The organism is Pseudomonas sp. TWP3-2 (genome assembly GCF_049897765.1).
Classification (GTDB): Bacteria; Pseudomonadota; Gammaproteobacteria; order Pseudomonadales; family Pseudomonadaceae; genus Aquipseudomonas.
Window position 1 is genome coordinate 216,479 of the sequence record NZ_JAFCWW010000005.1, and the last position, 115,343, is coordinate 331,821.

At 59.2% G+C, this 115,343-nt stretch carries 96 protein-coding genes and 1 pseudogene (1 of these 97 cut by a window edge); 39 read left to right on the forward strand and 58 right to left on the reverse strand.

Features of this window, described 5'->3' with window-relative positions:
- Window positions 1–78 precede the first annotated feature (78 nt).
- Window positions 79–1,455, forward strand: coding sequence for a multicopper oxidase family protein (locus ACP7EE_RS10490; RefSeq protein WP_426234440.1), 1,377 nt, complete (start codon window positions 79–81; stop codon window positions 1,453–1,455).
- Window positions 1,455–1,955, forward strand: coding sequence for a tRNA adenosine(34) deaminase TadA (gene tadA, locus ACP7EE_RS10495; protein ID WP_420650587.1), 501 nt, complete (start codon window positions 1,455–1,457; stop codon window positions 1,953–1,955). Before ACP7EE_RS10490 ends, tadA begins: the two co-directional genes overlap by 1 nt.
- A 167-nt stretch (window positions 1,956–2,122) precedes the next feature.
- On the opposite strand, the gene cmoB is transcribed toward tadA, so the two are convergent.
- From cmoB to ACP7EE_RS10535, 8 genes are all read right to left on the reverse strand, one after another.
- Window positions 2,123–3,079: a tRNA 5-methoxyuridine(34)/uridine 5-oxyacetic acid(34) synthase CmoB gene (gene cmoB / locus ACP7EE_RS10500; protein ID WP_426234441.1), complete on the reverse strand. Its 957-nt coding sequence runs from the start codon at window positions 3,077–3,079 to the stop codon at window positions 2,123–2,125.
- Window positions 3,076–3,819, reverse strand: a complete 744-nt coding sequence (cmoA, locus tag ACP7EE_RS10505; protein WP_420650589.1) for a carboxy-S-adenosyl-L-methionine synthase CmoA — start codon at window positions 3,817–3,819, stop codon at window positions 3,076–3,078. The genes cmoB and cmoA overlap by 4 nt, the downstream gene beginning before the upstream one ends.
- A gap of 208 nt (window positions 3,820–4,027) precedes the next feature.
- Window positions 4,028–4,663, reverse strand: coding sequence for a lysoplasmalogenase (locus ACP7EE_RS10510; RefSeq protein ID WP_426234442.1), 636 nt, complete (start codon window positions 4,661–4,663; stop codon window positions 4,028–4,030).
- A 2-nt stretch (window positions 4,664–4,665) separates the two neighbouring features.
- Complete coding sequence (locus ACP7EE_RS10515) at window positions 4,666–5,058, reverse strand: protease inhibitor I42 family protein (protein WP_426234443.1); 393 nt, start codon at window positions 5,056–5,058, stop codon at window positions 4,666–4,668.
- Window positions 5,059–5,288: 230 nt separating this feature from the next.
- Complete coding sequence (gene lon, locus ACP7EE_RS10520; protein ID WP_426234445.1) at window positions 5,289–7,712, reverse strand: endopeptidase La; 2,424 nt, start codon at window positions 7,710–7,712, stop codon at window positions 5,289–5,291.
- Between the two features lie 612 nt (window positions 7,713–8,324).
- Window positions 8,325–8,696, reverse strand: coding sequence for a DUF6124 family protein (locus ACP7EE_RS10525; RefSeq protein WP_426234446.1), 372 nt, complete (start codon window positions 8,694–8,696; stop codon window positions 8,325–8,327).
- A 374-nt stretch (window positions 8,697–9,070) separates the two neighbouring features.
- Entirely contained in the window at window positions 9,071–11,482 is a 2,412-nt protein-coding gene (locus ACP7EE_RS10530; protein ID WP_426234447.1) for a glucose/quinate/shikimate family membrane-bound PQQ-dependent dehydrogenase, read from the reverse strand.
- A gap of 106 nt (window positions 11,483–11,588) precedes the next feature.
- The gene (locus ACP7EE_RS10535) at window positions 11,589–12,950 is read right to left on the reverse strand and encodes a carbohydrate porin (protein WP_426234448.1); all 1,362 of its coding nucleotides are present in this window, start codon (window positions 12,948–12,950) and stop codon (window positions 11,589–11,591) included.
- A 300-nt stretch (window positions 12,951–13,250) separates the two neighbouring features.
- Here ACP7EE_RS10535 and ACP7EE_RS10540 point away from each other — a divergent pair, with 300 nt between their 5' ends.
- Window positions 13,251–13,481 (forward strand): VF530 family DNA-binding protein, encoded by a 231-nt coding sequence (locus ACP7EE_RS10540; protein WP_420650596.1) that lies wholly within the window; start codon window positions 13,251–13,253, stop codon window positions 13,479–13,481.
- A gap of 1 nt (window position 13,482) precedes the next feature.
- Window positions 13,483–14,115, forward strand: coding sequence for a Pr6Pr family membrane protein (locus ACP7EE_RS10545; RefSeq protein ID WP_426234449.1), 633 nt, complete (start codon window positions 13,483–13,485; stop codon window positions 14,113–14,115).
- A gap of 157 nt (window positions 14,116–14,272) precedes the next feature.
- On the opposite strand, the gene ACP7EE_RS10550 is transcribed toward ACP7EE_RS10545, so the two are convergent.
- Complete coding sequence (locus tag ACP7EE_RS10550; RefSeq protein ID WP_426234450.1) at window positions 14,273–15,058, reverse strand: siderophore-interacting protein; 786 nt, start codon at window positions 15,056–15,058, stop codon at window positions 14,273–14,275.
- The gene (locus ACP7EE_RS10555; protein WP_420650599.1) at window positions 15,055–15,630 is read right to left on the reverse strand and encodes a PadR family transcriptional regulator; all 576 of its coding nucleotides are present in this window, start codon (window positions 15,628–15,630) and stop codon (window positions 15,055–15,057) included. The genes ACP7EE_RS10550 and ACP7EE_RS10555 overlap by 4 nt, the downstream gene beginning before the upstream one ends.
- Before the next feature lie 494 nt (window positions 15,631–16,124).
- On the opposite strand from ACP7EE_RS10555, the gene ACP7EE_RS10560 reads away from it, so the two are divergent.
- The 5 genes from ACP7EE_RS10560 to ACP7EE_RS10580 all read left to right on the forward strand — a co-directional run bounded on the left by ACP7EE_RS10560 (window position 16,125) and on the right by ACP7EE_RS10580 (window position 21,792).
- Complete coding sequence (locus ACP7EE_RS10560) at window positions 16,125–16,604, forward strand: CS1 type fimbrial major subunit (protein ID WP_426205952.1); 480 nt, start codon at window positions 16,125–16,127, stop codon at window positions 16,602–16,604.
- 114 nt (window positions 16,605–16,718) lie between these two features.
- Window positions 16,719–19,241, forward strand: a complete 2,523-nt coding sequence (locus tag ACP7EE_RS10565) for a CS1-pili formation C-terminal domain-containing protein (RefSeq protein ID WP_426234451.1) — start codon at window positions 16,719–16,721, stop codon at window positions 19,239–19,241.
- 2 nt (window positions 19,242–19,243) lie between these two features.
- Window positions 19,244–20,470 carry a hypothetical protein gene (locus ACP7EE_RS10570; protein WP_426234452.1) on the forward strand — a complete coding sequence of 409 codons (1,227 nt, stop codon included), beginning with the start codon at window positions 19,244–19,246 and terminating at the stop codon, window positions 20,468–20,470.
- A gap of 45 nt (window positions 20,471–20,515) precedes the next feature.
- On the forward strand, window positions 20,516–21,259 hold the full coding sequence (locus tag ACP7EE_RS10575; protein WP_426234453.1) for a molecular chaperone: 744 nt from the start codon (window positions 20,516–20,518) through the stop codon (window positions 21,257–21,259).
- Between the two features lie 11 nt (window positions 21,260–21,270).
- Complete coding sequence (locus ACP7EE_RS10580) at window positions 21,271–21,792, forward strand: CS1 type fimbrial major subunit (protein WP_426234454.1); 522 nt, start codon at window positions 21,271–21,273, stop codon at window positions 21,790–21,792.
- A gap of 56 nt (window positions 21,793–21,848) precedes the next feature.
- Here the strand turns inward: ACP7EE_RS10580 and ACP7EE_RS10585 are convergent, their stop codons facing one another.
- From ACP7EE_RS10585 to ACP7EE_RS10595, 3 genes are all read right to left on the reverse strand, one after another.
- The gene (locus ACP7EE_RS10585; RefSeq protein WP_426234455.1) at window positions 21,849–26,828 is read right to left on the reverse strand and encodes an NEL-type E3 ubiquitin ligase domain-containing protein; all 4,980 of its coding nucleotides are present in this window, start codon (window positions 26,826–26,828) and stop codon (window positions 21,849–21,851) included.
- Between the two features lie 225 nt (window positions 26,829–27,053).
- The gene (locus ACP7EE_RS10590; RefSeq protein ID WP_426234456.1) at window positions 27,054–30,197 is read right to left on the reverse strand and encodes a transglycosylase domain-containing protein; all 3,144 of its coding nucleotides are present in this window, start codon (window positions 30,195–30,197) and stop codon (window positions 27,054–27,056) included.
- A gap of 254 nt (window positions 30,198–30,451) precedes the next feature.
- Window positions 30,452–30,910 (reverse strand): REP-associated tyrosine transposase, encoded by a 459-nt coding sequence (locus ACP7EE_RS10595; RefSeq protein ID WP_426205958.1) that lies wholly within the window; start codon window positions 30,908–30,910, stop codon window positions 30,452–30,454.
- A 628-nt stretch (window positions 30,911–31,538) separates the two neighbouring features.
- Between ACP7EE_RS10595 and ACP7EE_RS10600 the strand changes: the two genes are divergently transcribed.
- Both ACP7EE_RS10600 and ACP7EE_RS10605 read left to right on the forward strand, forming a co-directional pair.
- Window positions 31,539–32,960: an amino acid permease gene (locus tag ACP7EE_RS10600; protein WP_426234457.1), complete on the forward strand. Its 1,422-nt coding sequence runs from the start codon at window positions 31,539–31,541 to the stop codon at window positions 32,958–32,960.
- A gap of 176 nt (window positions 32,961–33,136) precedes the next feature.
- A complete protein-coding gene (locus tag ACP7EE_RS10605; RefSeq protein ID WP_420650610.1) occupies window positions 33,137–33,499 on the forward strand; it encodes a GtrA family protein in 363 nt (120 codons plus the stop codon).
- Between the two features lie 38 nt (window positions 33,500–33,537).
- On the opposite strand, the gene ACP7EE_RS10610 is transcribed toward ACP7EE_RS10605, so the two are convergent.
- The 6 genes from ACP7EE_RS10610 to ACP7EE_RS10635 form a co-directional block, all read right to left on the reverse strand.
- Complete coding sequence (locus tag ACP7EE_RS10610) at window positions 33,538–35,157, reverse strand: FMN-binding glutamate synthase family protein (RefSeq protein ID WP_426234458.1); 1,620 nt, start codon at window positions 35,155–35,157, stop codon at window positions 33,538–33,540.
- A gap of 92 nt (window positions 35,158–35,249) precedes the next feature.
- Window positions 35,250–36,647 carry an ATP-binding protein gene (locus ACP7EE_RS10615; protein ID WP_426234459.1) on the reverse strand — a complete coding sequence of 466 codons (1,398 nt, stop codon included), beginning with the start codon at window positions 36,645–36,647 and terminating at the stop codon, window positions 35,250–35,252.
- Window positions 36,644–38,458: a DAHL domain-containing protein gene (locus tag ACP7EE_RS10620; RefSeq protein ID WP_426234460.1), complete on the reverse strand. Its 1,815-nt coding sequence runs from the start codon at window positions 38,456–38,458 to the stop codon at window positions 36,644–36,646. The genes ACP7EE_RS10615 and ACP7EE_RS10620 overlap by 4 nt, the downstream gene beginning before the upstream one ends.
- Complete coding sequence (locus ACP7EE_RS10625) at window positions 38,455–39,408, reverse strand: cytochrome-c peroxidase (RefSeq protein WP_426234461.1); 954 nt, start codon at window positions 39,406–39,408, stop codon at window positions 38,455–38,457. The genes ACP7EE_RS10620 and ACP7EE_RS10625 overlap by 4 nt, the downstream gene beginning before the upstream one ends.
- On the reverse strand, window positions 39,405–41,315 hold the full coding sequence (locus ACP7EE_RS10630; RefSeq protein WP_426234462.1) for a putative bifunctional diguanylate cyclase/phosphodiesterase: 1,911 nt from the start codon (window positions 41,313–41,315) through the stop codon (window positions 39,405–39,407). The genes ACP7EE_RS10625 and ACP7EE_RS10630 overlap by 4 nt, the downstream gene beginning before the upstream one ends.
- On the reverse strand, window positions 41,312–43,576 hold the full coding sequence (locus tag ACP7EE_RS10635) for a GGDEF/EAL domain-containing response regulator (RefSeq protein ID WP_426234463.1): 2,265 nt from the start codon (window positions 43,574–43,576) through the stop codon (window positions 41,312–41,314). The genes ACP7EE_RS10630 and ACP7EE_RS10635 overlap by 4 nt, the downstream gene beginning before the upstream one ends.
- 253 nt (window positions 43,577–43,829) lie before the next feature.
- Here ACP7EE_RS10635 and ACP7EE_RS10640 point away from each other — a divergent pair, with 253 nt between their 5' ends.
- The 7 genes from ACP7EE_RS10640 (at window position 43,830) to ACP7EE_RS10670 (ending at window position 49,327) form a co-directional block, all read left to right on the forward strand.
- Window positions 43,830–45,173: an HD domain-containing phosphohydrolase gene (locus ACP7EE_RS10640; RefSeq protein WP_426234464.1), complete on the forward strand. Its 1,344-nt coding sequence runs from the start codon at window positions 43,830–43,832 to the stop codon at window positions 45,171–45,173.
- Between the two features lie 60 nt (window positions 45,174–45,233).
- Window positions 45,234–45,668, forward strand: coding sequence for an NUDIX hydrolase (locus ACP7EE_RS10645; protein ID WP_426234465.1), 435 nt, complete (start codon window positions 45,234–45,236; stop codon window positions 45,666–45,668).
- Between the two features lie 23 nt (window positions 45,669–45,691).
- On the forward strand, window positions 45,692–46,330 hold the full coding sequence (locus tag ACP7EE_RS10650; RefSeq protein ID WP_426205969.1) for a LysE family translocator: 639 nt from the start codon (window positions 45,692–45,694) through the stop codon (window positions 46,328–46,330).
- Window positions 46,331–46,332: 2 nt separating this feature from the next.
- A complete protein-coding gene (locus tag ACP7EE_RS10655; RefSeq protein ID WP_426234466.1) occupies window positions 46,333–46,833 on the forward strand; it encodes a GNAT family N-acetyltransferase in 501 nt (166 codons plus the stop codon).
- A gap of 228 nt (window positions 46,834–47,061) precedes the next feature.
- Window positions 47,062–48,174: a hypothetical protein gene (locus ACP7EE_RS10660; RefSeq protein ID WP_426234467.1), complete on the forward strand. Its 1,113-nt coding sequence runs from the start codon at window positions 47,062–47,064 to the stop codon at window positions 48,172–48,174.
- Entirely contained in the window at window positions 48,174–48,551 is a 378-nt protein-coding gene (locus tag ACP7EE_RS10665) for a hypothetical protein (RefSeq protein ID WP_426234468.1), read from the forward strand. Before ACP7EE_RS10660 ends, ACP7EE_RS10665 begins: the two co-directional genes overlap by 1 nt.
- Window positions 48,524–49,327, forward strand: coding sequence for a hypothetical protein (locus ACP7EE_RS10670; RefSeq protein WP_426234469.1), 804 nt, complete (start codon window positions 48,524–48,526; stop codon window positions 49,325–49,327). Before ACP7EE_RS10665 ends, ACP7EE_RS10670 begins: the two co-directional genes overlap by 28 nt.
- A gap of 39 nt (window positions 49,328–49,366) precedes the next feature.
- On the opposite strand, the gene metR is transcribed toward ACP7EE_RS10670, so the two are convergent.
- A complete protein-coding gene (gene metR, locus ACP7EE_RS10675) occupies window positions 49,367–50,284 on the reverse strand; it encodes a transcriptional regulator MetR (protein WP_420646192.1) in 918 nt (305 codons plus the stop codon).
- 112 nt (window positions 50,285–50,396) lie between these two features.
- On the opposite strand from metR, the gene metE reads away from it, so the two are divergent.
- The gene (gene metE / locus ACP7EE_RS10680; protein WP_426234470.1) at window positions 50,397–52,709 is read left to right on the forward strand and encodes a 5-methyltetrahydropteroyltriglutamate--homocysteine S-methyltransferase; all 2,313 of its coding nucleotides are present in this window, start codon (window positions 50,397–50,399) and stop codon (window positions 52,707–52,709) included.
- A 116-nt stretch (window positions 52,710–52,825) separates the two neighbouring features.
- Here the strand turns inward: metE and ACP7EE_RS10685 are convergent, their stop codons facing one another.
- The gene (locus ACP7EE_RS10685; RefSeq protein ID WP_426234471.1) at window positions 52,826–54,751 is read right to left on the reverse strand and encodes a hypothetical protein; all 1,926 of its coding nucleotides are present in this window, start codon (window positions 54,749–54,751) and stop codon (window positions 52,826–52,828) included.
- Window positions 54,752–55,098: 347 nt separating this feature from the next.
- On the opposite strand from ACP7EE_RS10685, the gene ACP7EE_RS10690 reads away from it, so the two are divergent.
- On the forward strand, window positions 55,099–56,133 hold the full coding sequence (locus ACP7EE_RS10690) for an alpha/beta fold hydrolase (protein ID WP_426234472.1): 1,035 nt from the start codon (window positions 55,099–55,101) through the stop codon (window positions 56,131–56,133).
- Between the two features lie 221 nt (window positions 56,134–56,354).
- Here ACP7EE_RS10690 and ACP7EE_RS10695 read toward each other — a convergent pair whose 3' ends face one another.
- The 11 genes from ACP7EE_RS10695 to ACP7EE_RS10745 all read right to left on the reverse strand — a co-directional run bounded on the left by ACP7EE_RS10695 (window position 56,355) and on the right by ACP7EE_RS10745 (window position 68,896).
- On the reverse strand, window positions 56,355–56,684 hold the full coding sequence (locus ACP7EE_RS10695) for a GlpM family protein (protein ID WP_420646674.1): 330 nt from the start codon (window positions 56,682–56,684) through the stop codon (window positions 56,355–56,357).
- A gap of 20 nt (window positions 56,685–56,704) precedes the next feature.
- Window positions 56,705–58,033, reverse strand: coding sequence for a sigma-54-dependent transcriptional regulator (locus ACP7EE_RS10700; protein ID WP_426205976.1), 1,329 nt, complete (start codon window positions 58,031–58,033; stop codon window positions 56,705–56,707).
- Entirely contained in the window at window positions 58,030–59,943 is a 1,914-nt protein-coding gene (locus tag ACP7EE_RS10705) for a sensor histidine kinase (protein ID WP_420646196.1), read from the reverse strand. Before ACP7EE_RS10705 ends, ACP7EE_RS10700 begins: the two co-directional genes overlap by 4 nt.
- Window positions 59,944–60,162: 219 nt before the next feature.
- Window positions 60,163–60,897: an amino acid ABC transporter ATP-binding protein gene (locus ACP7EE_RS10710; protein ID WP_007953170.1), complete on the reverse strand. Its 735-nt coding sequence runs from the start codon at window positions 60,895–60,897 to the stop codon at window positions 60,163–60,165.
- A complete protein-coding gene (locus ACP7EE_RS10715; protein ID WP_420646198.1) occupies window positions 60,894–61,565 on the reverse strand; it encodes an amino acid ABC transporter permease in 672 nt (223 codons plus the stop codon). Before ACP7EE_RS10715 ends, ACP7EE_RS10710 begins: the two co-directional genes overlap by 4 nt.
- Entirely contained in the window at window positions 61,565–62,311 is a 747-nt protein-coding gene (locus ACP7EE_RS10720) for an amino acid ABC transporter permease (protein WP_095190466.1), read from the reverse strand. Before ACP7EE_RS10720 ends, ACP7EE_RS10715 begins: the two co-directional genes overlap by 1 nt.
- A 193-nt stretch (window positions 62,312–62,504) precedes the next feature.
- The gene (locus ACP7EE_RS10725; RefSeq protein WP_420646199.1) at window positions 62,505–63,419 is read right to left on the reverse strand and encodes a glutamate/aspartate ABC transporter substrate-binding protein; all 915 of its coding nucleotides are present in this window, start codon (window positions 63,417–63,419) and stop codon (window positions 62,505–62,507) included.
- 341 nt (window positions 63,420–63,760) lie between these two features.
- Window positions 63,761–65,299 carry a glycerol-3-phosphate dehydrogenase gene (gene glpD, locus ACP7EE_RS10730; protein ID WP_426234473.1) on the reverse strand — a complete coding sequence of 513 codons (1,539 nt, stop codon included), beginning with the start codon at window positions 65,297–65,299 and terminating at the stop codon, window positions 63,761–63,763.
- Between the two features lie 315 nt (window positions 65,300–65,614).
- On the reverse strand, window positions 65,615–66,370 hold the full coding sequence (locus ACP7EE_RS10735) for a DeoR/GlpR family transcriptional regulator (protein ID WP_007916700.1): 756 nt from the start codon (window positions 66,368–66,370) through the stop codon (window positions 65,615–65,617).
- 95 nt (window positions 66,371–66,465) lie between these two features.
- Complete coding sequence (glpK, locus tag ACP7EE_RS10740; RefSeq protein ID WP_420646201.1) at window positions 66,466–67,968, reverse strand: glycerol kinase GlpK; 1,503 nt, start codon at window positions 67,966–67,968, stop codon at window positions 66,466–66,468.
- A gap of 76 nt (window positions 67,969–68,044) precedes the next feature.
- Window positions 68,045–68,896: an MIP/aquaporin family protein gene (locus ACP7EE_RS10745; RefSeq protein ID WP_420651208.1), complete on the reverse strand. Its 852-nt coding sequence runs from the start codon at window positions 68,894–68,896 to the stop codon at window positions 68,045–68,047.
- A gap of 361 nt (window positions 68,897–69,257) precedes the next feature.
- Between ACP7EE_RS10745 and ybaK the strand changes: the two genes are divergently transcribed.
- On the forward strand, window positions 69,258–69,728 hold the full coding sequence (gene ybaK / locus ACP7EE_RS10750) for a Cys-tRNA(Pro) deacylase (protein ID WP_426234474.1): 471 nt from the start codon (window positions 69,258–69,260) through the stop codon (window positions 69,726–69,728).
- 89 nt (window positions 69,729–69,817) lie between these two features.
- On the forward strand, window positions 69,818–70,600 hold the full coding sequence (locus ACP7EE_RS10755) for a PhzF family phenazine biosynthesis protein (RefSeq protein WP_426234475.1): 783 nt from the start codon (window positions 69,818–69,820) through the stop codon (window positions 70,598–70,600).
- Between the two features lie 140 nt (window positions 70,601–70,740).
- On the opposite strand, the gene ACP7EE_RS10760 is transcribed toward ACP7EE_RS10755, so the two are convergent.
- Together ACP7EE_RS10760 and argF are read right to left on the reverse strand one after the other, a co-directional pair.
- The gene (locus ACP7EE_RS10760) at window positions 70,741–71,850 is read right to left on the reverse strand and encodes an ABC transporter ATP-binding protein (RefSeq protein ID WP_426234476.1); all 1,110 of its coding nucleotides are present in this window, start codon (window positions 71,848–71,850) and stop codon (window positions 70,741–70,743) included.
- On the reverse strand, window positions 71,847–72,767 hold the full coding sequence (gene argF / locus ACP7EE_RS10765; protein WP_426234477.1) for an ornithine carbamoyltransferase: 921 nt from the start codon (window positions 72,765–72,767) through the stop codon (window positions 71,847–71,849). Before argF ends, ACP7EE_RS10760 begins: the two co-directional genes overlap by 4 nt.
- A gap of 404 nt (window positions 72,768–73,171) precedes the next feature.
- Between argF and ACP7EE_RS10770 the strand changes: the two genes are divergently transcribed.
- From ACP7EE_RS10770 to grxD, 3 genes are all read left to right on the forward strand, one after another.
- Window positions 73,172–73,462 (forward strand): hypothetical protein, encoded by a 291-nt coding sequence (locus tag ACP7EE_RS10770; protein ID WP_420646206.1) that lies wholly within the window; start codon window positions 73,172–73,174, stop codon window positions 73,460–73,462.
- A 134-nt stretch (window positions 73,463–73,596) separates the two neighbouring features.
- On the forward strand, window positions 73,597–75,702 hold the full coding sequence (locus ACP7EE_RS10775) for a molybdopterin oxidoreductase family protein (protein WP_426234478.1): 2,106 nt from the start codon (window positions 73,597–73,599) through the stop codon (window positions 75,700–75,702).
- 97 nt (window positions 75,703–75,799) lie between these two features.
- A complete protein-coding gene (gene grxD, locus ACP7EE_RS10780) occupies window positions 75,800–76,138 on the forward strand; it encodes a Grx4 family monothiol glutaredoxin (RefSeq protein WP_426234480.1) in 339 nt (112 codons plus the stop codon).
- 132 nt (window positions 76,139–76,270) lie between these two features.
- On the opposite strand, the gene bfr is transcribed toward grxD, so the two are convergent.
- Together bfr and ACP7EE_RS10790 are read right to left on the reverse strand one after the other, a co-directional pair.
- The gene (gene bfr, locus ACP7EE_RS10785) at window positions 76,271–76,747 is read right to left on the reverse strand and encodes a bacterioferritin (RefSeq protein WP_426205983.1); all 477 of its coding nucleotides are present in this window, start codon (window positions 76,745–76,747) and stop codon (window positions 76,271–76,273) included.
- Window positions 76,748–76,947: 200 nt separating this feature from the next.
- Complete coding sequence (locus tag ACP7EE_RS10790; protein WP_003227725.1) at window positions 76,948–77,166, reverse strand: bacterioferritin-associated ferredoxin; 219 nt, start codon at window positions 77,164–77,166, stop codon at window positions 76,948–76,950.
- 291 nt (window positions 77,167–77,457) lie between these two features.
- On the opposite strand from ACP7EE_RS10790, the gene ACP7EE_RS10795 reads away from it, so the two are divergent.
- Window positions 77,458–78,060, forward strand: a complete 603-nt coding sequence (locus ACP7EE_RS10795) for a peroxiredoxin (RefSeq protein ID WP_003227723.1) — start codon at window positions 77,458–77,460, stop codon at window positions 78,058–78,060.
- A 71-nt stretch (window positions 78,061–78,131) separates the two neighbouring features.
- Here the strand turns inward: ACP7EE_RS10795 and rnt are convergent, their stop codons facing one another.
- Both rnt and pyrC read right to left on the reverse strand, forming a co-directional pair.
- Window positions 78,132–78,806, reverse strand: coding sequence for a ribonuclease T (gene rnt / locus ACP7EE_RS10800; protein WP_426205984.1), 675 nt, complete (start codon window positions 78,804–78,806; stop codon window positions 78,132–78,134).
- Entirely contained in the window at window positions 78,803–79,849 is a 1,047-nt protein-coding gene (pyrC, locus tag ACP7EE_RS10805; RefSeq protein ID WP_426234481.1) for a dihydroorotase, read from the reverse strand. The genes rnt and pyrC overlap by 4 nt, the downstream gene beginning before the upstream one ends.
- Window positions 79,850–80,009: 160 nt before the next feature.
- On the opposite strand from pyrC, the gene ACP7EE_RS10810 reads away from it, so the two are divergent.
- Complete coding sequence (locus tag ACP7EE_RS10810) at window positions 80,010–80,918, forward strand: flagellar protein MotY (protein WP_426234482.1); 909 nt, start codon at window positions 80,010–80,012, stop codon at window positions 80,916–80,918.
- A 129-nt stretch (window positions 80,919–81,047) separates the two neighbouring features.
- The gene (locus tag ACP7EE_RS10815; protein ID WP_420646213.1) at window positions 81,048–82,265 is read left to right on the forward strand and encodes an argininosuccinate synthase; all 1,218 of its coding nucleotides are present in this window, start codon (window positions 81,048–81,050) and stop codon (window positions 82,263–82,265) included.
- Window positions 82,266–82,394: 129 nt separating this feature from the next.
- On the opposite strand, the gene ACP7EE_RS10820 is transcribed toward ACP7EE_RS10815, so the two are convergent.
- Window positions 82,395–83,066, reverse strand: coding sequence for a hypothetical protein (locus ACP7EE_RS10820; RefSeq protein ID WP_426234483.1), 672 nt, complete (start codon window positions 83,064–83,066; stop codon window positions 82,395–82,397).
- Between the two features lie 485 nt (window positions 83,067–83,551).
- Here ACP7EE_RS10820 and ACP7EE_RS10825 point away from each other — a divergent pair, with 485 nt between their 5' ends.
- Entirely contained in the window at window positions 83,552–84,178 is a 627-nt protein-coding gene (locus tag ACP7EE_RS10825) for a response regulator transcription factor (RefSeq protein WP_108592726.1), read from the forward strand.
- 86 nt (window positions 84,179–84,264) lie between these two features.
- On the opposite strand, the gene ACP7EE_RS10830 is transcribed toward ACP7EE_RS10825, so the two are convergent.
- From ACP7EE_RS10830 to metG, 8 genes and pseudogenes are all read right to left on the reverse strand, one after another.
- The gene (locus ACP7EE_RS10830; RefSeq protein ID WP_420646215.1) at window positions 84,265–84,444 is read right to left on the reverse strand and encodes a PA3496 family putative envelope integrity protein; all 180 of its coding nucleotides are present in this window, start codon (window positions 84,442–84,444) and stop codon (window positions 84,265–84,267) included.
- A gap of 106 nt (window positions 84,445–84,550) precedes the next feature.
- On the reverse strand, window positions 84,551–85,189 hold the full coding sequence (nth, locus tag ACP7EE_RS10835; protein ID WP_420646216.1) for an endonuclease III: 639 nt from the start codon (window positions 85,187–85,189) through the stop codon (window positions 84,551–84,553).
- Entirely contained in the window at window positions 85,186–85,710 is a 525-nt protein-coding gene (locus tag ACP7EE_RS10840) for an Rnf-Nqr domain containing protein (protein WP_426234485.1), read from the reverse strand. The genes nth and ACP7EE_RS10840 overlap by 4 nt, the downstream gene beginning before the upstream one ends.
- Entirely contained in the window at window positions 85,707–86,300 is a 594-nt protein-coding gene (locus ACP7EE_RS10845) for an RnfABCDGE type electron transport complex subunit G (RefSeq protein ID WP_426234486.1), read from the reverse strand. The genes ACP7EE_RS10840 and ACP7EE_RS10845 overlap by 4 nt, the downstream gene beginning before the upstream one ends.
- Window positions 86,297–87,280 (reverse strand): RnfABCDGE type electron transport complex subunit D, encoded by a 984-nt coding sequence (locus ACP7EE_RS10850; RefSeq protein WP_426234487.1) that lies wholly within the window; start codon window positions 87,278–87,280, stop codon window positions 86,297–86,299. The genes ACP7EE_RS10845 and ACP7EE_RS10850 overlap by 4 nt, the downstream gene beginning before the upstream one ends.
- 427 nt (window positions 87,281–87,707) lie before the next feature.
- Window positions 87,708–88,082: pseudogene (gene rsxB, locus ACP7EE_RS10855) on the reverse strand (electron transport complex subunit RsxB); the annotation flags it as partial.
- Between the two features lie 17 nt (window positions 88,083–88,099).
- Window positions 88,100–88,669, reverse strand: coding sequence for an Rnf-Nqr domain containing protein (locus ACP7EE_RS10860; protein WP_426234488.1), 570 nt, complete (start codon window positions 88,667–88,669; stop codon window positions 88,100–88,102).
- Between the two features lie 114 nt (window positions 88,670–88,783).
- Window positions 88,784–90,835, reverse strand: a complete 2,052-nt coding sequence (gene metG / locus ACP7EE_RS10865; RefSeq protein WP_426234489.1) for a methionine--tRNA ligase — start codon at window positions 90,833–90,835, stop codon at window positions 88,784–88,786.
- Window positions 90,836–91,200: 365 nt separating this feature from the next.
- On the opposite strand from metG, the gene apbC reads away from it, so the two are divergent.
- Window positions 91,201–92,295, forward strand: a complete 1,095-nt coding sequence (gene apbC, locus ACP7EE_RS10870; RefSeq protein ID WP_426234490.1) for an iron-sulfur cluster carrier protein ApbC — start codon at window positions 91,201–91,203, stop codon at window positions 92,293–92,295.
- 107 nt (window positions 92,296–92,402) lie between these two features.
- On the opposite strand, the gene ACP7EE_RS10875 is transcribed toward apbC, so the two are convergent.
- Entirely contained in the window at window positions 92,403–93,161 is a 759-nt protein-coding gene (locus ACP7EE_RS10875) for an SDR family oxidoreductase (protein ID WP_426234491.1), read from the reverse strand.
- A gap of 163 nt (window positions 93,162–93,324) precedes the next feature.
- On the opposite strand from ACP7EE_RS10875, the gene ACP7EE_RS10880 reads away from it, so the two are divergent.
- The 4 genes from ACP7EE_RS10880 (at window position 93,325) to groL (ending at window position 96,833) form a co-directional block, all read left to right on the forward strand.
- Window positions 93,325–94,056 carry a HugZ family protein gene (locus ACP7EE_RS10880; RefSeq protein ID WP_426234492.1) on the forward strand — a complete coding sequence of 244 codons (732 nt, stop codon included), beginning with the start codon at window positions 93,325–93,327 and terminating at the stop codon, window positions 94,054–94,056.
- A gap of 65 nt (window positions 94,057–94,121) precedes the next feature.
- Complete coding sequence (locus ACP7EE_RS10885) at window positions 94,122–94,598, forward strand: FxsA family protein (protein WP_426205996.1); 477 nt, start codon at window positions 94,122–94,124, stop codon at window positions 94,596–94,598.
- Between the two features lie 247 nt (window positions 94,599–94,845).
- Entirely contained in the window at window positions 94,846–95,139 is a 294-nt protein-coding gene (locus tag ACP7EE_RS10890) for a co-chaperone GroES (protein ID WP_003227685.1), read from the forward strand.
- Between the two features lie 50 nt (window positions 95,140–95,189).
- Window positions 95,190–96,833, forward strand: coding sequence for a chaperonin GroEL (groL, locus tag ACP7EE_RS10895; RefSeq protein ID WP_426205997.1), 1,644 nt, complete (start codon window positions 95,190–95,192; stop codon window positions 96,831–96,833).
- A gap of 179 nt (window positions 96,834–97,012) precedes the next feature.
- Here groL and ACP7EE_RS10900 read toward each other — a convergent pair whose 3' ends face one another.
- Window positions 97,013–97,756 (reverse strand): phosphatase PAP2 family protein, encoded by a 744-nt coding sequence (locus ACP7EE_RS10900; RefSeq protein ID WP_426234493.1) that lies wholly within the window; start codon window positions 97,754–97,756, stop codon window positions 97,013–97,015.
- 231 nt (window positions 97,757–97,987) lie between these two features.
- Here ACP7EE_RS10900 and colR point away from each other — a divergent pair, with 231 nt between their 5' ends.
- The 5 genes from colR (at window position 97,988) to ACP7EE_RS10925 (ending at window position 101,713) form a co-directional block, all read left to right on the forward strand.
- The gene (gene colR, locus ACP7EE_RS10905; protein WP_420646228.1) at window positions 97,988–98,671 is read left to right on the forward strand and encodes a two-component system response regulator ColR; all 684 of its coding nucleotides are present in this window, start codon (window positions 97,988–97,990) and stop codon (window positions 98,669–98,671) included.
- On the forward strand, window positions 98,661–99,935 hold the full coding sequence (locus ACP7EE_RS10910; RefSeq protein WP_426234495.1) for a sensor histidine kinase: 1,275 nt from the start codon (window positions 98,661–98,663) through the stop codon (window positions 99,933–99,935). The genes colR and ACP7EE_RS10910 overlap by 11 nt, the downstream gene beginning before the upstream one ends.
- 162 nt (window positions 99,936–100,097) lie before the next feature.
- On the forward strand, window positions 100,098–100,766 hold the full coding sequence (locus tag ACP7EE_RS10915; protein ID WP_426206018.1) for a class I SAM-dependent methyltransferase: 669 nt from the start codon (window positions 100,098–100,100) through the stop codon (window positions 100,764–100,766).
- Between the two features lie 3 nt (window positions 100,767–100,769).
- Window positions 100,770–101,483, forward strand: coding sequence for a lipopolysaccharide kinase InaA family protein (locus tag ACP7EE_RS10920; protein ID WP_426234496.1), 714 nt, complete (start codon window positions 100,770–100,772; stop codon window positions 101,481–101,483).
- Between the two features lie 2 nt (window positions 101,484–101,485).
- On the forward strand, window positions 101,486–101,713 hold the full coding sequence (locus ACP7EE_RS10925) for a hypothetical protein (RefSeq protein ID WP_420646231.1): 228 nt from the start codon (window positions 101,486–101,488) through the stop codon (window positions 101,711–101,713).
- A 53-nt stretch (window positions 101,714–101,766) separates the two neighbouring features.
- On the opposite strand, the gene ACP7EE_RS10930 is transcribed toward ACP7EE_RS10925, so the two are convergent.
- From ACP7EE_RS10930 to ACP7EE_RS10970, 9 genes are all read right to left on the reverse strand, one after another.
- Window positions 101,767–104,793 (reverse strand): multidrug efflux RND transporter permease subunit, encoded by a 3,027-nt coding sequence (locus ACP7EE_RS10930; RefSeq protein ID WP_426234497.1) that lies wholly within the window; start codon window positions 104,791–104,793, stop codon window positions 101,767–101,769.
- Between the two features lie 13 nt (window positions 104,794–104,806).
- Entirely contained in the window at window positions 104,807–105,955 is a 1,149-nt protein-coding gene (locus ACP7EE_RS10935; protein ID WP_426234498.1) for an efflux RND transporter periplasmic adaptor subunit, read from the reverse strand.
- A gap of 156 nt (window positions 105,956–106,111) precedes the next feature.
- Complete coding sequence (locus tag ACP7EE_RS10940; RefSeq protein WP_426234499.1) at window positions 106,112–107,212, reverse strand: DUF1513 domain-containing protein; 1,101 nt, start codon at window positions 107,210–107,212, stop codon at window positions 106,112–106,114.
- A gap of 14 nt (window positions 107,213–107,226) precedes the next feature.
- The gene (locus ACP7EE_RS10945; protein ID WP_426234501.1) at window positions 107,227–108,291 is read right to left on the reverse strand and encodes an imelysin family protein; all 1,065 of its coding nucleotides are present in this window, start codon (window positions 108,289–108,291) and stop codon (window positions 107,227–107,229) included.
- A gap of 27 nt (window positions 108,292–108,318) precedes the next feature.
- Window positions 108,319–109,746: a di-heme oxidoredictase family protein gene (locus tag ACP7EE_RS10950; protein ID WP_426234503.1), complete on the reverse strand. Its 1,428-nt coding sequence runs from the start codon at window positions 109,744–109,746 to the stop codon at window positions 108,319–108,321.
- A 295-nt stretch (window positions 109,747–110,041) separates the two neighbouring features.
- Window positions 110,042–111,391, reverse strand: a complete 1,350-nt coding sequence (locus ACP7EE_RS10955) for an imelysin family protein (RefSeq protein ID WP_426234504.1) — start codon at window positions 111,389–111,391, stop codon at window positions 110,042–110,044.
- 206 nt (window positions 111,392–111,597) lie between these two features.
- The gene (locus tag ACP7EE_RS10960; RefSeq protein WP_420646238.1) at window positions 111,598–113,649 is read right to left on the reverse strand and encodes a putative bifunctional diguanylate cyclase/phosphodiesterase; all 2,052 of its coding nucleotides are present in this window, start codon (window positions 113,647–113,649) and stop codon (window positions 111,598–111,600) included.
- Between the two features lie 344 nt (window positions 113,650–113,993).
- Window positions 113,994–114,590, reverse strand: a complete 597-nt coding sequence (locus ACP7EE_RS10965; RefSeq protein ID WP_420646239.1) for a superoxide dismutase — start codon at window positions 114,588–114,590, stop codon at window positions 113,994–113,996.
- 176 nt (window positions 114,591–114,766) lie between these two features.
- A protein-coding gene (locus ACP7EE_RS10970) for a LysE/ArgO family amino acid transporter (protein ID WP_420646240.1) crosses the window boundary here: on the reverse strand, window positions 114,767–115,343 show its 3' portion. Its footprint extends 26 nt past the window's final position; 577 of the gene's 603 nt are visible here — the last part of the coding sequence; its start codon lies beyond the right edge, outside the window; the stop codon is at window positions 114,767–114,769.

Below are 115,343 nucleotides of genomic sequence, written 5' to 3' on the forward strand. Positions count from 1 at the left end.
TGTTTCTCATCCGCAGGTGTATCGTATTCGCCTTTTGCGGGCCTTGGCCCGCCGCAAATACGTGAGGTAGTTGAGTTCATGTCCTTTACCCGTCGCCAAATCCTCGGTGGCCTGGCCGGTCTTGTTGTCGTTGGCGTGGGGGCGGGGGGCGCGTCGCGCTATTGGTTGGGCAAGATGGCCGATGCTGACGCGGGGCATGACTATGAGCTGATCGCTGCGCCGCTGGACGTTGAACTGGTGCCGGGGCACAAGACTGAGGCCTGGGCGTTCGGGCCGTCGGCGCCGGGTACCGAGTTGCGCGTGCGTCAGGGCGAATGGCTGCGCGTGCGCTTCATCAATCACTTGCCGGTCGCGACCACCATTCACTGGCACGGCATTCGTCTGCCGCTGGAGATGGATGGCGTGCCGTACGTTTCGCAGTTGCCGGTGTTGCCGGGCGAATACTTCGACTACAAATTCCGTGTGCCGGACGCTGGCAGCTATTGGTATCACCCGCACGTCAGTAGCAGCGAAGAGCTCGGTCGCGGGCTGGTGGGGCCGCTGATTGTCGAGGAGCGCGAGCCGACCGGGTTCAAGTATGAAAAGACTTTGAGCCTGAAGAACTGGCACATCGATGAGCAAGGCAACTTCGTCGAATTCAGCATTCCGCGTGAAGCGGCGCGTGGCGGTACGGCGGGGCGGTTGTCGACTATTAATGGTGTACCGCTGCCGGTGATTGATCTGCCGGCCGGGCAGATCACGCGGGTACGTTTGCTCAATCTTGATAACACCCTGACTTATCGCATCAACATTCCCGGTGTCGAAGCGCAGATCTATGCGCTCGATGGCAACCCGATCGAACCGCGCCCATTGGGCAAGGAATATTGGCTCGGCCCCGGCATGCGTATCTGTCTGGCGATCAAAGCGCCTGCGGCGGGTGAAGAACTGTCGCTGCGCAACGGCCCGGTGCGACTGGGCACGTTGCGCTCGGTAGCCAACAACGAGGCGCCGACACAATGGCCACCCGCACTGCCGGCTAACCCGGTAGCCGAACCCGATCTGGCTAATGCCGAGAAACTCAACTTCAATTTCGAATGGGTCGGTTCAGTGTCGGTGAACGTCGACAACGGCAGGCCGCCAAGCCTGTGGCAGATCAATGGCAAGGCTTGGGACATCACTGACAAAACCTGTGCCGACCGGCCGATTGCCAGCCTGAAACTGGGGCAGAGCTATATTTTCGAACTGAAGAACATGACTCAGTATCAGCACCCGATCCATTTGCACGGCATGAGTTTCAAGGTGATCGCGTCGAATCGGCACAAGATCATTCCGTACTTCACCGACACGTATCTGCTGGGCAAGAACGAGCGTGCGCAAGTGGCGCTGGTGGCGGATAACCCCGGTGTCTGGATGTTCCACTGCCATGTGATCGACCACATGGAAACCGGCCTGATGGCCGCCATCGAGGTGAAGTGATGCGCCAGATTCGCCCCGCCGCGATCATCGACCGCAGCCGTGACCGCGACTTCATGCGCGAAGCGTTGGTGCTGGCGGCACAAGGCGCGGCGCTCGGCGAAGTGCCGGTGGGCGCGGTGCTGGTGCAGGACGGCGAGATCATCGGGCGCGGCTTCAACTGCCCGATCAGTGGCAGTGACCCGAGTGCCCACGCGGAGATGGTCGCGATCCGTGCGGCGGCTCAGGCTGTGAGTAACTATCGTCTGCCGGGCAGTACGCTTTACGTCACGCTGGAGCCGTGCAGCATGTGCGCCGGCTTGATCGTGCATTCGCGGATTGCGCGGGTGGTGTATGGCGCGCTGGAACCCAAGGCCGGGATCGTGCAGAGCCAGGGGCAGTTTTTTACCCAGGGCTTTTTGAATCACCGGGTGTTGTATGAAGGTGGGGTGTTGGCGGAGGAGTGTGGGGCGGTGCTCAGTGAGTTCTTTCGGGCACGCCGAGCAAAGAGCCCCTCACCCTAACCCTCTCCCAGGGGAGAGGGGACCGACCGAGGTGAATGTTGACGTTACGCCGACCTGAAATTTTTGAGCCGAACTCAAGTTCTGAAAAGCTTGAAGATCGGCTCCCTCTCCCTCGGGAGAGGGCTGGGGTGAGGGGTGGGCTCACCGCGGAATTTTGGGAGATCGGGTTACTTCTTCGCGACAATCACCGCACGCATCGGCGCCGGCAGCCCTTCTACGGTTTTGCTGTGATCCTCGGGATCAAGAAAATCGCTCAGCGACTGATACTTCATCCACTCCGTCCCGCGTTGTTCCTCGACCGTGGTCGTACTCACGTCAACACAGCGAATATCGGTAAAACCGGCGCGGCGCAGCCATAATTCCAGCGCCGGCACCGATGGCAGGAACCACACGTTACGCATCTGCGCATAGCGATCTTCGGGCACCAGCACTTGATGCTTGTCGCCTTCGACCACCAGGGTTTCCAGCACCAGTTCGCCACCCTTGACCAGGCAATCCTTCAGCGCCAGCAAATGCTCGATCGGCGAGCGACGGTGATAGAACACGCCCATCGAAAACACTGTATCGAAACCTTCCATGTTCGGCGGCAGGTCTTCGAACGGGAACGGCAAGTGCCAGGCATTCGGCTCTGACAGATAACGCTGCACGGCCTGGAACTGGCAGAAGAACAACCAGTTCGGATCGACCCCGATCACGCTGTCAGCACCCGCACCGAGCATGCGCCACATGTAATAGCCGTTGCCACAACCGACATCGAGGATGCGTTTGCCTTTCAGATCCAGATGCGGCGCGACCCGCGACCACTTCCAGTCCGAGCGCCATTCGGTGTCGACGTGCACGCCGAACAGGTCGAACGGCCCTTTGCGCCATGGCGACAGGCCCATCAATGCAGTGCGCATTTGCGCGCGGGTTTCATCGTCGCAATCGGTGTCGAGCTTCAAGCCGTTGAGCAAGTCCACTTCGTTCGGCTGGATCTTCGGCAAGGCGTCCAGCGCACTTTGCCAGCGCTCGAGATCGCCGTGGCCTTTCTCCATTTTCTTGTCGAGTTGCGCTTGCAGGGTGTTGGCCCATTCGGCCAGCGGCGAGCCGGCCAAACGGCGGGCGAGGGGGGACAGATCAATCATGGCAAGGCAATCAACGAGGCAAAGTTAAGACACTGGAACCACGGCACGACTTTCGAGAACCCGGCGGCCAACAGGCGTTCGCGGTGTTCTTCGAGGCTGTCGGGCTTCATGACGTTTTCGATGGCGCTGCGCTTCTGGGCGATCTCCAGATCGCTGTAGCCGTTGGCGCGCTTGAACGCGACGTGCAGATCAGTGAGCAGCGCGTGTTCTTCAGCATCGTTGAAACGCAGCTTCTCCGACAGAATCAATGCGCCGCCGGGCAGCAAAGACTGGCGAATACGCGCGAGCAACGCGGTGCGCTGATCGGGGGCGATGAATTGCAGGGTGAAATTCAGCGCGACGACCGAGGCGGGCTGGAAGTCGAGCGCAAGAATGTCGCCTTCGATCACTTCGACCGGCAGCAACTCCTGGAACATCGAATCCTGACCGTTGAGGTATTCACGGCAGCGCTCGACCATCGCCGCCGAGTTATCCACAGCGATCACCCGGCAACCTTCGGTGCGCACATGCCGACGCAGCGCTTGAGTCACCGCGCCGAGGGACGAACCGAGGTCGTAGAGCACGCTGTTCGGCTGAGCAAATTGTGCCGCGAGCACGCCGAGGTTTTCGACGATGGTCGGATAACCCGGTACCGAGCGCTTGATCATGTCCGGAAACACCCGCACCACGTCCTCGTTGAAGGCGAAGTCAGGCACCTGGGCCAAAGGCTGGGCGAAAATGCGATCGGGTTCTTTGCTCACGGCGATTCCGGCGGTGGAAATGGAAAGGCCGGCATTTTAGCCAAAGTGGCGCGCGGATGCTTGGGTTGTCCGACGTGGCGAGGGGATTTATCCCCGTTGGGCTGCGTAGCAGTCCTGAATCTTCGCATGCGGTAGGCCTGATTCACCGCGATTGCAGATTTTGGGGCGGCTTCGCCACCCAACGGGGATAAATTCCACGCCACAGGGGTTAGCGTTTGCTTTGGGAGAACGCCGAGGCGGCGATGCCCCACTGGCCTAGCCAGTAACTGAGAATGATGACGTACGGCGCTGCGTTGAAGGGGGCGGCGAAGCGGTCGATGCCGATCACGCTGTCGGAAAACACGAATGCCAGCGCACCGCCGGCCGCGAGCAATGCCGAACGCTTCGGCACATCAGTGCCGAGACGCGCGAGTGCGCGCCAGAGCATGGCGCTGATGGCTGTGCCGTAGATGATCACTGGCACCAGCAACGGCCCGAGGCCGTGGGAAATCAGAATCCCCAGCAGCACGGCGCCTACACCGAGGGCGAGAATCAGCGGCAACAGCGCCAGACGTTTGCAGTCGCTGAGGTAAGCCTTTAGATATGCCAGATGCGCAACCAGAAACGCGCCCAAGCCAAACACAAACAAATCCCCCGGCCACGCCAGCAGCACATCACCGAGTAGCGAAAAAATCAGACCGAGGCTGATCCAGCGGCGGTAATCGCTTGGTGGTGCATCGTGCAGCCAACCGAGCAACGCCAGCACCGGCAACGGTTTGACCAACAGACACAGCAGCGCCGCGTGGGTACTCAAGCCGTAAAGAAAAGTCACCGCGCCCATCAGCGCCAGGATCAGCCAGCCCACGCTCAGTTCACCGAGATTGCGCAGTCAAAGGTTTCCACCGGCAGCACTTCCGGTGCCCATGGCTGTTGCGAGGTCAGGCGCAGACGCCCCGTGCCGGCGGTAAACGCCTGGAAGCGCCAAGTGGACACACCGGCCGCGCCGACCACGCCAGCGTCTTCCGGGTTGGTGTAAACCTCGGGGCTGAGCGCGCGCAACACGCCGCCGGCCGAATCCTGAATGGCCCAGCGATAACCAGTGGTGGGATTGCTTGGCAGGGTGATGATCAGGTTTTGCCCGTTGGTGAGTTTCACCGGGCATTCGCTTTGTTTTTCCACGGCCACGTTGGTTTTCGGCTGCGTGGCGCAGGCGGCCAGCAGGGCGAGGGACAGCGGGACAAACAGGCGAGTGGGGGACATAGGGTCAGCGGCTCCGGGCGTTCACGACGAACGGCGAGCATAACTGAAGATGAGACGAAGTGTGACAGTGCGGGAATCGGTGTTGTTTCGGCTGACGCCATCGCTGGCAAGTCGAATCGTCGCACCGCAGCTCCCACAGGATTTGCGGTGAACACAGGTGTTGTGAACACCGCGACCACTGTGGGAGCTGGCTTGCCAGCGATAGCGGTACAGCAGGCACTACAGCAATGTCAGAACAGCACCTTCGCCACATCCGAAAACTTCTTCGCGAAGTGCACGGTAATACCTTCCTTCAGATACTCCGGCAACTCCTCAAAATTTCCCCGATTCGGCTCCGGCAAAATCAGCTCGAAAATCTTCTGCCGCCGCGCCGCAATCACCTTCTCGCGCACCCCGCCAATCGGCAGTACATGCCCGGTCAGCGTCAGTTCGCCAGTCATTGCCACACCTTTTTTCGGCGCTTGATTACGCGCAAGTGAAAGCAGGGCGCTGGCCATGGTCACGCCGGCGCTCGGGCCGTCTTTCGGGGTTGCGCCTTCCGGCACGTGCAGGTGGACGAAAGCTTCGTCGAAGAATTTCGGATCGCCACCAAACGACTTCAGATGCGAGCTGACGTAGCTGTAGGCGATCTCCGCCGACTCTTTCATAACATCACCGAGTTGTCCGGTGAGTTTGAAACCACGGTTCAGCGTGTGAATGCGCGTTGCTTCGATCGGCAAGGTCGCGCCGCCCATGCTGGTCCAGGCCAGACCGGTGATGACACCGGTGCCGGACAGCACTTGCTCGTTGCGGAATACCGGATGACCTAGGGACGCTTCGAGGTCTTTCGGCGCGATCTTGATCACCGCTTTCGGCTCGTCGATCAATTTCACTACGGCTTTACGCACCAGTTTGCCCAGCTGTTTTTCCAGCTGACGCACCCCGGCTTCACGCGCATAACCGTCGATCAAGGCTTTCAAGGCGCTGTCGCTGATGCTCAGGCTGCCTTTGGACACACCGGCCTTTTCCAGCTGTTTTGGCCACAGGTGACGCTTGGCGATGGCGACTTTTTCTTCGGTGATGTAGCCCGACAGGCGAATCACTTCCATCCGGTCGAGCAACGGGCCGGGGATCGAATCGAGGGTGTTGGCGGTGCAGACGAACAGGACTTTCGACAAGTCCATGCGCAGGTCGAGGTAGTGGTCGAGGAATTCGACGTTCTGTTCCGGGTCCAGCGTTTCGAGCAGCGCCGAGGCCGGGTCGCCCTGGTAGCTCTGGCCCATCTTGTCGATCTCGTCGAGCATGATCACCGGGTTCATCACTTCGACGTCTTTCAACGCCTGCACCAGTTTGCCCGGCTGCGCGCCGATGTAGGTGCGGCGATGGCCCTTGATCTCGGCTTCGTCGCGCATACCACCGAGGCTGAAGCGGTAGAACGGCCGGCCGAGGGATTCTGCAATCGATTTGCCGACGCTGGTTTTACCCACGCCCGGCGGGCCGACCAGCAGCACGATGGAGCCGCTGATCTCGCCTTTATAAGCGCCGACCGCGAGGAATTCGAGGATGCGGTCCTTGATGTCGTCGAGACCGGCGTGGTGTTTGTCGAGCACCTTGCGCGCATGCTTGAGGTCGAGTTTGTCCTCGCCGTACACGCCCCACGGCACCGAGGTGGCCCAGTCGAGGTAGTTGCGCGTGACTGCGTATTCCGGTGATCCGGTTTCGAGGATCGACAGCTTGTGCGTTTCTTCGTCGAGGCGTTTCTTTACCTGCGCCGGCAGGACTTTGCCTTCAAGACGTTGCTGGAACTGTTCGATATCGGCGCTGCGGTCGTCCTTGGTCAGGCCGAGTTCTTGCTGAATGACTTTGAGCTGTTCCTTCAGGAAGAACTCGCGCTGATGCTCGCCGATCTTGCGGTTCACTTCGGCGGAGATTTCTTTCTGCAGACGCGCGACTTCGACTTCCTTGCGCAGCATCGGCAGGACTTTCTCCATGCGCTTGAGCATCGGCACGCAGTTGAGCACGTCTTGCAGTTCGGGGCCGGTGGCGGAGGTCAGGGCGGCGGCGAAGTCGGTCAGCGGCGACGGATCGTTCGGGCTGAAGCGGTTGAGGTAGTTCTTCAGTTCTTCGCTGTACAACGGGTTGAGCGGCAGCAGTTCCTTGATCGCGTTGATCAGCGCCATGCCGTAGGCCTTGACCTCATCGGTCGGCTCGGTCGGCTGGTGCGGGTATTCGACTTCCACCAGATACGGCGGACGATGGTGCTTGAGCCAGGTCTTGATGCGCACACGGCTCAGGCCCTGGGCGACGAATTGCAGTTTGCCGTTTTCGCGGCTGGCGTGGTGCACCTTGACCAGCGTGCCGTACTCGGGCAATGCGCCGGTGTCGAAGTGGCGCGGGTCTTCCTGGGGCGTGTCCATGAAGAACAGGGCCAGGGAGTGGTGTTCGGATTTGCTCACCAGTTCGAGGGTTTCGGCCCACGGTTCTTCGTTGACGATGACCGGCAGGACTTGGGCCGGGAAGAACGGGCGGTTGTGGATCGGGATGACGTAGACCTTGTCCGGCAGGTTCTGGCCGGGGAGGGCCAGGCCTTTGCCGGTGGGGTGGTGTTCGATGTGGTCGTCTGTGGTTTCGGTGTAGTCGGCGGGGTTATCGGGGAATTCTTGCTGGTCGCTCATGGGGCACCTGCGCAATTGGATATGGGTGTTAGATGGGGCAGGCTTTGCGTGGTTTCAATGGCAGCGGATATTTCAGAGTGTGTGTTCAGGGTTTGGACAGGGTTTTTTGGGTGTGGGGTTTGGGGTTTGGGTGAATATCCGTTTCTTCGGGTGCTGCTTCTGGCGGTTTCGCCCTGACGGTCGACTCCCTTTGGCAAACGCCGGAATGCCGGCCCAGCCCAAAGGAAGCAAAGGTCTTTACCCTGACGTTCGGCCCGCTCGCTTAGGCTCGGGGTTCCTTCGTTACGGGATTCATCCGGGGGCATCGCCTCCGGTTTGCTGCGCTGCACCTCCTCTCGATGTTCCCCCCGGATGAACCCCTCCACTCAGCCTGCCGATGGGCGCTTGAGATCAAGAGCTGCAGCCGAGCTAACGCTCATCCTGTTGAGTGGTGGTGGGGCAAAATCTGAAGCAGATCTGGTGGTGTTCAAAATCTGCGTTCAGCTCGGTATTTCACGTCGGCGTATTTTTCGTGGGCACCTCGGTCGGTCCCCTCTACCTCTGGGAGAGGGCTAGGGTGAGGGCAGCTCTGGAAGGTGCTTGAGTCTCAGCCTCAACCCCAAACCATTTCAGCTACTGCCTCACAGGCTGACCAACCTCGACATTATCCAACACCCGATTCACCGCCAGTTCCGCCAGCATGATCACTTGCTGTATCCCCAGAATCCGATGCCGCTGCGGCGAGTCAACGTAGGCCGCAACATCGCTGGCCATGACGCTCGCAGTCGCCAACGATTCACACGCATGCGCCAACAGACTCTCGTCGTCCATACCTTGGGCGATCTGAAACATCTGGCTCGGTTGCCGGCCAGGGCATTTTTTCGGGATGGGGTTGAAGTGGTGGTCGAGGGCGCGTTCGGCGGCGTCGTGGAATTTCTTTGAATCGGCCGATTCGTAGGGCGAGGTGTCGTCGGTTTCGGGTGGGTTTGGTGTTGGCTTTTTCATGATGGAACTCCATTCGGGATGTGGAGTTCGCCGCTCACTGCGACCAAGCAGTAGGGTGGCGAACCGTACGCAGGTTGGTCGACCAGGGAATGGATACCCGGCAGGGCCGTTAGCCCTCCCACGCACAGTTCGCCATAAGCAAGCTTATAAAGTGCGCCATTCTAAACCCGGACGACCAAGCCCGTTCGCTGAATTTGCAGCGACGCCCCAAAGCCTACCCAGCGCATTTCCGAGCCACAACCGACGCGAGTTGTCGGAAACATTCCCACCAAACGCCCAAATCTGTAGGACATAAACAGCGCGTGTAAAAACCATCGTGCACAAAAAAGGCGACACCCTCACGGGCGTCGCCTTCCTTTTACCGCCGCTAAAGCTTATTCCGGCAGTTTGTACGCAATCACATAGTCACCCATCTTGGTGCCCAGCGAGCCGTGACCGCCGACTACGAGCAGCACATATTGCTTGCCGTCCTTGCCGGTGTAGGTCATCGGGGTTGCCTGGCCGCCAGCCGGCAGGCGAGCTTTCCACAGCTCTGCGCCGTTGTTGACGTCGTAGGCGCGCAGGTATTGGTCGAGCGTGCCGCTGAGGAAGCCGACGCCGCCGGCAGTCACGATCGAGCCGCCCATGCTTGGCACGCCAAGGTTCATGCCGATCGGGATTGGCGAGCTGTCGCGGGTAGTGCCGTTTTTGCGTTTCCACACGACTTTGCCGGTGGTCAGGTCGATACCGGCAACGTAGCCCCAGGCCGGGGCCTGGCACGGTACGCCGATTGGCGACATGAACGGGTGCATGATCACCGCGTAAGGCGCCCCGGTGTTGGGTTGCACGCCAGCGGTTTCGCTTTCGCGTTTGCTGCCGGCGGCGACTTTTTCGCGCGGCACCATTTTCGAGACGAAGGCCATGTAGTTCGGGCTGGTGAACAGCATCTGGCGAACCGGATCGACCGACACGCCGCCCCAGTTGAAGACGCCGACGTTACCCGGATAGATCAGGCTGCCCTGTTCCGACGGAGGGGTGTACTGACCTTCGTAACGCAGTTCCTTGAACTGGATGCGGCACATCATCTGGTCGAACGGGCTCGCGCCCCACATGGCTTTTTCGGTCAGTTCCGGGGCCAGCAGGTTGAGGTCCGAACGGGCCTGGGTCGGTGCGGTGCGGTCACCTTTCACGGCGCCTTGCGGAACCGGGATTTCCTTGATCGGAATGATCGGCGTGCCGTCACGACGGTCCAGCACATACAGGCTGCCCTGTTTGGTCGGAGCGATCAGCGCAGGTTTGATGCCGTCGGCGGTTTTCATGTCCAGCAGGGTAGGCTGGCTGCCGACGTCCATGTCCCACAGGTCGTGGTGGGTGAACTGGTAGTTCCAGCGCACTTTACCGGTAGCGAGGTCCAGCGCGACCAGGCCGGCGCTGAATTTCTCGGCGCCCGGGGTGCGGTCAGCGCCCCACTGGTCTGGGGTCTGGTTGCCGAGTGGCAGATAAACCATGCCGAGTTTTTCATCGACACTGGCCAGCGACCACATGTTCGCCGAGTTGCGGCTGTAGGTCTGGCCCGGGGCCAACGGCTCGGTGGCGTCCGGGTTATTGCTGTCCCAATTCCATACCAGATGACCGTCGCGCACGTCGTAGGCGCGGATCACGCCGGACGGCTCGTTAGTCGATTCGTTATCGGTAACGTGGCCGCCCATGATCACCAGATCACGAGTGATCGCGGCTGGCGAGGTGGAGTAGTAGCCACCCGGGGTGAACGGGCCGATGCCTTGGGTCAGGTCAACCACACCGTTGGTGCCGAAGCCTTCGCAGATTTTGCCGGTGTCGGCGTTCAGCGCGATCAGGCGTGCATCGGCGGTCGGCAGGTACAGACGACGCGGGCAAGCTTGAGCGACGCCTTTGCCAGCCTCGGAGATCACGGCGGACGTGGCGTTCTCAGCTTTCGCGTAAGCCGCTTCGTCGTAGTACGACACGCCACGGCAGGTCATGTGGGCGAAGCCTTTGAAGCCGACCGGGCTCTTGATCTGTGGGTCGAAGCGCCACAGTTCTTTGCCGGTGTCCGGATCCAGCGCCAGCACTTTGCTGTGAGCCGTGCAGGCGTAGAGCATGCCGTTGGCTTTGAGCGGGGTGTTTTCGTTGGTCAGCTCGACCGGATCATCGGCCGTCGGCAGGTCGCCAGTCTGGATGCGCCAGGCTTCTTGCAGCTTGCCGACGTTGGCCGGGGTGATCTGCTTCAGCGGCGAGTAGCGGTCACCGAATTCGGTACGACCGTAGGCCTGCCAGTCGCCATCAGGCATTTGCGGCGCGGCGCTGGTGGTGTCGGCAGTCTCGCGACCCAACTCGCCAAAGGTTTCACCCGGGTGGGTGAACTGACTTGCCAGTGCAGTGGCGCCGGCCAGAATCACAGCCACGCTCAAAGCGCCGGTGCCCATTGGCGCAGGGCCATTGATCAGCAGCGGACGGCGGAACCACGGCAGCAGCATGACCACGCCGAGGGCGAACCACAGGGCCAGACGCGGCACCAGTTGCCACCAATCCAGGCCCACTTCCCACAAGGCCCACACGGTGCTGGCGAACAGCACCACGGCGTACAGGCCCAGCGCGGCACGACGGCGCATCAGCAACAGAATGCCGGTCAGCGCAATGCCGATACCGGCCAGCAGGTAATACAGCGAGCCGCCGAGCATGCTCAGCTTGATCCCCCCGGCCAGCATGGCCAGGCCCATTAGCAGAAGCAGAATGCCGAGCAGGTTCGGCAGAAGACGGCTTCGACTCGAAGCACCTTCAGTGCTCATAGTGTGGTTCTCCGTGACGTTTCAAGTAGTCCCGCGCTGTAGTCACTGTAGATGACGATCCGGCGCGGGCATGGTTCAGATAAAACTTGTTTAGCTAACGAAATCTTTAGAACGAAGACTGGATCTTGATCCCGCCGATCAGCGCGTCATCGACTTTGTCCACGCCACCCGGGTGGCGGATGTATTGCAGGTTCGGGCGCACCGTCAGCCAATTGGTGACGTGCACGCCGTAATAGAGCTCGGCGCTGTATTCGGTGTCTTGCGGCGGCAGGAACGACGGGTCGTCGTAGTCATAAACCGCGCGCGCCTGATTGGTCGCTTCGGCGTTTTTGCGGAAGGCCGGGTTGACGTGCACGCGGGCCAGGGCGAAGCCGATGTCGTCTTTGGCGCGGGCATCGAAGGGGCCTTTGTAGGTGATACCGGCCTGCACGTAGTTATCGATGGCGTTGGTTTTCTTGTCGTGCATCGTTCCGTTGGCGAACACGCTCAAACCTCGCGAGTTATCGCTGGCAACGCTGGTGATCTGCTGCTGCACGCCGAGCCACACGCCGTGTTTACTGGAGGCGCTGCGGTAGGCTTCGCCGCTCAGGGCCGCCGGCTGACCGTTGCGGTCTTTATAGGCGTCGGTTGCCTTGGCATTGCTGTAGTAGTAACCGGCGCGGTATTCGCCCGGCAGGCCGTTGAGTTTCGGCGTCCACACCAGCTCGATCGGCAGAATTGCGCCCTGGGTGCCGCTGCCGCTGAGCTTGAAGCCGTTGCCGCGATCCAGATTCGACGGGTTCTGCTCATACGCGCCGACCTGTGCGTACAGCTCCGGCGTCAGGTGATATTTGACGCGCATCGCCCATTGGCTGACCGGCCAGTTGTACCAGATGCCGCCGACCCAGTTGCCGACCTGCGAGCCGCAGAACGCGAGGTTCTGGAAATCGCACGGGAAGGTGTTGAAGTCTTCGCCTTCGCCAAAGCGGCCGACCTTGATGTCGAGCTTCTGGTCGAAGAATTTCTGCTGATACCACATCTGCGTCAGGCGCGTGGTCTGGCCACGGCCCCAGACTTCCTGCGCCGAGGTGAAGCCACCGACGCGCGGATCGTTGATGCGGTCGTTGCTGATGTTGTTGCCGCTGCGTTTGGTCACGGTCAGTTGAAACTCTGCATCGCTCCAGCCGAGGAGTTTTTGCAGGTCCAGATGCGTGCCCAGACCCCATTGATCGCTGTAACGCGCCGTGCGGTCGTGGTCATAGCCGCCGTGCAGATTGCTGCCCATTTCGCCGGTGTAATCGAGTTTGAAGTCGATGCCTTTTGCCGAGAGTTCGCTGCGCGTGCCGTTCCAGTCACCGAGCATCCACGGTGATTCACTGTCGAAGGCCGGTGCGGCTTGCGCGCAGGTGGCGAGGCCAAGGGCGGAGCAGCCGGCGATCACGCGCAGGGTTGAGATAGCGCTGTCTCGGAAAAGCGGAAAATCGGGCATAAATAGGTCTTTCTTGATCTTTTTTTGGGGATGGGCTGGCCGCTACGATTTGTCGCAGGCAATGAAGCGATTCAGCAGAAGGCCGGCAGGATAATGATCTGTAACAAAAAGACAAAGCGCTTTTGCAGACATGCAGCCTTTCGGATTCTGTAACAGTGCGGCAATAGAGCGCATTGCGGGCACCGCGCAAGGCTGCGATCTTCGTTGGTTGACCTACATTTAACGCTAGGCCTTCCACCTGCCGATGCCCTCGGCTAAGGTGCGCGGCTTCTGCAGTTTCACTTCGCCCAAAGGCCTGGCATGAACGACCACAACCCCGATCCGCTGCACGGCGTGACCCTCGAACAGATCCTCAATGCGCTGGTGACCCACTACGAATGGTCGGGGCTGGCCGAGCGTGTCGACATCCGTTGCTTCAAGAGCGATCCGAGCATCAAGTCGAGCCTGACCTTTTTGCGCAAGACCCCGTGGGCGCGGGAGAAGGTCGAGCGTCTGTACGTGAAGCTGATGCGCACCAAGCGCCCGCTCTGAGATGAGCGCCGTATTGCGGCGACGTCTGATTACCTCGGCCGCCACGCTTGGTTGGGCGGGGCTGAGCATTCAGCTGTATCTGATTTTCTTCGCTCGATTGAGTGTCGACGCCAGTCTGCTGGGTGGACTGGTGAGTTTTTTCAGCTACTTCACGGTATTGACCAACACGCTGGTGGCGGTGGTGCTGACTTGCGCGGTGACGGATGGTGATTCGGCTGCGCGGCGCTGGTTTTTGCTGCCATCGGTCAGTAGCGCGATTGCCGTGAGCATCACCGTGGTCGGCCTTGCGTACAGCGCTTTACTGCGGCATTTGTGGCATCCGGAAGGCTGGCAGTTTATCGCCGATGAATTGCTGCATGACGTGATGCCGCTGCTGTTCCTGACATATTGGTGGTTTTGTGTTCCGAAAGGCACGTTGCGCCTGAAGCATCTGCCGCTGTGGCTGATCTATCCGCTGGTGTACTTCGCCTATGCGCTGCTGCGCGGGCATTTGCTGGGCGCTTATGCGTACCCGTTCATTGACGTGGCGCAGTTGGGTTATCCACAGGTATTTCTCAATGCCGGGGGGATATTGGTGGGGTTTTTGTTGATTGCACTTATCGTCATTGGCCTCGACCGCTGGCATCCAGACTGAACAAGGTCAGCCCCTGTGGCGAGGGAGCTTGCTCCCGCTCGGCTGCGCAGCAGTCGTAAACCCAGCGATTGCGTTTACCTGACATAACGAGTCGGCAGGATCAGGGGCTGCTGCGCAGCCCAGCGGGAGCAAGCTCCCTCGCCACAAATGTGCGCAGTTACTCTTCTTCAGAACCCTCAGCGCGCCAGTAGCCTGCGGCTTTGACCAATTGCTCATCCAGCCCATGCTCATCCAGCAGCACCCGGCGGATCTGCCGCGAGACTTTGCTCTCGGTCGCGACCCACGCATACAGACTGCCCTTGGGCACCTGCAACTGCTTCACAGTGGCCAGCAGGTTGTCCTTGCCACCATCGCGCAGCACCCAGATCACATTGACCTGCGCCGCACTCTCCAGCACTTGCTGCTCACTGCCATTCGCCACTTCGATTACCACCAGCGCCTTGCGATTGGACGCCAGACCTTCGAGACGGCGCGCGATGGCGGGCAGGGCGGTTTCGTCGCCGATCAGCAGGTAGCTGTCGAAGATGTCCGGCACGATCATCGAGCCGCGCGGCCCGCCGATGTGCAGAAATTGTCCGGGCTTGGCCTGCTCGGCCCAGGTCGAAGCAGGGCCATCGCCGTGCAGAACGAAATCGATATCCAGCTCAAGTGTGTCGAGGTCATAGCGGCGCGGGGTGTAGTCGCGCATCTCGGGCATTGGCACGTCAGTCTTGCCAGCGCCGAGCACCAGATTCTCCAGCGCAGCGCTTTGTTCGGCGTTCTGCGGGAACAGCAGTTTGACGTGATCGTCAGTGCCGAGGCTGATGAATCCGGCCAACTCAGGCCCGCCCAAAGTGATGCGGCGCATGCGCGGCGTCAGGTCGACCACGCGCAATACTTCGAGCCGACGGCGTTTGATTTCGTGCATCACACGGTGAATGGTTTGGGTATCGACTGCGGTCATTCGGCTTGCTCCGGGGCAGGTTGTACGGCGGGGCCGTCGACGATGGCTTTGGCGGTGTCGTTGAGCAGATCACGCACACGCAGGATTTCTTCGGCGCTCCAGCGTCCGTGGTGCATTTGCAGGGCGTGGCGCAAGTTGTGCACCGCTTCGTGGATTTCCGGCGGCCGGTCATGGCCGCGCAATGAGCGCTTGCTCACATCGATGCGCATGCGCACGCCGTCGAGGGCCACGGCTTGTTCGCTGAGGGATTGGCGGCCGGCATCGGTCACGGCGTAGCGTTTTTTGCCGCCCTCGGCGTCGCCCGAGATCATTTCGCTTTCTTCCAGAAAGGTCAGGGTCGGGTAGATCACGCCGGGGCTTGGGCTGTAGGCGCCATCGAACATGCCTTCGATCTGGCGGATCAGGTCGTAGCCGTGGCACGGCTGTTCGGCGATCAGCGCCAGCAGCAGCAATTTCAGATCACCGGGGGCGAATACCCGTGGACCGCGACCGCCGCGCTCGCGGCCCGGGCGCTTTTCAAAGCCGTCGCGGCCATCGCCGTGCTCTCTGTGGGGGGAATGATGGTCTCTCATTTTCTGTCTTCTCTCGTCGTGTTTAGATACAACTTAAGATATATCTTTTGCGTTGTGCAAGGCGTTTTTGCCGGACAGCCGACGAGCGGCCGCCGAGCTCTGGCCCACGGCAATCCTCGCGGCATAAGTTTTATTTGATGGATTTAAAATAACCGGAAAGTTAAAGCTATGACTCTATTAATATTGAGTTTATATTCTAAAAAGTAATGAAAGTGCCGGTTGGCAAAGTTCGGATTGGTGTAATGTTTTTTAGCGAAAACTGTGCGTAGTCCAAGTATTACAGTCGTATTTTGATATTCTCGGTTTTCAGTGTTTTTTCTTTCCAGTCGCGAGGCTGTTGAACTACAACTTCGTGGGAAGTTGCCTGCTTACATTCCGAAGAGAACAGTCGATCATGCCCCGGCGTTGAACTTGCGAGTATCTCGGCCGGTATCGGCAAGCGTTACTTGAACTTCAATGTTTCGATCCCAAAAAAAGCACACAGGTACTGACCGATGTTCAAGAAAACTGCAATCACTGCGTCCCTGGCTGTTCTGGCTCTGAGTTCGTCCATGGTCTTCGCTGCCGGTGAAGCCCGTCACTCCATCAGCCTCGTCGCGCACGTACCTACCGACGGTTTCTACGTAGTGCCGACCGACCCGGATCTGGTCAACAAGGACCAGGACATGAGCTTTCAGCCGACCACTGGCAAGCTGCGCGAAGTCAACGGCTTCTTCGATGTGCGCAATAACAATGGTTCGGTTCACGCCAGCCTGGAAAGCCTGCCGAAACTGATCGCGGGTTCTGAATCCATCGACCTGCAAGTTTCGTTCAACAACAAGGTACTGGACCTGACACCGAAACTGGTGGTGGATGAGGCCGACTCCGATGTGAACTACCGCGCACCTTTGAACATCAAGGCGCTGGGCAGTTCTTTTAAACCGGGCGATTACACCGGTTCGGTGGCAATGATCTTTGATGCCGTGACACCTTGATCGATTGATCAGGCGTTAAACGCCAACTTAAACAAGTGGCGTTCCCCGGCGGAACATATCTTCCCCGTCTGTTCCGCCGGATTTCAACGTGTTTGTAAATCAGAGTAAGAGTTCATGTTCCCGATGACATCCATCGCGGCTGCGCTTGCGCTGTTGTTTTGTGCCAGCGCAGCGGCAGCTTCCGAACCCGCCGGCACCACACCGCGCAGTCTGTTGGCGCAGGCCAAAGGTTTGCCGGCGGATTTCGAGGAGCACTTCTTCGACGTGCCGCTGGCCGTGCGGGTCGAACTCGACCAGCATATGCTGGGTGAAGCCATGGTGGTTTTGTCCCGTGATGATCGCGTCACCCTGCTCGAATTTACCGACACCAGTGAGAACCGCTACACCCCCGCCGAGCGTGAAAAATGGGCGGCCTATCTCAAGCCCGGCGTGCCGCTCGGAGCGTGCAACGGTGCATGCCCGGATCAGGTATTGGCGGTGCATTACAACCTGCAAAACTCACTGCTTTCGATTCTGACCGAGAACGCCGAACGCGACCTCGAAATCAAGCGTTACCACGACCAGCCGATTGGCGGCAGCAGCGGCCTGATGGTGCGCAATCAACTCAATCTGAATGGCGGTCAGGATCAGGATCTGGGCGGGCGCTTCGGTCTCGAAGCCAGCGGCAGCCTCGGCAACTGGAGCCAGACCTTCAACATGCAGATGGCCCGTCTCGGCGGCCCGGACGACAAGCTCTACCACGCCATCCATGAGCTTTATACCCAGCGCGAACTGCAAGGCAATTTCTTGCGTCTGGGCTATTTCACACCCAATTCCGAAGGGCTGACGCGCCAGCCGCGCACGTTCGGCACCAGCCCCGACACCGCCGTCGGCGTGATGTACGGCAGCTCCGACAGTCTGGCGATCAACAACGCGATGCCCAGCGTTTATCCCATCTATGTCACGTCCAACCGCCAGGGCTCGGTGGAGATCTGGCGCGATGGGCTGTTGATCAATACCCAGTCAGTACCCGCCGGTTTGCAGACCCTCGACACCCGCCCGTTGCCCGGCGGCATCTATGAAGTCGAAGTGCGTTTGATCGAGGACGGCCAGATCACTTCCTCGACCCAGGAGCTGGTGTACAAGCCCAACAACTGGCGCAACCTCGACGAACGCTGGCGCTACAACCTGTTCGCTGGCGAAGAACAGAAACTGCTGAGCAACTGGGATCAGCAGGCCAGCGGCAGCGCCACCGCTGGCGCGTCACTGAATTACCTGATGCACCCGCGAGTAATCCTCGGATTATCGGCGCGGCAGATTCGCGAAAAGCTGCAATACGGCACCTCTATCGACTGGACGCTGGCCAACCAAATCAGCCTGTATGCCAACGTTTACCAAACCGAGGATCACGGCACCGGGCTGGATCTGCAGAGCCTGTACAACTACGGTTCCGGCAGTCTGGTGATCAGCCACAACCGCAGCTGGCTCGACACCACCGACCAATATGAAACCCTGCCCGACGGCACGCGGATCCGTCAGCGCAATGTGTTCATCGGCGAAACCAGCAATTCATCGCTGGCGCTCAATCACCGGATCAACAGCAAGAATTCGCTCAACGCTCGCGTCTCGCACAGCGAGGGCAATGTTGAAGGTATGGGCGTCGATCTGGGCTGGACCCAACGCACGCAATTATTCGGCAGCGACGCCAACTGGCGTCTGTCGCTGTTCGACCGGCCGGGCAGTTACAGCAGTGGTGATGCACGCAATCGCGGGGTCGATCTGAGCATCAACCTCGCGTTGGGCGCACCCGGCCAGCAACTCACCGGCAGCATCGGCTCGCGTACCGATCGTGATGGCGGGCGTGACAACAATGCCTCGCTCGGCTGGCGCAAGGATTTCAAGGATCACATTCTGCAAAACGTCTCGGTGACGGCGCTCACCGACACCTATGGCCTGGGCATGTCCAGCCTGGCGAACTTTCGCACCGACGCGATCAATGGCGACGGCTTCGTCCAGCGTTCGTCCTATAACGGCAATCTCACCGGTGGCCTCAACGTCGACACCACGCTGGTGGTCGGCGGCCAGCAGATGCTCATGACCAGCCAGTACGAGATGCGCGGCGCCGGGATGATCGTCGATGTCGAGTCGGATATCGACGGCATCGCCCTGCGCGCCGACGACTTCAGTGGTGGCACCGCCGCGTTGAAACCGGGGCGCAATTTCATCCCGATCACCGCGTATCAGAACAGCTCGGTGAGCTTCGATTTCGAGGGCAACCACGTACCGGCGGCCACCATCGAACCGGCGCGTACGCGCTATCACCTGAACAAGGGCGGCGTCGATTATCGCAAGATCCGCGTGATGAAAACTCTGACCGTGCTCGGTCGGCTGGTCAACGAGCAGGGCCAGCCGCTCAAGGGGCATCACGTGATCAATCACGCCAGTCGCGGGGTGACCGAGGTCGACGGCTTCTTCTCGATGGAAATGAACGCCGGCTCGCCGACCCTCGAGGTGCGCCAGGATAACCGTTTGCTGTGCCAGTTCCGCCTCGACGCGAATCAGCACCGCAGCGAAAACAATGTGTTGATGATCGGGGATCTGCGCTGCACGCCGGACACCCTGGCGGATGCGACCTTTACCGATCTGAAGGCGGGTTGAGCATGAAGAAGTTGAGCTTTTGTCTGGGCTTGTTTGCGCTACTGAGCATGCCGGCGGCGCAGGCTTTCAATCAGGAGATCCGCGCTCGTTTTCAGCCGGATCCCTCGCAACCGAACAAGAACGTATTCGTCAACCAGACGCCCAATAGCGGCTATTGCACGATCAATCCGGCTGAGTGCGCAAGCCTCGGCATGTTCAGCATTCAGTTACCGACGCGCTTCGATTCCAGCCGCGAGATCGTCCCGGGTACGTCCGATGAGACTGTGGCGTTGAAGGTGCCGGCGAATTGGCGGCGATTGACCGTGATCAATCAAGACACACGTGAGAACGAGACCGTAGAGGTACGCATCACGGGTATCGGGTCCAAATATGTTCTGAGCCAGAAGGCCGCCATTCTGGTTGGAGGGGCGTCGGACAATGTCGAAGCACATCAAAAGCTCTGGACTAACGACAGGTGGAACTATGCGCCCTCGCCGTGCCGGTACAGCGGTGTCGGCTATATCACAGACGAAACCTACCGGTTTTTCTGGAAAACTCCCATTGAGACCTGGTGTTCCAAAATAGCGGCCTATCGAATCCCGAGGATGTCATTCGACGGCATCGACTTTGCCTATGAATTACGCACCCCGAATCCGCTGAGCATGTCCTCCGGGCTGTACACCGGCTCGATCTCTTACACCATCGGGCCCAACGGCGATTTCCAGATGGGCTCGATGATGGTGCCGGATGACGGCAACCTGACGCTGGACTTTGTGCTCGACGTGCAGCACACCCTGAAAGTCGACCTGCCACCCGGTGGCGACAAAGTCGCGATGGAGCCAGTAGGCGGCTGGCAACGCTGGATCGACGGTGGGCGCATGCCTACCGAGATCTACCGCGACCAGTTGTTCTACCTGTCGGCGTCTTCGCGCTTCAAGGTGATGATGAGTTGCAGCTCGCAGGGCGGTAATGAATGCGATATCGGCAACAACCAGGTGGGGTTTTCCAAGTTTCAGGTTCGGCTCACTCTACCCAAAGGCATTGTCGGCCCCGGCAACACCGACGGCTGGACCGGCACGCTGACGCACAACACCTGGCTTGGCCCTTTCGAACCCTCGCGTTACGTCGACCGCAAACCTGGCAACTTGCGTTTTCAGATGCCCTCGCGGTGGATTGAGTCGCTGCTCAAACCCGGCATGAACGGCACGCTGTGGGGCAACGTCACGATCATTTTCGATTCGGAAGTCTGAATCTCCGGGCTGGATCATTGTTTCTTTTTTACGAGGTTGAAGACCATGACACGTGCGTGTTTGCTGGTGCTGTCCGGAGTGTTTTGCATGGCGGCCAATGCCGGGCCGCAGATCAATGTCGGCACGGTGTACGACTATCTCGACGGTGACAAGAGCACCTATCTCAAACGCGTCTTCAACAGCGGCGACAGCACCGCGTTCGTCAAGATCAACGTGCTGGAGATCGTCTACGACGCCGACGGCAAAGCCCAGGAAATCCCGGTGCAAAACGCTGCCGACGGTGCTTCGCGCAATGGCGTCATGGCCAGTCCGGCACGGCTGATCGTGCCGGCGCAGGGCATGCAGGGTACGCGTTTGCTGTACATGGGCGAGCGTGACCGCGAACGCTATTTTCGGGTGCGCTTCGTGCCGGTAGTGCCGGAGAAGGAAGACGAATTCGTGGTCTCTCAGGAGGACCGTGAGGAGTACAAGAAATCGCTGTCGGCCGGGGTCAACGTGATGACCGGCTTCGGCACCATATTTTTTGTACGGCCCAGGAATGCGCGTTTCGACACGGCCATCAGCGACACGCAAGAGCGCTACGAAATCCGCAACAACGGCAACACGGTGCTGGTGATCGACGAGTTCAAGAGCTGTTCATTGAGCAAAGAAACCGACTGTGGCGCAACCACCAAGCACCACGTCATGGCCGGTAAAACCTTCGCCTTCGACAAAGAGGCGGGCCGTGAGTATCGCTTCAAGCTGATTGAAGGCGACAGTAAAAAAGACCTCAAGGTGGCGCGCCGCTAAGGCCGCTGCCCATGACGCGCCAGGTATCGATGATGAACAAGCAATGCGCAGTCGCCGCACTGATGGCTTTCACCGCTCTGACCGGGGAGCCGAGTTGGGCAGCCCGCGAGGAACTCAATTTCGAGGTCACGCTGACCATTCCCAGCCGGCCGTTTTATGTGATCCCGGCAGAGGCCGACTGGATCCATCGCCCACAGCGCCTCGACTGGGATTACCCGTCGGGAACCATGGGCGGGCTGCGCAAATACTTCGACGTACGCCACGACTCCAGCGCCATCGAAGCACGCCTGGATCACACCGCAATGTTGTCCAACGGCAAGCCGGGCGAGGAGATCTTGCTGCACGTCAAATTCAACGGTGTGGTGTTGGGGCAGGACACTGTTCCGCGCGAAGTGGTGTCGCGCGCCGACGCTGCTGTGGGTACTCGGGTGCTGCTGGAAATCAACCCGATCAAACCGCTGGGCGGCTACAAAGCCGGGGATTACGACGGTAACGTATTGCTGTTGTTCAACGCCAAGGCGCCGGGCCAGTGATTCAAAATCCGCCCTGAAAGTATCTTCAGGGCGGGGGGCACGGCCCGAACGAGACGTCAGATGCCGGCGCGAGCCATCGCATCGCGAGTCAGCTGTCTGCGCAGCTCTTTCTCCCTGTAACCCAGTTCACGCAGCAAGCGCTCGTAGGTTTGTGCACTCATCTCCTCACCGGTGAAAACCTCTGTCTCGGCAATCGGATAGCGTTGCGCCAACTCACTCAGCCTCTGTTTGCGCAGGTAGCGTTGAGTGGGCGGCAGCGCAGCCGATTGTGCCCATTTGGCCTGCGCCGATTTGAGCTCCTCGAGCAGATCGAGCTTGTCCATGTACAGGCGTTTGTTGGCTTCCATCTCGCCTGGCCAGTTGTTGCACAGGTACTGTTCCCAGAACGGCTGTTCGATCATTTGATTGACCAGACCGTCACCGGCCTCAGCCTCGAGCACGGTCTGGATGGCGTTGTCGATCGTCTGGTCGCTGACGCCGGCGGTGGGGCGAAACTTCATGTCTTCCGACTGCCACGGCAATTCGAGCGGTTTTGCCATGCCTGTTTCGTAGGCCAGATGCACCTCGACTTCGTCCGGATCACCGCTGCGCGCCTTGATATCCGAGCGCGCGATTTCGCTGACCTGGCCGAGGCGGGCAGAACCCTTGGCGAGGGTCACCAGCTTGCGCTCCAGCTCCGCGCGGTCGGTCGAGTACAGGCGCGCCTCGGAGGCCAACACCCTGACGCCCATGTTGTTGAACAGCTGCGCGCCGGCGTCCTCGCAGCCTTCAGGGTTGGTCGACATCAGCAACAGTTCTTCGCGCAGAGGTGTATCGATGTCCATGGCGCCGATCATGCGCCAGACCCGGTCCGTCAGTTGATCATTGGCTTTGCCTCCTTCTTCGTAGTCGGCGGAACGGGTCAGCCCCTCCAGCACCTTGAAGAAACCTTCCGAGCCTGGCTCCTGCGCCAGGTCGTGCCATGCCTCTGGCCGATATGCGCCGATCCCGACGGTTTCGTGGCTGAGCGTGGTGTCGACGAACAGTGGCCAGCGTTCGAGTAAATTACCGGCGGCTGGCGAGTAGGACAGGCGCGGGGGCATGCCCACCGAAACGCGGTATTGCTCGTAAGTAGTGCGAACGCTGTCCGTCAGCATTTCTGCATGTACGCGGGTGCGGGCAATCAGCCACGCGTCGTCGGAACCCAAAGGCACGTCGGGGATGTGCCTGATCGGGTTCGACCCAAGGTCAAGAAAGAACCCTCGGGGACGGGCCTTGTTGAACAGTCCCGCAGGCCAGCTATCAATGCCGGTGTCGATCAGACTCAGCACTTTAAGTCGAGGCATGCGCTCGATGTTCGGCGCAACACCCAGGGGGTTATTGTCCAGTCGCAGGGTTTCCATGTGCGTCATGTCGCGTAGTTGTTCGATGGCCGGCGGCGTCAGTCGAATCTGGTTTTCGTTGAGCCGCAGGGTTTCCAGCAGGCGCATTTTGCCGACGTTTTCCGGCAGTTCGGTCAGCCCGCAGCCGCGGGCACTGAACTGACGCAGATGCGCAAAGTCGCTGAGCAGACCGTCTGCCGCCGGGAAGAACCAGGCTCTGTCGAGGTTCAAGGTCGTGACCTGATCGATCCACGGTTTGAGCCCCTCAGGTATTTCCCGCCACCAGCGTTCAAGATCGGGGCGCAGGAGCTCGGTGGAAAGATCGAGGGTATAGCCTTGTTGCGCACTGATGCTGCGTTCGCCAAACACTTCACTGGTTCTTTCGAAACACGCCAGCAACCGGTCGGCAACGAAGCGCCCACCGTTATGTTGATAGTCCCACCAGGCGCGGGCGCGGTGCGGATCGGGATACTCGGCATCCCAGCCGCTCAGATAGCTCTGGCGCCAGTCTGCGAGTTTTTGCTTGAGCGTCTTCAGCTCTTGCTCAAGGCGCTGGATTTGCACATGGGCATCGCCGTTGCCTGCCAATGACCGACCGAATGCCGAGACCTCGGCCTCGTTCAAATGCGGATAAAGATTCCTGACTTTGTCTTCGACGGTGAGGGCGTTCCGGGAAAACGCCGGGCCGCGCATCAGCAACTCGGTTTGCCGCGGTACCACCGGACGAATGGGCGAGCGGGCAAGCAGTGTCCTGCGCTCGGCCGGTGTCCCGGTCTTGACGATCACCCATTGCCTGAAGAACTGCCCCTGACCGGGGCGGTAGCCCAGTGCGACGCGCTTGCCTTGCGGTAACGCGAGCAAAACTGCCTCATACAAATCACCGGCCGCATGCAGTTGATTGTCTTGACGGTCGCGCACCGCATAGCGGCCGCGCTCGTCCCTGACCAGCACCCGGATCGTCGCGGCGTCTTCACTGCCGGCACTGCAACGCAATGCTCCGTCATAAAACAGGTCGCGCACTTCAATGCGCAAATCGGCGAAAGCGTCGGCGTGCAAGCGTAGTGCGTTGAGGATCATTCGTTCAGAGTCAGGCACCCGCAACGCCGGCTCATACAATCCTTCACTGGCACGCGCGGTGCTGACTTCAAACGCGCTTTCACGCGCCTGATCTCTTATGCGCAGCGGTATGCGCTGTTGCTCGAGGATGATTTTCTGTTCGGCGGGCGATGCGGTAGTCAGCAAGGTTTCGGCGACTGGCGCGGGCAACTGCGGGAACTGCTGTTGCAGCAATTGCACGCGCGCGTCAGCGGTGTAATCCCTGAGTCGGTTCTGGTAGGCGAAGATCTCCGGCGTGCGCGTCTCGACGGCGAGCGCCAGTTGGTTGCGCAAGGCCTGGGCGCGCTGCTCTGGCGGATACTCGCTGCCGAGCAATCTGTGCATCTCGCCATCGTCGAGAAACTCGACCATTCGCTGCGCCAGTTTGCCGGCCAGAATGTCTGCCAGACTGATGCTCAGCGTCTGCGCATCGCTGGCTTGCGGATTACCGTATTTGCGAAAGACCCCGCTCAATCGGGCATCCTCGAACACCTTGAGCGCCTTGTCGGCGGGCCAGCCGGGCATGTCCGGCACCATGCGTTCGAACCAGTACGCTGTCGGCTCCAGCGGCTGGCCGTTACGAATCAGTTGGCTGAGGTTGCGCGTCTCATCCCAGGTCTTGAAGCGCGCCAGAGTGTCGGCCAGCAAGGGCGGTGGTGCAGCGTTTTCGAGGTACATCCTGCGCAGACAATCGTGAGGTGTCCCGCTGATGCTTCGCAGATCCTCCAATTGGTTGTCGGTATAAGCATCCACCGTGTGACCGAGGCGGCGCATCAGCACCGGGCCGTCCCAATCCTGTGGTTTTTCCCCTTCGTGCACCCACGCACCACGCTCGTTGTGGCGCAGTTGCGGCGCGTAGGCTTGTGGGCGGGAAGGGTGCTGAATACGATGGCGGCCGCTGTCGCGGTCGTATTTCACCTCGTAATGCTTGCCCTCCAGCGGCAGCACGGTTTTGCCGGCGTACTGATGCAGACCCTTGGCGTCGGGCTTTGATGTGTCAGGTAGCGCCAGATCCGCTTGTGCATAAGGCGTGATATCCGGGTGCCACAACCGGGTTTTGTTATCGAGCGACGGCACCGGTTGCAGGCCTTCGACAAACGCCGAGATTTTCAGGCGAAATGCGTTGCCGATCGCGGCGCCGGCACCGAATGCCGCCAGCTGAATCACGTCAGTCACCACCCCGACCACGTGCTCCGCCAGTTCCGTCCAACGCTCTTGCGCGAGATCAACTGCGCCCTCGACCACCTCTTCGGTCAGCTGAAACGCGGTGTAGACCAGCATCAACTCACCCAGCCCCGGCACGAACGGGGTCAGTACCAGCAGCGCCGCATTGAAAATATCCTCGGCGATCTTCAAGAGATTTTTCCACCACGCCCAGCGCGATTTGCTGTCGGCATCCGCCGTCGACACGGCGATGCCGCGGGTGTCATTGAGAATCTTGTTGAGCCGCTGCTGGTACAGATACGTCCACAGCGGCGTAGTGATCGCCGGGGCGCTGAATTGCAGTTGCGGTTTCTCCACCGGCGTTTCGCGCCATGACGGGCGCGAGTCCGCCGTCTCCTTTGGATACCATTTGACGTAGGTCAGGCGCTGTTCAAGCCCGGCAAAAAAGTGTCCGCGCTGTTCATGGTCGACGAATTGGCTGAAGAACTGCCGGTAGTTGATGCCGGTCGATGGCAGGGTTTTGTTGGCGCGCAACTGGCGACTCAACTCCTTCATGAAATCCAGGGTGGACGGGTATTCCTTGAGCGGATGTTCGGGGTCGTGCGGAACATAGGCGATCATGTTCGCCGAGCGTTGTGGCTGCGCCGGATCAGGGCGAATGATCAGGATGCCGGTGAAGGTCAGGTCCATCATGCCTAGGTCGCAGACCAGCATTGGCTGGCCATCCAGCATCAGGTTCTGCCGCCCCAGAAGCAGCTCGCGAATTAGCGCGTAGGCACTGTGGCCGATGTCTTTTTTGATCTGCGCCATGTGTGCAGCCGCTTTCAGCGCGGCCTGTTGGCTCTGCTGCACGCGGGTGCGTAAATAGGTTTCGGCCACCGGCTCGCGATCGAGCAACAGCGTCTCGAGATGGGCCTTGTACTGTGCGCCAATGTCGAGTTCCCGGCACAAGGTCTGGAACTGGCTTACGCTGATCTTTTTATTGATCGGCGAAACATCGAACAAGTCTCGGGCGGGATCGGTTTTGCTGATGAAAGTTGAATAAGTTTGATAAGTTTCGTCGCTGGCGAAGTTATGCAGCGCAGCATCGATCAGGGACACGGTTCTGGCTTTGGAGCCCTTGTTTATATCGATGGCGTACCACGGAGTTTTTTCGGAAGAGTACAGCCGTGCATAAGTGTTCTTTACGTCAACGTCGATATTGAACCGTTCAAGCAGTCTGGCTTTCAACAATGGCTCGGCGAAGGCGTACACGTCCTTGAGACGCCCGAGCAAACGGTCGATCCTGTTCTGCGCCGCCCAGGCTTTACGATTGTCGGCGGACAGCCGGTGCAGCTCACGGGCCGGCGCCTGCGTCATCCATGTTTGCCGGTCAGGACGCATGTTTTTCAACGCGTGCACACGATGCAACTGCATGTCGCTGAACACTGGATCAATATGCGATTTAATTAAGTCGTAATGTTGCCCTTTATATATAGATGTTGCGCTCATTGTTGTGGCCTTGAATAAGTCAGGAATTATCAGCCTAACGTTCAATGCGCAGAATGATTAGTTTAAAAGCCTGCTGTTCAAGCGCCGGGTTAACGGAGTATTCATTGAATATTGAAATGTTGAAAATACATATTTACTACCCTCGATGGTTCATTGTTGATCAGGCCTTGCTGAACTCGCGGCCGCAACTGAGGGGGCTTGCGCAGGATTGCATTGCGAATCGCTGCCGGGTTGCAGATACGGCATCAGAATCGGCGCCATGCCCTTGAGTACCTGCACTGGCAGTGCCGAGGTGAACTTGAAGTTCTCCGCCGAGCGCCCCGGCACGAACGCGGTGAGCGTGCCGAAATGGTGATCGCCGATGTAGAACACAAACGTTGCCGTGCGGTTGATCGACTTCGAACTGAGAATCCGCCCGCCGGAGCCGATTGCCTCTATGCGGTTATCGCCGGTACCGGTTTTTCCGCCCATGATCAGCGGGCTGCCATCGGCCAGTTTGAAACTGCCGGAAACACGTTTGGCGGTGCCTGAGTCGACCACTTGCGACAGCGCCTCACGCATGGCCGTGGCCACTTCCGATGGCATTACCCGTTTGCCCACATGCGGATCGTTGACCAACTGCGTTTCATACGGTGTATCGGCGGCAAAGTGCAGGCTGTCGATGCGCAGGGTCGGCATGCGCACGCCGTCGTTGAGAATGGTGCCGATCAACTCGGCGAGTGCAGCGGGGCGATCGCCGGAGCTGCCAATGGCGGTGGCGAGTGACGGCACCAGGTGATCGAAGGGGTAGCCGACTTGCTGCCAGCGCTGATGAATGTCGAGGAACGCCTGGATTTCAAGCATGGTGCGAATGCGGCTGTCGCGGGCGCCTTTGTGCTTGCTCTTGAACAGCCAGCTGTAGACTTCCTGACGCTCGAACTGGCTGGCCTTGACGATGTCCTTGAAAGTCGCGTCGGGGTGATTGAGCAGGTAGCCGATCAGCCACAGGTCCAGCGGATGCACCTTGGCGATGAAACCCTGATCAGGCAAATCGAAACTGCCGGGGCCGTAGGCGAGATATAGCCTTTCAAGGCGTTCGTCGGTGAGTTTCTCCGTCAGCTTGGCGCCCTTGAGATGCGAGCGCACGAAGGTGTTGAAGTCTTGCTGGCTGGCATCCGGCAATAGATAACGGTGCACCGCCGCCATGCGGATCGGCGTCGGACGCATGCTGTCGAGGAAGGTTTCCAGGCGCGCCCGGGTATCTTTGTTGCGGTATTTTTTCCAGAACTTGAGCAGGAACGATGTGCCCTCGCGGTCGGCGAACGAGGCGAGGTATTCCTGACGCCGTGGGTCGCGATCGTCCTTGAGCAACTCGGCGCTGTTGTTGGGGCCGGAGTAGGTGGTGTAGCGCACCAGATCGCGCATCAGGCGAATGAACGGCAGATTGATCGACTCGCGCAACGCGTCGCGCAGGGTCGGGATACGTCCGTTGTCCTCTTTGCGAAAGTTATTGAAGGTGTGCAGGCCACCGCCGGTAAAAAACGCCTCGCCGGGGCTGGCCGAATATTTACGGTCCAGCGCCGCACCAAGCAGTGTCGACAGGTTGCGATCCTTGTTTTGCACCAGATAATCGATCACCCACCGGCTCAGGCGATCCTGATCCGGCACCTCGACTTTCTTCAATTCCGGCACGCTCATGCCGGCGTATTTCTCGTGCAACTCGGCGATGATCTGCAGGTAAGTGGTCATCACGCGCATTTTTGCGGTGGAGCCGAGTTCGAGTTTGCTGCCCTCGTTGATGTCGAATGGCTGGTCGGTGCTGTCGGTCTGCACCCGCACGCGCGAGCCATCCGGCGTCAGTTCGAACAGGGTGAAGCTGTAGCGCACTTGAGTGGTGCTGGTGGGGGTCAATAGACGTTCGCCCATCAGGCCGACTTCGGCGGCGTAGGTCGGGTCTGCAAGTTTTTTCAGATAGGCCGTGGCCTGGGTTTGCAGTTCACCTTGCAGGGTGCTGGTGGCCGACAGGTCGAGACGGTCGAGGTCGTACAGCGGACGGTTGAGCATCGACGCCAGGCGGCTGCGCGCGGCACTGATGCCCTTGTTGGTTTCGATCGGCTGAATGGTCGGCTGCGTCTGCCAGTCGCGGTAGCTGATCTTGCTCGCGAGTGCGGCATCGGCCAGCGCCGCGTCGATCACGCCGTTCTGTTTGAGCACGCGCAGATGACTGTCGGTGAGATTGACCAGTTCTTCGCGGCCCTTGCTCAGGTAATGCGAAGGGCGACGCTGAGCGATCATCAGTGAAAGCATTTCGCGCAGTGCCAGACCCTTTGCCGCCATGGTCTGCGGATCGGTCGCGGTACTGGCGAGCGTGGCGTTGGCCGTATTGAAGTCCGCGCCATACCAGACCCGCAAGCCTTCAGCCATGCCGTGTACTTCGCCGTGCCCCGGCACCGCCGAGAGCGGCACGCTGTTGAGGTAATCGCGAATGATGTTCTGCCGCGCCGGCAACGTTTCCGGCCCGCCCTGATAGGCGCGCACGCTGGCGGAAATCATCTGGCGGATCTTCTCGGCGCCGGACACGGTCAGGCCGTCCGGCGAGTGCCGGTATTTTTCCAGCTGGGTCGCCAGGGTGCTGCCGCCAGCTGATTGGCCCGGCAGGCGCAGCACCTTCGCCACCTGCGACCACGCGGCCATGCCGAAGCGTGGCCAGTCCACTGCCGGGTTGGCCAGGGGTTGTTTGGGGTCGAGCAGAAAACGGTTTTCGATGAACAGCAGACTGCTGACTACCACCGGCGGTATCGCGGCGAAACTCGAATAGAGTTGTTGCGGATATTTGTACTGATACAACGGCGCCGCGCGGCAGTCGGTGATCGACAGCCCGGCCTGGATTTTCTCCGTATAGGGCACGAACAGCCCCTTGTCGGTATAGCTGAGCAGGGCCGGGGAGAAGCGCGTTTGTTCGATGATCACATAGTTGCGCTTGATCAGCCGCGGCAGGAACTCATCCAGCGAGCTATAACCCAGACGCAAGTCGAACGGCCCGTTGCCCGGATAGCGAATCGCCTCGCTGGGGCCGGGTTGCAGTTCGTATTTGAGCTTGGCAGCGTACTGGCTGGCCTCGCGCGACTGAAAACGCGAAGTGCGCATTTCCTTGGCCGCGGCCAATCCCAGCACAATCGCGATAATCAGAAACAGAACCCAGAAAGCCTTCCACCCGTGCCGTTTACGGCGGGGTTTTTCAGGTATAGGCGCTTCATCCACACGTTCAGTCGGAACCACTTTTTCACTCGAATCGGTTTGCCATAACGCGCCCATAGTCGACTGATCCATTCACGCAGATTGATCGGACTTGTCTGAAGCTTAGACGGTGGTTGGCGATGGTGAAAAAATTGTGAGGTAGTGTTATTCCTCCTGGATGGGAACACCCTGTGGCGAGGGAGCTTGCTCCCGCTCGGCTGCGAAGCAGTCGCAAAAAAACTGCACATGCAGTGTTTCAGACAAACCATAACTACCAGCCTACGGCCTGCTGCGCAGTCCAGCGGGAGCAAGCTCCCTCGCCACAGGGTGGATCATAGCCAGCAGGCATCCCAGAGCGGGTAATCGCCTATTTTATCTACTAACCCCGCGCGTAAAGGATTGGCAACGATGTAACGGGCGAACGGCTTCAAGTCTTCGCCGTCGCGGATAGCCCGGTCATGGTAGCCGGTTTGCCAGAACGCACCTTTTCGGTTCAACGTTCGGTTGATAGAGAGTGTGCTGCGAGATTTCACTGCCTGCATCAGCTGATCCAGACGCATTGTTTCCAATTGAACCAGCCAATGGAAATGATCAGGCATCACAACCCAGGCGATCGAGTTGACCCAGCCCTGTTCATGGGCTCGTCTGAGTTCTGCTACTAGTAATCGCCCCAATCGCCAATCACTGAAGATCCTGCGACGCTCATAAACCACGGCGGTGATCAAATAGGCGCGACCCGATTCGGAGCAGCGTCCTTGGCGAAGTCGATGTGAATGTAGATGTTTGCGCATTCCGTTGCGTCCTGTTGGATTCATCACTCATACGCTAGCTGCTGAGCTTCCGAGTTGAACCTGAGAAAGCTGTCGGATTTTTCCGAGAATCTTGCCGGACACAGCTTTTGTGGCGAGGGAGCTTGCTCCCGCTGGACTGCGCAGCAGGCCAAAGTCCGGTAGTGATGGCTTCACTGAAGTACCGCGTGGGCAGGTTTTGCGACTGCTGCGCAGCCGAGCGGGAGCAAGCTCCCTCGCCACAGGGATGCCCTCTTCACGGGAGGGGGATGCCTTCAAGACATTTGGAATAGAGCCATCCCAAGATCAATACCACCAAGGCATAGGCATGACGCTGCACCATTGCTGTGCAATACTCGCCGGCCGTTTCGATAGCGAAAAATCCTACACTTGCAGGATGGTTTCTCTCGAAAACAGCGTGAATCACAATATTTGCCGCTGAATCAAGGCGTTTATAGAGTGAATTACCCTGTCCGAAGCTTTTTATACTGCACGCCCCGCTGATCTTGCAGGTTTTGTTCCGCAAGACGCGTTTGCCCACGAAGCAGGCGCGGTTTCGGGAGGTGTCGGCCAACCAACCGACGCCTCGACACTCAGTGGTCAATCCAATAACAAGATGAGGTTGCACCCTATGCCCGTAGGCAATCACCTGCCGCATGGCGAGACCGCTGAAGGCGGCCCGCTCAAACGCGAACTCGGCGAACGGCATATTCGCCTGATGGCGCTCGGCGCCTGTATTGGTGTCGGTCTGTTTCTCGGTTCGGCCAAGGCCATCGAAATGGCCGGCCCGGCGATCATGCTGTCGTACATCATCGGCGGTCTGGCGATCCTGGTGATCATGCGCGCCCTCGGCGAAATGGCCGTGCACAATCCGGTCGCCGGCTCGTTCAGTCGTTATGCACAAGACTATCTCGGCCCGCTGGCAGGCTTCCTCACCGGCTGGAATTACTGGTTCCTGTGGCTGGTGACCTGCGTCGCGGAAATCACTGCCGTCGCGGTGTACATGGGCGTCTGGTTCCCCGATGTGCCGCGCTGGATCTGGGCGCTGGCGGCGCTGATCAGCATGGGCTCGATCAACCTGATCGCGGTCAAGGCCTTCGGTGAATTCGAGTTCTGGTTCGCGCTGATCAAGATCGTCACGATCATTGCGATGGTCATCGGCGGCATCGGCATCATCGCTTTTGGTTTCGGCAATGACGGCGTGGCGCTGGGGATTTCCAACCTGTGGGCGCACGGTGGCTTCATGCCCAACGGTGTGCAGGGCGTGTTGATGTCGCTGCAAATGGTCATGTTCGCCTACCTCGGCGTCGAGATGATCGGCCTGACTGCCGGTGAAGCGAAAAACCCGCAGAAGACCATCCCGAATGCGATCGGCTCGGTGTTCTGGCGGATTCTGCTGTTCTACGTCGGCGCGCTGTTCGTGATTCTGTCGATCTACCCGTGGAATGAAATCGGCACGCAAGGCAGTCCATTCGTGATGACCTTCGAACGGCTGGGCATCAAAACCGCTGCTGGCATCATCAACTTTGTGGTGATCACCGCTGCGCTGTCGTCGTGCAACGGCGGCATCTTCAGCACCGGGCGCATGCTCTACAGCCTGGCGCAGAACGGTCAGGCCCCGGCCGGTTTCGCCAAGACCTCGAGCAACGGCGTGCCGCGTCGCGCATTGCTGTTGTCGATCGGTGCGTTGTTGCTGGGCGTGCTGCTGAATTATCTGGTGCCGGAAAAAGTCTTCGTCTGGGTCACGGCCATCGCGACCTTCGGCGCGATCTGGACCTGGGTGATGATCCTGCTGGCGCAGCTCAAATTCCGTAAAGGTCTGAGTGCCAGCGAGCGAGCCAATCTGAAATACAAGATGTGGCTGTACCCGATCAGCTCGTATCTGGCGCTGGCGTTTCTGGTACTGGTGGTCGGCCTGATGGCGTACTTCCCGGACACCCGTGTCGCGCTGTACGTCGGCCCGGCATTCCTGGTGCTGCTGACGGTGGTGTTCTACGTGTTCAAGCTGCAACCGACCAATGTGCCGCAAGGTGCGGTGCGTTCGGTTTCGTAAATCCAAAGCGCAGAAACATCAAAGCCCCGGTCGATTGACCGGGGCTTTTTATTGGGTAGGGTTTTAGCGTAGCCATTCGTCGGATGCCACCGTGCACCTGTAATTTCTGACAGTAGACCGGCCTTGCATCATGAACTAGCTTGCGTTTTCGCCAGTGAGAAATGGAAGGAGGCGCAATGAAAGGATTCTCTGCAATTCTCGTGATCGGGCTGGCGGATGCGTTGATTCACTGGCAAATTTTTTTCGTACTCTGCGCCGCCGTCGGACTCGATCAGGCCGCCAGCAATTTCGCGGCATTCTGCGTGGCCGCAGCGTTCTCATTTTACGTGAACGCGCTTTACACCTTCGAGAACCAGACCTCGGTGTTCGCTTACCTAGGGTTCATCGGCGTGATGGGGGCGGCGAGTTTCGCTGTGGGCCATATTGCTGACATCTACCAGTTGCCCGGACTGGTGACTGTCACCACGTTTTCATTGCTGAATCTGCTGCTCGGCTATAGCTTTTTCCGCTTTGTATTGTTTCGCCGACACAGCGATTGAAGCGCCGGCCTCTGTTGCCGGCCAGCGCCTCGAACAAGCTAAGCGGCCGCCACATCCTGCGGTTCGAAACTGTCCGCCCGCGCCATTTGCCACATGCGCGAGTAGAACTCGCCATTCACTTCCCCGGTGAGCAGTTCTCCCGGTTTCAGGAACACATGCAACTGCGAGAACAGTTTGATCTCGGTGGCCGACATGCGTCGCACCAGATGCTTGGCCGAGAGTTGCGACGGATGATCGAGGCCGGCGGCGGCGAGCATTTCTGCCAGCGCCTTGAGCGTGTTGCGATGGAAGTTGTAAACCCGCTGTGCCTTGTCCGGCACCACCAGCGCGCGTTGGCGCAGGGTGTCCTGAGTGGCGACGCCGGTCGGGCATTTGTTGGTGTGGCAGCTTTGCGACTGGATGCAGCCGATGGCGAACATGAAACCGCGCGCCGAGTTGGCCCAGTCGGCGCCGATGGCCAGCACGCTGGCGATGTCGAACGCACTGACGATCTTGCCGCTGGCGCCGAGTTTGATCTTGTCGCGCAGATTCAGACCGACCAGCGTGTTGTGCACGAACAGCAGACCTTCACGCATTGGTACGCCGATGTGGTCGGTGAACTCGACCGGTGCGGCGCCGGTGCCACCTTCCTTGCCGTCGACGACGATGAAGTCCGGCAGAATTCCGGTTTCCAACATCGCTTTGGCAATGCCCATGAACTCCCACGGATGACCGAGACAGAATTTGAAGCCCACCGGTTTGCCACCGGACAGTTCACGCAATTGCTGGATGAAGTGCATCAACTCGATCGGTGTGGAAAACGCACTGTGGCGCGACGGCGAAATGCAGTCTTCGCCCATCATGATGCCGCGGGTGTCGGCGATCTCGCGGGTCACCTTGTGCTTGGGCAGAATCCCGCCGTGACCGGGTTTGGCGCCCTGACTCATCTTGATTTCGATCATGCGGACTTGCGGATTCTGCGCCTGGGTGGCGAAGCGCTCCGGGTCGAAACGGCCGTCGCTGGTGCGGCAGCCGAAATAGCCGCTGCCGAGTTCCCAGGTCAGATCACCGCCGTTTTCGCGGTGATACGGGCTGATGCTGCCTTCGCCGGTGTCATGCGCGAAGTTGCCGAGTTTCGCGCCTTGGTTCAACGCACGAATCGCGTTGGCACTGAGCGAGCCGAAACTCATGGCTGAGATATTGAACACCGACGCCGAGTACGGTTGGGTGCACTGCGGGCCACCGACGGTGACGCGGAAGCTGCCCGGATCGCTCAACGGCGCCGGGCGCATCGAGTGGCCGATGAATTCGAAACCGGACTGATATACGTCGATCAGCGTTCCAAACGGCTTGTCGGCGGATTCATTCTTCGCTCGCGAGTACACCAGCGAACGCTGGGCGCGGGAGAAGGGCAGGGCATCGCTGTCGGATTCCAGCAGGTATTGGCGGATCTCCGGGCGAATGCCCTCGACCAGATAGCGGATGTTGCCGAGGATCGGGTAGTTGCGACGCACCGCGTGCGGGCGTTGCAGCAGATCGAACACACCGATCAGACTCAGTACGCCGGTCACGGCGGTGAACGGCCATAGCCAGTCGTGATGCAGAAAAGGCAGGCTGGCGAGGGTGAAAATCACGCAGCCGGCAAAGAAGGCGTAGCGGCTCAGAAGGGACAGGCTCATACGGTTTCCTTGGTTCGGACTTTGTAGGGCAGGCAGGGATTCTGCGCCACCGAACAAACTGTGAACAGGGAGACTTTCTACCTATATGGGCGCTAGGCAGCAGACTGGCGCACCGGTAACAGCACGCGGAACGTGGTGCCGGCGCCGAGTTCGCTGCGCACCGAAATATCCCCGCCGTGTTTTTTCACGATCCCGTAGGACAGCGACAGACCCAGCCCTGTCCCTTGCCCCACCGGTTTGGTGGTGAAGAACGGGTCGAAGATTTTCTGCAAGGTCTCGGGTGCAATGCCCGAGCCGTTGTCAGCCACTTCGATCCACACGTTTTGCCCTTGCAGCCCGGTGCGCAGGGTGATGACGCCGCGTTCAGGCCCCATCGCCTGCGCCGCATTGACCAGCAGATTCATCACCACCTGATTGATCTGCGACGGCAGGCATTCGATGTCCGGCAGATCCTGATATTCCTTGACCAGATCGGCCTTGTACTTGAGTTCGCTGGCGACGATGTTCAGGGTCGATTCGATGCCTTGTTGCAGATTGGCCGACTGCCATTGCTGCTGGGTGTCGACCCGGGAGAAATCTTTCAGGTCCTTGACTATCTGGCTGACGCGACCGATGCCCTCTTTGGACTCTTTGATCAGCACCGGAATATCCTCAAGCAGAAAACCCAGATCAAGTTCTTCGCGCAATTGTTGCAGTCGCGCGGCGGGTTCGGCGGCGAGGGTTTGCCCGGCGGTCTGGTAGGCGTCGAGCATGCTCAGCAACTGCTGAAAGTAGCCGTCCAGCGAACCGAGGTTGGAGGAAATGAAGCCGATCGGATTGTTGATCTCATGCGCGACCCCGGCCGCCAGTTGCCCGAGTGAAGCAAGCTTTTCCGACTGCACCAACTGGCCTTCCAGTTGTTTGCGCTCATCGATTTCGCGCTGCAAGGCCACGCTGGCCTGCTTGAATTGAGCGGTGCGCTGATCCACCAGATGTTCCAGATGATGCATTTGCAATGAAGCGCGCTCGGTCATCTGCCACTTGGTCAGCAGGGTATTGGCCATTTGCTGCACTTCGATGTTGTCGAAGGGTTTTTTCAGGATCAGCAGACGGTCGTGAGCCTGCAGCCGATCGAGCAATTCGTCCCAGGAATAGTCGGAATACGCCGTGCACACGACCACCTGCAATTGCGGATCCTGCAACCACAGTTGCTCGATGGTTTGCGCGCCGTCCCAACCGTCGGGCATGCGCATGTCGACAAACGCCAGGGCATAGGGGCATTGCTCCTGCAAGGCGAGGTTGAGTTTGGCCAGGCCTTCCTCGCCACCATAAGCCGAGTCCAGCTCGAAACTCGGGCGTTGGGGCTTGGCTGGAGCACCGAACAATGCCGTTTCCATCTCGTCCAGTTCAGCCGAGTGCGCCAGGGTCGGGGTGAGAATCTTGCGAAAGTCTTCGTGAATCGACGGCATGTCGTCGATCAGCAAAATGCGCCGGTTGGACAGTTCGCTCATGCGTTCTCCGTGACGGCGATCAGCGGCAGTTGCAAGGTGAACAAGGCGCCCAGCCCCGGTCCATCGCTGTGGGCGGTGAGGTGGCCGTTCATTTCGATCGCCGCCAGCGCGCAGCTGTGCAAGCCAAAACCGTGACCTTCTTTACGCGTGGTAAAACCGTGAGCAAAGATGCGTGTCATGTTTTCCGCGGCGATGCCTTCACCGTCGTCGCGGACGCTGATTTGCAAAAAGGTCTCGTCAACGATTTCCACCCCAAGCGTCATTGTCCGAGGGCGGTTGCTGAGGTCAGTCATGGCGTATTTGGCGTTGCTGATGAGGTTGATCAGAATCAGCAGCAAGCGGTGTTTGTCGCCCATGACCTGGGGCACTTCACTGTATTGCCGGACCACGGTGACGTGATGGCGAGTCAGCGCACCGGCATTCATGCGCAGGGCGTCTTCCAGCAGTTCGTCGATATACAGCGGTTCGGTCATGCTGTTGGCCCCCGCGTAGGATTGCTGGGTGGCGACGATGTCCTTGATGTGGTCGACGCTCTTGTTCATCTGGCCCAGTTCGTCGGCCATTTCCTGCTGTTCCTGGTCAATCGCACTGACCAGTTGGTTGAGATAACCGGGCAGCAATTTGCCCTTGTCGTCTTCGCTGAGGAAATGCCCGAGGTCGTCGGGGTGTTCGTTGATCAACTGCATGGCCTTGCCCAGGCCAAGGGCCTTGCTGCTGCGCAGTTTGCGCCCGATCAGTTCGCAGGAAATGTTCACGCTGTTGAGCACGTTGCCGACGTTGTGCAGCACGTTGGTCGCGATTTCTGCCATGCCGGCCTGCCGTGCGGCATCGAGCAGTTCGCTCTGGGCGTTCTTGAGTTCCCGGGTGCGTTCTTCGACCCGTTGCTCCAGCGCATCGTTGGCGTTTTGCAGGGCGTTGTTGACCCGGTGGATCTCGGCGAAGCTGCGGATCAGCCGGACGGCCAGCCACAGCAGCGACAGCATGAGCAGCACGGAAAACAACAGCATGTAGAAGTGGTACTCGCGGTCGATTTTTTCGACCCGTTGCTGATCCAGGTTGAGCATGCGGGTGATGTCGTCCAGACGTTCGGCCACGGGCACGACTTCGATGCTTTCCAGCAGATCGTTGACGACTGGCTGCTCGCGTAAAATCAGCGCGATGTGATTGCTGAGAATCTTCACCGGGGTATGGAATTCTTCCGGCAAACGTTGCGCGTTCACCGCCAGTTTATTCAGTCCCAGCACGATGTCGGCGCCCTTGTCGGCGGAGGTGACCTGGGCAAACTCCAGGGCACTGAGCAGCAGGTCGTAGGTGTCGGTGGCGATGTTTTGCACTTGCAGCTTGTCGAGGTCGGACAAGTCCGCCAGTTGCGCCTGAATGTCATCTTCGGCAGTTGGCAGGAACGCCAGAGAGTTACGCAACAAGGCGTTGTGCGACTTGAACTGCTCCACCAGACGAGTCTTTTCCTGCATCGCTGTGAGAAAGCCTTCATGAGCCTCGTTCCATTGCCTGGAGTCCTTGCGCCCATGCCCCGACTCCATTGCGGCGAAGCGCTCCCATAGCTGATGCATCTCGGTCACCGGAGACACCAGCGGGTCGTAGTTGTGGGAGATCGCCACGCGGGCCTTGAGTATTTCGTTTTCCCACAGGGCGTCCTGTTGGGTGATCTGGCGGATCAAGTCGCGCGAATCGGTGTAGGTGGTGGTCTGTTCGGAGCTGGACTTGAGGTAGAGGAACAGCAGCGTCGAGGCCAGCAGAATGGCGACCACCGTGATCAGCAGCAGGCTGGTTCTGCGTGAGATCTTCTTCATGGCTTGCCCTCCCATTGGCCGGTCAGGGTCTTGAGAAACTGGATGATCAGTGTTTTGTCTTCGGTGCTCGGCATGCGCCCCAACTGGTACTGGAACATAACGTCCACGGCCCGTTCGAGGTCGGGGGCTGAACCGTCGTGGAAGTACGGCGCGGTCAGGGCGACATTGCGCAAACTCGGCACCTTGAACACCGCGCGATCTGCTTCATCGCCGGTGACATTGAAGCGGCCCAGATCAGCCGCCGTCGGGTTGCCGCGATCAGCGATGTAATCACCGAACACGCCGAACTTCTGGAACATATTGCCGCCAATGTTCACGCCCTGATGGCAGGCGATACAGCCGTAGTCCTTGAAGCGTTGATAGCCGTACTTTTCTTCGAGGGTGAGAATGTCGGTCTTGCCCAACAGGTATTGATCGAAGCGCGACCCTGGCGATAACAGGGTGCGTTGGTAGGTGGCGAGTGCGTTCTGGATATTGGCTTTGGTCACCGCGTCCGGGTACGCGCTGTCGAAGGTCTTGCGGTAGCCGGGATCGTCGGAGATGCGTTGCACGACGGTTTTCCAGTCACTGCCCATTTCGTGGGGGCTGGTAATCACATTGTCGGCTTGCGCTTCCAGGGTCTCGACCCGTCCGTCCCAGAATTGCCGGAAATTGAGGCTGGCGTTGAGCACGGTTGGCGTGTTGACCGTCACCGGTTTGCCATCGAAACCCAGCGACAGGGCGCGGCTGTCGGCACCGCCCTTGTCCAGTTGGTGGCAACTGGCGCAGGACAACGTGTTGTTCACCGATAGCCTGGGGTCATTGAACAACTGGCGACCGAGCGCGGCGCGTTCACGGTTGGGTGGCGCCACCTCCGGCAAGGGCTTGAGTGGCTGATTCAATGGCTCGCTGGCAGCGTTGACGCATGTCCCACCCAACATCACCGCCAGTGTGTAACGGAACAAGGTCATGAGGGATTGTCTCCCGTGCCTGTTGCCGGGCTGTCGCAGGGCGTCGATGAATCCGGCAGCCCTGTGCTCAACAGTCGGGCAAACGCCGGCGCCGGCACGGCTTCGCTGAAGTAGTAACCCTGAGCTTCTTCGCAATGGTGATCCTTGAGAAATTTCAGTTGCGCCGCTGTTTCGACCCCTTCGGCGATGACGTTCAGGCTCAGGCTCTTGCCCAGGCTGATGATCGCGCCGACCAGCGCGGCATCGCTGCTGTCAGTACTCAGGCCACGAATGAATGACTGGTCGATTTTCAGCACATCGATGGGAAAGCGGCGCAGGTAGCTCAGGCTTGAATATCCGGTGCCGAAGTCATCAATGGCCAGCCTGACCCCGAGCGCTTTCAACCGTTGCAACGCGCTCATGGTCGCGTCGACGTTTTGCATCAGCACGCTTTCGGTGATCTCCAGCTCCAGCAGGCACGGATCCAGGCCTGTCTGAGCAAGCACCTGTTCGATGTTCTCCACGAAGTGGCGCTGGCGAAAGTCGATGGCCGAGGTGTTGACCGACATGCGGATCGACGGCAACCCCGCGGCCTGCCATTGCCGCGTCTGGCGGCAGGCTTCGGCCAGCACCCATTTGCTCAGCGGGACGATCAGCCCGCTGTCTTCGGCCACTGGAATGAACTCGGATGGGTAGACCCAGCCATGCCCCGGTTTTTGCCAGCGGACCAGCGCCTCTGCGCCGACAATCCGTCCACTCTCCAGGGCGATTTTCGGCTGGTAGTGCAGGACGAATTCGTTGCGTTGCAGCGCCTGGCGAATACCTGATTCGATACTCTGCTGTTGGCGTGCGCGCTCGTTCATGGCCTCGATGAAAAAACCGAAGTTGTCCGGCCCGCTGTCCTTGACGTTGCGCATGGCCGTTTCAGCCTTTTTGATCAGGTCGATGGCCTCGAGCCCGTCGTCCGGGTAAATGCTCACGCCCATGCTGGCAGTGACGCTGACGTCATGCCCCGCAATCATCTGGGGCGCACGGATGGCGCCCAGCAGTTTTTCGGCGATGCTGCGGGTCTGCTGGGGATGGTTGATATCAGTGAGGATCACCACAAACTCGTCCGAGCCGTAGCGAAAAACCGAGTCCGATCCGCGCACGTTTCCAAGCAACTGCTGGCCCACCCGTCTGAGCATTTCGTCGCCCGCCGGATGCCCCAGCGCATTGTTGATGCGTTTGAAGCGGTCCATACCGAGGAACAGCACCACCAGTTTTTTGTCATGGCGTCGGCAGGCCGCAATCGACTGACTCAAGCGGTCACCAAGCAAGGTGCTGTTGGGCAGACCGGTGAGGGTGTCGTACTGCAACAGGTGCGAGACCTTGAGCAATTCGTGGACGCGTGCCTCGATAGTCTGCTCGAGGCTGAGCATCTTCAGTGCGGCGTCCTGAGCCAGTTGCCACTTCCAGGTCAGGGCGTTGGCCATCTGGCGGATTTCCAGCGTATCGAAGGGTTTTTTCAGGATCAGCAACTGATCGCCGAACTCCAGCCGTTCGGCCATGGCCTCCCAGCTGTAGTCGGAGAAAGCAGTGCATAACGCGATTTGCAGGTTCGGATCGACTTTCCACAGTTGCTCGATGGTTTCCAGGCCATCCCAGCCGGGCGGCATGCGCATGTCGGTGAAGGCGAGGGCGTAGGGACGACCCTCATCCAGCGCTTGTTGCACCAGTCTCAGCGCTTCCTGGCCCTGATAGGCGGAGTCAAGCTGGAACGTCACTTGCTGGGCCTGACGGGTGCCGAACAACGACTGTTCCAGGCTGTTCAGGTCTGCTGCGCCGCTGATGTCGGGGGTGAGTATCTTGCGAAAGTCGTCATGGATCGCCGGGGTATCGTCGACGATCAGAATCCGCCGGTTGGTCTGGGCGAAGGGCGTTTTCATCCCTCAATCTCCCTCGTACCCGCTGACTCGCTGCTGGCGGCGGTGAGCATCCGGACCGCGTGCTCGGGGCTGAGGGCCTCGTTGAAATACAGACCTTGTGCCGCAGCCAGCGGAGCATCGGATTTGGGCACGTGTGGTTGCCCCGGCTGCTGGCCGCCTTCGGCGATGATGCCGATGCCCAGATCCCTTGCGAAATTGATGATCGCCTTCAGAGTGTTGGCCCCGGCGGTATCCTGAGCCGCGCTGTCGAGAAACGATTGGGCGAGTTTCAGGTGATTGACCCGGTAGGTTTTCAGGTAGTCGAACGATGAATATTCGGTGCCGAAATCGTCGATGGCGATTTTCACCCCCAGCTCGCTCAATCTCGGCAGCACGTCGTTATGGGTCCACTTGGTCTGGGCCAGCGTCGCTTCGGTGACATCGAAGCGCAGATCCCAGGGCGCAAGCTCGTAACGCGCGGCGGTGCGCAATACGTCGTAGATAAACTCGGGGCCGCTCTTGAGCTGGGCCAGCGACAGCTTGATTGCCATCACCGGTGGCGCCACACCGGCGTTGCGCCATTCGCTCATTTGCCGGCAGGCGCGATCCAGCACCCAGCGGCCGAGGGGAATGATGGCGCCGGTTATTTCCGCGGCCGGGACAAACGCGCCCGCCGTCAACAGACCGCGCTGGGGATGGTTCCAGCAGACTTGCGCCTCCATGCCTAAAATCCTGCCACTGTGCATGTCCAATTCCGGCGCGTATTTCAACTCCAGCTCATCGCAGTCCAGTGCAGTCATCAACTCATTGACGATGGCCATGCGCTCGGCCACTTCCTGGGTGATCGCCTCGGAGTGGAAGTGATACTGATTGCGCCCCGTGTCCTTGGCCCGGTACAGCGCCATGTCGGCCTGGCCCAGCAGGCTGTCGGCGTCGAGGCTGGCGTCGCTGTAGGTGCTGATGCCGATGCTGGCTGAAATATGCACAGCGTTGCCCGCCAGGTGATACGGCGCCATCAGCGCATCGAGGATATTGGTGGCCATGGCGGCGGAACGGGTCGGGTCGCTGACGTCCAGTTGCAGGATCGCAAACTCATCGCCGCCGAGGCGCGCCGTGACGTCGCTTTCACGCACACTGGATTTGATCCGCCGCGCCACTTCCTGCAAGAGCAGATCGCCGATCGGGTGACCGAGGCTGTCATTGATGCGCTTGAAGTGGTCCAGATCCAGGTAAAACACCGCGAATGGCGCTGCGCCGCGACGGGCGCCGGCAAACGCCTGATGCAGACGCTCGATCAGCGTGGCGCGATTGGCCAGCCCGGTGAGGCCGTCCGTGCGCGCCAGCAAGGCGAGCTTCTCTTCGGCCACACGGCGCTCGGTGATGTCGAGGATGATCCCTTCGACTTCCAGCAATCGGCCATCGAGATCGCGGACCGGGACGTAGCGGTTTTCCACCCAGCGCCAGTTGCCATCCCCGGTACGCAGGCGAAATTCGATCGAGGCGCCGAGCGCGTGGCGATCCAGTACCCGGGCCATGGCGGCATCTACCCCGGCCTGATCATCCGGGTGAATCAAATCCTGTGCCCAGTTTGCCGATCTCACCAGATCGGCCGCCACATGGCCGTAGCGTGTGATGTTGTGCGAGATATACATCAGTTTGAACGAAGGGTCGCCGCGTAACCGGTAAAGGATGGTCGGGCTGTTCTGCACGATGATATTGGCGTCTGACAGCTCTCGCGTGCGCTCCTGAACGGCTTGTTCGAGCTGAGTCATCTTCAGCGCGGCGTCTTCGGTCATCTGCCACTTGACCGTGAGCGCGCTGGCCATCTGGCGGATCTCGATCGCATCGAAGGGTTTTTTCAGAATCAGCAGACCATCGGTCAGCCCCAGCCGCTGGTCGATGTCTTCCCACGAGTGATCGCTGTAGGCCGTGCACAACGCCACTTGCAGCTTGGGATCGACCTGCCACAGCCGCTCGATGGTCTCCAGGCCATCCCAGCCCGGCGGCATGCGCATGTCGATGAAGGCCATGGCATAGGGGCGTCCGGCGGCGATGGCCGCATGCAGTTTGGCCAAAGCTTCGCTGCCTTGAAACGCCGAATCCAGTTCAAAGTGCAGTTTAGGAGCGGTGGCCGGGGTGCCGAACAGCAGGTTTTCGGTTTCCCCGAGGCTGTCGGCGTCTGCATTGCCCGGACTGAGGATTTTCGAAAAATCGGAATGAATCGACGCGGTATCGTCGACGATGAGTATGCGGCGGTTGATCGGTCCGGCTTGTGCGCTCATGGCGCAATGCCAGTTCCAGACACGCTCTTACTCGGGAGCATCCTTTTTCCCCTCCTTGCATGCCTGCACGCATGCCGTTTGTCTCGTTCGACCCCTGGAGCATAGTTGCCCGCAGGACTCTTCGCTTGGCGGTGTGTAACCGATGTATCGCGTGTCCCCCGCGAAAATCATCTAGCCTTGCCCTCAAGCGCCGGCAAACGAGGAGGTCTGTCGGCGCGCCTGTCAGGTTCACTGTTTCGCTTGAGGTCACCCCATGGAAGAACAATCTGCGACTTCAGCGCACCGGCCGCAGGTGTTGCTGGTGGATGACGAGGAGTCGATCCTCAACAGCCTGCGGCGTCTGCTGCGCGGTCAGCCCTACGACGTGGTGCTGGCTACCAGCGGCGCACAGGCGCTGGAAATACTGGAGCAGCAGCCAGTCGATCTGGTGATGAGCGACGCGCGCATGCCCAATATGGACGGCGCCACGTTGCTGGCGCGCGTGCATGAACTCTATCCGGCGACCACGCGGATCATGCTCACCGGCTATGCCGACCCTGCGGCGATCATCAAAGCCATCAACGAAGGACGAATCGATCGCTACATCAGCAAACCCTGGAACGACGAAGAAATGCTGCTGACCTTGCGTCAGGCGCTGGAGCATCAACATTCCGAGCGTGAACGCCAGCGTCTGGAGCGGTTGGCCAAAGTGCAGAACGATCAGCTGAAGTTGCTCAACAGCACCCTGGAAAAGCACGTCGCCGCGCGTACCGCCGAGCTACAGCAGACCGCCGACATGCTCGATCTGGCCTACGAAGAGCTCAAACACAGTTACGTGACCGGCACCGAAGTGTTCTCGTTGCTGGCCAACCTGCGCCTGCCGCCGGCCAAGCAGACCAATCGGCAGATCATCGAACTGGTGCGCGGCTACTGCAAAATGCACGGGCTGGATGAAGCCAGCAGCCGCGACCTGGCCATGGCCGCCGCGTTGTACAACATCGGCAAGTTGAGCTGGACGGACAGCATGATGAGCGCGCCCTCGGATTTGCTGCACAGCACCGAGCGCGAGCGCTATCGCGGTTATCCGAAACAGAGCGAATCGCTGCTGATGACGCTTGAGCCGATGAAGGATGCCGCGCGGTTGATTCTGCATCACCAGGAGCGCTGGGACGGCAGCGGTTTTCCGGATCGGCTCAAAGGCGAGGCGATTCCGTTTGGTTCGCGGCTGCTGAAACTGGCGGTGGATTTTGTCGAGTTGCAGCGCGGGCTGATTCTCGAGCGGCAGATGAACAGCGATGAGGCGTTGCTATACCTGCGTCAGTACGCCGGCCGACTGTACGATCCGGAGTTGATCGAAGACTTCATCCAGGTGTGCGCGGCGTGCCTCAGCGACGTGGTGCTGGCCGACCCGAACGTCAAGGTGTTGGGCACTCGCGAGCTGGCAGCGGGGATGATCCTCGCGCGCAATCTGAATGCCGACAACGGCATGTTGCTGCTCAATGCCGGTAAGGTGTTGAGCGCATTGCTGGTGGACAAGCTGATTAGTTTCGAGGCCATGGAGGGAGCCAAATACAAAGTGTTTGTGAAGGAGCCGGAAGAGCTTGAAGGCACGGGTTGATGACGTTGGCGTGGCCAGCATGGGATCCTTGCGGTTTCTCCCAAGGCCCGTGACTGACCCATGACTTCTGCATCCGCCGTTCCATCGCGCATCATTCACATCGCCGCTGCACTGTTGATCCGCCCTGACGGCCAGACCCTGCTGGTGCGCAAGCGCGGCACTAGCGCATTCATGCAGCCGGGCGGCAAGATCGAGGCTGATGAATTGCCGGTGCATGCACTGGCCCGTGAGCTGGAAGAAGAGTTGGGATTGCTCATCGATCCGACGCAAGCGACATTCCTCGGCCAGTTTTCGGCACCCGCCGCCAACGAACCGGGCTTCATCGTTCAGGCGGAAATCTTCCAACTGACCATCGACGCACAAGTCTCCCCTGCGGCCGAGATCGAAGAGGTGCTGTGGATCGATCCGGCCACCGACGGCGATGTCATCCTTGCCCCATTGACACGCGAACTGATCCTGCCGTTTTATCGAGCCTCGCTGGCCGTCAGCGCCTGATCATTCATGCACAGGACTTCGCCATGATCCCGCTTCAAGACCTGTTGATTTTCGCCGCCGCCGCGTTGTTGATGGTGCTGACGCCGGGGCCGAACATGATCTACCTGATCTCGCGTTCGATCTGTCAGGGACGCAAGGCCGGGGTGACCTCTTTGCTCGGTGTGGTCGCGGGATTCTTCGTGCACCTGTTCGCGGCCGCGGCCGGTTTGACAGCGGTGTTTCTCGCGGTGCCGATGGCTTATGAAGTGTTGAAGTGGGCCGGCGCGCTGTACCTGTTGTGGCTGGCCTGGCAAGCGGTCAGGCCCGGTGCGCGTTCACCGTTCGAAGCGCAGCAATTGCCGGCGGATTCTTCGCGCAAGTTGATCACCATGGGTTTTCTCACCAGTGCGTTGAATCCGAAAATTGCGGTGTTCTACCTCTCGGTATTTCCGCAATTCATCTCGCCTGAGCACGGCTCGGTATTCACCCAAAGCATCATTCTTGGCCTGACGCAGATCAGCGTCAGCTTCTGCGTCAACTTGCTGATCGCGCTGTTCGCGGCGGGCATCGCGTCGTGGTTCGTCAGCAATCCGACGTGGCTGGCAGTCCAGCGTTATTTCATGGGTTTCGTGCTCGGTGCGCTGGCATTGCGGCTGATGCTTGAGCAACGGCGAGCGGCCTGAACATGTGGATCGAACGTCTCGACGCCAGTCATGCGCTGGCTTACCGCGAGTTGATGCTTGAGGCCTACGACCTGCATCCGCAGGCGTTCACTTCCAGCGTGCGTGAAAGGGCGGTGATGCCATTGAGTTGGTGGGAGGCGCGGCTTACCAGCAAGCTTGACGCGGTGTTTGGCGCCTTCGAAGAAGGCCGGTTGGCGGGCATCGTCGGCCTAGCATTCGAGCCGCGGGAGAAGGCTCGGCACAAGGCGACGTTGTTCGGCATGTACGTTTCGGCCGAGTTTCGCCAGCACGGCCTGGGCCAACAACTGGTGCAGGCCGCGCTGGACGAAGCGCAGAAGCATCCGGCGCTGAAAGTCATTCAACTGACCGTCACCGCTGGTAATGAGGCGGCATTCAAACTGTATCAGCGCTGCGGTTTCCTCCAGTTTGGACTGGAGCCGTTGGCGGTTCGGGTTGGTGAGGACTACTTCGACAAGATCCATATGTGGCGCGAAGTTCCTTGAGTTCCTGGTAGGACTTTCGTGGCCAGGGAGCTTGCTCCCGCTGGGCTGCGAAGCGCCCTTGATTTGCGCAGTCACGGTCTGACGGAAAACCACATGTTCACGTTTCTCTCTAGAGAAATCGGAATCTCCCTACACGTAAAACAGAATCACCCGGCATTAATGCTTTAGGTCGCTCGTCAAAGTTCCCCGTTTTTCGGGACGGGAAACGGACGCGGCGAATGGGTAGTCGTGAAACCGCGAGTTGTTGCGGATAACGGTGGCGCCTCCTGGAATGCGTTCAAACCCAAACAGGAGACACCACCGGCCCAACATCTGGTGGAAGAGCACGCTTACACCCTGCCTAAACCGGCAGAGTCGGGCTTTCACATTGTCCAGAAACCCATCAGCCTTGCAGCCCTGGAACGCTCCCTGTACGAAATCACACCGAGCGACGTGCTACTCCGTGAATTCCGCTCGCTCAACCGCCACCTTGGTGAGCAAGTCAAACCGGGGCAAATGGTCATTTTCAGCGACTCGCGCAATTACATGTGTCGACGCGAAGAAGCCCAGATGATGGCGGCGGCGGAGAAAGTAAATGAAGCGGTGAAGGATCTGACAGATGAAGAAGCCTCATTCATGGTTGAGCATCACGAGGTGATTGAGCCGTTCTTGGGTGTTTCATCCGGCGCATTGGGAGTAGCGTCGTTTATGGTGGGGCAGCACATGGAAACACTCAAGAACACGCTCAAGGAACTGGAACGCTTACACATTGAACAATACCGACAGCATGGCAACCTGCATTCCCCTGAATTCTATGCAAAGCGTAAACGGCTAATGACCAAACTTGATTCCGGTTTGGGGCCCTTGGTTCGCAAGACGACGGGCATTCCGGACCACCCAAAACTTAAACGGGCACTAGGCCTGTCCTCGCGCAGAATCGTGCATAACTGGAACAAAGCGGGCGCACCGACTCAATTGCCTGGCTATGCAACACATATAGAAGGCGTGGCGCGGGTTTCCAAATACATGAAAGCAGGTGGTTATGTGTCAATTGGGCTAGCTTCCTCTTCTAGCGCAATGAAAATCCACGAAACATGTCGCACCGGACGCCAGGAAGAATGTCGTAAGGCGAAATTTGTAGAGGGATCGAAGCTTTCGGGAATCGTTACGGGTGGAATATTGGCGAGCCGAATGGCACCAGTTGCACCTATGGCCTGTGCAGCAATTGGAGTGGGCACAGTGGGTACTGGAGGTCTTGTTTGTATGTTGGTTATCAGCGGCATGCTTGCTGCGCAAATGGGAGATAGTGGCGGGCAGGTGGGAGAGTTTGTCGGCGAAAATGTATACGAGGTGACCCAGTAATGAGCTTTGATCAGTTTGTCGGCCTGTCAGGTATTCTCCTTTTTACATTGTTTATTTTGAATTACGGTTTTTCAGCATACGTAGCGACCCGCAAGTTAGAAGAGATCCAGAGCCACTTATCTGAGTCACGTCTCGTTGCAGCGCATCGAGGCGACAAAAGTACCCCGGTGATCTTCAAAGTCGGGAATCTCGAAGTTGTTTATGCGCTGTTGGTCCTGAAATTTGTTCGAAATATGGACCCTGGATCCATAGGTCAAATAAACAATTTCCCAAAAAAATTGCGTCCGTGGGTGATTATCCCCGGTCACATCAATACGTTTTGCCTTTTATGGTTTCTTGCGATTTTCATATGGATCAATATCAAGGATTATCTTTGATCCTCGCTTTTCTTCCCTTGTGCGCTCTCGTTCTTCTCCTTTTTATCCTGAGCGAGGCAATCGTGTTGTTTGCCGCCTATTTTCGACTTGATCAAATGGAAGACCATTTCATCACCTCGCAACTAGTGAGTGTAAACAGCAGAACGCTGGGGAACGGGCCATTGGGAAGAATGCGAAGGGTCAGGCAAATAGGAGCATTGGCTGGACGTTTCACTCGATACCAAATGCTGGATCGGCAAGCAGTCATTGAGGCGGAAATTTTTCCGGAGCACCTGAAAAAATGGGTTCGAATCCCGGCGTGCCTTTTCAGATCTGGTTTGGCTGGCATCGGTTTGCTGCTGCTTTGGATGGGTTTTGAGCAGTTATGCGTGACTCTTTCCAGACCCGCCAGCGACCTGAAATTGCTCTGCATCGCCATGTTGATTGCCTGTCTTGCCTTGGGCCTCATGGCCTTGGTCGCGAAAATATGCATCAGTATTTTCAAACTGGCTGAGATGGAGTCTCTGCTGAAGGAGTCGTACTTCGTCGCCCGCAATCGTCGAGTTATGGGAAACGGTGTGTATGGCCGCTATTGCCGCCTGTCCCACATTACGACCATGTTTTTGTTGGACGGAGATTATTTGTCGTTCACTGATCCCCAGGCAGTGGATGGAATCGCTGGTTTTCCCGCACCCTTACGAAGGCTGGTAATTATTCCCACGCGAATGCTCGCCTATTCTTTTCTGGGCTACTGCGTGATTCATCTCGGTGGGAAAGCTTTCGGAGTATTTGCTTGAAAGCCCTCCCACATGAATCAGTGCGTGATCAATGAAGGTTCAGCGAACCGCGCTTACGCCATCCAGCGTCGAGAACGAGGTGTCCTTGGCCGTCAGCAGGAAATCGCGCATGTACGGCGCATCAAGCATGTCGGCGCGAATCCCTGCGTACAACGTGGCAAACAAGCCTTTTTCCCCCAACCGCTTGCCCTTCACATAACCGCGCGAGCTGTATTCATGCAGCGCCCAGTGCGGCATGCCGCATACGCCACGCCCACTCGCCACAAGCTGCATCATCATCACCGTCAGTTCCGAAGTGCGTACCTGCGCCGGTTCGATGTCGGCCGGTTCGAGGAAGCGCGTGAAGATGTCCAGTCGGTCGCGTTCCACCGGGTAGGTGATCAGCGTTTCCGTGAGCAAATCTTCCGGGACAATGTACGGCTTGCTCGCCAGCGCATGCTGATTGGCCACCGCCAGCATCGCTTCGTAAGTGAACAACGGCACATAGGTGATGCCGGCGATTTCCAGCGGATCGGACGTCACCACCAGATCCAGATCACCGCGCGCCAAGGCCGGCAACGGTGCAAACGAGAAGCCCGACGCCAGATCGAGTTCGACTTCCGGCCACGCATCGCGGAACTGGTCGATGGTCGGCATCAACCACTGAAAGCAGCTGTGGCATTCGATGGCCATGTGCAGCCGTCCGGCGGTGCCACCGGCCAGTCGCGCGATGTCGCGTTCTGCGCCGCGCAGCAGCGGCAAGGTCGCGTCGGCCAGTTGCAGCAAACGCAGACCGGCGCTGGTGAAGCGCACCGGTTTGGTCTTGCGCACAAATAATTGCATGCCCATGCGCTCCTCCAGCTCCTTGAACTGGTGGGACAGCGCCGATTGGGTCAGGTGCAAGCGGTCAGCGGCATCGACGAGGCTGTCGGCTTCGCGCAGGGCGTGCAGGGTTTTCAGGTGGCGGATTTCAAGCACCGGCTGGCTCCATGAGGAAAACTTGTGATCAACACGAAAAGGTTGAGTTTGTCTCATGTTGGGTAGGCTGTCGACAATGGCGCCATCTTTTACGCAATGGAGCACATTCGACATGGCCGTGGCACACACCCTGGGTTTCCCGCGCATCGGCGCCGATCGCGAACTGAAAAAAGCCCTCGAAGCCTACTGGAAGGGTGATCTCGATCAGGCGTCGCTGAATCAGGTCGGTTGTGATCTGCGCGCCAGGCATTGGCAGTTGCAGAAAGACGCGGGCATCGATCTGCTGCCGGTCGGCGACTTCGCCTGGTACGACCAGGTGCTGACTCACTCGCTGACCTTCGGCGTGATCCCCGAGCGCTTCGACAGCGTGCGTGATGAACAGGGCCAGCCGAGCCTCGACACCTTGTTCGCCATGGCCCGTGGCGCAACCGCGAACTGCTGCGGCGCTGACCACGGCCAGACGCAATATGCGCAAGAGCTGACCAAGTGGTTCGACACCAACTACCACTATCTGGTCCCGGAATTCAGCGCGGATCAGCAGTTCAAACTGAGCTGGGAGCAATTGTTCGATGAAGTCGAAGAAGCCAAGGCGCTGGGGCATAACGTCAAACCGGTGATCATCGGCCCGCTGACTTACCTGTGGCTGGGCAAGGCGAAAGGCAACGACTTCGACAAGCTCGATCTGCTTGAGCGTCTGCTGCCGGTGTACAACGAAATCCTTGTGCGCCTCGCCGAGCAGGGCGTGGAGTGGGTGCAGATTGATGAGCCGATCCTCACCCTAGATCTGCCGCAAGCGTGGAAAAGCGCCTTCGAACGCGCTTACCACATCCTGCAATATTCGCCGCTGAAAAAACTCGTGGCGACCTACTTCAGCGGTCTGCAAGATAACCTTGGCCTGGCCGTGGGCTTGCCGGTGCAAGGTCTGCACATCGACGCGGTGCGTGCGCCTGAAGAACTCGGCCAAGTGCTTGATCGCCTGCCGACCTACAAGATTCTCTCGGTCGGACTGGTCAACGGTCGTAACGTCTGGCGCTGCGAACTGGAGCAGGCGCTGGCGCAACTGCAACCGGCGCAAGAGCGTTTTGGCGACAACCTGTGGGTCAGCAGTTCATGTTCGTTGTTGCACAGCCCGGTGGATGTCGAGCGCGAAGACCAACTCGATCCTGAACTCAAGAGCTGGCTGGCCTTCGCCGTGCAGAAATGCAGCGAAATCTCCGTGCTGCGTGATGCCCTGAACGATCCGCAAGCGCCGAAAGTCCAGCGCGCACTGACCGAGAGCCGCGCCATTCAGAACAGCCGCGCGCGCTCGCCGCGCATTCATAAACCTGCAGTGCAGGCGCGGATCAAAGCGATCAACGCCAAGGACAGCCAACGCCAGTCGCCGTTCGCCAAACGCATCGCCCAGCAACAGGCGCGTCTGCAATTGCCGACGTTCCCCACCACTACCATCGGCTCGTTTCCGCAGACCGCTTCAATCCGTCTCGCGCGTCAGGCGTTCAAGCAGGGCAAGCTGTCGGCCAACGATTACACCGACGCCATGCACAGTGAAATCCGCCATGCGGTTGAAGTGCAGGAACGTATCGGGCTGGACGTGCTGGTACACGGTGAAGCCGAACGCAACGACATGGTCGAGTACTTCGCCGAGCAACTCGACGGTTATCTTTTCACCCGTTTCGGCTGGGTGCAGAGCTACGGTTCGCGCTGCGTGAAACCGGCAGTGATTTACGGCGACCTCAGTCGACCAAAAGCCATGACCGTCGACTGGATAACCTACGCGCAAAGCCTGACCAACAAGGTCATGAAAGGCATGCTCACCGGCCCCGTGACCATGCTGATGTGGTCGTTTCCGCGCGAAGACGTTTCGCGCAAAGTCCAGGCGCAGCAACTGGCGCTGGCCCTGCGTGATGAAGTGCTGGATCTGGAAAACGCCGGAATCAAGATCGTGCAGATCGACGAAGCCGCGTTCCGCGAAGGCCTGCCGCTGCGCCGCGCGCAATGGCAGGAATATCTGGACTGGGCGGTGCAAGCGTTCCGCCTGACGGCCTCCGGCGTCAAGGACCAAACCCAGATCCACACCCACATGTGTTACAGCGAATTCAACGACGTGATCAAAGCCATCGCCGACATGGACGCCGACGTCATCACCATCGAAACCTCACGCTCGGACATGGAACTGCTCGAAGCCTTCGAAGCGTTTGACTACCCGAACGACATCGGCCCCGGCGTGTACGACATCCACTCGCCACGGGTGCCGGACACGGCCGAGATGGTCAAATTGATGAGCAAAGCGGTGCAACGGATTCCCGCCGAGCGCTTGTGGGTCAATCCTGATTGCGGCTTGAAAACCCGTGCGTGGCCGGAGACGGAAGCGGCGTTGATCAACATGGTCGCGGCGGCGCGGCAGTTGCGGAATCAGTTGGCATAGAAACAGCTTTTGGATTGGAAATTTTCATGGATCACCACTCCGAGCAAGTTTGCATCGGGTGGTGATTCAACAATGTGCGCATGGATCGATGGCGCCTAGTTTTTTCACATGAAAAATTAGACGACGAACTCGAAATTATTGACCAAATACTCGTCTTGCATGGCTCGAAACTCAATTGACTTTATTCCTGGAGCCGCGAATGAAATCTGGTCGACGGAATTGAGGTTGAGCCGCAGGGGGAGCGTGCCCAACGGGGCACCTCCTTGCCCATAGAAGGTGACCGTATTTGTCGAAAAGTTAGTTGCGCCGTACCAGAAGCTGACGTGGGAACATGCTCGATTTAGGTCCAATCGAATTCTCTGCGTAGGTGACTCATTGCTGTACATGATATCCAGAGCCTGACCGTCCATTTTTCCCTCGATATGAAGGAAGTGTTCCATCACAGGTACCAGACCCAGTCGACCGTTCCCTTCGATATGCGTAACCGTCATGGTGTTGAGCACCATGCGTTGCCCAAGGGTAATAAACTGTCTTGGGTAGCTATTAAAGCTTTCTCTTAGTACACCGCCTGCACCGATAGTGACTTGCAGCGACTTCGATTGGACCGTGGGCTTATTGGGATTCTCGATTTTATAGAGCGCCGTTAACGGACTGCCCTGAAACTTTGCAATGTATTCGCGAGCAATATTGAACACCACTTGCTCGCGTATATCATTGATAATTTGCTGGAAAATGTATAACTGCACAACGCCATTAGCGCCTGTGACCTGCCAATGCATACTAATAACTGCACCGGAGACCAGCGGCCAGTATGTGGAGATTTTCACATGAGCTTCTAATGTGTTCGAGGGCAGCTCGCTACCTACCAGTTGGTCAATAGTGGGTGCTGGTGCGGGAAGGTCTACTCCACTGATGGTCATTGTGTAGGACTTGGAGTGATGCGTAACTCCAGCCCTCATTCGAGTGTAGCCAAGGCTCACGAAGCTTCGAATCCCGTTTTGAATGAATTCGTTCTCCAGATCAATTCTTAGTGATCGAGTGCTGTTTTTGACTTGAAGCGGCAGGAGTCGCTCGACCTGATCGCCGACGACCGTTGACAGAACTACCCTGAGCAAAACTTCGTCACCGGCAGTGAACTGTTCGTTCAGCAATACCGTTGCCGTCTCGCCGTTCAAACTCTCGTAGGCGAGGTTGTCGGGATTCCCCGGCTCTGCCTGATCAATGACGGGGGCTACCAGTAATGCTTCCGTTGGTCTCAGCCGTACGAAAACTGGTGAAGACCAGCCACTGCCATTCTCTACTGGATCCACGATTTCGTAGACGAACGCTACTTTGTCGGTGTTGGGCAACTTGGTTAAAAAGTCGGACGTCAATTCAATGAGCTGATCGCCCAGCGTGGTGACCGTAACGCACCGCTCAAGTGGCCCTACCGCTAAATAAATCAAATCACCGACAACCTGATGCATCCACTGCGGCACGGTGGCGAACATTCCGTTGGCAAGCACGGTTTTGTCAATCTCGGTTTCCGATGGGATTAGCGGGAGCAGTCCTTGGTTGTTGGGCAGATCGGGTCGGGTATCGAGTTCTCCTGGGCCGAGTGGCTTGTAAAGCATTGGTAGCGACGGGAAAACTTGCTCGTTGCCGCTACTGCGCACGATGCTGAAAAAGAGGTCCAGCTTATTGGGGAGTGGTGCGGGAGCTGCAAACATTTGTTCAAGCGTTTCGCGCGAAATATGGAATGGAGTCAGTTGGTTTAGATACTGCCCTACGGGAAAAGGCCCGCTGACCAAAGTTGGACGTGAGCCTAGATACACCCGACATTGATCGGTTGCGTCCATTTTTGGATAAGGAAGGATGTAGCCTAGTAGTCCGCGTCGGTCGCTTTGCGCCATGTTGCGATTTACGCCGAAGGTCCCGTCAGGGAGCAGCTTGGCACCGGGAATCAACGGAGGCGAGTCAGCCAGCACACGCAGCGAATCTTGTTCGGTGGAGAACACTAGAACCTGTGTTGAGCCGTTAGTGCCTCTCGGGGTGCCGTCCATTGTCTGTTACTCCACTCGCGTATAAAAAACGTCACATGACGTCCGGGCTGACATGGCTGAATTAAGTTCTTTTCTCCTTCATTTGCCTACTGTCAGATCTGACAGGTAGAAAGGTTTTTCCGACGAGCGGACGTTATTCTGTGTCGCCGCGGTGAGTCAGCGCATGCGTTTCTGCTGGGTTAGTCTCACTCATTCACGACATGGTCGGCTTGGACCCTTGGACCAGAACTGGCGCGGTATTAACCGTTCGGCACTCTTCATCAAACTGTCACGTAACTGTGGCAGCGCGCTTGAACAAACTTCATCAGACTCGCGCTCTACTGGGGTTCTGCGTTTCGGTGTTTTTCATGGGTAAGCGTTTTCTTGCAATCGCAGCTGTATGGGCTGCGATTTTTTTCGGTTTGCCGGCGTCTGCCGCGTCGCGTTGCGATGTCAATGTTCCGACTGAACGGGTTGATCTGGCGCAGGTAAGCCTGGCGTACCAGAGCATTGGTCGCGCGTCCGATCCGGCGTTGTTGCTGGTGATGGGGCTGGGCGGGCAGTTGATTCACTGGCCGGATGAAGTGGTGGTCGCGCTGTGTCAGCAGGGCTTTCGGGTGATTCGTTACGACAACCGCGATGTCGGTCTGTCGACTTGGCGTCAGGCGCCGGCCGAGGCCAATCTGACGTTTGAAGTGCTGCGCTACAAACTCGGTCTGCCGGTGGCGGCGCCATACAGCCTGACCGACATGGCCGACGATGCGCTGGGCTTGATGGACGCGTTGCACGTCGAGCAATTCCACGTGCTCGGCGCGAGCATGGGCGGGATGATCGCCCAGCATATGGCAGCGATGGCGCCGCAACGAGTCGAGAGCCTGACACTGATCATGACCAGCTCCGGTGCCGAAGGCTTGCCCGCGCCGAACGCGGCGTTGGTGCAGTTATTAGCGCGGCGTGGCGCACCGAATCGTGAAGCGGCACTGGAACAGCAGGCTGATCTGCTGGCGGCGCTCGGCAGCCCGACGATCAGCGATGATCGGCAGGCGTTGTTGCATCAGGCTGCGCAATCCTACGACCGTGCGTTCAACCCCGAGGGCGTCAAACGGCAGATCATGGCGATCCTCGCCGAGCCGAGCCGGGTGGCGTTGCTCAACCAACTACGTGTGCCAACGCTGGTGGTGCACGGTACGGCTGATCCGTTGCTGCCGGTGATGCATGGGGTGCATCTGGCGGCGCATATTCGTGGCAGTCAGTTGCGGTTGATTCCGGGATTGGCGCATCGCTTTCAGGAGGCGTTCAAGGAACCGTTGCTGGGGGCGGTGCTGCCGTATTTGCGTGAGCATCGGGAGGATACTTCGCATTGGGCGCAGATTGAGCCGGTGGCTGAGCGTAATTTGTTGTGAAGCGGAAGAGCCCCTCACCCCAGCCCTCTCCCAAGGGAGAGGGAGCCGACCGAGGCGTCTCGCGTCCGACAACGACCTGAAATACCGTGTCGATTGTGGATTCGGTAAAGCGCTTTCAGGTCGGCGTGTTTCTCCAATCTCCCCCAATCGGCCCCCTCTCCCTTTGGGCGGTCCGACGTTTCGGGAGGGCTGGGGTGAGGGGCTTTTGATCTGTGCGCAGGTCAGGCGTGCAAGCGCACCCAGACTGTCACCAACACCGTAGCCGCCATCAACCATGCCACCGCAGCGACCGCCAGCGATGCCTCCAGCCGCATCCGGTCAACCATCACGTATAAGGTCGCCAGATACACGAAATACGGAATGATCGACCACATGCCAAACACGATGGTGGTCTTCAGATCGTCGATCGAACGGCCCTTGCCAACGATGTAATGCGCGATCAGCGCGAAGGTCGGAAACAGCGGCACCAGCCCTGCGATGTAGTAGTTTTTGGTTTTCGCCAGTGCGGCGAGAATCACCACCACCGCCGCACCGAGCAAGGCTTTGAAAATCAGATCCACATCGTTCTCGCTTAATGGCTGAGGCCGTATTTTTTCACTTTGTCGAACAGCGTGGTCTTGGCCATGCCCAGTTCCAGGCTGGCTTGCGTCAGGTTGCCGCCGCTGCGTTGCAGGGCATCACTGAGCAGGTTGCGTTCGAAGGCTTCCACCGCTTCGGCGAAGGCCAAACCCTGGCCGCCGCTGCTGGCGCCGGATTTCTTGAACGCCGGCAAACCGAGGGCGAAGCGTTCGGCGACGTTGCGCAGTTCGCGCACGTTGCCTGGCCAGTCGTGGCTCATCAGATTCGACAGGGTCTGATTGTCCAGCTCCGGCAGGGCGCGGTCGAAGCGCAGGGCCGATTGCTGGGTGAAGTGTTCGAACAGTTGCAGGATGTCTTCGCGGCGTTCGCGCAATGGCGGCAATTCCAGCGTCACCACATTGAGGCGGTAGTACAAATCGCTGCGGAATTCGCCGATTTTGCTCGATGCGTCGAGATCGGATTTGGTCGCCGCAATCACCCGGCAATCGACCGCCACGCTCTGGTTCGAACCGAGGCGTTCGAGGGTGCGTTCCTGCAACACGCGCAGCAGTTTTATCTGCAACGGCAGCGGCATGCTTTCCACTTCATCGAGGAACAAGGTGCCGCCGTCGGCGTGTTCGATCTTGCCGATCCGCCGTTTGCCGGCGCCGGTAAAGGCGTTGGCCTCGTGACCGAAGATTTCACTTTCAAACAGATTTTCCGGCAGGCCGCCGCAGTTCAGCGCGACGAACTGTTGGGTGTGACGACGACTGAAATCGTGCAGGCAGCGCGCGACCAGTTCCTTGCCGGTGCCGGTTTCGCCTTCGATCAATACGTTGGCCGAAGTGTCGGCGACGTTCGCAATCAGTTCGCGCAGGTTCTGCATGGCCGGCGAACGGCCGATGATGCGTCCTTCAAGGGAATCACGTTCGGCCAGTTGTCGGCGCAACGACGTTACTTCGCGTGCGAGGCTGCGTTGCTCCAAAGCGCGGCGGGCGACGTCCACCAACCGTTCCGGGGAGAACGGTTTTTCCATGAAGTCGTAGGCGCCTTTCTGCATCGCGCCGACTGCCATCGAGATGTCGCCATGACCGGTGATCAGCACCACCGGCAGGCTGCGATCGCGCGACTTGAGCCGGGTCAGCAGTTCCAGACCGTCGATGCCGGGCAGGCGAATGTCGCTGATGACGATCCCGGCGAAGTTGTCGCCCACGCGCTCCAGCGCTTCTTCGGCACTGCCGACGCCGATGCACGGAATGTCTTCCAGGGTCAGCGCCTGTTGGCAGCCGAGCAACACATGGGGGTCGTCTTCGACGATCAATACACTGAGGTCTTGGTTCATATTGGCTCGGCAGGAGTAGGGCTTACCAACGGTAAACTGAGGACGAAAGTGGTACCACCGCTGGCCGGGTGTTCAACACCCAGATGCCCACCGGTGGCGGCCGCCAGACTGGCAGAAAGCGTCAGGCCAAGGCCCAGCCCTTGTTCGCCGGGTTTGGTGGTGAAAAATGGTTCGAACAGATGTTTGCGTGCTTCGGCGTCGATACCGTGGCCGTTGTCGCGCACCCGCAGGCGATATTTGCCGTCGAATTCTTCGCCCTGCAGCCACAGCTCCGGCTGCGGTTGCGCCTGCATGGCGTCGAGGGCGTTGCCGATCAGGTTGACCAGAATCTGTTCAAGGCGGGTCTGGTCGATCTGCACTTGCACATCGATGAACTGGCGATGCACTTGCAGCGCGGCGCTTTCCACCCGCGCGCCGAGTACTTGCAGCGCGGCGTCCACCGCTTTACCAAGGCTGGCGCGGCCCTTGTCGTCACCGCGCCGGGCGAACGAGCGCAGGCTGGCGGTGATCCGGCCCATGCGGTCGATCAGGTCGTTGATGGTTTTCAGATTGGTGCTGGCGACGTCGAGCTGGCCGCGTTCCAGAAAGCGAATCGTGTTGCCGGACAGCGTGCGCATCGCCGCCAGTGGCTGGTTCAATTCGTGGGCGATGCTGGTCGACATCTGGCCGATGGCGGCGAGTTTGCCGGCCTGTACCAGTTCGTCCTGAGCACGGCGTAACGTCTCTTCGGCTTGCCTGCGTTCGCGGATCTGCGCCTTGAGCCTTTCGTTGCTGGCGCGCAGGTCGCCGGTGCGTTCGGTAATCCGACGCTCCAGTTGATTGTTGGCTTCCTGCAAGGCTTCGCGAGCGGCGAGGCGGGTGGCGATGACCTTGCGCCGCTCGTTCCAGGCGATCAGCAGGAACGCCACCAGCGCAAACGCAATGGCCACCAGAATCCCTTGGTTGATCGCTTCGCGGCGCAAGTCCTGCAACGGCGTGAGCAGGGTGAAATTCCACGGTGTATCGCTCAGCGGCCGGGTTTGCGCCAGATAGCTGATGTTTTCATCCTCAGGCTCTTGTTGCGGCAGCAGCTCGCTATTGGCCGGGAAGGTGAGTTTTTCCACGCCTTCGGCCAGGGTTTCACGGGCCAGCGGTTGCAGTTCGTTGAGCGGGAACCAGTAGTACTGCAGGCTGCGCGCGAGTTTTTCTTTGGTTTCGTCACTCAGCGGCACCACTGATTTCAGCCGTCGTGCCGGATCGCTGGAGAGAATGATGATGCCGTTCTCGTCGCTGACGAATGCTTCCAGACGCGCACGCTGCCAGCGTTCTTCCATGGCTTCCAGACGCACTTTGACCACGGCAACACCGATGATCTTGCCGTGTTCTTCGAGGCCGTGGGCCAGGTAGTAACCGGGTTCGCCGCTGGTGCTGCCGATGCCGTAGAAACGTCCGGGCTGACCGCGCACGGCATTCTGGAAGTAGGCGCGAAAGGACAGGTCTTCACCGAGGTAACTGTCGACGTCGCGCCAGTTGCTTGTGGCCACCACGCGGCCGGTGGTGTCCATCACGTAGATGGCCCGACTGCGGCTGCGCCGGTTCAGGCCTTCAAGGTATTCGTTGACCGTTTGCCGGTGGTCCGCCGTCGGTTCGTCGAGCAGGCGCGCGACGCTCGATTCGAGCTCCAGCAGGCTGGGCAGGTAGGTGTATTTGCTGATTTCGCTTTCGACCGCACGGGCGTGCAACTCGAGTTGCCGCTGGCCGTTTTCGCCAAGGCTGCGGATGCCGAAATGTTCGCTGGTCCAGAAGCCGGCATAACCCAATCCGATCATCAGGGCGATGACCAGCGGCGGCAGGAACAAATGGCGGATCAGACGGGGTTTCACGGCAAGTGATGGCGTGGTTGCGCGATAAAGAGTGGGGTCGCATTTCATCACAGATGCCTTGGGTCAACCAGCACTGCCGCAGACGTCGCACTGGTTTGGTCGAGCCTGGAACCTGTGGCGAGGGAGCTTGCTCCCGCTCGGCTGCGAAGCAGTCGTAAAATCGGCCAATGCGTTGTGTCAGATACAACGGCATCTGCAGGTTTTGGGGCCGCTGCGCGACCCAGCGGGAGCAAGCTCCCTCGCCACAAGGGCAGATCGGTGGTGCTTTTAATGCTGCAGGATTTTCTCGAGGAAGTGCTGCGCGCGTTCGGAGCGTTGGCTGATGTCGCCGAAGAACTCCTCTTTCTTGCAGTCTTCGATGATCTTGCCCGCGTCCATGAAAATCACCCGGTCGGCCACTTTGCGCGCAAAGCCCATTTCGTGGGTCACGCACATCATGGTCATGCCTTCGTGGGCCAGTTGCACCATCACGTCGAGCACTTCGTTGACCATTTCCGGGTCGAGCGCCGAGGTCGGTTCGTCGAACAGCATGACGATCGGGTCCATCGCCAGCGCACGGGCAATCGCCACACGCTGTTGCTGACCACCGGACAGTTGCCCCGGATGCTTGTGAGCGTGAGCCGACAGGCCGACGCGCTCGAGCAGTTGCAGACCTTTCTTGGTCGCCTCTTCCTTGCTGCGGCCGAGCACCTTGATCTGCGCGATGGTCAGGTTTTCGGTGATGGTCAGGTGCGGGAACAGTTCGAAATGCTGGAACACCATGCCGACGCGCGAACGCAGTTTTGGCAGATTGGTCTTCGGATCGGCAATCGAGGTGCCGTCGACCACGATGTCACCTTTCTGGAACGGCTCCAGTGCGTTGACGCACTTGATCAGGGTCGACTTGCCCGAACCGGACGGGCCGCAGACCACGATCACTTCGCCTTTTTTGACCTCGGTGCTGCAATCAGTCAGCACCTGGAAGTCCCCATACCACTTGTTGATGTTCTTGATAGAGATCATACGGCGAACCTTTTTTGCAGACGCTTGACCAGCAGCGAGGCGGCAAAGCTGATTGTGAAGTACACGAGACCTGCGAAGATCAGGAACTCATTCGAACGGCCAATGATGTCGCCACTGGCGCGCGAAGCATTGAGGAAGTCCACCAGGCCCACGGTGTAAACCAGCGAGGTGTCCTGGAACAAAATGATGCTCTGCTGCAGCAGCAGCGGGGTCATCTTGCGGAACGCTTGCGGCAGGATGATCAGACGCATCATCTGCCCGTAGCTCATGCCCAGCGCCTGGGCTGCACCCATCTGACCCTTGGGAATCGACTGCACACCGGCACGCACGATTTCGCAGAAGTACGCCGCTTCAAACATCATGAACGCCACGATGCATGAGGTGAACGCGCCGATCGGGGTGTCTTCGCCGGTGATCCAGCGCAGCACGAACGGCACCGCCAGATAGAACCAGGTAATCACCAGCAGCAGCGGGATCGAACGGAAGTAGTTGACGTAAGCGCCGGCCACCCGCGACAGCAGTTTGCTGGAGGACAGGCGCATCAGCGCCAGAATGGTGCCGAGAATGATCCCGCCGACCACGCCCAGCGCCATCAGCTGGAGAGTCATGACCATGCCGTTCCACAAACCGGGAATGGCCGGGACGATGCCACTGAAATCAAATTCCATTATTTACCCCCCACGGAGATCAGGCCGGGCACGGCAACTTTCTTCTCGACCACGCGCATCAGCAGCATCAGGCTCATGTTCAGGGTGAAATAGATCAGGGTCGCCAGGGTGAAGGCTTCAAACAGGTTGGCCGAAAATTCGGCGGTCTGTTTGGTCTGGGCCAACAGCTCCATCAGACCGATCAGCGACGCCACGGAGGAGTTCTTGAACACGTTCAGGAATTCCGAGGTAAGCGGCGGAATGATGATCCGGTAGGCCTGAGGCAGCAGCACGTTCCAGTAGATCTGCGGCAGCTTGAAACCCATGGCCCGAGCGGCGGATTCCTGACCGCGTGGCAGCGCCTGAATACCGGTGCGCACCTGTTCGCAGACCCGCGCGGCGGTAAACAGACCCAGACACACGACAACGCTCAGGTACGCCGAGGTGGTCGGGTTGAGGTCCTGCTTGTACCACTCCTGCAGATCGGCCGGCAGCAGATCGGGCACCAGGAAGTACCAGATAAACAGCTGCACCAGCAGCGGTACGTTACGGAAGAGTTCGACGTAGCAGGTCGCAATGCCCGATACGATGCGATTCGGCACAGTGCGCATCACGCCCAGAATCGAGCCCAGCAGCAGGGCGATGATCCAGGCCACGATGGCGATGGCGATTGTCCAGCCCAGCCCGGAGATGAACCAGTCGAGATAAGTCTCGCTGCCCACGCCGGTGGACTTGAAGAACACGCCCCAGTCCCAGTTGTAATTCATTAGGGTCTCCCCTCGATTCGATCGATGTACAAGTGCCCGCCTGGGGGAAATCCGTTCCCGCCCCGATCTTGTCGATCAGGCACACACGATCGGCTCGACAGCCACCGGTTCGAGTGTTCCCAAAAAGTGCCAGCAGGGAGTGACGAACTCCTGAAAGGGCACAGCCCCTTCAGGAGATAAGGTTAGTCAGAAATCAGGACTTCTTGTCGTCAGCCGCTTTATCAGTCGGATTGGCGATCAGGGCCTTGAGCTCATCGCTCATCGGGAAGTTCAGATTCAGGCCTTTTGGCGGGATTGGCGCCATGAACCACTTGTCGTAGATCTTGTTGATCTCGCCGGACTTGTAGGTCGCAACGATGGCGTCATCCACAGCCTTTTTGAATGGAGCGTCGCCTTTGCGCACCATGCAGCCGTAGATTTCGTACGACTGTGGAGTGCCGGTGACGGCCCAGTCGGTGGCTTTCTTGGCCTTGGCGGCTTCGCCGGCCAGCAGCGCGTCGTCCATCATGAACGCAACGGCACGACCCGATTCGAGCATCTGGAAGGATTCGCCGTGGTCTTTGGCGGAGATGACGTTCATGCCCATCTGCTTGTCGGCGTTCATCGCCTTGAGGATGCGCTCGGACGTGGTGCCGGCGGTGGTCACGACGTTCTTGCCTTTCAGGTCGTCGAAATCCTTGTACTTGGAGTCAGCCTTGGACAGCAGACGGGTACCGATTTCGAAGATGCCGACGGAGAAGTCGACCTGTTGCTGACGCTCGACGTTGTTGGTGGTGGAACCACACTCGACGTCCACGGTGCCGTTCTGCACCAGTGGGATACGGGTCTGCGAAGTTACCAGGTTGTATTTGACCTGCAGGTTCGGCAGATCGAGGTCTTTCTTGATCGCTTCGACGATAGCCAGCTGGATATCGTGGGAGTAGCCGACTGGCTTGCCGGAAGCATCAGCGATGTAGGAAAACGGGATGGAGGCGTCACGATGCCCCAGGGTGATGGTGTTCGATTCTTTGATTTTCTTAAGGGTGCCGGTGAGCTCGGCAGCGAAAACTGGTGTGCTGATCAGAGCGGCAGCAATGGCTGCGCCCAGGATATGGGGAACGATGCGCATCAAATTTTCCTCGACATTGTTTTTTTTATGGAGCCGGTTGAGCGGGCCCTTGTTGTGCTTCGAATGCCTGACGGCTCCTGTCGGGTTGGCGCAACAGGCATTCGTCGAAGAGTGTAGAGCATGAGTCGTGCCAGAGCAGTCGTGGCTGGTTAAGTTGTTGATCTGTATTGAGATTAAAGTTTTGCGACGGTGTTTTTTGGGTTTTCTGATCCGGTTAACCGAATTGACTGTCAGGTCGCGTTCGGAAAACCGAATGAAAAGGCGCTGACGAGATTTGCCGGAGATGCAAAAAGCCCCTGAGTCTCACGATTCAGGGGCTTTGCTTATTAAAACGGATCGAATCAGGCGGCTTCGATCTTACTGCGACTTTGCTCGACCTTGCTCAAGTACACCGCCAGTTTTTCTTGCTCTGCCGGCGTGGTGAACAGGCCCAGCTTACTCCGGCGCCACAAGATGTCGTGTGCCGTGGTCGCCCACTCTTCACTGCACAGGTAATCCACTTCACGGGTGTAAAGCCCGCCACCAATGTGCTCGCCCATGTCCGCCAGGCTGTCCACGCCTTCGAGCATGCGCCAGGTGCGGCTGCCGTAAGTGGTGGCCCAGCGCCGGGCGATCTCGGTCGGCACGAAGTCGAACTTGTCGCGGATCAGCGCGCTCAAGGCGTGCGGCGTGGTCATGTCTTCGCCGCCGGGCAGGGTCGCGCTGGCGGTCCAGCTCGGGCGCATCTGGGTGAAGTACGGCATCAGTTGCGCCATCGCCGACTCGGCGAGTTTGCGGTAGGTGGTCAGCTTGCCGCCGAACACCGACAACAGAGGCGCTTCTTCTGTGCTGCCAGACAGCGCGAGGGTGTAATCGCGGGTCACGGCCGAAGGGTTGTCGGATTCGTCGTTGCACAATGGGCGCACGCCCGAGTAGCTGTGCAGGATGTCGTCGCGGCTGACCTGCTTCTTGAAGTGGGCGTTGACCACTTTCAGCAGGTACTCGGTTTCGCCTTCGGTGATCGCGACTTTGGCCGGATCGCCGGTGTACTCGCGGTCGGTGGTACCGATCAGGGTGAAGTGGTTCAGGTACGGAATAGTGAAAACGATGCGCTGATCTTCGTTTTGCAGAATGTGCGCGTGTTCGCCTTCATACAGCTTCGGCACGATCAGGTGGCTGCCTTGAATCAGACGGATGCCGTACGGCGATTCCATCTTCAGATCGTCGCGAATGAACTTGGCAACCCACGGGCCGGCAGCGTTGACCAGCGCTTTGGCGCGGATCGAAAACAGGCTGCCATCGGCGCGTTCCAGGTGCAGGTGCCACAGGCCTTTGGTACGACGGGCGCTCACGCAACGGGTCTGGGTGTGTACATGCGCGCCTTTTTCACGGGCGGCCATGGCGTTGAGCACCACGAGACGGGCGTCGTCGACCCAGCAGTCGGAGTATTCAAAGCCTTTGGTGATTTCGCTTTTCAGTGCGCTGTCTGCGCCGAACTTCAAGCTTTTCGAGCCTGCGAGTTTTTCGCGCTTGCCGAGGTTGTCATACAGGAACAGGCCCGCACGGATCATCCACGCCGGACGCAGGTGCGGACGGTGCGGCAACACAAAGCGCATCTGTTTGACGATATGCGGCGCCTTGGCCAGCAGCACTTCGCGCTCGGCCAGTGCTTCGCGGACCAAGCGGAATTCGTAATGTTCGAGATAGCGCAGGCCGCCGTGGATCAGCTTGCTGCTGGCCGACGAGGTGTGGCTGGCCAAATCATCCTTTTCACAAAGGAACACCGAAAGCCCGCGACCGGCGGCATCCGCTGCGATCCCCACGCCATTGATCCCGCCGCCGATCACGGCAACATCGTAAACCTCGGAGAGTGGGGGCGTAGGCAAGGTAGAAGTGGGCATCGGCTGGCCTCGGGCTCTTTTGATTTTCTGTTTGGAATTCGAACATTAATGTTCATTTGCGAAAATGGTAGCCCATAAAGACGCGCACAGCCAGTCAACTTCGATTGAAAAAACTCATCGAAGGAGGCTTAAAGGAAAATTTTCGAACATTTACCGGCGGAGTGGGTGTTTCTGTGGCGAGGGAGCTTGCTCCCGCTGGGCTGCGAAGCAGTCCTAAAGTTTGAGAGCTGTACACCAGGAGAATGCGGCGACTGCGTCGCCGAGCGGGAGCAAGCTCCCTCGCCACAGTGGGGGGGGAGGCTCGCTTTCGGTGGGTTAAACGACTTCCAGCCGAATCTTGTGCTGACTCAACAATTGCGCCAGCGCCGGCACCGGCTGCTGATCAGTCACCAGACAATCAATCAAACTGATCGGCCCCAGGCGAATCATCGCATTGCGCCCGAACTTGCTCGAGTCCGCCGCAAGAATCACCTGCCGCGCATTGGCGATGATCGCCTGCGACACCCGCACTTCCTGATAATCGAAGTCCAGCAGACTGCCGTCTTCATCGATGCCGCTGATGCCGACCAGGGCGAAATCCACCTTGAACTGGTTGATGAAGTCGACACTCGCCTGACCGACCACACCGCCGTCACGGCGCACATTGCCGCCCGTCAGCAGCACATCGAAGTCATCCTTGGCACTGAGCATTGAAGCAACGTGCAGGTTGTTGGTGATGATCTTCAGGTGATTGTGGTTGAGCAGGGCGCGCGCAATCGATTCGGTGGTGGTACCGATGTTGATGAACAGCGAGGCGTGATCGGGGATCTGTGCGGCGATGGCTTCACCGATGCGTTGTTTTTCATCGCGCATCTGATCGGCGCGCATCGCATAGGCAGTGTTTTCGACGCTGGAATCATAGGCAGCGCCGCCGTGATAGCGACGCAGCAGATTGGCTTCCGCGAGCTGATTGATATCGCGGCGGATGGTTTGCGGGGTAACAACGAACAGCGTGGCCATTTCCTCGATGCTCACATAGCCGCGTTCGCGAACCAGCTCGAGGATTTGCTGCTGACGGGGAGGCAGATTCATGGGGCGTCCTTTGGGCTGCCGTGCAAAATTTGCCCATGATGCCGCAGGAATCGCCTCCCGACCAGTTTCCGGCCTTAGTCAGTCCTCAGACTGGCTTATTCAGCGTCTTCACGTGCCCAGTCGCGGGTACGGCTGACCGCTTTTTTCCAGCCTTTATAGAGCTTTTCCTTTTCGACTTCGTCCAGCGTCGGTTCGAACTCGCGCTCGATCACGGCTTTGTTGCGCAGTTCGTCGAGGCTGCCCCAGAAACCGCACGCCAGACCGGCCAGGTATGCCGCGCCGAGGGCGGTGGTTTCGCGCATTTTCGGACGTTCGACCTGCGTGCCGAGGATGTCGGCCTGGAATTGCATGAGGAAGTTGTTGGCCACGGCACCGCCGTCTACACGCAGGGCTTTCAGGCGTTCGCCGGAATCCTGTTGCATGGCGTCGAGCACGTCGCGGGTCTGGTAGGCAATCGACTCCAGCGCAGCGCGGATGATGTGATCCACGCGCACGCCGCGAGTCAGGCCGAACAGTGCGCCACGGGCATACGGGTCCCAGTACGGAGCGCCCAGGCCAGTGAAGGCCGGCACCAGGTACACGCCGTTGCTGTCCTTCACTTTGCTGGCGAAGTATTCGGTGTCGTGGGCGTCGTTGATGATTTTCAGTTCATCACGCAGCCACTGCACGGTCGAACCGCCATTGAACACTGCGCCTTCCAGTGCGTAAGCGACTTCGCCGCGCGGGCCGCACGCGATGGTGGTGAGCATGCCGTGCTTGGACTTCACGGCTTTGTCACCGGTGTTCATCAGCAGGAAGCAGCCAGTGCCGTAGGTGTTTTTCGCCTGGCCCGGCTCGACGCACATCTGGCCGAACAGTGCAGCCTGTTGGTCGCCGGCGATACCGCCGATGGCGATGCCGCTTTTGGTGCGACCGTAGATTTCCGACGAGGCTTTCACTTCCGGGAGCATTTCGCGCGGGATATCGAGGATCTCCAGCATCTTCGCGTCCCACTCCAGCGAGTGGATGTTGAAGAGCATGGTGCGCGAGGCGTTGGTGTAGTCAGTGACGTGCACCTTGCCGCCGGTGAATTTCCAGATCAGCCAGCTATCGATGGTGCCGAACAGCAGTTCGCCATTGCGCGCACGCTCGCGGCTGCCTTCGACGTTGTCGAGGATCCACTTGAGCTTGGTGCCGGAGAAGTACGGGTCGGTGACCAGGCCGGTGGTGTCGCTGATGTATTGCTCGTGACCGTCGCGCTTGAGCTGCTGACAGATCTCGGTGCTGCGGCGGCACTGCCAGACGATCGCGTTGTAGACCGGGCGGCCGGTGGTCTTGTCCCAGACGACGGTGGTTTCACGCTGGTTGGTGATGCCGATGGCGGCAACCTGGTCGTGATGCAGGCCGGCCTGAGCCAGCGCTTCAACCATCACCGCGCTCTGGGTGGCGAAGATTTCCATCGGGTCGTGTTCAACCCAACCGGCTTGCGGGTAATGCTGGGCAAATTCGCGCTGCGCGGTGCACACCACGTTGGCGTCACGGTCGAAAATGATCGCGCGCGAGCTGGTCGTACCCTGATCGAGGGCAATGATGTAGTTCTTATTCTGAATGTCGGTCATGTCGATTGCCTTGGACGAAGTAAGGAGAGTGGGCCGTAGCGCGGGCTCGATTTGGCAGGAACCCGCGCCGACTGTTTCAAGAAGTTCTTGGTTTGCCGTCAATGGCCGGTTCTGCATCCTTTGTAGCAGGTGTGGCGCCGGTCAGGTGACGGGCGATGAGCCCGCGATACCCGGCAGCGCCGAGGCAGGCACCGACAATCGGTGCAAAAATCGGAATCAGGAAGTACGGAATTTCACGCGCGCCGGTGAAGGAGACTTCACCCCAGCCAGCGAAGAAAGTCATCAGTTTCGGACCGAAGTCACGCGCCGGGTTCATCGCGAAACCGGTCAGCGGGCCCATCGAACTGCCGATCACCGCGATCAGCAAACCGATCAGCAGCGGTGCCAGCGGGCCTTTCGGCAGACCGTTGTTGTCGTCGGTCAGGGACATGATCACGCCCATCAGGATCGCGGTGATGATCATCTCGACCAGAAATGCCTGAGCGGTGGACAGCGCAGGATTAGGGAAAGTGGAGAACACCGATGCCAGTTCCAGGCTCGCCTGTGTGCCGCGAACCATGTGGTGAGTTTGTTCGTAATCGAAGAACAGGTTGCTGTACAGCGTGTACACCAGCAGCGCGCCGCAGAAGGCACCGGCAATCTGCGCGAGGATATAGAACGGCAGTTTGCGCTTTTCGAAGTCGGCGAAAATGCTCAGGGCGATACTCACGGCAGGGTTCAGATGCGCGCCGGAAACGCCGGCGGTGAGGTAGATCGCCATGCTCACGCCGACGCCCCAGATGATGCTGATTTCCCATAGACCGAAGCTGGCACCCGCGACCTTGAGCGCAGCGACGCAGCCAGTGCCGAAAAAGATCAGCAGCGCAGTACCCAGAAATTCCGCCATGCATTGGCTCGAAAGCGATGGTTGCTGTAAAGCAGTTGTCATTGAAAACCTCGTTTTTGTTGTTGTCTGGCGCAATTGCCATCAGGGCAAGGCGCGATTTTCCCCGAGGCAGGATCCCCATCCTGTTCTCGGTCTACTGCTGGGTGCTGCACAAGTAACAATTCTTACATTATTCAGATTCGAAAAAATATAGACAAGAAACACTGCTGTCAAAGGTCGAAAGTGAACTGTCGGTCACAATGTAACTATCAGCCTTGTGAATGATCGCGCGGTTGTCGCGGCTAACTTTTTGGTTAATTGCACGCAAGCCACGGGAAACACGGGTTGTGCTAGAGCCTTTTGCACTTGGTTGTCCTAGAATCCGACGCAGCATTTTTCACTGACTGCCGAGCCTGGAGCTGCCATGACGCCTGCGTTGGACTTGTTGAAAAAAGTTCGTGCCGAACATCGCGTGCACAGTTACGAACATGACCCGAAGGCCGCGTCCTATGGGCTGGAGGCCGCAGAGAAACTCGGGCTGACCCCGGCGCAGGTGTTCAAGACGCTGCTGGCGGCGAGTGAAAAAGGCGAGTTATTGGTTGCCGTGGTGCCGGTCGTCGGAACCCTCGACCTCAAGGGACTGGCACACGCGGCCGGCGTGAAAAAAGTCGAAATGGCTGACCCTGCTGCAGCCCAACGTTCGACCGGTTACCTGTTGGGCGGCATTAGTCCGCTAGGGCAGAAAAAACGCTTGCGCACCTTCATCGATAATTCAGCCCAGGCTTTTGCGACTATTTATGTCAGCGCCGGTCGCCGCGGGCTTGAAGTCGAGTTGGCGCCAGCGGTGCTGGCTGAACACACTCAAGCCAAATTCGCTGATATCGGGCGTACTTGAAGGCTGTATGCAGAAAATTCCCCGGCACTGTCACTGGTGCTGATCAGGCCGGCGCTGCATGCTGCGCCCACTGACTCAGGGAGAACGTTATGCAGCTGGAATTTCATCAGGTCGACGCGTTCAGTGATCGGCCGTTCAGTGGCAATCCGGCGATGGTTTATCGCCTCGACGCCTGGCTTGCCGATGAGCTGATGCAGAAAATCGCCGCCGAGCACAATCTGGCGGAAACCGCATTTCTGGTGCGCGAAGGCCAGGCGTGGCATGTCCGCTGGTTCACCCCGACCACCGAAGTGCCGTTGTGCGGGCATGCGACGTTGGCCAGTGCTTACGTGTTGTTCGAGATCTACAAGGAAACCGCCGAGCGTCTGGACTTCATCAGCAAGTCCGGGCCGTTGAGTGTCAGTCGTGAGGAGGGGCGGCTGTGGCTGGATTTTCCGGTGATCGAGCTGTCGGAAGTCGATATGGCTCAGGATGTCGAGCGCGCGCTGGGTGTCGCAGCGGTAGAGGTGCTGGGGTCAAACGAATTGTTCGTGGTGCTGGAGTCGGAGCAGGCGGTGCTCGATTGCACACCGGACATGGTCGCGTTGGCCAAGCTGCCGTGGCTGGGCGCCATCGTTACAGCGCGTGGTGATCAGCATGATTTTGTCTCGCGCTATTTCGCCCCCGCGATTGGCATCAACGAAGATCCGGTGACCGGCTCGACTCATTGCAGCCTGATTCCGTACTGGTCGAAGCGTCTGGGCAAAATCAGTCTGACCGCGTGCCAGCGTTCGGCGCGGGGCGGGGAGCTGGTTTGTCGGCTGGAGGGTGACCGGGTGAAGATCGGCGGGCATGCGACGCTGGTTGCCAGCGGTACATTGATGCTGGGCTAACCGAGAAACAACTGTGGGAGCTAGCCTCTGTGGCGAGGGGATTTATCCCCGTTCGGCTGCGCAGCAGTCGCAGCGTCCAGGGCCGCTGCGCGACCCAACGGGGATAAATCCCCTCGCCACAAGGACTCACCCCACAGAGATTACAGTGCTGCGCTGTACCGGCGCACGCCGCTTTCCACTGCCGGAATTTGTGCCGCCGTGCTCCCCGATGCCTGAAACAGCACCAAGTGCTCAGCCACCACACGAATCCCCACCTCTGCACCGACCTGGTGATCAGCATGGCTCGGGAAAATCGATTCCAGCTGCGCACCTGTCGGCAGTTGCAGGCGGTACAGCGTCGTTGCACCGAGGAACGTCTTGCCGACAATCCGCGCTTTCAACGAGCTGTCCGGCGCATAAACAATGTCATCCGGACGCAGCAACACATCTACGGCACCGCCAATTGGCCAGGTGTAAGCACGATTGCCGCGCAGTTCGCCGAGTTCGGTCTGCACCGATTCCGGGCTGGCGAGTTGGCCGCGAATGAAATAACCCTGACCGATGAAACTGGCGACATAAGGTGTAGCCGGTTCGTGATAGAGGTTGTAGGGCGTATCCCACTGCTCCAGCCGACCTTCCTTGAACACGCCAACGTGATCGCTGACGGCGAAGGCTTCTTCCTGATCGTGGGTTACCAGAATCGCGCTGGTGCCGCGCGCTTTGAGGATGTCGCGCACTTCGTGACTGAGCTTGCGTCGCAGTTCGCCATCGAGGTTGGAAAACGGCTCGTCGAGTAACAGCAGTTGCGGCTCCGGCGCCAAGGCGCGGGCGAGGGCGACGCGCTGTTGCTGGCCGCCGGACAACTCGTGCGGGAAGCGCTTGCCGAGGTTCTTCAGGTTGACCAGTTCCAGCAGCTCTTCGGTGACGCGCTCTTTTTGCGGGTGCTTGCGAATGCCGAAGGCGATGTTATCGGCGACGCTCAGGTGCGGGAACAGTGCGTAATCCTGGAACACCATGCCAATCCGGCGTTTTTCCGGGGCGAGGGTGAAACCGGCGCTGGAGATGACTTCTCCGCCGAGCTGGATTTCACCTTCGTGCACCGGTTCGAAACCGGCAATCGCACGCAGCGTGGTGGTCTTGCCGCAGCCGGACGAACCGAGCAGGCAGCCGATATCGCCGGCGTTCAGGTGCAGATTGAGGTTCTGCACCACACGTTGGTCCTGATAGCCGCAAGCGAGGTTGCGCAGGTTCAGCAGTAATTCATGGCTCATGCGTGGTGATATGCCGGCTCGACGAGGAATTCGAGCAGCGCCTTCTGTGCGTGGAGACGGTTTTCTGCCTGATCCCAGGCGACGGAGCGCGGGTCATCAAGCAGGTCGAGGCTGATTTCTTCGCCGCGGTGCGCGGGCAGGCAGTGCAGGAACAGCACGTCCTCGGCCGCCAGATCGAGCAGGGCACGATTGACCTGATACGGCGCGAACAGCTTGAGGCGCTTGGCGGTTTCCTCTTCCTGGCCCATCGAGGTCCAGACATCGGTACTGACCAGATGCGCACCGCGCACGGCATCTTTCGGATCGCGGACGATGGTCACACGATCGCCGGCCCTGGCCACAAATTCCGCGTTCGGCTCGTAGCCTTCCGGGCAGGCAATGCGCAACTGGAAGTCGAACTGAATCGCCGCTTCTATATAGCTGTTGCACATGTTGTTGCCGTCGCCGATCCAGGCCACGGTCTTGCCCTGGATCGAGCCGCGATGCTCGAGGAAGGTCTGCATGTCGGCCAGCAACTGGCACGGGTGCAGATCATCGGACAGACCGTTGATCACCGGCACGCGCGAGTTGGCGGCGAATTCGGTCAGGGTGCTGTGGGCAAAGGTCCGGATCATCACCGCATCGAGCATGCTCGACATGACGATCGCGCAGTCGCCGATCGGCTCGCCACGGCCCAGCTGGGTGTCGCGCGGCGAGAGGAAAATCGCCTGGCCGCCGAGCTGGATCATGCCCGCTTCGAACGAGATCCGGGTGCGGGTCGAGGACTTCTCGAAGATCATCCCCAGTACGCGGTTTTTCAGAGGCTCGAACAGTACGCCGCGGTTACGCAGGTCCTTGAGCTCAACGCCTCGACGGATCACGCTGACCAGCTCTTCGGGCGTGCAATCCATCAGGGAGAGAAAGTGCCTTGCGCTCATCATTGACTACCTTTTGCTACAAACCGCAGATGCTCAAAGCCTTGTTTAACGGAACAACGGGCGAGACCTGCGGCGTAAGCCGCACGGGGCGACGAAATAGGGAAGGGCGCGATATTGACACTAAATGTCGCGTTTTTCCAATAGGCTACGGTTTTTGCAAATGTGTGCCGGTGTGATAGCAGGGCGAACGCTGTGATTTATCGTCAGCTTCGCCAAGGGCAGCAGGCCATTTGTACACTGGCCCCACCGCGCTTGGCAATCAGCCACGCCGCGGATGGTGCGGGCCGGGTCGGTTTGCGACCGGTGAGCCACTGAGCCGCTTGGTCGGATGGCGCGCTGAAACATTTGCTAAAGCAAAGTGCTGAGTTATAAATAACCCCACGAGCGACGCAGGATGCCTACGCATGGAATCGAAAGAACAATTGTTAATGGAATTGCTGGGCCACACGGCACGCTCCCTGACTCATCTCACCGCCTCGATGACGTCCATGTCCTTCGAATTGATGCGCAGCGAAGACGACGTGGTCAAGGCTGCCAGCCGCCAGATGATTGATCGCATGGCGACCATCAGCGCCGGACTCGACGAGCATTGGCGTCTTATCGGCGAACTCACCGGCGTCCATATCGCCCACGAGCAGATCGAGACCATTCAGGAAATCCAGCTGGCACCGCCGCCGCAATCCACTCCCAATTGACCGCGCCGGGCTATCGGCGCGCCTGATGGCCGCCGATTCACAAGACGAACGTCGCTGGCGCAGCTCCGGTACACGGGCCATAGTTTTGCTCCCGCAGGCGTTGTCGCCCGCCCAGAACAATACAGAGACTGGCCATGACCAAGACTCTCCATCACCGTGCCTGCCATCTGTGTGAAGCCATTTGCGGCTTGACCATCGAAACCAGCGAAACCGATGGCGCCGTCGCGATCACCTCGATCAAGGGCGATGCGCAGGACACCTTCAGTCGCGGGCATATCTGCCCCAAAGCGGTGGCGCTGCAAGACATTCAGAACGATCCGGATCGCTTGCGTCAGCCGATGCGCCGGGTCGGCAGTGAATGGCTGCCCATCGAGTGGGATGAGGCGTTCGCGCTGGTGGCCGAGCGGCTGGCGGCGATCCAGGAGCGGCATGGGCAGAACGCGGTGGCGGTGTATCAGGGCAATCCCAGTGTGCACAACTATGGGCTGATGACCCATAGCAATTACTTCCTCGGGCTGCTGAAAACCCGCAACCGCTACTCGGCGACTTCGGTCGATCAACTGCCGCATCACCTGACCAGTCATTTGATGTACGGCCACGGTCTGCTGCTGCCGATCCCGGACATCGATTACACCGACTTCATGCTGATCCTTGGCGGCAATCCACTGGCCTCCAACGGCAGCATCATGACCGTGCCAGATGTCGAGAAGCGCCTGAAGGCGATTCAGGCGCGCGGCGGCAAAGTGGTGGTGGTCGATCCGCGGCGCAGCGAGACGGCGGCGATGGCCGATCAGCATTTGTTCGTGCGTCCCGGTGGCGATGCGGCGTTGTTGTTTGGCGTGCTCAATACTCTTTTCAGCGAAGGCCTGGCGCGGGGCAGTCATCTGCCGGTCGACGGTCTGGACGACGTGCGCGCCGCCGTGGCGGGTTTCACCGCTGAAACCATGAGCCCGTTGTGCGCCGTGCCGGCCGAGCAGATCCGTCAATTGGCCCGCGACTTCGCCGCTGCGCCGAGCGCTGTCTGTTACGGGCGGATGGGCGTTTCCACTCAAGCCTTCGGCACGCTGTGCCATTGGGTGGTGCAACTGATCAATCTGGTGACCGGCAACCTCGACCGCGTTGGTGGTGCGCTGTGCACCGAGCCGGCGGTGGATCTGGTGGCGACTACTTCAGGCGGGCATTTCAACAAATGGCAGAGCCGCGTCTCCGGGCGGCCCGAGTACGGCGGCGAGCTGCCGGTCTCGGCGCTGGCTGAAGAAATGCTCACTGAGGGCGAGGGCCAGATCCGCGCGTTGATCACCGTGGCCGGCAATCCGATCCTCTCCACGCCCAACGGTCGGCAGCTCGAGCAAGCACTGGATGGGTTGGAGTTCATGGTCAGCATCGACCTGTACATCAACGAAACCACGCGTTACGCCGACCTGATCCTGCCGTCGACCTCGGCGCTGGAGAACGATCACTACGACACCACGTTCAACCTGTTCGCGGTGCGCAACGTCACGCGCTTCAATCGCGCAATCCTCGCCAAGCCTGAGGGAGCCTTGCACGACTGGGAAATCTTTGTCGGCCTGGCGAAAGCCTTTGCGCAGAAGACCGGGAAAGAACTCAAGCCAACCATGCCACCGGCGAAGATGATCGACATGGGCCTGCGCATGGGCATGTATGGCGACGCGTCAGAGTACAAGTTATCGCTGGCGACGCTGTTCGATCATCCGCACGGAATTGATTTGGGGGCGTTGAAACCTAATCTTGCACCGCGTCTGAAGACTGCCAATCAGCGCATTCAGGCTGCACCGGCACCAATCCTCGCTGACCTCGCGCGGTTTGCCGCATTACAAGCGCCGGCCGCCGATGAGTTGCTGATGATTGGCCGCCGCCATGTGCGCAGCAACAACTCGTGGATGCACAACTATCATCGACTGGTGAAGGGCAAGCCGCGTCATCAGCTGTTGATGCACCCGGACGACCTTGCCACGCGCGGTCTGACTGACGGGCAGTTGGTGCGCGTGAGTTCGCGTGTCGGGCAGATCGAGGTCGAGGTGGTGGGCAGTCTGGACATGATGAAAGGCGTGGTCAGCCTGCCGCACGGTTGGGGGCATGCGCGGCCGGGTGTACAGATGGCGATTGCCAGTAGCCAGCCGGGTTCCAGCGCCAATGACTTGACCGATGAATGTCAGCTCGACGAACTGTCGGGCAACGCGGCACTGAATGGCGTGCCGGTGACCGTGGCGGCGGCTTGAGGAAGTCTGTCGGGGAGACCGAGCAGCGCGCTCGGGATTCCGTTACAATGCGCCACCGTGCCGACCCGTGAGTCGGAAAGTTCAGCCGAGGTGCTCCATGGATATCATCGAAACGATTAAAGAGCAGATTGCCAACAACACCATTCTGCTTTACATGAAAGGCTCGCCGAATGCCCCACAGTGTGGCTTCTCCGCGAAAGCCGCGCAGGCCGTTATGGGCTGTGGCGAGAAGTTCGCCTACGTCGACATCCTGCAGAACCCGGAAATCCGCGCCAACCTGCCAAAGTACGCCAACTGGCCGACTTTTCCACAGCTGTGGGTTGCTGGTGAACTGGTCGGCGGTAGTGACATCATGACCGAAATGGTTGCCGACGGTTCGCTGCAAAGGACCATCAAGGCTGCGGTTGAAGCTGCAGCTGCCAAGACCGAAGTCTGAATCGATTAGCTCCCCTGTAGGAGCTGTCGAGAGAAACGAGGCTGCGATCTGTTGATCTGCAGCCAAATAAAAAGCCCCGCCACTCGAAAGAGGGCGGGGCTTTTTAGTGTCTCGAAACTAGCGCACGCTAACTTACTCGTCTTCGCCCATCTGCGATTGCAGATAGTTCTCAAGACCGACTTTATCGATCAGGCCCAGCTGAGTTTCCAGCCAGTCGATATGTTCTTCTTCGGATTCGAGAATGTCTTCAAGCAGTTCACGGCTGCCGTAGTCGGCAACGGTTTCGCAGTGCGCGATCGCCGCTTTCAGATCAGCATGGCCGGTTTTCTCGATACGCAGATCGCACTCAAGCATTTCCTTGGTGTGCTCGCCGATGTGCAGCTTGCCCAGATCCTGCACGTTCGGTAGGCCTTCGAGGAACAAGATGCGCTTGATCAGCTTGTCCGCGTGTTTCATCTCGTCGATGGATTCTTTGTATTCGTGCTTGCCGAGCTTGTTCAGACCCCAATCTTCATACATGCGTGCATGCAGGAAGTACTGATTGATCGCGACCAGCTCATTGGCAAGGATCTTGTTGAGATGCTGGATGACTGTAATGTCGCCTTTCATGATCGGAGTCCTGCCCTGTAATAGCTGTATATGGGCCAGAGTTTGAGCCGCGCTCTTATAAGTGTCAAACCTAAGTTATTGAATAATAAATGAAAATTAATCGGAATAAGAATGTTTGTGTTCCGCGTCTAGACGCTAAGCATTTGATTTTCAGGCATAAAAAAACCGGACATAAGTCCGGTTCTTCGAAATAGGGGTATTTACGCGGCAGTAAATTCTACCGGGTAGGGGATCGCGGCCTGGGCGGTTTGCAGCTTGGTCAGGGTTTCGCGCACCACTTCCTTGGCAAGGCAGGCACATTTGCCGCATTGGCTGGCGACGCCGGTGGCCTGACGAACTTCTTTATAGCTGCAGCAACCTTCATAGATCGCTTCGCGGATCTGTCCGTCGGTGACGCCAGTGCAGAGACAAACATACATAAGTGAGAACCGTCGCTGGTTGTGACTCAATTGCGATGGATCTTAATGTTAACGAGAATGATTGTCAAAGTGCTTTCGGAACGGATTATCGCCAAATCCGGGTATGCCTGACGAACGGTGTCTTATGGCCGGAGGCCAGCGCGACTTGTGCAAAAACCGTTAAGGACAGGCCAAATTCGCAGTGTATGATGGTCGGCCCTTGCGAAGGGGGTTCGTGTCACAGGGCTGTCGCCTGAGGGTGACAGGCTGGCCCGGACCCTGAACTTCAAGTTTTTACACCAGGAGATATCAATGAGCGTACTCGTAGGCAAACAAGCCCCAGACTTCACCGTCCCGGCCGTACTCGGCAATGGCGAGATCGTTGACAGCTTCACCCTGTCCTCGGCCATCAAAGGCAAATACGGCCTGGTGTTCTTCTACCCGCTGGACTTCACCTTCGTCTGCCCGTCCGAGCTGATCGCTCTGGACAACCGCATGGCCGACTTCAAGGCACGCAACGTAGAAGTGATCGCTGTTTCGATCGACTCGCACTTCACCCACAACGCCTGGCGCAACACCCCGGTCAACAATGGCGGCATCGGTCAGGTGAAATACACCATGGCTGCCGACATGAAGCACGACATCGCCAAGGCTTACGACGTTGAGTCCGAAGGCGGCGTAGCTTTCCGTGGCGCGTTCCTGATCGACGACAAGGGCGTTGTGCGCTCGCAGATCATCAACGACCTGCCGCTGGGCCGTAACATGGAAGAGCTGATCCGTCTGGTCGACGCTCTGCAATTCCACGAAGAGCACGGCGAAGTCTGCCCTGCCAACTGGAAAAAAGGCGACAAAGGCATGAACGCTTCGCCAGAAGGCGTTGCGGCTTACCTGACCGAGAACGCTGCCGCCCTGTAAGGCGCAACGTCGAGGTACAAAAAAACCGGCTCTTGAGCCGGTTTTTTCATGCGCGCGAAAAACTTCGACGATCAGTCGTTGAAGTCTTCCCAGCCACCCATCTGTTTCCAGCGGTTGACGATGCCGCAGAACAACTCAGCAGTTTTCTCGGTGTCGTAACGCGCGGAGTGCGCCTCGCGACCGTCGAAATCGATGTCGGCTGCCTGACAGGCTTTGGCCAATACGGTTTGACCATAAGCCAGACCGGCCAGGGTCGCGGTATCGAAACTGGAGAACGGGTGGAACGGGTTGCGCTTCATGTCCAGCCGCGCGACGGCAGCGTTGAGGAAGCCCAAATCGAAGCTGCTGTTGTGGCCGACCAGGATCGCGCGTTTGCAGCCGTTGGCTTTCAACGCCTTGCGGATGCCACGGAAGATGTCGGTCAACGCGGTTTCTTCACTGACGGCCATGCGCAACGGATGATCCAGCTTGATCCCGGTGAACTCCAGCGCAGCCGCTTCGATGTTGGCGCCTTCGAACGGCTCGACACGGAAGAAGTAGGTGTGGTCCGGGTAAACGAAACCTTTTTCATCCATGGCGATGGTGGTCGCGGCAATCTCCAGCAACGCATCGGTGGCGCAATTGAAGCCACCGGTTTCTACGTCGACGACAACCGGCAGGTAGCCGCGAAAGCGTGCTGCCATCGGGTGGCGTGAGCCGCCACCACCTTGACCTTCCTGTTCGTCGTCGAAATGGTCTTCACTCACGCGTGTTCCTCCAGCAGGCGCCAGCGCAGTTTTTCACCGGCGCGCAGCGGGATAACGGTCAGCTCGCCGAATGGCAGGCTGGTGGGGGCGGTCCATTCTTCACGAACCAGGGTAATGCGATCGGTGTTCACCGGCAGGCCGTAGAAACGCGGGCCGTTGAGGCTGGCAAACGCTTCAAGCTTGTCCAGCGCATTGCGCTGTTCAAAGGCTTCGGCATACATCTCGATGGCAGCGTACGCGGTGTAGCAGCCGGCACAGCCGCACGCGGCTTCCTTGGCGTGCTGGGCGTGCGGTGCCGAGTCGGTGCCGAGAAAGAACTTCGCGCTGCCGCTGGTAGCGGCGTCGAGCAGGGCTTCCTGATGGGTATTGCGCTTGAGGATCGGCAGGCAATAGAAGTGCGGCCGAATCCCGCCAACCAGCATGTGATTGCGGTTGTACAGCAGGTGATGCGCAGTGATGGTCGCGCCAACGTTGGCCGGAGCCTCGTTGACGAACTGCACAGCGTCGGCGGTGGTGATGTGTTCGAACACCACTTTGAGCGTCGGAAAACGCTCGACCACGCGGCGCATGTGCTCATCGATAAAGATTTTTTCGCGGTCGAACACATCGACATCGCCACGGGTGACTTCACCGTGGATCAACAACGGCATCCCGACTTCGGCCATGGCCTCGATCGCCGGGAAAATCTTGTCGATGCTGGTGACACCGGAATCGGAGTTGGTGGTGGCGCCGGCCGGATACAGCTTGGCGGCGTGCACGAAACCGCTGGCCTTGGCCTCGCGAATTTCTTCGGGCTGGGTGCGGTCGGTGAGGTACAGCACCATCAACGGCTCGAAACCACTGCCGGCCGGGCGGGCAGCGAGAATCCGCTGGCGATAGCCGTCGGCTTCAGCGGCGTTGCGCACCGGCGGTACCAGGTTGGGCATGATGATTGCGCGACCAAAGGTGCGCGCGACATCCGCAACGGTATTGGTCAACACGGCACCATCGCGAAGATGAATGTGCCAGTCGTCGGGACGCAGCAGGGTCAGGCGGTCGGACATGAGGGGATTCCAGGCGGGTCAAACTGAGGCGAATGCTACCGGAAAAGACTCCTTCAGGCACTCGCTATCAAGTTTTGAGACAAGCGTCCGATATCCCATAGGTATGCCGTAAACATATGTGTATCGGTCTTTTTGTTGCAGAAGCCAGATGGAGCCTCCCGTGCGCCAGCGTTATTTAGCCTTGCTCAGTGTGTTTGCCAGCCTTCCGGCGATGGCGCTGACGTACCAGACACGTCTGGAGAACATCGAGTGGACGGTCGAGGGCGACAAGTTCGAATGCCGCTTGACGCAGCCGATCACCGATTTCGGCTCAGGGCAGTTCGTGCGCAAGGCCGGCGAGCAGGCGACCTTCCGGCTCAACGCCTACAACGCCATGCTCGGTGGCGGATCGGCGACCCTGCTGGCAGCCGCCGCGCCGTGGCAACCGGGGCGCGGCGACCTCAACCTGGGGACCGTCAGGCTGGGTAGCGGCAACGTGCTGTTCAACAGTTCTCAGGCTCAGGCCGGACGTTTGATCAGCGGCTTGATGGATGGTCGCAGCCCGCTGATCCGCCATGCCTCGGGCGATGGCCGGGTGGCGGAGGTCCGTCTGTTGCCGGTGAAGTTCAGCAAGGCGTTCAACGATTACCAGACCTGCGTGGCGAAGTTGCTGCCGCAGAATTTCGACCAGATCAAGCAGTCGCAGATCGGCTTCCCCGGCGAAGGCGTCGAACTGGACGCTGCCGCCAAAGCCAAGCTGCAAGTCATGCTCGAATTCATGAAGGCCGATCCGACGGTCAATCACATCGAGCTCGACGGCCATTCCGACAACAGCGGCAATCGCCTGACCAACCGCGAACTGTCGCGCCGTCGCGCCTTGGCCGTGGTCGACTTCTTCAAGGCCAACGGCATTCAGGAGTCGCAGATCACCGTGCGCTTCCATGGCGAGCGTTATCCGCTGGTGCCGAACACCAACGCGGGTAACCGGGCGAAGAACCGCCGGGTCAATGTGCACCTCGCACGGGTGGCGCCGACCACGGCTCCGGCACCTACCGCGAGCACGCCTGCCAACGCTGCGGCGACTTCCTGACTCGCCGGTCATCGTCGCGCTGTCGAAACAATCTGTCGCTTTGTCGTCTTAAGCTGTCGCGCCTCTGTAAATTATCGCGTTTGAGCGGTAGACTCCTCGGCTTTCCGTAGAACCCCGTGGAGTGATGGCATGGCGGACGTAAACAAGGTCGTTCTGGCGTATTCCGGCGGCCTGGACACTTCGGTGATCCTCAAGTGGCTGCAAGATACTTATAACTGTGAAGTAGTGACTTTCACTGCTGACCTCGGTCAGGGCGAAGAGGTCGAGCCAGCTCGCGCCAAGGCGCAGGCCATGGGCGTCAAAGAAATCTACATCGACGACCTGCGCGAAGAATTCGTGCGTGACTTCGTATTCCCGATGTTCCGCGCCAACACCGTTTACGAAGGCGAGTACCTGCTGGGTACCTCCATCGCACGTCCGCTGATCGCCAAACGTCTGATCGAAATTGCCAACGAAACCGGCGCTGACGCCATTTCCCACGGCGCCACCGGCAAGGGTAACGACCAGGTCCGTTTCGAACTGGGTGCCTACGCGCTCAAGCCGGGCGTGAAAGTCATCGCGCCTTGGCGTGAATGGGACCTGCTCTCGCGTGAAAAGCTGATGGATTATGCTGAAAAGCACAACATCCCGATCGAGCGTCACGGCAAGAAGAAATCCCCGTACTCGATGGATGCCAACCTGCTGCACATCTCCTATGAAGGCGGCGTGCTGGAAGACACCTGGACCGAGCACGAAGAAGACATGTGGAAATGGACCGTCTCCCCGGAGAAGGCTCCTGACCAAGCGCAATACCTGGAACTGACCTACCGCAACGGCGATATCGTCGCACTGGACGGCGTCGAAATGACCCCGGCCACCGTGCTGGCGACGCTGAACCAGATCGGTGGCGCCCATGGTATCGGCCGTCTCGACATCGTCGAGAACCGCTACGTAGGCATGAAGTCCCGTGGCTGCTACGAAACCCCGGGCGGCACCATCATGCTGCGCGCGCACCGCGCCATCGAGTCGATCACTCTGGACCGCGAAGTCGCTCACCTGAAAGACGAGCTGATGCCGAAATACGCCAGCCTGATCTACACCGGCTACTGGTGGAGCCCTGAGCGTCTGATGCTGCAGCAGATGATCGATGCTTCTCAGGCCCACGTGAATGGCGTTGTGCGCCTGAAGCTGTACAAGGGCAACGTGATTGTCACCGGCCGCAAGTCCGACGAATCGTTGTTCGACGCCAACATCGCTACCTTCGAAGAAGACGGCGGTGCTTACAACCAGGCCGACGCGGCGGGCTTCATCAAGCTCAACGCGCTGCGCATGCGTATTGCCGCCAACAAGGGTCGCAAGCTGTTCTAAGACCCTGGTACACGCAATAAAGAAAGGCGGCCTTGTCATTGGACAAGGTCGCCTTTTTCAATTCCGTGTTTTTTGGCATACGTGCCAGTGTGCTGATCTTTTTGTGCCTCAAACCCGAATGCCAATGCATCAAAATTTTCCGAGAGCAGTCACGGCTCGCGTACATACCTTGTAAACAATGAAATAGCTAGTGCCTCTGCCTTTCTTTGGAAGTTTACTTTCACGCAGATTGTCTGTTGTAAGAAATTTGTCCGACACATCGTTGGATAAAAATATGACGACTTGAGATATGCGTTTTCCCATAGGCGGTATTTTTTCTAGACTTTCTCCGAGGTCGTTTTTTTCTGTCATTGTGCGTGCATCTATAATGTGCAACTCCTTTATCGCGTCTGGAAGGTTTATATGGTGCTGCGCCATGGGGTCAAGTGTGTCTTGAGAGTTTGTCGGTGGGTCTGCGATGTTATGCGTTCTGTCAGATAGAGCAGAGTCTGCTATCTCACAAGGTGTCTGTTCGGTTGATCCTGGTTTTCTGTTATCGCGCTCTTTGCTATCTATGACCTGGATGAAACTTTCGTCCGTCTCGAAATCAGATGGCGCGTAGAGCGAGCGGTAGTTGAAGTTGAGGGTCATGAAAAACAGGAACAACAAGTAAAACGGAAAGCTGATCAGGAACCAGACGTAAATTTCTCTTTCTTCGTCTGCCAGGAAGGGCAGGGAAATCGCGGCTGATGACTCTGACAGGACCGCGAATATGGCGATAATGGTCATCGGGTTCGGGATTTTTTTCTTGATCTTTAACATGTTTGAGTTCCATGGGGTCGTATTGCTCGTCAAGTTTATTGAGTGTGGGTTGGGTCGTACTTCTGGTTGTTCAAGTTGCTGCAATCTGTGTTTATAGCAAAAGTCGATTTTTTGAAAGTATTCTCTTGTATCAGAGGTTTGTCGAGTTGCTGATACTTGGCGAAGTAGCATCGACTGCCGAAGATGTAATAGTTGACCGATATGAATTCGTGTCGTTTGTATAGCGCGATCAGAAGGACGAGATGGGCGCGCTTTTTCCATCAAGCATGTAGTCTCGATGCCGGTTTTTTACGTTTGCGAGGCAAGGCCACACCATTAGTGTTGCCGTCAGTGAGGCGAGTAAGGTTTTTTTGTAGGATAAATCCATTAAAGCTGTAGGGAATGTCTCTCGCTGCAAGTGCGTGAGCGATGCGGTGTGCAACAAGGGAAGTCACTAGGATATTGTGCCGGTTCTAAAAATTCGAACAGCGAAACTGGACTTGCCCATGAATAAAGTGCTGATCGTGGATGATCACCCCGTCATTCGTCTTGCGGTACGTATGCTGATGGAACGTCATGGCTACGAAGTCATTGCAGAAACAGACAATGGAGTGGATGCGTTACAACTTGCGCGCGACCAAATGCCCGATATCGTTATTCTGGATATCGGCATACCGAAACTTGATGGTCTGGAAGTCATTGCGCGGCTGACCTCGACCGCCATGCCGCTGAAAGTCCTGGTGTTGACTTCCCAGGCGCCCGGGCACTTCTCCATGCGCTGCATGCAATCGGGGGCTGCGGGGTATGTTTGCAAGCAACAGGATCTGACGGAACTGCTAAGTGCGATCAAGGCAGTTCTGTCCGGGTACAGTTATTTTCCCAACCAGGCTCTGCACACCGTGCGTACCAGCTTGGGCAATGCCAGCGAAGCCGACATGGTCGATCGTCTTTCCGGGCGAGAAATGATGGTGTTGCAACAGTTGGCGCGGGGTAAAACCAACAAGGAAATTGCCGACGGCATGTTTCTCAGCAACAAGACCGTGAGTACTTACAAGACCCGCCTGTTATTGAAACTCAACGCCCGCTCACTGGTGGATCTGATCGAGCTGGCGCAGCGTAACGGTTTGGTCTGACCGGTTATTCGCTGACCGATCCTGGGCAGATCAAATCAGCTTGCTGTAGAAAGCGAAAAGCCTCCATTTCTGGAGGCTTTCAAGTTTCACAGGTCAAAATCGTAATCGGCCAATTGCTTTTGCAAACGACGCTCCTCAAGCATGTTGTCGATGGTGCGGCGCTTGCTCAGGTTGGTCTTGGCTACTTCGACTACGGGTTCGGCATCGTCAATTTCTACGGGGATAAAATCGTCTTCTGCTTCCAGTTGCTCTTTGCCGGTACTCATAGAATCACTCCAGGCTAAGACTGCCTTTGGCGCCCCTTATAACGATAAACAGGCGGCGGGTAAAAAAGATTTTTTCAATCGAAGAATGAAAAAACCTAATAGCCGCTCAATCGTCAGAGGTTTTCTGTTTGTACTCGCACAAATCTTCGATCCGGCAACTGCCACAGCGCGGCTTGCGCGCGAGGCATACGTAGCGCCCGTGGAGAATCAGCCAATGGTGCGAATCGAGCAGAAAATCTTTGGGTACAAACTTCATCAGTTTCATTTCCACTTCGACCACATTCTTGCCCGGGGCAATGCCCGTGCGGTTGCTCACCCGGAAGATGTGGGTGTCGACGGCCATGGTCAGTTGGCGGAAAGCCGTGTTGAGCACCACATTGGCAGTCTTGCGGCCTACGCCGGGCAAGGCTTCCAGTTCTTCTCGGGTCTGCGGGACTTCGCCGCCGTGGCGCTCAACCAGCAAGCGACAGGTCTCGATCACGTTTTTTGCCTTGCTGTTGTACAGGCCAATGGTCTTGATGTATTCGGACAAGCCTTCCACGCCCAACGCATAAATGGCTGCAGGCGTATTGGCCACTGGGTACAGCCTGGCCGTCGCCTTGTTCACTCCGACGTCGGTCGATTGCGCTGACAGAATCACCGCGATCAGCAGTTCGAACGCCGAGGAGTAAGCCAATTCGGTCTTGGGCTCGGGATTGTCCTCGTGCAGCCTGCGGAAAATTTCCAGACGTTTTGCGGCATTCATGGGCGATGCGTTTCCTCGGGTCGGGCGGCGGGGCGTTTCCAGGTCTGAAGGGCGGCGAGCAAGAGTCCGAGCATTATGAATGCGCCCGGTGCCAAGGTGAGCAGGTGCAGGCCCTCGCCGAACAATTCGCGCAATGTGGCCAGTGTCAGCATCAAGCCGACAAAGAGGCCGTACAGGCTCAGACGCTCACTCGCAGACCGGCTAAAGATTCCATGCTGCTCCAGCAGCACGCACTGCAGGCCGATCAGGCCGATATAGAGACCGACCAGCGTATGCCACTGCAACGACCAGCGTTGCAGCAGGATGTCTGCGCAACTGCTCAGGGTGGCCGCCAGCAGCAGACTGGCGAGCAACAAACTCGCGGCGCTCAGCCGCGTGCGCAGCGGCTTCATGCACAGATGATACAAACCGACGACGACTGCGAACATCAGCAGGATCGCCAGCGCGCTGGCTATTGATCCTGAAGCGCCAAGCAGCAGAGCCAGCAGCATCGAGTTCGACAGCGCCGCCGATCTGTTCATGGCGCACTCCCTGACAAGGCTTGCCGATGCTCGTCGAAATAGCGCAAAGCGTCATGGATCGCGTTGATCGCGGCGCGGGAAGTGACGGTGGCACCGGCCATCTGGTCGAATTGCCCCTGATCCTTTCTCAATGCCCAACCTGCATCCAATGATTTGCCGGTAAACGCCTGCAACCAACCATTCGGCCAGTCACCGATGTGTCCGCCGAGTGCCGGTTTTTCGGTCTGCCGCAGTGTTTTGACCCCAAGCAATCTGCCGTCGGTATCAATCGCGATCAATAATTCGAGCGTCCCGGCATAACCCTCAGTCTGGCTGCGCAGGAGCACCGCGACCGTGCGCCCGCCCTTGGTCGCCCGATAGCCAGCCACCAGAGAACTGTGGCTCAACTTGACATCGATCTGCGGCAGCGGTTGTTCCAGCGGTTGATTGTCGTAACTGTCCGCCGCAAGAACATCGAGTAACTTGCGGCTGTCGATCAGACGTTGTTCGGCAGCGATCTGCGGCGCATTGATCCGATATACCGTGTAAGTCACGGCGATACCGGCCACTGCCAGCAGCACCAGTGTGATCAGGCTGCGGCGATGGTTCATGGCGTCACCCGTGCCTGACGTGCGGCGGCAAAGCGCTCAAGCGCCGGTACGCACAAGTTCATCAGCAGCACCGCGAACGCCACGCCGTCGGGATAGCCGCCCCAGGTTCTGATCAGATAAGTCAGCAACCCGACACCGACACCGAACAGCAGGCGCGCGAGCGCGGTTTTCGCCCCGGACACTGGCTCGGTGATGATGAAAAACGCGCCCAGCATGCTTGCGCCGCTGAGCAGGTGAAACAATGGCGAGCCGTGGGAATCCGACCCCGAGCCGTTCCAGCACAGCAAGCTGATCACAAACAGACTGGCGAGCATGCCAACTGGTGCGTGCCAGCCAATTACCCGCTGTTGCAGCAGAAACAGCCCTCCGGCAAGAAACGCCAGATTGATCCATTCCACACCGCGCCCACCGAAACGCCCGAAAGCCTGATTGGCGGCAAACAGCTCGTCCATGGTCAGGCTTTTGTTGATACGCAGACTGTCCAGCGCGGTGGCCTGAACCCAGGCATCCGGTGCCTGCCCGAAGCTGAACACCTGCTGCAAAGCCGCCATCAAGTCCATGCCATGCGCCGGCCAATGAGTCATCGGTTGCGCGAACGTGACCATGGCCAGGGCGAAGCCAAGCATCGCCGGGTTGAACGGATTCCTGCCGACGCCGCCATACACATGCTTGCCGAACAACAAGCCCGAAGTGATCGAGCTGACCGTCAGCCACCATGGACAATACGGCGGCAGTGCCAGCGCGAGCAAGGTCGCAGTGACCAGCGCGCTGCCGTCGGTCAACGTCGGTTGCAGCGTTTGCCGGCGCAGACTTGCCACCAGCGCCTCGACGACCAATGCGCCAGCCACGCACAAGATCAGATTGATCAACACGCCCCAGCCGTAAAACCAGAACGACGCGAGCAACCCCGGCAGCGTGGCCAGCAGCACCAGCCTCATCGCCTGTTGCAGGCGAGCGTCCGGGGCCTCAAGGGGCGACATGGTCTTGCACCTGCCGCTCGGCGGCGTGCAGTGCACGTTCTGCCGCCTCGAACTGCTGTTGCAGTACGATCAATTGCGACTGTTGTTCGAAAGTCGGCGGATGACCGAAGGCTTTCAGCGACTTGTTCAATTGCGCGCGGCTCATCGCCACATCGATCTTGGCTTTCTTCAGCGCAGCATCCGCGCCCACGGTTTTTTGCGCGCGCACTCGCTCAAGTGCGGCCTGCACCGGATCGAGCGTGGTGGTTGCTACGAGTGCCGCGCGTTGTGCGCGGGCTTCGCGGTCGGCCTGTTTCTGCTGTTCCTCGCGTTGCAGTCGGGTATTGCGTCGCTCGAAGCGTTGCCGGGCGTGGTCGCGTTTGGCGGCGCGCTCCTGCAGCTCTTCAAGACTCGCCGCGAGGCCGCCAATCACCGGCAGCGTTCCCGGCGGTAGCGGATGCATCTCGATGCAATCCACCGGGCACGGCGCCACGCACAGGTCACAGCCGGTGCATTCATCAATGATGACCGTGTGCATCAGTTTCGCCGCGCCGACAATCGCATCAATCGGGCAGGCCTGAATGCATTTGGTGCAGCCGATGCATTCGGCCTCGCGGATGTAGGCGACTTGCGGTGGAGCCACACCACGAGTGACGTCCAGTTCCAGCACCGGCACGTTCAACAAATCAGCCAGCGCGGCGATGGTTTCGTCGCCCCCCGGCGGACACTTGTTGATCGGCTCACCTGCGGCGATGCCTTCAGCGTAGGGTTTGCATCCGGGATGCCCGCACTTGCCGCATTGGGTCTGCGGCAGCAGCGCATCGATGCATTGAATCAGACTCATGTTTTGATCAGTCCACTGAATCCGAGAAAAGCCACGCCCATCAATCCGGCACCGATCAACAGGATCGGCAGGCCACGAAAGGGCAGTGGAACATCGTTATCTGTCGTGCGTTCACGCAAATCGCAGAACAGGCCCAACACCAGCCAGAAGCCCAGCCCCGCGCCCAGGCTCAGCGCTGTCGCGTGCAGCAAACCCCGGTCTGCTTGGGCGTTGATCAGCGTCAACCCCAACACGCCGGCATTGCCCAGCAGCAACGGCCACAAACCGTCGAAGCGCCACGTCGGCAGCCAATGCGCCAGCAGTTTAAGCAGCGGCGCGATCAGCAACACGCTCAGCGGCAGGAACACGAACAGGCGCAACGCCTGCAATTGCAGCGGCACCAGTAGCCAATGCCAGATCGCATAACCGAGCACGCCGACCATCAGCATCAAGCACAACGTCGCCAAACCCAGCGCATGCACCTGACGCCGATCAGCCGCGAGTAGCGGATCGACACCCAGCGGCCAGTGCAACACGAAGTTGTTGAGCAGCGCAGCACTGAAAAGCGTAAGCACGAGTTCGGTCATGGTTCTGCCGGCAGAAACGGGCGGGTATCACTCAAGGTTAGGCATTATCCGCCCGCATATGAAAAATCCCACAGGCGCACGGAGCACGCCGGTGGGATCAGTCAATGCGCAACCTTACTTGATGCGCTGACCCGGCTTGGCGCCGCTGTCCGGGCTGAGCAGGTAGATTTCTTCACCGCCAGGGCCGGCCGCCATGACCATGCCTTCGGAGATGCCGAACTTCATTTTGCGCGGCTTGAGGTTGGCGATCATCATCGTCAGGCGACCATCAAGCTTCGACGGGTCTGGATAAGCACTCTTGATCCCGGAGAACACGTTGCGCTGCTCGTCACCGATGTCCAGCGTCAGACGCAGCAACTTGTCCGCGCCTTCCACGGCTTCAGCCTTGACGATCAGTGCCACGCGCAGGTCGATAGCGGCGAACGCGTCGAAGTCGATTTCCGGCGACAGCGGGTCCTTGGCCAGTTCGCCATTGCCGGCCGGTGCAGCGGCGCCGGTGTCGGTCTGGCTGGCGGTCAGGTCTTCTTTCGAGGCGTCGCTCATGGCTTGTACTTTTACCGGGTCGATGCGGGTCATCAGCGGCTTGAACTCGTTCAACTGATGGTTGGCCAGCAGGGTGGTGTGGTCGTTCCAGGTCAGCGGCGCGACGTTGAGGAATGCCTCGGCATCGGCGGCCAGCAGCGGCAGCACCGGTTTGAGGAAGATCACCAACTGGCGGAACAGATTGATCGCGGTGGCGCAGATCGCCTGCACTTCAGCCTGCTTGCCTTCCTGCTTGTTCAGCGACCACGGCGCCTTGTCGGCAATCCACGCGTTGGCGCGGTCGGCCAGGGCCATGGTTTCGCGCATGGCACGGGCGAAATCACGCGCTTCATAAGCGTCGGCAATGCTCGGTGCGGCAGCGAGGAAGGCTTCGGTCAGCTCCGGCGCGGCATTGGTATCGACCAGCAGGCCGGCGTTGCCCTTCTGGATGAAACCGGCGCAACGGCTGGCGATGTTCACTACTTTGCCGACCAGGTCAGAGTTGACCTTCTGCACGAAGTCTTCGAGGTTCAGGTCGAGGTCATCGACGCCACGGCCGAGTTTGGCCGCGTAGTAGTAGCGCAGGTATTCCGGCGACAAGTGATCGAGGTAAGTGCGGGCCTTGATGAACGTGCCGCGTGACTTGGACATCTTCTGGCCATTGACGGTCAGGTAGCCGTGCACGTTGATCGCGGTCGGCTTGCGGAAACCCGCGCCTTCAAGCATTGCCGGCCAGAACAGCGCGTGGAAGTTGACGATGTCCTTGCCGATGAAGTGGTACAGCTCGGCGGTGGAATCCTTGCCCCAGAACGCGTCGAAGTCCAGCTCCGGCGTGCGGTCGCAGAGGTTCTTGAAGCTGGCCATGTAGCCGATCGGCGCATCCAGCCACACGTAGAAATACTTGCCCGGCTCGCCCGGGATCTCGAAGCCGAAGTACGGCGCATCGCGGGAGATGTCCCACTGCTGCAGGCCGGCATCCAGCCACTCGGCGATCTTGTTGGCCACGGCGTCTTGCAGGGTGCCGCTGCGGGTCCAGGCCTGCAGCATTTCCTGGAAGTCCGGCAGCTTGAAGAAGAAGTGCTGGGAATCCTTGAGCACCGGGGTGGCGCCAGAGATTGCCGACTTCGGATCCTTCAAGTCAGTCGGCGCGTAAGTTGCGCCGCATTTTTCGCAGTTGTCGCCGTACTGGTCTTCGGTGCCGCACTTCGGGCACGTGCCCTTGATGAAGCGGTCGGCCAGGAACATTTTCTTTTCCGGGTCGAAATACTGGGTGATCGAGCGCTGTGCAATGTGCCCGGCGTCACGCAGCTTGAGGTAGATCTGGCTCGACAGCTCACGGTTTTCTTCTGCGTGAGTAGAGTGGAAATTGTCGAAATCGACCAGGAACTCGGCAAAGTCGGCGCTGTGTTCAGCCTGGACGTTGGCGATCAGTTGTTCCGGGGTGATGCCTTCCTTTTCTGCGCGCAGCATGATCGCCGAACCGTGGGCGTCGTCGGCGCAGACATAGATGCATTGATTGCCGCGATGCTTCTGGAAGCGCACCCACATATCGGTCTGGATATATTCCAGCATGTGGCCAAGGTGGATCGAACCGTTGGCGTAGGGCAGGGCGCTGGTGACGAGTATCTTGCGTGGCTCGGACATGGGGCTTCGCTACTTGATGAAACGGAGGTCGGCCACTATAAAGCGCTGGCGCATATTTTTCACCCCACAGGCCTGTTTCCGATTGCGGCAGATGCGATAACCGTGGCGAGGGGATTTATCCCCGTTGGGTGGCGAAGCCACCCCAAAACCATCGCACTCAGTGTGTCAGGAATACCGAGTGCAGTGGTTCAGCGACTGCTGCGCAGCCGAACGGGGATAAATCCCCTCGCCACAGAGTCCTTTTCCCACAGTCATTCCCCTATCCACAGGTAAATCCTTCCCTACACCTAAATCCCCTCACCACCAATGAATGTCAGGGGTTAGGATACCCGCCATATTTTCCAGTCTTGTTATCGGAGTTGCCCATGAGTGCCGTCACTCGCGCAGCGGTGGAAGCCGTCCTCAGCCAATACACCGACCCTTACCTGAATCAGGATCCGGTCAGCGCCGGTTGTGTGCGCAACATCGAAATCAACGGTGATCGCGTCAGCGTGCAGCTGGAAATCGGTTATGCCGCTGGTCTGTTCAAGAGGGGCTGGGCGCAATTGCTGCAACTGGCCATCGAAAACCTCGATGGCGTGGTCGTTGCGCGAGTCGAAGTCAATTCGGTGATCGCCGCGCATAAGGCGCAGGCGCAGATTCCGGGCCTGGCCAACGTCAAAAACGTGGTTGCCGTGGCGTCCGGCAAGGGCGGCGTCGGCAAATCGACCACCGCGGCCAATCTCGCACTGGCGCTGGCCCGCGAAGGCGCCAAGGTCGGGATTCTTGACGCCGATATCTATGGCCCGAGCCAAGGCATCATGTTCGGTATCGCCGAGGGCACACGTCCGCAGATCAAGGATCAGAAGTGGTTCGTGCCGTTGCAGGCGCACGGCGTCGAAGTGATGTCGATGGCGTTCCTGACCGACGACAACACGCCGATGGTCTGGCGCGGGCCGATGGTCTCCGGTGCGCTGCTGCAACTGGTCACGCAAACCGCGTGGGGCGATCTGGATTATCTGGTGATCGACATGCCGCCCGGCACTGGCGACATCCAGCTGACCCTGGCGCAGAAAGTCCCGGTGGCCGGCGCGGTAATTGTCACCACCCCTCAGGATCTGGCGCTGCTCGATGCACGCAAGGGCGTGGAGATGTTCCGCAAGGTAAACATTCCGGTGCTTGGTGTGGTGGAAAACATGGCGGTGCACATCTGCTCGAACTGCGGGCATGCGGAGCATCTGTTCGGGGAGGGCGGTGGCGTGAAGCTGGCAAATCAGTTCGGCGTCGAACTGCTGGCCTCGCTGCCGCTGTCGATGCTGATCCGCGAACAGGCCGATGGCGGCAAGCCAACGGTGATCGCCGAGCCGGACAGCCAGATTGCCATGGTTTATCAGGAACTCGCCCGCCACGTTGGCGCGCGGATTGTGTTGCAGGAAGCGGCATCGCCGGCGATGCCGAACATCACCATCAGCGACGATTGATCTTCGCTGTCGGTAAAAGCTCGCAGCCTCGCTGCGTTCGACAGCTCCTACACCATTCCCTGTAGGAGCTGTCGAGCGCAGCGAGGCTGCGATCTGTTGATCTTGCTTTAAATGCGCAACCCGCCATCCATCTCCAGAATCCGACCTGTGTAATAGTCGTTCTCGAAGATATAAGCCGCTGAGTGCGCAATCTCCTCCGGCTTGCCCATGCGCTTGAGCGGAATCCCCGCCGTCATCTTCTCCAGCGCTTCCGGCTTCATGCCCAGCGTCATCTCGGTCTCGATAAAGCCCGGCGCAATGCCCGCTACGCGAATCCCGTAACGCGCCAGTTCCTTGGCCCAGGTCACGGTCGCCGCGGCAACGCCAGCCTTGGCCGCGGAGTAGTTGGTCTGGCCAACGTTACCGGCACGCGAAATCGACGAGATATTGATGATCGCGCCACTGGATTTCAGCTCGACCATTTTCGCCGCCACTTCACGGGTGCAGAGGAACACGCCGGTCAGGTTGACGTCGATCACCGCCTGCCACTGCGCCAGGCTCATCTTGGTCATTTCACCATCCTTGACCTTCAGCAGCAGGCCGTCACGCAGGATCCCGGCGTTATTGATCAGGCCATGAATCGCGCCGAAGTCTTCGGCCACCTGAGCAACCATGTGCGTCACTTGCTCTTCGTTGGCGACGTTGCACAGATAGCTGCGCGCCTCGACACCCCTGGCCTTGCAGGCTGCAACCGCGTCATCGAGTTTTTCCTGATTGAGGTCAACCAGCGCCAGCTTCGCGCCTTTGCCAGCGAAATACTCGGCCATCGAGCGGCCCAAGCCTTGGCAACCGCCGGTGATAATGATTACTTTGTCGTTGAGTTGCATTCGCATGCCCCGATAGCAGGTCTGAGTGGTGTTCTCCTTGAGAGCCTCTCGATCTGCACCGGCCTTGGCTGGCTGCATATGAGAATTGCCCCGATGGCGCAGCGGAAACTTATCCCATGCGCCTGTCCGTTTTTTCGACGGATTCTATTTAAGGAGTCATAAATTGAGCGTTGAAGCGGCCAAGCATGCCCGAGAATTGCTTCTCAAGGAATACCGTGGGGTCCTCTCGACCCACTCCAAATCAATGCCCGGTTTCCCGTTCGGTTCGGTAGTTCCGTATTGTCTGGATGAGCAGGGCCGGCCGCTGATCCTGATCAGCCGCATCGCCCAGCACACCCACAACCTGCAAAAAGATCCGAAGTGCTCGCTGCTGGTGGGTGAGCGCGAAGCCGATGACGTGCAGGCCGTTGGTCGGCTGACCTATCTGGCTGAAGCGCAAAAGCTCGAAGACCCGACGGCAATAGAAGCGGCCGCCGAGCGCTACTACCGCTACTTCCCCGATTCGCAAAACTACCACCAGGCCCACGATTTTGATTTCTGGGTGCTCAACCCAGTACGGCATCGCTACATCGGCGGGTTCGGTGCGATCCATTGGGTCGATCAACTGACCCTGGCCAACCCGTTCGCTGGCAAGGCCGAGATCAGCATGGTCGAACACATGAACAGCGATCACGCCAAAGCCATCGCGCATTACGTCGAACTCGCCGGTCTGCCGCAAAGCGTGCCGGCGCAACTGGCCGGGATCGACACTGAAGGCATGCACCTGCGCATCGGTCAGGCGCTGTACTGGCTGCCGTTTCAAGCCCCGTGTCATACGCCGATACAAGTGCGCGAAGCCTTGGTTTCACTGGCTCACGCCGAGCATTGGCCAAAAAATGCAGTGGCCGACGCTTGAATTCACGAAAGGGCGACGTCATCTAAGGCTTACTGCAAGGCATTTCTTGCGTTGAGGAATCTTTGATGCGCCCTTTTCTGTTGCTCTTTCTGCTGTTTCCAGTGTTGGAGCTGTTCGTATTCGTCAAAGTGGCAGGCTCCATCGGGTTTTTCCCGGCCCTGCTGCTGATAATCGTCGGCTCGATGTTCGGCGTGTTCGTGCTGCGCGTCGCCGGTCTGGCCACCGCACTGCGTGCGCGTGAAAGCCTGAATCGCGGTGAATTGCCTGCGCAAACCATGCTTGAAGGCTTGATGCTGGCATTGGCCGGCGGTCTGTTGATCCTGCCGGGCTTCATCAGCGATGTGGTCGGTCTGGTGATGCTGCTGCCGTTCACCCGTCGTCTGCTGGCCAATAAAATGCGCCAGCGCGCCGAAGATCAGGCGATGCGTCAGCGAGCCTTCGCCGATGACCTGCAGCCACGCGGCGGGCCCGCCCCACGCGAGCCGCTGGGACGTGAACCGAACGTGATCGAAGGCGAGTTCGAACACCGCGACACCAAGTAAGACTTTTATCGACACGGCACCCTCGGGTGCCGTGCGCTTTTGTGGGCGCCGTGATGAAAAATTTTCTGCACTCGCCCTTGTAATAAGCTTATGCGCCCTTATGTAACGGTCACCGCAAGGTTTCTGGCATGTGTGCCAGTCAGACTTCCGCGTCTCGCTTGTCGAGGCGCAACCGGCGAAGGCCGGATTTGTTAAACCCGCCGGGACTACACCGGCCGATGAAAACCACAATTAGGAGAGATCGACAATGAAGCTTCGTCCTCTGCATGACCGCGTCGTAATCCGTCGCAGCGAAGAAGAAAAGAAAACCGCTGGCGGTATCGTCCTGCCAGGTTCGGCTGCTGAAAAAGCCAACCACGGTGTGATCGTCGCTGCAGGTCCAGGCAAGACTCTGGAAAACGGTGAAGTGCGTGCGCTGGCCGTTAAAGTCGGTGACAAGGTTGTGTTCGGTCCGTACTCCGGCAGCAACACTGTGAAAGTTGATGGCGAAGACCTGCTGGTAATGGCTGAGAACGAGATTCTCGCTGTACTGGAAGGCTGATTTTCCCGTTCATTTTCCCGCTACTACAAAGTATTTAAGGAATATCGATCATGGCTGCTAAAGAAGTTCTGTTTGGCGATTCCGCCCGTAAAAAAATGCTCAAGGGCGTCAACGTCCTGGCTGACGCGGTAAAAGCGACCCTGGGCCCGAAAGGCCGTAACGTGATCATCGAGAAGAGCTTCGGCGCTCCGACCATCACCAAGGACGGCGTTTCCGTAGCCAAAGAAATCGAACTCGAAGACCGTTTCGAAAACATGGGCGCGCAGCTGGTCAAAGACGTTGCCTCCCGTGCCAACGATGACGCCGGCGACGGCACCACCACCGCTACCGTTCTGGCTCAGGCCATCGTCAACGAAGGCTACAAAGCCGTCGCTGCCGGCATGAACCCGATGGACCTCAAACGCGGCATCGACAAGGCGACCATCGCCGTTGTTGCTGAGCTGAAAAACCTGTCCAAGCCATGCGCTGACACCAAGGCAATTGCTCAGGTCGGTACTATCTCCGCCAACTCCGACAGCTCCATCGGCGAAATCATTGCCGAAGCCATGGAAAAAGTCGGCAAAGAAGGCGTGATCACCGTTGAAGAAGGCACTGGCCTGGAAAACGAACTGTCGGTTGTAGAAGGCATGCAGTTCGATCGTGGCTATCTGTCGCCGTACTTCGTCAACAAGCCTGAGACCATGGTTGCCGAACTGGAGAGCCCGCTGGTTCTGCTGGTCGACAAAAAGATCTCGAACATCCGCGAAATGCTGCCAGTGCTGGAAGCCGTTGCCAAAGCCGGCCGTCCACTGCTGATCGTTTCCGAAGACGTTGAAGGCGAAGCCCTGGCGACGCTGGTCGTGAACAACATGCGTGGCATCGTTAAAGTCGCAGCCGTCAAGGCTCCAGGCTTCGGCGACCGTCGCAAGGCCATGCTGCAGGACATCGCTGTTCTGACCGGCGGTACCGTTATCTCCGAAGAGATCGGCCTGAGCCTGGAAAGCGCCACCCTGGAAAACCTCGGTAGCGCCAAGCGCGTGACCATTTCCAAGGAAAACACCATCATCGTTGACGGTGCTGGCGTAGCAGGCGACATCGAAGCGCGTATCGCTCAGATCCGTGCTCAGGTTGCCGAAACTTCCTCGGACTACGACCGTGAAAAACTGCAAGAGCGTCTGGCCAAGCTGTCCGGCGGCGTAGCAGTTATCAAGGTTGGCGCTGGTTCCGAAGTTGAAATGAAAGAGAAGAAAGCCCGCGTTGAAGACGCCCTGCACGCAACCCGCGCAGCCGTTGAAGAAGGCGTGGTACCTGGCGGTGGCGTTGCACTGATCCGTGCTCTGGAAGCTCTGACTAATCTGACCGGCGACAACGCTGACCAGAACGTTGGTATCGCTGTCCTGCGTCGTGCTGTTGAAGCTCCGCTGCGCCAGATCGCTGCCAACTCCGGCGACGAGCCAAGCGTTGTGGTCAACGAAGTCAAGAACGGCAAAGGTAACTACGGTTACAACGCTGCAACTGGCGTGTACGGCGACATGATCGAAATGGGCATCCTGGACCCTACCAAGGTGACTCGTTCGGCATTGCAGGCAGCAGCTTCCATCGGTGGCCTGATCCTGACCACCGAAGCTGCAATCGCTGACAAGAAAGTAGATGCTCCAGCTGGCGGCGGCATGCCAGACATGGGCGGCATGGGTGGTATGGGCGGCATGATGTAAGCCAGCCTTACCCCTGTAACGCAAAACCCCGCTGGCGAAAGTCAGCGGGGTTTTTTATTGCCTTCAATTCGGTATTGGCGCAACACCGAGGCGCGGCCATCGCTGGCAAGCCAGCTCCCACAGGGATTGGTGTTTCCCTTGAACACTGTGGGAGCTGGCTTGCCAGCGATAGCGTCAGATCAGGCGCTGGCAGTTTGCGCTTTGACGGCAGCCTCGGTGTTCACCGCCGGGCGATACAACACCCAGTAATAAGCCCCCAGACAAATCAACCAACAGAAAATCGCGGTCCACACGTTGTGCGAAAAAAAGTGCGCGCCCTGCATCATCCGGCTGATCGAAAACACCGAACCCAGCGCAAAGGCAAAGATGAATGCCTGCCGCGCCAGACGTGGGCGTCGATCACGCAGCACGAAGAACAATGCAAACAAGGTGAAACCGGTCGCCGCATGACCGCCGGGCCAGCAACGGCCGGGCTTGTCGGTGGCCGGACGATGGCTCAGCAATTTGCTGTAGGTTTCATGCCCACCGAACTGCTCCAGACTCCACGGGCACTGCACTGCCGTCGCCGCTTTGACTGGCGTGACGAACGAAGTCGCCAACCCCAGCGACAACACCAGACAGCCCAGTTCGCGCTTGAACGGTTTGAGCCGTTCGACGAAAAACGCAGCGATGAAGCCGATGATGGCAAACACCGAAAACGCGATCACCACTTCCTTGGCGCGGTCGTGCAGGATGTCTTCGAGAAAGTAACTGTGCCGACCGATGAAATCCCCCGCGACCGGGTCGTAAAACAGGCGCGCCAGATCCATGTCCAGATCGGTCAGTTCCAGCAACACCAGAATCACCGCCGCAACAGCGGGAATTCCCAGGCACAGCCAAAAATTCAAAGGTCTTGAAGCAGGGCGGGCAGCGATCGGTACCATGGCAGTTCCTGGGTCGATTTAAGTATTCGGTGGAGTTGTTCAGGGATGCGCAACCGCGCGAGTCTGCGCTGGATTCTGTCGGCAACTTGTCAGCCGGCCGTGAAAAAATCGTCAATCCCGGCAATGGCCGTTTTAAAGTCGAATCCGTCCATCCACGCCTAGCCCTGAGCCACACTTGGCCGTAAGCTGCGCGGGCCATGACGGCCGTTACTGTGTACGTAGGAGGTGCCCATGCGAATTCTAGTGGTCGAAGACAACCGCGATATCCTGGCCAATCTGGCCGACTATCTGGGTATGAAGGGCTATACCGTGGATTGCGCCCAGGACGGTCTGTCGGGCCTGCATCTGGCTGCCACCGAGCATTACGACCTGATCGTGCTCGACATCATGCTGCCCGGCATCGATGGCTACACCCTGTGCAAACGCCTGCGCGAAGACGCCCGCCGCGACACGCCGGTGATCATGTTGACCGCCCGCGACCAACTCGACGATCGCTTGCAGGGGTTCAAGTCCGGGGCCGACGACTACCTGATCAAACCGTTCGCCCTGTCGGAACTGGCGGCTCGGGTCGAGGCTGTGATGCGCCGCGCTCAGGGTGGCGGTCGCCGTGCCCTGCAAGTCGGTGACTTGAGCTACGACCTCGACACCCTCGAAGTGACCCGCGAAGGCAAACTGCTCAAGCTCAACCCGGTCGGCCTCAAGCTGCTGGCGGTGTTGATGCAGAAGAGCCCGCATGTGCTGCGCCGGGAAATTCTCGAAGAAGCGCTGTGGGGCGATGATTGCCCGGACAGCGACAGCCTGCGCAGCCACGTCCACCAATTGCGTCAGGTGATCGACAAACCGTTCGCCAAACCGTTGCTGCACACCGTGCACGGCGTGGGTTACCGCTTGGCCGAGGGCCGTGATGGAGTTTAAGCAGAGCCTTTCCCAACGGATCATCATCGCTTTTGCGCTGATGAGTGCGCTGGTGGCGGGCGCTTTCGCCATGGGCATCGTCGCAACCGTGCACCTGGTGGAAGAGAAACTGATTTCGGCAGGCCTGGGCGGCGACTTGCAGCGCCTGCTGTTGATGGACAACGTCTCGGACTGGAGCCATCGTCCGGAGCCGGATCAGTTGTTCTATTTCAGTGGCGGCCCGGGCGACTTCGAGTTGCCGAAAGATCTGCGCCACCTCGACTCGGGATTCCACGAAGTCTTTCGCGAAAATCTCTCGTATCACGCCATGGTCGAAGTGGTCGACGGCCGGCGTTACGTACTGCTGCAGGATCAAAGCGATTTCGAAGAACGCGAGCGCGTGCTGTTTGCCGTGGTGCTGGTGGGCTTCGTGCTCAGTCTGGCACTGGCGGTATTCCTCGGCTGGGTGCTCGCACGCAAAGTGATGGCGCCGGTGGTGCGGCTGGCGCGTCAGGTGCGCCATCGCGACCAACTGCTCGGACTGGCGCCGCCGCTGGCGCCGGATTATGCCGCTGACGAAGTCGGCGAACTGGCGGTGGCGTTCGATGCGACGCTGGGTCGTTTGCGTCAGGCGTTGACCCGCGAACGGCTGTTCACCAGTGATGTGAGCCATGAGTTGCGCACACCCTTGATGGTGCTGGCCAGCTCCTGCGAACTGCTGCTGGAAAACCCCGGCATCGATCAGCGCGGTCGCGCGCAGGTTGAGCGCATTGGCCGCGCCAGCGAAGAGATGCGCGAACTGGTGCAGACCTTCCTCATGCTGGCTCGCGCGCAACGTGAAGACGCCGGCGCAGCACCTCAGCAAAATCTCACGCATGTGGCTGACAGCTTGCTGTGCCTGTGGCGTGAGCCGATCGAAGCCAAGGGCCTGACCTTGATCTTCGAACCCGGCAATCCGGCAGATACCCGTTACAACGCCACCTTGCTCAACGCGGTGATGGGCAACCTGCTGCGCAATGCCCTGCACTACACCGAGCATGGCTTCATTCGCCTGACGCTCAGTGCCCATGGTTTTGTGGTTGAAGATTCTGGCGTGGGCATTCCGGAAGAGAAACGCGAAGCCATGTTCGAACCCTTCGTGCGCGGAACCGAGAAGCGCGGCGACGGTCTTGGATTGGGTCTGTCACTGGTGCAGCGGATTTGCGAGAACGAAGGATGGAGCGTCAGTCTCGGCACGATGGAACCCAATGGCTGCCGTTTCGAGGTGGATCTCGGCCAGCATTGAGAAGCACTGCCTATCACACGACAGTGCTACCAACCTGAACCAATCCTGTATAACCTTGAAATAGTTTGCCGGTTTACCTGACATTTTTTTCACAAAGGGATGACCTGACGCTGACAAGCCCATCCCTAAGGTGAGGCCATCAGCATTTCAGGAGCCCTGATGATGGCCGGCCCGATCAAACTCGATTTTTCCGAAAAGTACGACGACAACCATGCGCAGAAATATTTGCGCAAGCATCAGGACGGTCTCGGCCGTCGTTTGTCCAACTGGCGCGATCAGCAAGTGGCCCGCAAGGCGCTGACACTGGCTGGCGAGCCGGGACTGGTGCTCGATCTGCCGTGTGGCGCGGGACGCTTCTGGCCGATGCTGGCGGAAAAGCAGAATCGCGTGATCATCGGAGCGGACAACTCCGAGTCGATGATCAAGATCGCGATGCAGTCGCAACCGGCCGATGTGGTGAAAAGGGTACAACCCTTGCACACGTCGGCATTCGACATTGCTTTGCCGGATAACGCGGTCGACAGCATTTTCTGCATGCGACTGCTGCATCACATCGGCGAGGCCGAGCACCGCCGGGCGATTTTGCGCGAGTTCGCCCGTGTGACCCGTGACAGCGTGATCATTTCGCTGTGGGTGGATGGCAATTTCAAGGCCTGGAAACGCAAACGCTCCGAGCAAAAACGCGGGCAAGTGGGTTACCAGAATAGATTTGTGTTACCGGCTGCAACGGTTGAAAAGGAATTTGAAGAAGCGGGATTCCGTATCCAGGAACAACTGGACTTCATTCCGCTCTATGCCATGTGGCGGGTTTACGTATTACGCAAGAGGTAGTAAATGGCAGTGCAATTTGCAGCAGACAATTCAGTCGCTCCCCAGGAAGGCTTTGACTACTACTGGAACCAGCGCGGTGAGTGGGTTGAAGAACCCAATGTGCGGCGCGGCGGTGAAAGCGGAGTACAGCGGGTGGTGGGGCGTGACGGGCAACTGCTGTATGCCAAGCGTCAGACCGGACATATCTATCGCAGTTGGCTGCACCCGTTCGGGCGCCCGACCGTATTGCGTGAACTGGATGCGCTGACCGGCGTTTCGCGACTGGGTGTGCGCGTGCCGGAGATCGTTTTCTGTGGCGCGCAGCCTGATCCGCAACACACCTGGCGTGCGCTGCTGGTGACCAAGTCGCTGGACGGTTTTCAAGAACTCGAATTGTGGAAGGCCGCCGGCGGTCGCGAACAGTATGGCGAAGCCGTCTATGAGCGCGTGCTCAAAGACCTGGCGGACAATCTGGCGCGCATGCACAAGGGCCGCTGGCAGCACAGCTGCATCTACGTCAAACATGTGTTTGTGCGGGTGACCGGCGAAGGTGAATCGGCCAAAACTGAAATCGCACTGATCGATTTCGAGAAATGCCGTCAGCGCCTGACCGCCTATCGCGCGGCCTCCCATGACATGAAGCAATTGCGTCGCCACTCGTCGTTCAGCGATGCCGAATGGCAAAAACTCGTCTACTTTTATGAGACGGCGTTTGGCAGCGCTATCAAAGGTTTATAGCGATGAAACTAGAAATTGCTCGAGGTGTGTTTCTGGTAGGAGCCTTGGCAGTTGCATCATTGGCGGTGGCGGCCTGGGAACAGCCACGCATGCAGGTAATCGACGCATCCCCCAGCGATGCCCATTGCCCGATGCCACGGGTGGCGAAAGCTTCCGTGGCGGCACAGCCGGATCATGATTTATTGCTGTTCATGTTCGGACTCACTCAAGGGATGAGGCCACAAAGTTGAAGCGATTGAAGCCAAAATGAAAGGCCTCGCAAATGCGAGGCCTTTTTTTGATTTCAGGTTTTGTCGGGTTTGGCCAGCAAGGTGTAAACGCACGGCAAGACAAACAGCGTAAACAACGTGCCGATCGACATCCCGGTGGCAATCACCATGCCGATATCAAAACGGCTGACCGCCCCCGCACCGCTGGCCAGAATCAGCGGCACCATACCGAAGACCATGGCTGCGGTGGTCATCAGCACTGGCCGCAAACGAATCGCTGCCGCTTCCTCCACCGCCTCACGCGGCGTCAGGCCCTTGTCCTTGCGCAACTGGTTGGCGAACTCGACGATCAGGATCCCGTGCTTGCTGATCAGCCCGATCAACGTCACCAGGCCGACCTGGGTGTAGATGTTCATGCTCGACCAGCCGAGGAACAGCGGAATCAGCGCCCCGCAGATCGACAGCGGCACCGTCACCAGAATCACCAGCGGGTCGCGGAAACTCTCGAACTGCGCCGCCAGCACCAGGAAAATGATCGCCAGCGCCAGCGCGAACGTGACCCACAGCGCGCTGCCTTCCTGCACGAACTGACGCGAGGCACCGCCGTAGTCGAAGGCGAACCCGGCCGGGGCTTCTTCGCGGGCGATCTGCTGCACGGCTTCGATGGCTTCACCCATGCTCACCAGCGGGAACCCGGACAGCTTCGCGGCGTTGAGTTGCTGGAACTGGTTGAGCTGCCTTGGGCGCGCGCGGTCGGTCACGCTGATCAGGGTCGACAGCGGTAACAGTTCGCCCTGGGTGTTTTTAACGTAGTAGTTGTTCAGCCAGTCCGGATTGTCGCGGAAGGCACGCTCGACCTGAGCGATGACTTTGTAGCTGCGACCTTCGATGGTGAAGCGGTTGATCTCGCCCTCGCCGAGCAGGGTCGCAAGCGTCCCGCCCAGATCCTGCATCGACACGCCCATCTGCGCCGCTTTGGCGCGGTCGATATCCACCACTACTTCCGGTTTGTCGAACGCCAGATCGAGGTCGACGAAGGCGAACTTGCCCGACTCCATGGCGCGTTTCTTGATCCGGTCAGCGACTTGCAGCAACAATTCATAGTCGTTGGCGGTGTTGATCACGAACTCGAACGGCAAGCCCTCACCGGTTCCGGGCAGCGAAGGCAGATTGAAGCCGAAAATCTGCAAGCCCGGAATGCTGCCCAGTTTGTCCTGCACCTCGGGGAGGATTTGCATCTGCGTGCGGTCGCGTTCATTCCATGGTTTGAGCAGGAAACCGCCAATACCCGATTGCACGCCGTTGTAGCCATTGATCTGGAACGAGGAGTAGTACTCCGGGAATTCCTTGAAGATCTTGATGAACTCGTCAGTGTAAGTGTTCAGATAGTCGAGGTTGGTTGGCTGTGGCGCGCTGGCCATCATGAAAATGATGCCCTGATCTTCGTCCGGCGCCAGTTCCGATTTGGTGAACTTGAGCAGCACCGGAATCAGGCACAACACGATGACTGCGAACACCAGCACCACCGGCCGCGTATTCAGCGTGCCATGCAGCATGCTCTGATAGCGGCGCTTGAGGCTGTCGAAGATACGGTCGAGGCGATGGGCCAGGCCGCTGGGGTTTTCCTCGTGGCGCAGCAGGAAGGCGCACATCATCGGCGACAGGGTCAGCGCGACGATCCCGGAAATCACCACGGCCCCGGCCAGCGTCAGCGCGAACTCCTTGAACAGCGCTCCGGTCAGCCCGGTGAGGAAACCGATCGGCGCATACACCGCCGCCAACGTGATGGTCATCGACACCACCGGCATGGCGATTTCCCGCGCGCCTTCCAGCGCAGCGTCTATCGGCGTCTTGCCCTCCTCGATATGCCGGTGGATGTTTTCCACCACCACAATCGCGTCGTCGACCACCAGCCCGATGGCCAGCACCATCGCCAGCAGCGTCAGCAAATTGATCGAGTAGCCCATCATCTGCATGAAGAACATCACGCCGATCATCGACAGCGGAATGGTCACCACCGGGATCACCACCGAGCGCAACGCACCGAGGAACAGGAACACCACGACGATCACGATCAGAACTGCTTCGAACAGGGTTTTCACCACTTCGTCGATGGAGGCCTGAATGAACAATGTGGCGTCGTAGGCGATTTCGCTTTTCAGGTTGGGCGGCAGCTGGGATTCCAGCTCCGGCATGATCTTGCGCACTTCCTTGATCACGTCCAGCGGGTTGGCCCCCGGCGTGGCCTTGATCCCGATGTACACCGAAGGCGTGCCGCCGAACGAGCTGACCGAGTCGTAGTTCTCGGCGCCCATTTCGACCCGCGCGACATCGCTGAGCAGCACGCGGCTGTCACCGCTGATCTTCAATGGAATCTTGCCGAACGCCTCGGCGGACTTCAGTTCGGTGTTGGCATTGATGCTGGTGACCACGTACTCGCCTTTAACCTCGCCGGCAGCAGAGAGAAAGTTGTACTGGCGCACTGCGTTGGTCACATCGCTGGCGCTGAGACCGAAACCGGCGAGTTTTACCGGATCGAGCCACAGGCGCATGGCGAACACCTGATTGCCGAGAATCTCCGCTTCGGCCATGCCCGGCAGCGTCGCGAGTTTCGGCTGGATCACTCGCGACAGGTAGTCGGTAATCTGCGGGTTACTTAATTCCTTGCTGAAGAAGCTGATGTACATCAGCGCCGAGGCGTCGGCGGCCTCCTTGCTCAGCACCGGATCTTCGGCATCCTGCGGCAGTTTGTTTTTCACCTCGTTGGCCTTGGCCAGCAGTTCGGTGAACAGTCGGTCGCTGTTGGAGCCGATGCGCGCGTAAATCGAGATCACCGAGAAGTTCTGGCGACTGACCGAGGTCATGTAGTCGATGCCCTCGGCACTCGCCAGGCTTTGCTGCATCGGCTGAGTGATGTAGCCCTGAATGGTTTCGGCATTGGCGCCGGGATAAGCCGTGGTCACCGTGATCAGGGCATTTTCCATTTGTGGGTATTGGCGCAGCGGCAATTTGCTCCAGGCCTGGAAACCCAAGAGCACAATCAGCAGGCTGACCACGGTGGCGAGCACCGGGCGGCGGATGAACGGATCAGTAAAAGCCATGAGGATTCCTTGATCAGTCGGCGCGGCGCGGACTGTTCTGCTCGCCGAGGGTCTTGTCGTCGCTGATGGCAATGTGCGCGCCGTTGTCCAGTTTGATCTGGCCAGCCGTCACCACTTGTTCGCCGCTCTGTACGCCCTTGTTGATCATCACCAGGCCATCGCGGCGTTCACCGGTTTCGATGAAACGCCGCTCGGCGATCAGCACCGGTTGGCCCTTGTCGTCTTTTTCGAGGCTGCCGTCCTCGGCTTTCTTCTGCGCGACCACGTACAGCGAGTTGCCGTAGAGGGTGTAGGTGATCGCGCTTTCCGGCACCACGATGTGCTGTTGCGGATTCGGTAGCAGCACTTCGAGGCTGGCGAACATCCCCGGCAGTAGCTTGCCGTTGGGGTTGGCCAGTGTGGCGCGCACCAGGATGTTGCGCGTGGTGCTCTCGACAATAGGGTTGATCGCGCTGATCGCACCCTGAAAATTCTGGCCGGGGTAGGCGGCGACGGAAATCTGCACGGGTTGGCCGACAGCCAGTTTCGGCACCGATTGTTCGGGTACATAGAAGTCGGCGTAGAGACTGCTCAGATCCTGCAACGTGGCGATTTTTGTGCCGCTGGCGAGGTAGTCGCCGATGTCGACGAGGCGGATGCCGATAGTGCCGCTGAAGGGCGCGACGATACGTTTTTTCGCCAGCGCCGCGTTGAGCTGATTGACCGTGGCTTTGTTTTTTTGCAGTTGCGCCGCGAGTCGGTCGAATTCGCCCTTGGAGATGGCACTGCTGCCGACCAGCTGGCTGCCGCGACCGTAATCCAGCTGTGCGAGGCCGAGGTCAGCCTTGGCGGTTTCCAGGAAGGCTGCTTCGACGGCGCTGTCCAATTGCAGCAAGGGTTGGCCGGCCTTGACCTTCTGTCCGGATTCGAACTTCAGCTCGGTCACCGTGCCGGCGTTCTCCAGGCTCAGATCGACGCCCTGCAATGCCTTGAGCGTGCCGACCGTAGGCAAACGCATCTGCCACGGGCGCTCGGTGGCAGTGGCCACGGCGACGCTGATCGGCGGTTTCGGTTTGGAAAAGCCCTGCACCATCGTATAGATCGAGAAGGCTTTATACCCGGCCAGCACCAGGACAATCAGCAGCACAACACCCAACATGATCAGCATGCGGCGACGCAGCATATTTCCAGTTCCTTGGAGAAAATCAGGCGAGACAGGCGCGAACATTACTCCGAGTACAGTGCGGATTCCAACTGGCAGTTTTTACAGGACGTAAGAAGAGGGGCGGGCATATAAACCTGTGGGGAGGGGATAAATCCCCTCCCCACAAGAGTTGTGTCAAGCCATGAGGTGAAGATGGTTGTCCCAGAGCCCCGCCGGCAGTTCCAGCGGTTTGGCCAGCAGTTCATCCTGGCGGCAATCGTAGTAACGGCAACGGCCCTGACCCGAGGTCACGACAAAACCATCCTGCACCGCACCGACGCCTGCGCAGTCCGGCAACGGTGCATCAAGACGCACTTCGCCGCTGTCCAGATCCCAGATGAAGAAGCGATTACCGCGCGGCGCGGTCAACGCCACCAGACGCAATTCGCTGTGTACGGCAACGCTGGCGGTGTAATGCCCCATCGACTGCAACTGATGCTCCGGCACCGGGAACGCCACGAATGGCTGACCTGGACGCTTGATCGCCAACAACTCGGAACGCTCATGCGAAGGCCCCATGAACTGCTGACCGGCCACGATGGTGCCGTCACTGGCGATCCCCAAGTGGCGCACGCTGTTCATCTGTTGGGCGAGAGTTTCCTTGCTCAGCAGAGTACCGTCGCGCTGCATCAGCACCAGGCTCGGTTCCATGGCGTTGAGATTCATATCCTCGCGGCTTTCGGCCTCGGTGCGAATCCCGCCGTTGGCCACCACCAGCGTCTCGCCGTCGGGCATCCACGACACCTGATGCGGGCCGAGGCCGTGGGTGGAAATCTCGCCGCTGTGCACCAGTCGCTCGCCTTCGAATTTGTACACCCCGAGCAAACCACGCCCGGCATCGGAGGTGTCGTTTTCGGTGGCGTACAAATAATCGCCGCTGTGGTGAATCACCGCGTGACCGTAGAAGTGCCGGTTCGGCTGCGAGGTCACGGTTTGCAGCAACGTGCCGTCGCGCAGATCGATCAGATAGCTCTCCGTGCCGGGGCGCCGGGCCACGAACAACGCGATCGGCAGCGTCGGGTGGTTGATGATGTCGTGGCAGCGCTGGCCGACCTGGGTGGCGAACACCCGCGTGCCGTCCAGCCGATAGCCGACGGCGTAGTGCTTGCCGTCGGTGTCATCGCGAGCCGAGAGCAACAGCGGGCTCTGATCCTTGCGTTTGAACAGCGTCCAGCCGCCCAGCGTCACTGCTCCCAGCAGCAAACTACCTAAAGTCAGAGCCTGGCGTCGCAGCATGGCACTTGCCCTCATCAGTCACCGTCGTTGGCGTTGAAGCCCAGTTGGATGCCCAGCGCCTTGGCCAGTTCGCCTTCGTGCAGGCGGTGGACGACGTTCAGGCTGTCGTAGATGTCGTTGAGTTGCTGGCGACCGGCGTCGTCTTCGAGCATTTCGCCGAGCGAACGCTGGGTGCTGTCGAACAGCTTCAGCGAGGCCGCGTAAGCCGCATCGATCTTGTCCGCCAACGGTTTTTGCTCAGCCGGCAGCAAGCCGCGCAGGCCTTTGTTGTCGACGCCTTCCCAAACGGTTTTGGCCGCTGCGAGGCTGGCTTCCAGTGCGGTCAGCGACGATTGGCTGCGCCATGCATCAGCCTGGAACGGCTGCGGCACGCCTTTGCTCTGGCGGCCCATTGGCGTACCGAGTTTTTTCTTCAGGGTGTCGAGCGCGGTGACCTGCACCCGCAGCAGATCGGCGATCGCTTCGTGGGAGTCGGCGTAGCGCTGATTGGGGAACTTGCTCATCTGCGCGAGCATGCCGTCGGTGTTGTTCCAACTGCTGAGGATCTCTTCAGCGAGCTGTTTCTGGCGTTCGCCGATGGCCACCAGCAGCGGGCAGTATTTGGCTTTCTGCGTGTCATTGGCCACGTCTGGCTTGGCGTCGAACAGGATGTATTCGTACGCCGACAGGCCTTGCACCACAACGCTGGACTTGGCCAGCGCGGCGGCGTCGATCTGCGGCTGGGCGATCACCAGTTGCTCGACCTGACGGCCGACGAGGTTTTTCTTGTCCGGCCAGAACTGCACCTGCCACGAACGGTTGCCCTCGGCCAGCGGACCGATCAGCAGCGGTTGCAACTCGGCCCAGGCTTTCTGCGCGTGCAGGAAGTCGGCGCGGGCGGTTTCCAGGGTTTCTTTGCCCTGGCAGTAGGCGAGAGCGCTGACCGCCAGTTGCTTGTCGGCTTCAACCCAACGGGTGTAGGTCGGCAGGATCACCGACTTGGCGATCGCCGCCGAAGTGACCGCTTGCGGGTCCTGCGGCGAGCAGGCACCCAGCGCGAGGGCGGCGAGGCTGGTGAACAACAGCTTGGGACGGAACATGTCGGGCTCCCGAATCTTGATCTGTGTTTAAAGGGAATTCAAAAACGCCAGCAGCGCGGCACGCTGCTCGGCATTGAAAGACAAAACCTGTTGCTGCGCCGCGCTCGCTTCGCCGCCATGCCAGAGCACGGCTTCGAGCAGATTGCGGGCGCGGCCGTCATGCAAAAACTGGGTGTGACCACTGACCGTCTGCGTCAGGCCGATGCCCCACAGCGGCGGCGTGCGCCACTCGCGGCCGGAGGCCTGGAATTCAGTGCGGTTGTCGGCCAGGCCTTCGCCCATGTCGTGCAGCAGCAGATCGCTGTACGGGCGAATCACCTGATTGGCCAACTCGGGTTCGGCGGCGTTGGCATCCGTGGTGTATTTCGGCGTGTGACAGGACTGGCAACCGGCCTGGAAAAACAGATTCTTGCCGGCCAGCACCTGCGGCTCGTTAACGCCACGGCGTGCCGGCACCGCGAGGTTGCGGCTGTAGAACAGCACCAGACGCAGGATGTTGTCGCTGACTTCCGGTTCGCCATTCGGGCCGTTGCCGTTCGGCGACTGTTTGCAGGCAGTTTGCGCGTCGGTGCAGTCATCGATGGGTCTGAGGCTGGTGGTCAGGCCCATGTCACCCGAGAACGCGTGCACGTTCTGTTGATTGAGATTCGGCTGTCCGGCCTTCCAGCCAAAACGGCCGACTACGGTTTTCTGCTGCGCGTCATCCCAGACCTGATTCGGCCGGCCTTTTATGCCGTTGTGCTGTTTGGCCTGCTCGGCGGCATTGGCGAGGATCGCTGCTTCCGGGATCGCTTCAAGCAAGCCGAGGCCGATCATCGGCGGGGCGATACGCGCCGAGAAACGTGTGTCCGGGTGCATCGGGCCATAGCCGAGCTGGGTGATCTGCAAGGTCGGTTTACGCAGCTCGACTTCGGTGCCGTCCTTGAAGCGGATCGGCACCGGGGTGTAATCGACCCGTACTTTGCCTTCCGGCGCGACGCCGGGTACTGACATGTCCTGAAACTGCCCGCCGTAAACCGGCTCCGGCACCACGCCCAATTGCTCGATGACCTTGGCGTACTGCGGCGCATCTGGAATCGACAGACGCACCAGCATCGACACGGCGTTGGCCGCGCCCGGCGCTGGTGGATGGCCGCGACCGTCCTTGATGTGGCAGTTCTGGCAGGCGTTGGTGTTGAACAGCGGGCCAAGACCATCGCGTGCGGTGGTGGTCGACGGCGCGATCACCCACGGGCTGCGAAAGAAGCTGTTGCCGACGCTGAAATCCACCCGCCGCGACGGCGGCAGGTTGGCCGAAGGCAGGGAAAACGCGTTCTGATCGCTCTTGCGCACGGTCGCGCCGCCGCCAGACCGGGCTTCACCGGGTTCGGCCTTGGTGAAACGCGGGGCGTCATCGCAGGCACTCAGGCCCAGGGCCAGCAACAGTGCGGACAAGCGAAGAACCGGCGAGGGCATCAGACATCCTGCAAACGGGGCGAAATTTGAGGCGCAAAGTCTAACAGGGCGGGGGAGATTGAATAAGAGGAATTATCGTTTGCTTGATGTGGGGCAGGGTTTGGCTTGGGATCGAGGTGCTGCCATCGCTGGCAAGCCAGCTCCCACAGGGTCTTGCGTGATGCTGAAATGGTAGGCACAACATAAACCACTGTGGGCGCTGGCTTGCCAGCGATGAGGCCATCAGCATCACCGCAAATGGCAGGCATGAAAAAGGCGATCCGAAGATCGCCTTTTTCAGTCAGACACGCTGTGATCAGAACTCGTGATCAGCGCTGTCCGGGTTCAGGTCGCTGATGCCCAGTTTGCCGGCAGCGGCTTCAATCGAACCGGTCTGCTTGACCAAGGATGCGATCGCATCACGCACGATCTGGTTGCCGGCGGTGTTGCCGGCAGCGATCAACTGGTCGTAGTGCTCACCCTTGTTGGCGTGATCGACCATGACTTGGATCTTCGCTTCGGTGGCAGCCAGATCGGCCTTGAGTGCGGTGTCGGCAGCCGGGTCAGCCTTGGCCACCAGTGACGACAGGCTGGCGCCGGTCATTTTAGTGCCGTCAACGCGGGTGTATTCGCCCAGGTACACGTTACGAATGCCTTTGGCATCGTAGAAGTGCGAGTTGTGCGTGTTGTCGCTGAAGCAGTCTTGCTCGTCTTCAGGCGAGTTGGCTTCGAGGGAAACCTTCATGCGCTCGCCGGCCAGTTCACCCAGCGACAGGCTGCCCATGCCGAAGAGCATTTTGCGCAGACCGGTTTCGCCCGGCTCGGCTTCCAGCGTGGCGCGGTAGTTGTCAGCCACGTTCGGCTTCCAGTTGCCGACCATTTCTTCCAGATCGCTGACCAGCAGTTCGGTCACGGCTTTCAGGTAGGCACGACGACGGTCGTTGTGACCGCCAGTGGCGCCGGCGCCTTCCAGGTAGTCCGAAGCAGGACGGTTGCCAGCGCCAGGGCCGGTGCCGTTCAGGTCTTGGCCCCAAAGCAGGAATTCGATGGCGTGGTAGCCGGTGGCGACGTTGGCTTCGGAACCGCCCAGCTCATTGAGGCTGGCGAGTTTCTCGGCGGTGATGTCTTTCACGTCAACCTTGTCTTCGCCGACCTGAACTTCGGTGTTGGCGATGATGTTGGCAGTGGCGCCCGGGTTACCCAGTGCGTGCTCGTAGGATTTGTCGACGTAGTCGATCAGACCTTCGTCCAGCGGCCAGGCGTTAACCTGACCTTCCCAATCGTCGATGATGGTGTTGCCAAAGCGGAACACTTCGCTCTGCAGGTAAGGAACGCGCGCGGCCACCCAGGCAGCCTTGGCGGCTTTCAGGGTGTCGGCATTCGGCTTGGCAAGGAACGCGTCGATAGCGGTTTGCAGGGTTTTCGCGGTGGATTCGGCATCGCTGTAAACGGCGAACACCATGTCGGCGTAATGCGCGACCACAGCCTTGGCAGCGGCCTCGTCGACTTTACCGGCAACAGCGGCTGGAGCAGGAGCAGCCGGTGCAGTGGTAGTGGCAGCCGGAGTAGGCGCTGGGGCAGCGGCTTTGTCTTTGCCTTCGCCGCAACCGGCGAGGGAAATAGCGATGGCCAGCAGACTGGCGGTGGCCAGAGGCATACGAATCATGGCGAACATCCTGCTTCGGTGATTGATGGACAGGCGCCGAGGGCGCGCAAAACTGCGACATAATGCAAATCTTTCGCATTATGTGTAAAGGGTTGTGGCTGGAAATATTTCTTATTTACGCGGAGGGTGTTGCAGATCAAAAGATCGCAGCCTCGTTGCACTCTGTAGGAACTGTCGAGCGCAACGAGGCAGCGAGCTTTTAAGGTTTAGAGGATTGCCGCGTTCGTGCGCTGCGCCTGCTTGAGATAAGCCGCCAACTCGCGCGCCGGCAGTGGCTTGCTGTAGTGGTAGCCCTGACCTTCGTGGCAGCCTTCGGAGATGATGTAGCTTTCCTGCTCGGCGGTCTCCACGCCCTCGGCAATCACCTGCATGCCGAGGCTCTTGCCCAGCTGGATGATGGCGCGAACGATGGTCGCGTCATCGTCGTCATCCAACAGATCCTGAACGAAGCTCTTATCGATTTTGATCTTGTCCAGCGGCAGGCTTTTCAGATAGCTCAGCGATGAATAACCGGTGCCGAAGTCGTCGATGGCGATCAACGCGCCGGAGCGACGCAGGCTCAGCAGATGCTGGGCGGCGGTGCTGATGTCTTCCATCAGACCGGTTTCGGTGACTTCCAGCTCCAGACTGCGCGGCGGCAAGCGGTACATCTGCAACAGGTTGTTGACCACGCGCGGCAGCTCGGCGTGGTGCAACTGCACGGTGGACAGGTTGACCGCCATGCGCAGGTCGACGAAACCTTGGTCATGCCATTCGCGCAATTGCTTGCAGGCCTGATCAAGCACCCACTCGCCGATGGCGATGATCGTGCCGTTCTGCTCCGCCAGCGGAATGAACAGATCCGGTGGCACCAGACCGTGTTCCGGATGCTGCCAGCGAATCAGCGCTTCGACCCCGACCACACGGTGATCGCGATAGCTGATTTGCGGTTGGTAAACGAGGAAGAACTGATCGCGCAGCAATGCGTCGCGCAGATCCTTTTCCAGCTCGCGACGGCGGCGCATCTCGCTGTCAACGCTGGCGATGTAGAACTGATAGCGATTGCGCGAACGGCTCTTGGCCAGCGTCATGGTCTGCTCGGCCTTCTGCAACAGCTTCTCGGTGCTGTCGCCGTCCTCCGGGAACAGGGTGATGCCGATGGTCGCGCGCAGGCGGATTTCCTGATCGCCGAGGGCAAATGGCGCTTCGAGGTCATCGAGAATGCTTTGCGCCAGTTCCGCCGCTTCGTAAGGTTGTTCGATATCCGCCTGCACCAGTGCGAACTGGTCGCCACCGAGGCGGGCGAGGGCGCCGAGACGACCGCTGTGGGCGCGCAGCCGATCGGCCAGCGCCAGCAGCAATTGGTCGCCGGTCTGGTAGCTGAACTGCTCGTTGATGCCTTTGAAATCGTCGAGACCCACGCACAGCACCGCCACGCGGCGCTGCAGTTTGCCGGCGTCGACCAGAATCTTGTCCAGCTGTTGCTGCAATTGCTGGCGGTTTGGCAGACCGGTGAGGAAGTCGTACTGTGCCATGCGCAGCAGGCTGTTCTCCGCTTCGTGGCGCAGATGGGTGTTGCGTTCGATGGATTCGAGCAATTGATTGGCGGTGTTGATCCAGATGCCCAGCTCGTTTTTCTCGTGACCCTTGAGCTGTGGAATCTTGTGCTCGCTGGGGCGGTCGGGATTGATTTCGGTCAGGTGCTCGATGATCCGCGACAGCGGCTTGGTCAGCAGCCAGTGATACACCAGATACAACACCAGACCCATGGCCAGCGCGCGCAATACGCCGGAAATGAAGATGATCACCGAGCTGACAATAAAGCCTTCGCCGTAAGTGGCGGTGTCGAGGGTGATGCTCAAGTCGCCGTAATATTCGCTGTACGGACCGCGACCGACCAGTTGCGTGGTGAACTTGCGCTCCTGACCGAGGATCAGGTCGGTCAGCCAGCGACTGTTGGAATGCTGTAACTCCCGTGATTTCTGCGCGAGCATCGCTTCGTTGGGATGGCCGATGGAGGCCTGGCGCACGGCGTCGTCCTGGAACAGGCCTTCAATCACCTGCATACCCATTTCGCGGTCGAGGCTGTAAACCGCCTGAGTCGACGGATCGCGGAACATGTCGAGAATGCGTTCGGCGTCACCGGCGACGGCCTGACGGGTTTTATAGGCATCGAAAACGATCTGCGCGCAGCTCAAGACCACGCCGACGATCAATGCCGACAGGAGCACGACCCGGAGCAACTTCACCGACAAGCTGTTCTTGAGTTCCAGCTTCAAAGGGTTATTCCTTGTTCCGTGCGGGTAGCGTCAAGTTGCCATGAGTATTGGCAATCCGGTGGTGGCAGTCAAAGGGACAATCAGGCCCGGGAGCATTTGTCTTTGAGGCTGGCCGAAAGGCGGCTTTCTGGAGTATTTGTCCTATTTGTACTATGTCGGTAGTTTGCGCCCGCAACTTGAGGGCATCGGGATAATTTTTCCTGTGTTTGATGTTAGCCCGCCGTGGCTTGTGAGCAAGGCGCGCAGGTCTGCTTTCACTGTGGGAAAAGTCCGCGCGTCACCGCGCACAAATCGCAGGCACAAAAAACCCGGCAGCAGCCGGGTTCCTTGATCTGGCGCGCAGCTTAAGCGGTGAAGGTTTTGCCTTCGAACTGCTCGGCCACGAACTTCCAGTTGACCAGGTTCCAGAACGCTTCGACATACTTCGGACGAACGTTGCGGTAGTCGATGTAGTAAGCGTGTTCCCAGACGTCGCAGGTCAGCAGCGGGGTGTCGCCGCTGGTCAGCGGGTTGCCGGCGCCGATGGTGCTGGCCAGAGCCAGGGAACCGTCAGCCTTTTTCACCAGCCAGCCCCAGCCGGAACCGAAGGTGCCGATCGAGGTTTTGCTGAACTCTTCCTTGAACTTGTCGAACGAACCGAAAGAAGCGTTGATGGCTTCAGCCAGTGCGCCGGTTGGTTGACCGCCGGCGTTTGGCGCCAGGCAGTTCCAGTAGAAAGTGTGGTTCCAGACCTGAGCGGCGTTGTTGAAGATGCCACCCGAGGAAGATTTGACGATTTCTTCCAGGGTCTTGCCTTCGAACTCGGTGCCTGGCACCAGGTTGTTCAGGTTCACGACGTAGGTGTTGTGGTGCTTGTCGTGGTGGAATTCCAGGGTTTCCTTGGAAATGTGCGGCTGCAGGGCATCGTGTGCGTAGGGCAGCGGCGGCAATTCGAAAGCCATGATGATTCTCCTAATCAGGTCTGTTGCGGTGAGCGCAAGGCCGATCACGGGCGGCCAGAAATGCACCGGCGAGTTTTTACTCTTTGCGGCGCAGGGTTCGGATCATAGCACCGGGGGTGCGGCATAACCACGCAACAACTGTGTGGAATAGAGGTTCCAGAGCAGTTGGGAATAAATCACGCTGCGAAGATCAACTGACCGGCCACCGCAAACATCATCACCGCCACCAACAGATCAAGGATTCGCCAGGTGCTCGGACGTGCCAGCCACGGCGCTAGCCATGCAGCGCCCAGCGCCAAGGTGAAAAACCACAACAGAGAAGCGCTCGCAGCGCCGACTACATAGGCGCCGGGCACCGACTGTTGCGCACCGAGCGAGCCGATCAACAGCACGGTGTCGAGATACACGTGCGGATTGAGCAGGGTCACCGCCAGTGCGCTGAGCATGACTGCACGCAACGAGCGCACGGTCTGATTCTCGCCCTGCTCAAGACTCTGTTGCGAAAACGCCCGACGCAACGCCTGGCTGCCGTACCAGATCAGAAACACCGCGCCGCCCCAACGTGCGACCGCCAGTAATGTCGGGTTCTGCGCCAGCACCGTGGCGAGGCCAAATACTCCGGCGGCGACCAGCAGCGCATCGCACACCACGCACAACGCCGCGACTGGCAGGTGATGCTCCCGGCGCAGGCTCTGCGCCAGAACAAAAGCGTTCTGGGTGCCGATCGCCATGATCAGCCCCAAGGCCACCAGC

Coding starts and splice junctions, on each gene's coding strand:
- ACP7EE_RS10685 (WP_426234471.1), bottom strand. CDS start 54,751: ATGGACGGCACCCCGAGAGGCACTAACGGCTCAACACAGGTTCTAGTG.
- ACP7EE_RS10775 (WP_426234478.1), top strand. CDS start 73,597: ATGACCAAGACTCTCCATCACCGTGCCTGCCATCTGTGTGAAGCCATT.
- ACP7EE_RS10850 (WP_426234487.1), bottom strand. CDS start 87,280: ATGTCGCCCCTTGAGGCCCCGGACGCTCGCCTGCAACAGGCGATGAGG.
- ACP7EE_RS10625 (WP_426234461.1), bottom strand. CDS start 39,408: ATGACCTTGTTCCGTTACACACTGGCGGTGATGTTGGGTGGGACATGC.
- ACP7EE_RS10710 (WP_007953170.1), bottom strand. CDS start 60,897: ATGATCTCTATCAAGAACATCAACAAGTGGTATGGGGACTTCCAGGTG.
- bfr (WP_426205983.1), bottom strand. CDS start 76,747: ATGAAAGGCGACATTACAGTCATCCAGCATCTCAACAAGATCCTTGCC.
- ACP7EE_RS10940 (WP_426234499.1), bottom strand. CDS start 107,212: ATGCTGCGACGCCAGGCTCTGACTTTAGGTAGTTTGCTGCTGGGAGCA.
- ACP7EE_RS10705 (WP_420646196.1), bottom strand. CDS start 59,943: ATGAAATGCGACCCCACTCTTTATCGCGCAACCACGCCATCACTTGCC.
- groL (WP_426205997.1), top strand. CDS start 95,190: ATGGCTGCTAAAGAAGTTCTGTTTGGCGATTCCGCCCGTAAAAAAATG.
- ACP7EE_RS10620 (WP_426234460.1), bottom strand. CDS start 38,458: ATGAAGAAGATCTCACGCAGAACCAGCCTGCTGCTGATCACGGTGGTC.
- ACP7EE_RS10565 (WP_426234451.1), top strand. CDS start 16,719: ATGTTCCCGATGACATCCATCGCGGCTGCGCTTGCGCTGTTGTTTTGT.
- ACP7EE_RS10910 (WP_426234495.1), top strand. CDS start 98,661: ATGGAGTTTAAGCAGAGCCTTTCCCAACGGATCATCATCGCTTTTGCG.
- ACP7EE_RS10650 (WP_426205969.1), top strand. CDS start 45,692: ATGATCCCGCTTCAAGACCTGTTGATTTTCGCCGCCGCCGCGTTGTTG.
- ACP7EE_RS10515 (WP_426234443.1), bottom strand. CDS start 5,058: ATGTCCCCCACTCGCCTGTTTGTCCCGCTGTCCCTCGCCCTGCTGGCC.
- ACP7EE_RS10745 (WP_420651208.1), bottom strand. CDS start 68,896: ATGACAACTGCTTTACAGCAACCATCGCTTTCGAGCCAATGCATGGCG.
- ACP7EE_RS10825 (WP_108592726.1), top strand. CDS start 83,552: ATGAATAAAGTGCTGATCGTGGATGATCACCCCGTCATTCGTCTTGCG.
- ACP7EE_RS10830 (WP_420646215.1), bottom strand. CDS start 84,444: ATGAGTACCGGCAAAGAGCAACTGGAAGCAGAAGACGATTTTATCCCC.
- ACP7EE_RS10795 (WP_003227723.1), top strand. CDS start 77,458: ATGAGCGTACTCGTAGGCAAACAAGCCCCAGACTTCACCGTCCCGGCC.
- ACP7EE_RS10955 (WP_426234504.1), bottom strand. CDS start 111,391: ATGATTCGTATGCCTCTGGCCACCGCCAGTCTGCTGGCCATCGCTATT.
- ACP7EE_RS10735 (WP_007916700.1), bottom strand. CDS start 66,370: ATGAATCTGCCTCCCCGTCAGCAGCAAATCCTCGAGCTGGTTCGCGAA.
- ACP7EE_RS10815 (WP_420646213.1), top strand. CDS start 81,048: ATGGCGGACGTAAACAAGGTCGTTCTGGCGTATTCCGGCGGCCTGGAC.
- ACP7EE_RS10885 (WP_426205996.1), top strand. CDS start 94,122: ATGCGCCCTTTTCTGTTGCTCTTTCTGCTGTTTCCAGTGTTGGAGCTG.
- ACP7EE_RS10580 (WP_426234454.1), top strand. CDS start 21,271: ATGACGCGCCAGGTATCGATGATGAACAAGCAATGCGCAGTCGCCGCA.
- ACP7EE_RS10690 (WP_426234472.1), top strand. CDS start 55,099: ATGGGTAAGCGTTTTCTTGCAATCGCAGCTGTATGGGCTGCGATTTTT.
- ACP7EE_RS10525 (WP_426234446.1), bottom strand. CDS start 8,696: ATGAAAAAGCCAACACCAAACCCACCCGAAACCGACGACACCTCGCCC.
- ACP7EE_RS10965 (WP_420646239.1), bottom strand. CDS start 114,590: ATGGCTTTCGAATTGCCGCCGCTGCCCTACGCACACGATGCCCTGCAG.
- ACP7EE_RS10720 (WP_095190466.1), bottom strand. CDS start 62,311: ATGAATTACAACTGGGACTGGGGCGTGTTCTTCAAGTCCACCGGCGTG.
- ACP7EE_RS10950 (WP_426234503.1), bottom strand. CDS start 109,746: ATGCCCTCGCCGGTTCTTCGCTTGTCCGCACTGTTGCTGGCCCTGGGC.
- ACP7EE_RS10755 (WP_426234475.1), top strand. CDS start 69,818: ATGCAGCTGGAATTTCATCAGGTCGACGCGTTCAGTGATCGGCCGTTC.
- ACP7EE_RS10840 (WP_426234485.1), bottom strand. CDS start 85,710: ATGAACAGATCGGCGGCGCTGTCGAACTCGATGCTGCTGGCTCTGCTG.
- ACP7EE_RS10605 (WP_420650610.1), top strand. CDS start 33,137: ATGAAAGGATTCTCTGCAATTCTCGTGATCGGGCTGGCGGATGCGTTG.
- ACP7EE_RS10595 (WP_426205958.1), bottom strand. CDS start 30,910: ATGCGCAAACATCTACATTCACATCGACTTCGCCAAGGACGCTGCTCC.
- ACP7EE_RS10635 (WP_426234463.1), bottom strand. CDS start 43,576: ATGAGCGCACAAGCCGGACCGATCAACCGCCGCATACTCATCGTCGAC.
- cmoB (WP_426234441.1), bottom strand. CDS start 3,079: ATGATTGATCTGTCCCCCCTCGCCCGCCGTTTGGCCGGCTCGCCGCTG.
- ACP7EE_RS10760 (WP_426234476.1), bottom strand. CDS start 71,850: ATGAGCCATGAATTACTGCTGAACCTGCGCAACCTCGCTTGCGGCTAT.
- ACP7EE_RS10610 (WP_426234458.1), bottom strand. CDS start 35,157: ATGAGCCTGTCCCTTCTGAGCCGCTACGCCTTCTTTGCCGGCTGCGTG.
- ACP7EE_RS10655 (WP_426234466.1), top strand. CDS start 46,333: ATGTGGATCGAACGTCTCGACGCCAGTCATGCGCTGGCTTACCGCGAG.
- ACP7EE_RS10600 (WP_426234457.1), top strand. CDS start 31,539: ATGCCCGTAGGCAATCACCTGCCGCATGGCGAGACCGCTGAAGGCGGC.
- ACP7EE_RS10615 (WP_426234459.1), bottom strand. CDS start 36,647: ATGAGCGAACTGTCCAACCGGCGCATTTTGCTGATCGACGACATGCCG.
- ACP7EE_RS10820 (WP_426234483.1), bottom strand. CDS start 83,066: ATGTTAAAGATCAAGAAAAAAATCCCGAACCCGATGACCATTATCGCC.
- ACP7EE_RS10555 (WP_420650599.1), bottom strand. CDS start 15,630: ATGAGAGACCATCATTCCCCCCACAGAGAGCACGGCGATGGCCGCGAC.
- apbC (WP_426234490.1), top strand. CDS start 91,201: ATGAGTGCCGTCACTCGCGCAGCGGTGGAAGCCGTCCTCAGCCAATAC.
- ACP7EE_RS10590 (WP_426234456.1), bottom strand. CDS start 30,197: ATGGGCGCGTTATGGCAAACCGATTCGAGTGAAAAAGTGGTTCCGACT.
- grxD (WP_426234480.1), top strand. CDS start 75,800: ATGGATATCATCGAAACGATTAAAGAGCAGATTGCCAACAACACCATT.
- colR (WP_420646228.1), top strand. CDS start 97,988: ATGCGAATTCTAGTGGTCGAAGACAACCGCGATATCCTGGCCAATCTG.
- ACP7EE_RS10725 (WP_420646199.1), bottom strand. CDS start 63,419: ATGCGCATCGTTCCCCATATCCTGGGCGCAGCCATTGCTGCCGCTCTG.
- ACP7EE_RS10670 (WP_426234469.1), top strand. CDS start 48,524: ATGGATCAATATCAAGGATTATCTTTGATCCTCGCTTTTCTTCCCTTG.
- ACP7EE_RS10715 (WP_420646198.1), bottom strand. CDS start 61,565: ATGGAATTTGATTTCAGTGGCATCGTCCCGGCCATTCCCGGTTTGTGG.
- pyrC (WP_426234481.1), bottom strand. CDS start 79,849: ATGTCCGACCGCCTGACCCTGCTGCGTCCCGACGACTGGCACATTCAT.
- ACP7EE_RS10935 (WP_426234498.1), bottom strand. CDS start 105,955: ATGCTGCGTCGCCGCATGCTGATCATGTTGGGTGTTGTGCTGCTGATT.
- ACP7EE_RS10900 (WP_426234493.1), bottom strand. CDS start 97,756: ATGGTACCGATCGCTGCCCGCCCTGCTTCAAGACCTTTGAATTTTTGG.
- ACP7EE_RS10530 (WP_426234447.1), bottom strand. CDS start 11,482: ATGAGCACTGAAGGTGCTTCGAGTCGAAGCCGTCTTCTGCCGAACCTG.
- ACP7EE_RS10645 (WP_426234465.1), top strand. CDS start 45,234: ATGACTTCTGCATCCGCCGTTCCATCGCGCATCATTCACATCGCCGCT.
- ACP7EE_RS10570 (WP_426234452.1), top strand. CDS start 19,244: ATGAAGAAGTTGAGCTTTTGTCTGGGCTTGTTTGCGCTACTGAGCATG.
- ACP7EE_RS10700 (WP_426205976.1), bottom strand. CDS start 58,033: ATGAACCAAGACCTCAGTGTATTGATCGTCGAAGACGACCCCCATGTG.
- ACP7EE_RS10490 (WP_426234440.1), top strand. CDS start 79: ATGTCCTTTACCCGTCGCCAAATCCTCGGTGGCCTGGCCGGTCTTGTT.
- ACP7EE_RS10915 (WP_426206018.1), top strand. CDS start 100,098: ATGGCCGGCCCGATCAAACTCGATTTTTCCGAAAAGTACGACGACAAC.
- ACP7EE_RS10640 (WP_426234464.1), top strand. CDS start 43,830: ATGGAAGAACAATCTGCGACTTCAGCGCACCGGCCGCAGGTGTTGCTG.
- ACP7EE_RS10860 (WP_426234488.1), bottom strand. CDS start 88,669: ATGACCGAACTCGTGCTTACGCTTTTCAGTGCTGCGCTGCTCAACAAC.
- glpK (WP_420646201.1), bottom strand. CDS start 67,968: ATGACCGACATTCAGAATAAGAACTACATCATTGCCCTCGATCAGGGT.
- ACP7EE_RS10630 (WP_426234462.1), bottom strand. CDS start 41,315: ATGAAAACGCCCTTCGCCCAGACCAACCGGCGGATTCTGATCGTCGAC.
- argF (WP_426234477.1), bottom strand. CDS start 72,767: ATGAGCGCAAGGCACTTTCTCTCCCTGATGGATTGCACGCCCGAAGAG.
- lon (WP_426234445.1), bottom strand. CDS start 7,712: ATGAGCGACCAGCAAGAATTCCCCGATAACCCCGCCGACTACACCGAA.
- glpD (WP_426234473.1), bottom strand. CDS start 65,299: ATGCCCACTTCTACCTTGCCTACGCCCCCACTCTCCGAGGTTTACGAT.
- ACP7EE_RS10550 (WP_426234450.1), bottom strand. CDS start 15,058: ATGACCGCAGTCGATACCCAAACCATTCACCGTGTGATGCACGAAATC.
- ACP7EE_RS10920 (WP_426234496.1), top strand. CDS start 100,770: ATGGCAGTGCAATTTGCAGCAGACAATTCAGTCGCTCCCCAGGAAGGC.
- ACP7EE_RS10585 (WP_426234455.1), bottom strand. CDS start 26,828: ATGCAGTTGCATCGTGTGCACGCGTTGAAAAACATGCGTCCTGACCGG.
- ACP7EE_RS10540 (WP_420650596.1), top strand. CDS start 13,251: ATGAACGACCACAACCCCGATCCGCTGCACGGCGTGACCCTCGAACAG.
- ACP7EE_RS10770 (WP_420646206.1), top strand. CDS start 73,172: ATGGAATCGAAAGAACAATTGTTAATGGAATTGCTGGGCCACACGGCA.
- ACP7EE_RS10790 (WP_003227725.1), bottom strand. CDS start 77,166: ATGTATGTTTGTCTCTGCACTGGCGTCACCGACGGACAGATCCGCGAA.
- ACP7EE_RS10535 (WP_426234448.1), bottom strand. CDS start 12,950: ATGCCCGATTTTCCGCTTTTCCGAGACAGCGCTATCTCAACCCTGCGC.
- ACP7EE_RS10875 (WP_426234491.1), bottom strand. CDS start 93,161: ATGCAACTCAACGACAAAGTAATCATTATCACCGGCGGTTGCCAAGGC.
- metE (WP_426234470.1), top strand. CDS start 50,397: ATGGCCGTGGCACACACCCTGGGTTTCCCGCGCATCGGCGCCGATCGC.
- ACP7EE_RS10545 (WP_426234449.1), top strand. CDS start 13,483: ATGAGCGCCGTATTGCGGCGACGTCTGATTACCTCGGCCGCCACGCTT.
- ACP7EE_RS10925 (WP_420646231.1), top strand. CDS start 101,486: ATGAAACTAGAAATTGCTCGAGGTGTGTTTCTGGTAGGAGCCTTGGCA.
- ACP7EE_RS10575 (WP_426234453.1), top strand. CDS start 20,516: ATGACACGTGCGTGTTTGCTGGTGCTGTCCGGAGTGTTTTGCATGGCG.
- nth (WP_420646216.1), bottom strand. CDS start 85,189: ATGAATGCCGCAAAACGTCTGGAAATTTTCCGCAGGCTGCACGAGGAC.
- ACP7EE_RS10845 (WP_426234486.1), bottom strand. CDS start 86,300: ATGAACCATCGCCGCAGCCTGATCACACTGGTGCTGCTGGCAGTGGCC.
- ACP7EE_RS10930 (WP_426234497.1), bottom strand. CDS start 104,793: ATGGCTTTTACTGATCCGTTCATCCGCCGCCCGGTGCTCGCCACCGTG.
- metG (WP_426234489.1), bottom strand. CDS start 90,835: ATGTCCGAGCCACGCAAGATACTCGTCACCAGCGCCCTGCCCTACGCC.
- ACP7EE_RS10560 (WP_426205952.1), top strand. CDS start 16,125: ATGTTCAAGAAAACTGCAATCACTGCGTCCCTGGCTGTTCTGGCTCTG.
- ACP7EE_RS10890 (WP_003227685.1), top strand. CDS start 94,846: ATGAAGCTTCGTCCTCTGCATGACCGCGTCGTAATCCGTCGCAGCGAA.
- ACP7EE_RS10945 (WP_426234501.1), bottom strand. CDS start 108,291: ATGTTCCGTCCCAAGCTGTTGTTCACCAGCCTCGCCGCCCTCGCGCTG.
- tadA (WP_420650587.1), top strand. CDS start 1,455: ATGCGCCAGATTCGCCCCGCCGCGATCATCGACCGCAGCCGTGACCGC.
- ACP7EE_RS10665 (WP_426234468.1), top strand. CDS start 48,174: ATGAGCTTTGATCAGTTTGTCGGCCTGTCAGGTATTCTCCTTTTTACA.
- ybaK (WP_426234474.1), top strand. CDS start 69,258: ATGACGCCTGCGTTGGACTTGTTGAAAAAAGTTCGTGCCGAACATCGC.